108 protein-coding genes, 2 pseudogenes and 2 riboswitches (2 of these 112 only partly in view) are annotated in these 112,195 nt (G+C 75.9%); of the genes and pseudogenes, 47 read left to right on the top strand and 63 right to left on the bottom strand.

Annotation, left to right across the window (positions count from 1 at the left end; all coding sequences use genetic code 11):
• The 3 genes from GC089_RS00810 to GC089_RS00800 form a co-directional block, all read left to right on the top strand.
• Positions 1–1,407, top strand: the 3' portion of a protein-coding gene (locus tag GC089_RS00810; RefSeq protein WP_155376082.1) for a tripartite tricarboxylate transporter permease. Its footprint begins 120 nt before the window's first position; 1,407 of the gene's 1,527 nt are visible here — the last part of the coding sequence; its start codon lies off the left edge, out of view; it ends in the stop codon at positions 1,405–1,407.
• Complete coding sequence (locus GC089_RS00805) at positions 1,404–1,805, top strand: universal stress protein (protein ID WP_155376081.1); 402 nt, start codon at positions 1,404–1,406, stop codon at positions 1,803–1,805. Before GC089_RS00810 ends, GC089_RS00805 begins: the two co-directional genes overlap by 4 nt.
• A 131-nt stretch (positions 1,806–1,936) precedes the next feature.
• Positions 1,937–2,539: a hypothetical protein gene (locus GC089_RS00800; protein ID WP_155376080.1), complete on the top strand. Its 603-nt coding sequence runs from the start codon at positions 1,937–1,939 to the stop codon at positions 2,537–2,539.
• Positions 2,540–2,577: 38 nt separating this feature from the next.
• Here the strand turns inward: GC089_RS00800 and GC089_RS00795 are convergent, their stop codons facing one another.
• Complete coding sequence (locus tag GC089_RS00795; RefSeq protein WP_155376079.1) at positions 2,578–5,982, bottom strand: hypothetical protein; 3,405 nt, start codon at positions 5,980–5,982, stop codon at positions 2,578–2,580.
• Between the two features lie 196 nt (positions 5,983–6,178).
• On the opposite strand from GC089_RS00795, the gene GC089_RS00790 reads away from it, so the two are divergent.
• A complete protein-coding gene (locus GC089_RS00790; protein ID WP_155376078.1) occupies positions 6,179–6,613 on the top strand; it encodes a DUF3592 domain-containing protein in 435 nt (144 codons plus the stop codon).
• Between the two features lie 20 nt (positions 6,614–6,633).
• Here the strand turns inward: GC089_RS00790 and GC089_RS00785 are convergent, their stop codons facing one another.
• From GC089_RS00785 to GC089_RS00770, 4 genes are all read right to left on the bottom strand, one after another.
• The gene (locus tag GC089_RS00785) at positions 6,634–7,950 is read right to left on the bottom strand and encodes a glycosyltransferase (protein WP_155376077.1); all 1,317 of its coding nucleotides are present in this window, start codon (positions 7,948–7,950) and stop codon (positions 6,634–6,636) included.
• A 138-nt stretch (positions 7,951–8,088) separates the two neighbouring features.
• Positions 8,089–10,326 carry a glycoside hydrolase domain-containing protein gene (locus GC089_RS00780; RefSeq protein WP_155376076.1) on the bottom strand — a complete coding sequence of 746 codons (2,238 nt, stop codon included), beginning with the start codon at positions 10,324–10,326 and terminating at the stop codon, positions 8,089–8,091.
• A gap of 297 nt (positions 10,327–10,623) precedes the next feature.
• On the bottom strand, positions 10,624–11,586 hold the full coding sequence (locus GC089_RS00775; RefSeq protein ID WP_155376075.1) for an LLM class flavin-dependent oxidoreductase: 963 nt from the start codon (positions 11,584–11,586) through the stop codon (positions 10,624–10,626).
• A gap of 10 nt (positions 11,587–11,596) precedes the next feature.
• Positions 11,597–12,292, bottom strand: coding sequence for a DUF998 domain-containing protein (locus GC089_RS00770; protein ID WP_196250773.1), 696 nt, complete (start codon positions 12,290–12,292; stop codon positions 11,597–11,599).
• A 184-nt stretch (positions 12,293–12,476) separates the two neighbouring features.
• On the opposite strand from GC089_RS00770, the gene GC089_RS00765 reads away from it, so the two are divergent.
• Complete coding sequence (locus tag GC089_RS00765) at positions 12,477–13,988, top strand: MFS transporter (RefSeq protein WP_370514043.1); 1,512 nt, start codon at positions 12,477–12,479, stop codon at positions 13,986–13,988.
• A 55-nt stretch (positions 13,989–14,043) separates the two neighbouring features.
• Positions 14,044–14,871, top strand: coding sequence for an RDD family protein (locus GC089_RS00760; RefSeq protein ID WP_155376072.1), 828 nt, complete (start codon positions 14,044–14,046; stop codon positions 14,869–14,871).
• Positions 14,872–14,914: 43 nt separating this feature from the next.
• Here GC089_RS00760 and GC089_RS00755 read toward each other — a convergent pair whose 3' ends face one another.
• The 4 genes from GC089_RS00755 to GC089_RS00740 all read right to left on the bottom strand — a co-directional run bounded on the left by GC089_RS00755 (position 14,915) and on the right by GC089_RS00740 (position 21,141).
• A complete protein-coding gene (locus GC089_RS00755; protein ID WP_155376071.1) occupies positions 14,915–15,520 on the bottom strand; it encodes a hypothetical protein in 606 nt (201 codons plus the stop codon).
• Positions 15,521–15,522: 2 nt separating this feature from the next.
• Positions 15,523–16,932 (bottom strand): glucose-6-phosphate dehydrogenase, encoded by a 1,410-nt coding sequence (locus GC089_RS00750; RefSeq protein WP_230684963.1) that lies wholly within the window; start codon positions 16,930–16,932, stop codon positions 15,523–15,525.
• 83 nt (positions 16,933–17,015) lie between these two features.
• Positions 17,016–19,655: an AAA domain-containing protein gene (locus tag GC089_RS00745; RefSeq protein ID WP_370514042.1), complete on the bottom strand. Its 2,640-nt coding sequence runs from the start codon at positions 19,653–19,655 to the stop codon at positions 17,016–17,018.
• 1,114 nt (positions 19,656–20,769) lie between these two features.
• Positions 20,770–21,141, bottom strand: coding sequence for a DUF3817 domain-containing protein (locus GC089_RS00740; protein WP_155376069.1), 372 nt, complete (start codon positions 21,139–21,141; stop codon positions 20,770–20,772).
• A 277-nt stretch (positions 21,142–21,418) separates the two neighbouring features.
• Here GC089_RS00740 and GC089_RS00735 point away from each other — a divergent pair, with 277 nt between their 5' ends.
• Complete coding sequence (locus tag GC089_RS00735) at positions 21,419–22,510, top strand: alpha/beta fold hydrolase (RefSeq protein WP_230684962.1); 1,092 nt, start codon at positions 21,419–21,421, stop codon at positions 22,508–22,510.
• Between the two features lie 7 nt (positions 22,511–22,517).
• On the opposite strand, the gene GC089_RS00730 is transcribed toward GC089_RS00735, so the two are convergent.
• On the bottom strand, positions 22,518–23,408 hold the full coding sequence (locus tag GC089_RS00730) for a dihydrodipicolinate synthase family protein (protein WP_155376068.1): 891 nt from the start codon (positions 23,406–23,408) through the stop codon (positions 22,518–22,520).
• A 154-nt stretch (positions 23,409–23,562) separates the two neighbouring features.
• A complete protein-coding gene (locus tag GC089_RS00725; RefSeq protein ID WP_155376067.1) occupies positions 23,563–23,982 on the bottom strand; it encodes a VOC family protein in 420 nt (139 codons plus the stop codon).
• Between the two features lie 129 nt (positions 23,983–24,111).
• Between GC089_RS00725 and GC089_RS00720 the strand changes: the two genes are divergently transcribed.
• The gene (locus GC089_RS00720) at positions 24,112–24,402 is read left to right on the top strand and encodes a hypothetical protein (RefSeq protein ID WP_155376066.1); all 291 of its coding nucleotides are present in this window, start codon (positions 24,112–24,114) and stop codon (positions 24,400–24,402) included.
• A gap of 10 nt (positions 24,403–24,412) precedes the next feature.
• On the opposite strand, the gene GC089_RS00715 is transcribed toward GC089_RS00720, so the two are convergent.
• Positions 24,413–25,348, bottom strand: coding sequence for a 1,4-beta-xylanase (locus tag GC089_RS00715; protein WP_155378845.1), 936 nt, complete (start codon positions 25,346–25,348; stop codon positions 24,413–24,415).
• 173 nt (positions 25,349–25,521) lie between these two features.
• Here GC089_RS00715 and GC089_RS00710 point away from each other — a divergent pair, with 173 nt between their 5' ends.
• Positions 25,522–26,415 (top strand): SDR family oxidoreductase, encoded by an 894-nt coding sequence (locus GC089_RS00710; protein ID WP_155376065.1) that lies wholly within the window; start codon positions 25,522–25,524, stop codon positions 26,413–26,415.
• A gap of 79 nt (positions 26,416–26,494) precedes the next feature.
• Positions 26,495–27,064: an NAD(P)H-binding protein gene (locus GC089_RS00705; RefSeq protein ID WP_230684961.1), complete on the top strand. Its 570-nt coding sequence runs from the start codon at positions 26,495–26,497 to the stop codon at positions 27,062–27,064.
• Between the two features lie 139 nt (positions 27,065–27,203).
• On the opposite strand, the gene GC089_RS00700 is transcribed toward GC089_RS00705, so the two are convergent.
• A complete protein-coding gene (locus GC089_RS00700) occupies positions 27,204–31,481 on the bottom strand; it encodes a choice-of-anchor I family protein (protein WP_155376064.1) in 4,278 nt (1,425 codons plus the stop codon).
• 135 nt (positions 31,482–31,616) lie between these two features.
• Here GC089_RS00700 and GC089_RS00695 point away from each other — a divergent pair, with 135 nt between their 5' ends.
• Both GC089_RS00695 and GC089_RS00690 read left to right on the top strand, forming a co-directional pair.
• Complete coding sequence (locus tag GC089_RS00695; protein WP_155376063.1) at positions 31,617–32,486, top strand: CPBP family intramembrane glutamic endopeptidase; 870 nt, start codon at positions 31,617–31,619, stop codon at positions 32,484–32,486.
• Between the two features lie 107 nt (positions 32,487–32,593).
• Complete coding sequence (locus tag GC089_RS00690; RefSeq protein ID WP_155376062.1) at positions 32,594–33,094, top strand: SgcJ/EcaC family oxidoreductase; 501 nt, start codon at positions 32,594–32,596, stop codon at positions 33,092–33,094.
• A gap of 98 nt (positions 33,095–33,192) precedes the next feature.
• On the opposite strand, the pseudogene GC089_RS00685 reads toward GC089_RS00690, so the two are convergent.
• The 7 genes and pseudogenes from GC089_RS00685 to GC089_RS00655 all read right to left on the bottom strand — a co-directional run bounded on the left by GC089_RS00685 (position 33,193) and on the right by GC089_RS00655 (position 38,368).
• A pseudogene (locus tag GC089_RS00685) lies at positions 33,193–33,761 on the bottom strand (uracil-DNA glycosylase).
• A 369-nt stretch (positions 33,762–34,130) separates the two neighbouring features.
• The gene (locus GC089_RS00680; protein WP_196250772.1) at positions 34,131–34,604 is read right to left on the bottom strand and encodes a hypothetical protein; all 474 of its coding nucleotides are present in this window, start codon (positions 34,602–34,604) and stop codon (positions 34,131–34,133) included.
• 8 nt (positions 34,605–34,612) lie between these two features.
• Positions 34,613–34,873 (bottom strand): TNT domain-containing protein, encoded by a 261-nt coding sequence (locus GC089_RS19790; RefSeq protein ID WP_196250771.1) that lies wholly within the window; start codon positions 34,871–34,873, stop codon positions 34,613–34,615.
• A gap of 1,522 nt (positions 34,874–36,395) precedes the next feature.
• Positions 36,396–36,737 (bottom strand): hypothetical protein, encoded by a 342-nt coding sequence (locus GC089_RS00670; RefSeq protein ID WP_155376060.1) that lies wholly within the window; start codon positions 36,735–36,737, stop codon positions 36,396–36,398.
• The gene (locus tag GC089_RS00665; RefSeq protein WP_155376059.1) at positions 36,734–37,147 is read right to left on the bottom strand and encodes a YbaB/EbfC family nucleoid-associated protein; all 414 of its coding nucleotides are present in this window, start codon (positions 37,145–37,147) and stop codon (positions 36,734–36,736) included. Before GC089_RS00665 ends, GC089_RS00670 begins: the two co-directional genes overlap by 4 nt.
• Positions 37,148–37,244: 97 nt before the next feature.
• Entirely contained in the window at positions 37,245–37,721 is a 477-nt protein-coding gene (locus tag GC089_RS00660; RefSeq protein WP_155376058.1) for a TIGR00725 family protein, read from the bottom strand.
• A gap of 29 nt (positions 37,722–37,750) precedes the next feature.
• On the bottom strand, positions 37,751–38,368 hold the full coding sequence (locus tag GC089_RS00655) for an L-threonylcarbamoyladenylate synthase (RefSeq protein WP_155376057.1): 618 nt from the start codon (positions 38,366–38,368) through the stop codon (positions 37,751–37,753).
• Between the two features lie 130 nt (positions 38,369–38,498).
• On the opposite strand from GC089_RS00655, the gene GC089_RS00650 reads away from it, so the two are divergent.
• From GC089_RS00650 to GC089_RS00635, 4 genes are all read left to right on the top strand, one after another.
• Positions 38,499–39,044, top strand: coding sequence for a histidine kinase (locus tag GC089_RS00650; protein WP_155376056.1), 546 nt, complete (start codon positions 38,499–38,501; stop codon positions 39,042–39,044).
• A gap of 68 nt (positions 39,045–39,112) precedes the next feature.
• Positions 39,113–39,955, top strand: coding sequence for a DUF4097 family beta strand repeat-containing protein (locus GC089_RS00645; protein ID WP_155376055.1), 843 nt, complete (start codon positions 39,113–39,115; stop codon positions 39,953–39,955).
• Between the two features lie 124 nt (positions 39,956–40,079).
• Positions 40,080–40,871, top strand: a complete 792-nt coding sequence (locus GC089_RS00640; protein WP_155376054.1) for an ABC transporter ATP-binding protein — start codon at positions 40,080–40,082, stop codon at positions 40,869–40,871.
• Positions 40,871–41,701, top strand: a complete 831-nt coding sequence (locus GC089_RS00635) for an ABC transporter permease (RefSeq protein WP_155376053.1) — start codon at positions 40,871–40,873, stop codon at positions 41,699–41,701. The genes GC089_RS00640 and GC089_RS00635 overlap by 1 nt, the downstream gene beginning before the upstream one ends.
• A gap of 24 nt (positions 41,702–41,725) precedes the next feature.
• Here GC089_RS00635 and GC089_RS00630 read toward each other — a convergent pair whose 3' ends face one another.
• Positions 41,726–41,923, bottom strand: coding sequence for a hypothetical protein (locus GC089_RS00630; protein ID WP_155376052.1), 198 nt, complete (start codon positions 41,921–41,923; stop codon positions 41,726–41,728).
• 317 nt (positions 41,924–42,240) lie between these two features.
• Here GC089_RS00630 and GC089_RS00625 point away from each other — a divergent pair, with 317 nt between their 5' ends.
• From GC089_RS00625 to GC089_RS00615, 3 genes are all read left to right on the top strand, one after another.
• Positions 42,241–42,999, top strand: a complete 759-nt coding sequence (locus GC089_RS00625; RefSeq protein WP_155376051.1) for an ABC transporter ATP-binding protein — start codon at positions 42,241–42,243, stop codon at positions 42,997–42,999.
• Between the two features lie 23 nt (positions 43,000–43,022).
• On the top strand, positions 43,023–45,566 hold the full coding sequence (locus GC089_RS00620) for an ABC transporter permease (protein WP_370514041.1): 2,544 nt from the start codon (positions 43,023–43,025) through the stop codon (positions 45,564–45,566).
• A 95-nt stretch (positions 45,567–45,661) separates the two neighbouring features.
• The gene (locus GC089_RS00615) at positions 45,662–47,179 is read left to right on the top strand and encodes a calcium-binding protein (RefSeq protein ID WP_155376049.1); all 1,518 of its coding nucleotides are present in this window, start codon (positions 45,662–45,664) and stop codon (positions 47,177–47,179) included.
• A gap of 89 nt (positions 47,180–47,268) precedes the next feature.
• Here GC089_RS00615 and GC089_RS18615 read toward each other — a convergent pair whose 3' ends face one another.
• The 4 genes and pseudogenes from GC089_RS18615 to GC089_RS00600 form a co-directional block, all read right to left on the bottom strand.
• The gene (locus GC089_RS18615) at positions 47,269–47,469 is read right to left on the bottom strand and encodes a hypothetical protein (RefSeq protein WP_230685297.1); all 201 of its coding nucleotides are present in this window, start codon (positions 47,467–47,469) and stop codon (positions 47,269–47,271) included.
• A gap of 24 nt (positions 47,470–47,493) precedes the next feature.
• Positions 47,494–47,881: pseudogene (locus tag GC089_RS18610) on the bottom strand (LacI family DNA-binding transcriptional regulator); the annotation flags it as partial.
• Entirely contained in the window at positions 47,878–48,456 is a 579-nt protein-coding gene (locus GC089_RS00605) for an NADPH-dependent FMN reductase (protein WP_155376047.1), read from the bottom strand. The gene GC089_RS00605 and the pseudogene GC089_RS18610, both read right to left, overlap by 4 nt.
• On the bottom strand, positions 48,444–49,067 hold the full coding sequence (locus GC089_RS00600) for a YitT family protein (RefSeq protein ID WP_155376046.1): 624 nt from the start codon (positions 49,065–49,067) through the stop codon (positions 48,444–48,446). The genes GC089_RS00605 and GC089_RS00600 overlap by 13 nt, the downstream gene beginning before the upstream one ends.
• 57 nt (positions 49,068–49,124) lie before the next feature.
• On the opposite strand from GC089_RS00600, the gene GC089_RS00595 reads away from it, so the two are divergent.
• Positions 49,125–49,586: a MarR family winged helix-turn-helix transcriptional regulator gene (locus GC089_RS00595; RefSeq protein ID WP_155376045.1), complete on the top strand. Its 462-nt coding sequence runs from the start codon at positions 49,125–49,127 to the stop codon at positions 49,584–49,586.
• 339 nt (positions 49,587–49,925) lie between these two features.
• Here the strand turns inward: GC089_RS00595 and GC089_RS00590 are convergent, their stop codons facing one another.
• The 5 genes from GC089_RS00590 to GC089_RS00570 form a co-directional block, all read right to left on the bottom strand.
• A complete protein-coding gene (locus GC089_RS00590) occupies positions 49,926–50,279 on the bottom strand; it encodes a nucleotide pyrophosphohydrolase (RefSeq protein WP_155376044.1) in 354 nt (117 codons plus the stop codon).
• Between the two features lie 40 nt (positions 50,280–50,319).
• Positions 50,320–52,380 carry an elongation factor G gene (locus GC089_RS00585; protein ID WP_155376043.1) on the bottom strand — a complete coding sequence of 687 codons (2,061 nt, stop codon included), beginning with the start codon at positions 52,378–52,380 and terminating at the stop codon, positions 50,320–50,322.
• Between the two features lie 121 nt (positions 52,381–52,501).
• Complete coding sequence (locus tag GC089_RS00580) at positions 52,502–53,476, bottom strand: FKBP-type peptidyl-prolyl cis-trans isomerase (RefSeq protein WP_155376042.1); 975 nt, start codon at positions 53,474–53,476, stop codon at positions 52,502–52,504.
• A gap of 275 nt (positions 53,477–53,751) precedes the next feature.
• Positions 53,752–55,446 (bottom strand): alpha-amylase family protein, encoded by a 1,695-nt coding sequence (locus tag GC089_RS00575; RefSeq protein WP_155376041.1) that lies wholly within the window; start codon positions 55,444–55,446, stop codon positions 53,752–53,754.
• Entirely contained in the window at positions 55,443–56,474 is a 1,032-nt protein-coding gene (locus GC089_RS00570; RefSeq protein WP_155376040.1) for a TIGR03885 family FMN-dependent LLM class oxidoreductase, read from the bottom strand. The genes GC089_RS00575 and GC089_RS00570 overlap by 4 nt, the downstream gene beginning before the upstream one ends.
• A 179-nt stretch (positions 56,475–56,653) precedes the next feature.
• On the opposite strand from GC089_RS00570, the gene GC089_RS00565 reads away from it, so the two are divergent.
• On the top strand, positions 56,654–57,511 hold the full coding sequence (locus GC089_RS00565; protein WP_155376039.1) for an SDR family oxidoreductase: 858 nt from the start codon (positions 56,654–56,656) through the stop codon (positions 57,509–57,511).
• Positions 57,512–57,732: 221 nt separating this feature from the next.
• On the opposite strand, the gene GC089_RS00560 is transcribed toward GC089_RS00565, so the two are convergent.
• Positions 57,733–58,341, bottom strand: a complete 609-nt coding sequence (locus GC089_RS00560; RefSeq protein ID WP_230685171.1) for a response regulator transcription factor — start codon at positions 58,339–58,341, stop codon at positions 57,733–57,735.
• Between the two features lie 74 nt (positions 58,342–58,415).
• Positions 58,416–59,714 carry a sensor histidine kinase gene (locus GC089_RS00555; protein WP_155376037.1) on the bottom strand — a complete coding sequence of 433 codons (1,299 nt, stop codon included), beginning with the start codon at positions 59,712–59,714 and terminating at the stop codon, positions 58,416–58,418.
• A gap of 139 nt (positions 59,715–59,853) precedes the next feature.
• On the opposite strand from GC089_RS00555, the gene GC089_RS00550 reads away from it, so the two are divergent.
• A complete protein-coding gene (locus GC089_RS00550; RefSeq protein ID WP_230684959.1) occupies positions 59,854–60,471 on the top strand; it encodes a hypothetical protein in 618 nt (205 codons plus the stop codon).
• A 9-nt stretch (positions 60,472–60,480) separates the two neighbouring features.
• Here GC089_RS00550 and GC089_RS00545 read toward each other — a convergent pair whose 3' ends face one another.
• The 3 genes from GC089_RS00545 to GC089_RS00535 form a co-directional block, all read right to left on the bottom strand.
• Positions 60,481–61,872 carry a family 43 glycosylhydrolase gene (locus GC089_RS00545; RefSeq protein ID WP_155376036.1) on the bottom strand — a complete coding sequence of 464 codons (1,392 nt, stop codon included), beginning with the start codon at positions 61,870–61,872 and terminating at the stop codon, positions 60,481–60,483.
• Positions 61,873–62,036: 164 nt separating this feature from the next.
• Positions 62,037–63,116, bottom strand: a complete 1,080-nt coding sequence (locus tag GC089_RS00540; RefSeq protein ID WP_155376035.1) for a winged helix DNA-binding domain-containing protein — start codon at positions 63,114–63,116, stop codon at positions 62,037–62,039.
• A gap of 25 nt (positions 63,117–63,141) precedes the next feature.
• Entirely contained in the window at positions 63,142–63,834 is a 693-nt protein-coding gene (locus tag GC089_RS00535) for a Pr6Pr family membrane protein (RefSeq protein ID WP_196250770.1), read from the bottom strand.
• A 162-nt stretch (positions 63,835–63,996) separates the two neighbouring features.
• Between GC089_RS00535 and GC089_RS00530 the strand changes: the two genes are divergently transcribed.
• The 7 genes from GC089_RS00530 (at position 63,997) to GC089_RS00505 (ending at position 70,216) form a co-directional block, all read left to right on the top strand.
• Positions 63,997–65,121, top strand: coding sequence for a Gfo/Idh/MocA family protein (locus tag GC089_RS00530; RefSeq protein ID WP_155376034.1), 1,125 nt, complete (start codon positions 63,997–63,999; stop codon positions 65,119–65,121).
• Between the two features lie 138 nt (positions 65,122–65,259).
• Positions 65,260–65,859 carry a DUF899 family protein gene (locus tag GC089_RS00525; protein WP_255449028.1) on the top strand — a complete coding sequence of 200 codons (600 nt, stop codon included), beginning with the start codon at positions 65,260–65,262 and terminating at the stop codon, positions 65,857–65,859.
• Entirely contained in the window at positions 65,748–66,053 is a 306-nt protein-coding gene (locus GC089_RS19560; RefSeq protein ID WP_255449027.1) for a DUF899 family protein, read from the top strand. The genes GC089_RS00525 and GC089_RS19560 overlap by 112 nt, the downstream gene beginning before the upstream one ends.
• A gap of 49 nt (positions 66,054–66,102) precedes the next feature.
• A complete protein-coding gene (locus GC089_RS00520; RefSeq protein ID WP_155376033.1) occupies positions 66,103–67,098 on the top strand; it encodes a TIGR03557 family F420-dependent LLM class oxidoreductase in 996 nt (331 codons plus the stop codon).
• Between the two features lie 180 nt (positions 67,099–67,278).
• Positions 67,279–68,508, top strand: coding sequence for a VIT1/CCC1 family protein (locus GC089_RS00515; protein ID WP_155376032.1), 1,230 nt, complete (start codon positions 67,279–67,281; stop codon positions 68,506–68,508).
• A 193-nt stretch (positions 68,509–68,701) separates the two neighbouring features.
• Positions 68,702–69,091: a VOC family protein gene (locus GC089_RS00510; RefSeq protein ID WP_155376031.1), complete on the top strand. Its 390-nt coding sequence runs from the start codon at positions 68,702–68,704 to the stop codon at positions 69,089–69,091.
• Positions 69,092–69,217: 126 nt separating this feature from the next.
• Positions 69,218–70,216 (top strand): siderophore-interacting protein, encoded by a 999-nt coding sequence (locus GC089_RS00505; RefSeq protein ID WP_155376030.1) that lies wholly within the window; start codon positions 69,218–69,220, stop codon positions 70,214–70,216.
• Between the two features lie 72 nt (positions 70,217–70,288).
• Here the strand turns inward: GC089_RS00505 and GC089_RS00500 are convergent, their stop codons facing one another.
• Complete coding sequence (locus GC089_RS00500; RefSeq protein WP_155376029.1) at positions 70,289–70,699, bottom strand: hypothetical protein; 411 nt, start codon at positions 70,697–70,699, stop codon at positions 70,289–70,291.
• A 59-nt stretch (positions 70,700–70,758) separates the two neighbouring features.
• Here GC089_RS00500 and GC089_RS00495 point away from each other — a divergent pair, with 59 nt between their 5' ends.
• Both GC089_RS00495 and GC089_RS00490 read left to right on the top strand, forming a co-directional pair.
• Positions 70,759–71,187, top strand: coding sequence for a hypothetical protein (locus tag GC089_RS00495; RefSeq protein ID WP_155376028.1), 429 nt, complete (start codon positions 70,759–70,761; stop codon positions 71,185–71,187).
• 85 nt (positions 71,188–71,272) lie between these two features.
• Entirely contained in the window at positions 71,273–71,953 is a 681-nt protein-coding gene (locus GC089_RS00490; protein ID WP_155376027.1) for a DUF6766 family protein, read from the top strand.
• 39 nt (positions 71,954–71,992) lie between these two features.
• On the opposite strand, the gene GC089_RS00485 is transcribed toward GC089_RS00490, so the two are convergent.
• On the bottom strand, positions 71,993–72,469 hold the full coding sequence (locus GC089_RS00485) for an SRPBCC domain-containing protein (RefSeq protein ID WP_155376026.1): 477 nt from the start codon (positions 72,467–72,469) through the stop codon (positions 71,993–71,995).
• A 16-nt stretch (positions 72,470–72,485) separates the two neighbouring features.
• Between GC089_RS00485 and GC089_RS00480 the strand changes: the two genes are divergently transcribed.
• The gene (locus tag GC089_RS00480; RefSeq protein ID WP_230684958.1) at positions 72,486–72,818 is read left to right on the top strand and encodes a helix-turn-helix transcriptional regulator; all 333 of its coding nucleotides are present in this window, start codon (positions 72,486–72,488) and stop codon (positions 72,816–72,818) included.
• A gap of 13 nt (positions 72,819–72,831) precedes the next feature.
• Here GC089_RS00480 and GC089_RS00475 read toward each other — a convergent pair whose 3' ends face one another.
• The 5 genes from GC089_RS00475 to GC089_RS00455 form a co-directional block, all read right to left on the bottom strand.
• Positions 72,832–73,260, bottom strand: coding sequence for a pyridoxamine 5'-phosphate oxidase family protein (locus GC089_RS00475; protein WP_155376024.1), 429 nt, complete (start codon positions 73,258–73,260; stop codon positions 72,832–72,834).
• A 58-nt stretch (positions 73,261–73,318) separates the two neighbouring features.
• Complete coding sequence (locus tag GC089_RS00470) at positions 73,319–74,347, bottom strand: alpha/beta fold hydrolase (RefSeq protein WP_196250769.1); 1,029 nt, start codon at positions 74,345–74,347, stop codon at positions 73,319–73,321.
• Positions 74,344–75,744: an MFS transporter gene (locus tag GC089_RS00465; RefSeq protein ID WP_155376022.1), complete on the bottom strand. Its 1,401-nt coding sequence runs from the start codon at positions 75,742–75,744 to the stop codon at positions 74,344–74,346. The genes GC089_RS00470 and GC089_RS00465 overlap by 4 nt, the downstream gene beginning before the upstream one ends.
• 141 nt (positions 75,745–75,885) lie before the next feature.
• Positions 75,886–76,683, bottom strand: coding sequence for an ABC transporter permease (locus tag GC089_RS00460; protein ID WP_155376021.1), 798 nt, complete (start codon positions 76,681–76,683; stop codon positions 75,886–75,888).
• Complete coding sequence (locus tag GC089_RS00455) at positions 76,680–77,648, bottom strand: ATP-binding cassette domain-containing protein (RefSeq protein WP_155376020.1); 969 nt, start codon at positions 77,646–77,648, stop codon at positions 76,680–76,682. Before GC089_RS00455 ends, GC089_RS00460 begins: the two co-directional genes overlap by 4 nt.
• Positions 77,649–77,718: 70 nt before the next feature.
• On the opposite strand from GC089_RS00455, the gene GC089_RS00450 reads away from it, so the two are divergent.
• The 5 genes from GC089_RS00450 (at position 77,719) to metE (ending at position 83,742) form a co-directional block, all read left to right on the top strand.
• Positions 77,719–78,894, top strand: coding sequence for a TetR/AcrR family transcriptional regulator (locus GC089_RS00450; protein WP_155376019.1), 1,176 nt, complete (start codon positions 77,719–77,721; stop codon positions 78,892–78,894).
• 98 nt (positions 78,895–78,992) lie between these two features.
• Positions 78,993–79,658, top strand: a complete 666-nt coding sequence (locus GC089_RS00445; protein ID WP_155376018.1) for a DNA-3-methyladenine glycosylase I — start codon at positions 78,993–78,995, stop codon at positions 79,656–79,658.
• A gap of 52 nt (positions 79,659–79,710) precedes the next feature.
• Positions 79,711–79,932, top strand: a complete 222-nt coding sequence (locus GC089_RS00440) for a hypothetical protein (protein WP_155376017.1) — start codon at positions 79,711–79,713, stop codon at positions 79,930–79,932.
• A 161-nt stretch (positions 79,933–80,093) separates the two neighbouring features.
• Positions 80,094–80,201: riboswitch (SAM riboswitch) on the top strand.
• A gap of 91 nt (positions 80,202–80,292) precedes the next feature.
• Complete coding sequence (locus tag GC089_RS00435; protein ID WP_155376016.1) at positions 80,293–81,387, top strand: methylenetetrahydrofolate reductase; 1,095 nt, start codon at positions 80,293–80,295, stop codon at positions 81,385–81,387.
• A gap of 6 nt (positions 81,388–81,393) precedes the next feature.
• Positions 81,394–83,742, top strand: coding sequence for a 5-methyltetrahydropteroyltriglutamate--homocysteine S-methyltransferase (metE, locus tag GC089_RS00430; RefSeq protein ID WP_155376015.1), 2,349 nt, complete (start codon positions 81,394–81,396; stop codon positions 83,740–83,742).
• 170 nt (positions 83,743–83,912) lie between these two features.
• Here metE and GC089_RS00425 read toward each other — a convergent pair whose 3' ends face one another.
• Together GC089_RS00425 and GC089_RS00420 are read right to left on the bottom strand one after the other, a co-directional pair.
• Complete coding sequence (locus GC089_RS00425) at positions 83,913–84,551, bottom strand: dihydrofolate reductase family protein (protein WP_155376014.1); 639 nt, start codon at positions 84,549–84,551, stop codon at positions 83,913–83,915.
• Positions 84,552–84,645: 94 nt separating this feature from the next.
• Positions 84,646–85,077 carry a hypothetical protein gene (locus GC089_RS00420; protein ID WP_155376013.1) on the bottom strand — a complete coding sequence of 144 codons (432 nt, stop codon included), beginning with the start codon at positions 85,075–85,077 and terminating at the stop codon, positions 84,646–84,648.
• An 84-nt stretch (positions 85,078–85,161) separates the two neighbouring features.
• Here GC089_RS00420 and GC089_RS00415 point away from each other — a divergent pair, with 84 nt between their 5' ends.
• On the top strand, positions 85,162–86,292 hold the full coding sequence (locus GC089_RS00415; protein WP_155376012.1) for a MalY/PatB family protein: 1,131 nt from the start codon (positions 85,162–85,164) through the stop codon (positions 86,290–86,292).
• 230 nt (positions 86,293–86,522) lie between these two features.
• Here the strand turns inward: GC089_RS00415 and GC089_RS00410 are convergent, their stop codons facing one another.
• The 7 genes from GC089_RS00410 to GC089_RS00380 all read right to left on the bottom strand — a co-directional run bounded on the left by GC089_RS00410 (position 86,523) and on the right by GC089_RS00380 (position 93,831).
• Positions 86,523–86,981, bottom strand: coding sequence for an Hsp20/alpha crystallin family protein (locus tag GC089_RS00410; protein ID WP_155376011.1), 459 nt, complete (start codon positions 86,979–86,981; stop codon positions 86,523–86,525).
• A 162-nt stretch (positions 86,982–87,143) separates the two neighbouring features.
• A complete protein-coding gene (locus tag GC089_RS00405; RefSeq protein ID WP_155376010.1) occupies positions 87,144–87,614 on the bottom strand; it encodes a (deoxy)nucleoside triphosphate pyrophosphohydrolase in 471 nt (156 codons plus the stop codon).
• A 134-nt stretch (positions 87,615–87,748) separates the two neighbouring features.
• A complete protein-coding gene (locus GC089_RS00400; RefSeq protein ID WP_155376009.1) occupies positions 87,749–87,985 on the bottom strand; it encodes a helix-turn-helix transcriptional regulator in 237 nt (78 codons plus the stop codon).
• Between the two features lie 322 nt (positions 87,986–88,307).
• Positions 88,308–88,679, bottom strand: coding sequence for a glycine cleavage system protein GcvH (gcvH, locus tag GC089_RS00395; RefSeq protein ID WP_155376008.1), 372 nt, complete (start codon positions 88,677–88,679; stop codon positions 88,308–88,310).
• A gap of 58 nt (positions 88,680–88,737) precedes the next feature.
• Entirely contained in the window at positions 88,738–89,910 is a 1,173-nt protein-coding gene (gcvT, locus tag GC089_RS00390; RefSeq protein WP_155376007.1) for a glycine cleavage system aminomethyltransferase GcvT, read from the bottom strand.
• Positions 89,907–92,822: an aminomethyl-transferring glycine dehydrogenase gene (gene gcvP / locus GC089_RS00385; protein WP_230685169.1), complete on the bottom strand. Its 2,916-nt coding sequence runs from the start codon at positions 92,820–92,822 to the stop codon at positions 89,907–89,909. Before gcvP ends, gcvT begins: the two co-directional genes overlap by 4 nt.
• A gap of 247 nt (positions 92,823–93,069) precedes the next feature.
• Positions 93,070–93,180: riboswitch (glycine riboswitch) on the bottom strand.
• A 51-nt stretch (positions 93,181–93,231) separates the two neighbouring features.
• On the bottom strand, positions 93,232–93,831 hold the full coding sequence (locus GC089_RS00380; RefSeq protein ID WP_155376005.1) for a sugar O-acetyltransferase: 600 nt from the start codon (positions 93,829–93,831) through the stop codon (positions 93,232–93,234).
• Positions 93,832–93,947: 116 nt separating this feature from the next.
• Here GC089_RS00380 and GC089_RS00375 point away from each other — a divergent pair, with 116 nt between their 5' ends.
• Positions 93,948–94,958 carry an aldo/keto reductase family protein gene (locus GC089_RS00375; RefSeq protein ID WP_155376004.1) on the top strand — a complete coding sequence of 337 codons (1,011 nt, stop codon included), beginning with the start codon at positions 93,948–93,950 and terminating at the stop codon, positions 94,956–94,958.
• 78 nt (positions 94,959–95,036) lie between these two features.
• Here GC089_RS00375 and GC089_RS00370 read toward each other — a convergent pair whose 3' ends face one another.
• Positions 95,037–95,585 carry an alpha/beta hydrolase gene (locus GC089_RS00370; protein WP_230684957.1) on the bottom strand — a complete coding sequence of 183 codons (549 nt, stop codon included), beginning with the start codon at positions 95,583–95,585 and terminating at the stop codon, positions 95,037–95,039.
• A 203-nt stretch (positions 95,586–95,788) separates the two neighbouring features.
• Complete coding sequence (locus GC089_RS00365) at positions 95,789–96,679, bottom strand: DUF72 domain-containing protein (protein ID WP_155376002.1); 891 nt, start codon at positions 96,677–96,679, stop codon at positions 95,789–95,791.
• 605 nt (positions 96,680–97,284) lie between these two features.
• Between GC089_RS00365 and GC089_RS00360 the strand changes: the two genes are divergently transcribed.
• Complete coding sequence (locus GC089_RS00360) at positions 97,285–97,866, top strand: hypothetical protein (protein WP_155376001.1); 582 nt, start codon at positions 97,285–97,287, stop codon at positions 97,864–97,866.
• Complete coding sequence (locus tag GC089_RS00355) at positions 97,863–99,791, top strand: hypothetical protein (protein ID WP_155376000.1); 1,929 nt, start codon at positions 97,863–97,865, stop codon at positions 99,789–99,791. Before GC089_RS00360 ends, GC089_RS00355 begins: the two co-directional genes overlap by 4 nt.
• Before the next feature lie 111 nt (positions 99,792–99,902).
• On the opposite strand, the gene GC089_RS00350 is transcribed toward GC089_RS00355, so the two are convergent.
• Together GC089_RS00350 and GC089_RS00345 are read right to left on the bottom strand one after the other, a co-directional pair.
• A complete protein-coding gene (locus GC089_RS00350; RefSeq protein ID WP_155375999.1) occupies positions 99,903–100,370 on the bottom strand; it encodes an ACT domain-containing protein in 468 nt (155 codons plus the stop codon).
• Positions 100,367–101,467, bottom strand: a complete 1,101-nt coding sequence (locus GC089_RS00345; protein WP_155375998.1) for a lactate dehydrogenase — start codon at positions 101,465–101,467, stop codon at positions 100,367–100,369. The genes GC089_RS00350 and GC089_RS00345 overlap by 4 nt, the downstream gene beginning before the upstream one ends.
• A gap of 147 nt (positions 101,468–101,614) precedes the next feature.
• Between GC089_RS00345 and GC089_RS00340 the strand changes: the two genes are divergently transcribed.
• Complete coding sequence (locus GC089_RS00340) at positions 101,615–102,025, top strand: hypothetical protein (RefSeq protein WP_155375997.1); 411 nt, start codon at positions 101,615–101,617, stop codon at positions 102,023–102,025.
• A gap of 3 nt (positions 102,026–102,028) precedes the next feature.
• On the opposite strand, the gene GC089_RS00335 is transcribed toward GC089_RS00340, so the two are convergent.
• A complete protein-coding gene (locus GC089_RS00335; RefSeq protein WP_155375996.1) occupies positions 102,029–102,418 on the bottom strand; it encodes a zf-TFIIB domain-containing protein in 390 nt (129 codons plus the stop codon).
• Between the two features lie 44 nt (positions 102,419–102,462).
• Positions 102,463–103,035, bottom strand: coding sequence for a TetR/AcrR family transcriptional regulator (locus tag GC089_RS00330; RefSeq protein WP_155375995.1), 573 nt, complete (start codon positions 103,033–103,035; stop codon positions 102,463–102,465).
• 95 nt (positions 103,036–103,130) lie between these two features.
• Here GC089_RS00330 and GC089_RS00325 point away from each other — a divergent pair, with 95 nt between their 5' ends.
• The gene (locus GC089_RS00325) at positions 103,131–104,042 is read left to right on the top strand and encodes an SDR family NAD(P)-dependent oxidoreductase (protein WP_230684956.1); all 912 of its coding nucleotides are present in this window, start codon (positions 103,131–103,133) and stop codon (positions 104,040–104,042) included.
• 13 nt (positions 104,043–104,055) lie between these two features.
• On the opposite strand, the gene GC089_RS00320 is transcribed toward GC089_RS00325, so the two are convergent.
• On the bottom strand, positions 104,056–104,547 hold the full coding sequence (locus GC089_RS00320; protein ID WP_155375994.1) for a heme-degrading domain-containing protein: 492 nt from the start codon (positions 104,545–104,547) through the stop codon (positions 104,056–104,058).
• 193 nt (positions 104,548–104,740) lie between these two features.
• Here GC089_RS00320 and GC089_RS00315 point away from each other — a divergent pair, with 193 nt between their 5' ends.
• Positions 104,741–106,105 carry a glucose-6-phosphate dehydrogenase gene (locus GC089_RS00315; RefSeq protein WP_155375993.1) on the top strand — a complete coding sequence of 455 codons (1,365 nt, stop codon included), beginning with the start codon at positions 104,741–104,743 and terminating at the stop codon, positions 106,103–106,105.
• Positions 106,106–106,159: 54 nt separating this feature from the next.
• Positions 106,160–106,516, top strand: coding sequence for a hypothetical protein (locus GC089_RS00310; protein WP_155375992.1), 357 nt, complete (start codon positions 106,160–106,162; stop codon positions 106,514–106,516).
• Here the strand turns inward: GC089_RS00310 and GC089_RS00305 are convergent.
• The 5 genes from GC089_RS00305 to GC089_RS00285 are packed head-to-tail and all read right to left on the bottom strand — an operon-like array spanning position 106,513 to position 110,710.
• Complete coding sequence (locus GC089_RS00305) at positions 106,513–107,688, bottom strand: pyridoxal phosphate-dependent aminotransferase (protein WP_155375991.1); 1,176 nt, start codon at positions 107,686–107,688, stop codon at positions 106,513–106,515. The two genes, GC089_RS00310 and GC089_RS00305, sit on opposite strands and share 4 nt — an antisense overlap.
• A 17-nt stretch (positions 107,689–107,705) precedes the next feature.
• On the bottom strand, positions 107,706–108,215 hold the full coding sequence (locus tag GC089_RS00300) for a low molecular weight protein-tyrosine-phosphatase (protein WP_155378842.1): 510 nt from the start codon (positions 108,213–108,215) through the stop codon (positions 107,706–107,708).
• A 59-nt stretch (positions 108,216–108,274) separates the two neighbouring features.
• Complete coding sequence (locus GC089_RS00295; protein ID WP_155375990.1) at positions 108,275–108,850, bottom strand: GNAT family N-acetyltransferase; 576 nt, start codon at positions 108,848–108,850, stop codon at positions 108,275–108,277.
• Between the two features lie 37 nt (positions 108,851–108,887).
• Positions 108,888–110,021 (bottom strand): low temperature requirement protein A, encoded by a 1,134-nt coding sequence (locus GC089_RS00290; protein WP_230684954.1) that lies wholly within the window; start codon positions 110,019–110,021, stop codon positions 108,888–108,890.
• On the bottom strand, positions 110,018–110,710 hold the full coding sequence (locus GC089_RS00285; protein ID WP_155375988.1) for an SDR family NAD(P)-dependent oxidoreductase: 693 nt from the start codon (positions 110,708–110,710) through the stop codon (positions 110,018–110,020). Before GC089_RS00285 ends, GC089_RS00290 begins: the two co-directional genes overlap by 4 nt.
• Positions 110,711–110,864: 154 nt before the next feature.
• On the opposite strand from GC089_RS00285, the gene GC089_RS00280 reads away from it, so the two are divergent.
• Together GC089_RS00280 and GC089_RS00275 are read left to right on the top strand one after the other, a co-directional pair.
• Positions 110,865–111,506 (top strand): TetR/AcrR family transcriptional regulator, encoded by a 642-nt coding sequence (locus GC089_RS00280; RefSeq protein WP_230684953.1) that lies wholly within the window; start codon positions 110,865–110,867, stop codon positions 111,504–111,506.
• Positions 111,507–111,706: 200 nt separating this feature from the next.
• A protein-coding gene (locus tag GC089_RS00275; protein WP_155375987.1) for a phosphotransferase crosses the window boundary here: on the top strand, positions 111,707–112,195 show its 5' portion. Its footprint extends 480 nt past the window's final position; the window shows 489 of its 969 coding nt (coding positions 1–489); its start codon is at positions 111,707–111,709; its stop codon lies off the right edge, out of view.

The raw sequence follows: 112,195 nt of genomic DNA, 5'->3' as shown, positions 1-112,195 counted from the left end.
ACGGTCGCGCTGCTGCTGCCCGTCACGTACAACGTGTCGCCGAGCGCCGCGCTCATCATGTTCGCGGGCATCTACTACGGCGGCATGTACGGCGGGTCGACGACGTCGATCCTGCTCAACACGCCCGGCGAGTCGTCGTCGGTCATCACGGCGCTCGAGGGCAACAAGATGGCCAAGGCGGGGCGTGCCGCACAGGCGCTCGCGACCGCCGCGATCGGCTCGTTCGTCGCCGGGACCATCAGCACGGTGCTGCTCGTGGCGCTCGCGCCGACGGTCGCCGACTGGGTCGTGGTCCTCGGCGCGCCGTCCTACTTCGCGCTCATGGTGCTCGCGCTCATCGCGGTCACGAGCGTCCTGGGCAGCTCGAAGCTGCGCGGCTTCATCTCCCTCGCCCTCGGGCTGACGATCGGGCTCGTCGGCACCTCGACGGGGCAGGCCCGGCTGACGTTCGGCAACCCGCTGCTCGCCGACGGGATCGACATCGTCGTCGTCGCGGTCGCGATCTTCGCGGTCGGCGAGGCGCTGTGGGTGGCCGCGCACCTGCGCCGCCGGCCGCTGGAGATCATCCCCGTCGGCCGCCCGTGGATGGACCGCGCCGACTGGCGCCGGTCGTGGAAGCCGTGGCTGCGCGGCACCGCGTACGGGTTCCCGTTCGGCGCGCTGCCCGCGGGCGGTGCCGAGATGCCGACGTTCCTCTCCTACATCACCGAGCGGCGACTGGCCGGCAAGCACAAGGCCGAGTTCGGCAAGGGCGCGATCGAGGGCGTCGCCGGCCCGGAGGCCGCGAACAACGCGTCCGCCGCCGGCACCCTCGTCCCCCTGCTCGCGATCGGCCTGCCCACCACCGCCACGGCGGCCGTCATCCTCGCCGCCATGCAGGGGTACGGGCTGCAGCCCGGTCCGCAGCTGTTCGAGGCCGAGCCCGAGCTCGTGTGGACGCTGCTCGCCAGCCTGTTCGTCGCGAACACCCTGCTGCTCGTCATCAACCTGCCGATGGCGCCGCTGTGGGCGAAGCTGCTGCGGATCCCGCGGCCCTACCTGTACGCGGGCATCCTGTTCTTCGCGGTGCTCGGCGCGTACAGCGTGAACTTCCAGTGGTTCGACGTCGCGCTGCTCGGCCTGTTCGGCGCCCTCGGGTTCGCGATGCGGCGGTTCGGGCTACCGGTGCTGCCGCTCATCGTCGGGGTCATCCTCGGGCCGCGGCTCGAGGAGCAGCTCGGGCAGGCGCTGCAGCTCTCGCAGGGGGACGTGTCCGCGCTGTGGGGCGAGCCGGTCGCGGTGGTCGTGTACGTGCTGATCGCGGTCCTGCTGCTGGGGCCGCTCGTGCTGCGGCTGGTCCCCGGGCGGCAGGGGCCCGAGCGGCTGGAGGACCGGGTCGACGAGCTCGAGGAAGAGGTGAGGCGATGACCGTCGTCGTGGGCTGGACGCCCGACGCCCGGGGCTACGCGGCGCTCGTGCGCGGCGCGCGGGAGGCACGCGCGCACGGGGAGGACCTGCTCGTGGTGAACGCGACGACCGGCACGGCGGCGGTCGACGACCGGTTCGCGGCGGCGTCGGACGTCACCGAGGTGCGCACGCTGCTCGCGTCGCTCGGGATCGAGGCGGAGGTGCGCCAGCCCGTCGTCCGGGACGTCACCGAGGCGCTGCTCGCGGTCACCGAGGAGGTGGACGCGTCGGTGCTCGTCATCGGCATCCGGCACCGCTCACCCGTCGGGAAGCTCATCATGGGCTCCACCGCGCAGCGCATCCTGCTCGACGCCCGCTGCCCCGTGCTGGCGGTGAAGGCGGACGACGACACCCGCTGACGCCCGTCCGGCCGTCGTCCGCCGCCCCCGCGGCGGGAGCGGGCCCGAGGTCACAGGGCCGGCGGCTGCTCGGCCGGTACCGTGCTCCGGTGACCCCGATGCCGCCGCCCCGCCCCCGTAGGACGTCCCTGGTGGGACCCGTCGTCACGACGTGCGCCGGGGTCGTCGCGCTGCTGGTGGCGCTCGTGGTCGGGCTGCTCGCGGCGCGGACGTTCCTCGGGCTCGTGACGACGGACGTCCTCACCGCGTCCGGTGCGCCCGGGCCGTCGGCCGTGGCGGCGGCGGACGCCCCGGGCGTGACGACGGCGACGCTCGAGGCCGGCGAGCGGTACGCCGTGCACCTCGCGTACGACGGGTCGACGGAACCGCGCCTCACCGAGGACGTGCTGCTGCGCGCGCCCTCCGGCACGGTCGTCGCCGCGGACGACGACCCCGCCGTCGACGGCAGCTTCGGCGCCGGCGCGTGGTCGGTCGTGTCGGTGTCCGCGTTCACGGCCCCCGAGTCCGGCACCTACGACGTCGCGGTGCCGCCGGCGACCCTCGAGGGCGCGCGCGTCCTCATCGCCCCCGACCAGGACGTCGCCCCGTTCGTCGGCGGGATCCTCGGCACCGTGGCGGGCGCCTTCGGGGTCGTCCTCATCGGCGCGTTCGGGGGCGGCCTCGTCCTCGGCGGCGTCATCTGGTGGGTCGTGCGGGCCCGGGCGCGGCGCACGGCGGGCCCCGCGACCTCCTGACCCCGTCGGTCGCGTGCGCCCGCGGGCACCCGCCGGCGTCAGGACCGGCGCCGCCGCGACACGACGAGCGCGGCACCTCCCAGGAGCAGCAGCGCCGCCGTCAGCGACAGGGCCGCACCCACGTCGGCACCGGTCGCGGCGATCCGGCGGTCCCGGTCGGCGGCCACGTCGGCCGCACCGCGGTCGGCGGGGTCACCGGGGTCCCTCGGGTCGCCCGGGCGGCCGGGGTCACCGGGGTCTCCCGGGTCCCCCGGACCGCCGGGGTCACCCGGGCCCGGCGTCGGGCTCGGGGTAGGCGTCGGGGTCGGCGTCGGCGTCGGGGTCGGCGTCGGCGTCGGGATCGGCGTCGGGCTCGCCTCGGGGTCCACGACGTTCGTGACGACGCACGTCACGTCACCACCCTCCGGCACCTGCACGACGTCCCCGTCGAGGGCGCCGCCCGTGCACGCCCAGCCCTCCTGCACGTACCCCGGCACGTCGTCCGACTCGTCCAGCACGTACCCGCCGGCGACGACCGGCACGTCCGTCACGGCCGGGTCGCCCGTGGTCCCTGCCGCCGTCATCGTCAGGTTGCTCGCCGACAGGGTCCACAGCCCGGGGGCGGCCGGGCCCTCGACCTCCTTCAGGAGGGTCAGCACGCCCCCCGTCCACGTGTTCGTGACGGTGCACGTGACGTCCGTCCCCGGCGGCACCTCGACGGTCACGACCTCCGCCCCGGTCACCGGCAGCGCCGGTCCGCAGTCCCAGCCCTCGGTGCGGTACCCGGCCGCGGCCACGGGCGTGCGCGCCTCCTCGCGCAGCGTCACGGTGCCCGCCGGGATCGGCACCGCGGTCACCTCGGGCGAGCCGGAGACGCCGGAGGCGCCGCCGGTGGGCGGGGTACCGACGAGCGTCCAGTCCGTGGCGGCGGACGGGCCGCCCACCACCTCCTTGACCAGCGTGAGCGTCGCACCGGTCCACCGGTTGGTCACCGTGCACGTCACGTCCTGGTCGAGCCCGAGGACGAGCCGCCCGTCCGGCGTCGGCACGGCACCGCCGCCGTCCTCGACGCAGGACCACCCCAGCTGCTCGTACCGGGGCACGCCGATCTCGGCCAGGTCGTACGTGCCCGCGACGACCGGGACGTCGGTGACCTGGGCCTGCCCCGTGCTCCCGACGACGACGGACGGACCGATCGCGAGCAGCACGAAGTCGGTGGCCGCCGCGGGGCCGCCCCCGGCGTTGACGACGTCCTTCACGAGCGTGAGCGTCGGGGCGACCGCCCTGTTCGTGACCGTGCACACGACGTCCTCGGTGAACGGGACGCCCTCGCGCCAGGTCGCCGGGACCGTGAGGACCCCGTCCTCCACCGGCAGGGGCGAGCGCCCGACGAAGCACTGCCACGGCCCCGCCTCGTACCCGGGCGTCGACGCCGGTGACTCGCTGAGCGTGTACGCGCCGGGCTCGACCGGGACCCGGGTGACCTCCGGCGACCCGCTCGTGCCGGTGAGGTCGACAGGCCCGTCGGCGGCGAGCACCCAGGCGCCCGGCTGGGCGTCGCCACCGCCGCTGTTGTCGACGTCCTTGACGAGCGTGAGGTGCGCGCTCGTCGCGCGGTTGGTCACCGTGCAGGTGACGTCCGCGCCCTCGGTCACCTCCACGGTGTCGCCGTCGACCGTGGCGCCGGTGCACGTCCAGCCCTGCTGCGCGAACCCGCCGACCTGCGACTCGGACAGCGTGTAGGTGCCGGGCGGGACGGGTACGTCGGTGACGGCCGGCGAGCCCGACGGCCCGGTCAGCGACGCGTCGGGCGACGTCGCGGAGAGCGTCCACGCCGAGGGCGGCGCGGAGCTGCCCAGCACCTCCTTGGTGAGCGTGAGGGTGCCGCCGGTCCAGGTGTTCGTCACGGTGCAGGTGACGTCGGCGGCCGTCGTGACGGTGACGGTGCTGCCGACCACCTCGGCGCCCGCGTCGCACTCCCAGGCCGACGGCTCGTACCCGGCAGGCCCTGCCTCCGACAGCGCCCACGACGAGCCGACGTCGACGGCGACCCGCGTCACCGCCGGCGTCCCCGACACGCCGCTGACCGTCGTGCCGTCGCCGGCCGCGGTCAGCGTGAAGTCCTCGACGTCCGCGGGGCCGCCCGGGCCGACGACCTTGACGAGCGTGAGGCTGCCGCGCTCCACGGTGTTGGTGACCGTGCACGTGACGTCGCCGCCGCTCGGCACGTCCACCGCGGCCGGCCCCGCCTGGCCGGACGTGCACGACCAGGCGGAGGCGGAGTAGTTCGCGGGCCCGGTCTCGGACAGCTCGTAGCGCCCGGCGGGGACGGGGAAGCGCGTCACCTCCGGGCTGCCGCTCTCCCCGCTGACCGTGACGACGGGCCCGGCAGCCTCCAGGGTCCAGGCCTGCGGGGGCGCCGTGCCGCCGGCCACCTGCTTGACGAGCGTGAGCGTGCCCCCGGTCCACGTGTTCGTCACGGTGCAGACGACGTCGCCGTCGGTGGGAGCGAGCACGAGCTGGGCGCCGCTCAGCGTGCCGCCCGTGCAGGACCACGCGCCCGCCGCGTACCCGGCACCGATGGTGCCGATCGTCGACTCCGAGAGCGTGTACGTCCCGGGGTCGACGGGGACCCGGGTCACGAGCCGGGTGCCCGACCTGCCGGAGACCACGTCGGGACCCGCCGCCCGGAGCGTGAAGTCCCCGACCCGGGCGAGCCCCCCGCCGACCACCTGCTTGACGAGCGTCAGCGTCGGACCGGGCGGTGCCGTGTACGTGTTCGTGACCGTGCAGACGACGTCCTGCCCGACCGTCACCACGACGGACGTCGCGGAGGTCTGCTGCCCGCCCGTGCAGGACCAGTCGCCCGGGGTGTAGCCCAGCGGCCCCTCCGACTCGGAGAGCTGGTACCGGCCCACCCGCACGGGGACCCGGACCCCGTCCGTGCCCTCGACGTTGACCGGCCCCTGCGCACGCAGCGTCCACTCCGCGGGTGACGCGACGCCGCCGACCACCTGCTTGCGCAGGGTGAGGTACGGCTGGACCGCGTCGTTGCGGACCGTGCACGTCACGCTGCCGTTCGCCGGCACGGTGACCGTCGGCGTCGGGGTGGTGAAGGTGCCGGCCGGGCCGCAGTCCCACGAGACGAACGCGTACCCCGGCACACCGCCGGACTCGCTGATCGTGTAGGACCCGGCGGGCACCGGCAGGGACTGCACGCCGTTCAGCCCGTTCCCGCTGAACGTGTACGCCGGGTCCGCGGTGTTGACGGCCTGCACAGACCACAGCTCGCGCCGGCCCTCGCTGGCGCCCGTGTTCAGGTTCTCGATGCGCTTGAACAGGGACAGCCGCCCGGTGACGGAGGGGTCCACCTGCGCGGGCACGGGACCGGCGGCACCCAGCAGCGTGACGACGAGCGCCAGCAGCAGTGCCACGGCGGTGGTGCGGGAGCGACGGTGCGACATGCGGCGTGCCCTTCGTCCGGGACGTCCTCCTGGTCCATTTGCTCAGGCCAGGCGGGTCCTCGGCAAGAGGAGAGCGCCTACCGCGGGTCGCCCGACGGTGCGTCCGCACGTCGCCGTGGCGCCCGGCGCCCCCCTGTCCGCGTCCAGGCCCCGCCGACCGGCGCCCGGTGTCCCGCGTCGAGCGCGCCCTCGGCGGATGACCCACGATGGCGCCATGCCGGTCGTCGTCGTGGTGCAGGTCCTGCTCGTGGTCGCCGCGGCGTGCCTCCTGGTGCCCGTCCTGCTGGCGCGGCGCGACGCGGTGCGGACGCGGCGGCGCCTCGCGCGGGCGCGCACCGCCTCGGGCGAGGTCCTCGCGGTCACCGAGGAGGGCGGGGGCACCGTGCCCACGGTCCGGTACTTCGTCGGCGGCGAGCGGCTCGAGGGCGTGCCCCGCACGCCCCGGCCCGGTGCCCGCTACCTCGTGGGTCAGCCCGTCGACGTGCGGTACGACCCGCAGGAGCCGGCCTGGATGACCGTCGAGGCGGTGCCCGGCGACGCGCGCGTCCCGCGCGCGCCGGGCGCACGGGCGGCCGCCGTCACCGCCGCCGTCCTGCTCGTCGCGGCCCTGCTGCTACGGCTCGTGACCTGACGACGGCGGTCCCGCCCTCCTCAGGCCAGCGCCGGCGCCGCCTCGAGCGCCGCCACGTGGTCGAGGATCTTGTCGAGCACGACCGCCCGGTCGAACTGCAGCGCGTACTCCCGCGCGCGCTCCGCCCACGCGGCCCGGTCGACCGGGTCCGTGGCGAGCACGTCGTCGAGGGCGGCCGCGATCGCGTCCGGGTCCTCGACGGGCACGATCACCGCGGTGTCCCCGACGGCCTCGCCGATGCCGCCCGTGTCGGTCGTGACGACCGGGCCGCCGCCGGACAGCATCTTCTCCGCCAGCGCGATGCCGAACGTCTCGACGAACTCCGGGCGCGGCTTGCTGGGCAGCACGAACGCGGTGCACCCCGCCATCAGGTGCGGCTTCTCGTCGTCGGAGACGTCGTGCAGGAACGTGATGCGGTCGGCGACGGGCGTGGCGGCCGCGAGCGCGCGCAGCTCCTCGGCCTGCGGGCCGTTGCCGGCGACCACGAGCCGCTGCCCCGCCGCCGGCGCGCCCGAGCGCACGAACCCCTCGATGAGGTCGTCGACGCCCTTGGCGTGCGCGAGCCGGGACAGGAACAGCACGTACCCGTCCCGCTCCAGCCCGCGCGCGGCGAGCACCGCGTCCGTGCCCTCCTCGGTGCGCGCCAGGTACTGGCCGACGTCGATCGCCGGGTAGGACACCTCGACCCGGGCGGCGCACTGCTCCGCGAACCGCGTCCCGTGCCGGGCGTCGATCGCGGCCGCCTCGGTGACGATCAGGTCGCGCGTGTACCGGGACACCGCGAGGCACACGTCGTGGGAGAGGTACTGCGCGAGCACGTGCGCGGCGGCGCCGAACCGGTCCTCCTCGACGCACGCGCGCACGACGTTCGTGACGTCGGACCCGACGGCCTCGGCCACCGTGACGACGTCCACGGGCAGCCCCGTGCGGCGCGCGACGGCGACCGCGTCCGCCACCGCGGTGGCGTGCGGCGACAGGTAGAGCGACAGCGCGACCGTGGGCACGCCGTCGGTGAACAGCTCGACGAGCCGCCCCGTCAGACCGGCGAGGTACCGGCCGTCGGGCACCTTGTAGTCGCCGACGGGCTCGGGCCGCTCGACGACGATCCCCTCCCGGTAGGGCAGCACGCGGTCGAGCGGCTTGAGCGGCAGCCCCGCCTCCTGCAGGCGCCCGACCGGCCACGTGACGATGCGCACCTCGTCGAACCCCCGGTCGAGCGCGGCCTCGGCGAGGTTGCGCGCCTCGCCGGAGTGGCCGCAGATGACCGGGTCGGCGCGCACGACGATGACGAGGCGGCGCGCGCGGCGTGCGTGGTGGGCGGCGGCGGAGGCGGTCACGGCGTCGTCCTCTCGGTCCGGGTGGGGACGGGTCGGGGGGTGGCGGGGTGCGTGCGGTGGTGCGGCGCCGGGGGGCGCAGGGGTGCTGCGAGCGGGTCGCCCGGTGGCCCGCGCGGCGGTGCGCGGGGTCGGACGACGTCAGGGGCGACCCGACCGGACGAGCGTGGGGGCCCCGGCGGGCGGTCGCGGTGCCGGTGCGCTCGGTGGTCGGTGGTGCGTACCCCAGCCCGAGGGTTCGGGGCCGAGGCCGATGAGGAGCCGACCGCCCGCGTGCAGCTCCCCGCCGGTCAGGTACGGGCGCTCGAGCGGTTCGCCGTCGAGGTGCACGGACTGCACGTGCTGCGCCGGTCCGCCGGGCTCGGGCTCGACGAAGCCGGTCGTCTCGACCGTGAGCGGACGGCCGCCCACGTCGATCCGCGCCTCGCGCCACGCCGGCGCGTTGACGAGGAACAGGTTCTGCCCCGCGACGGGGAAGAGCCCCAGGGTGGCCCACACGTACCAGGACGACAAGCCCCCGGAGTCGTCGTTCCCGGGCAGCCCGCCACGGCCGGTGCCGAACTGCTGCGTGACGACCTGGTGCACGACCTCGGCGGTGCGGTCGGGGCGGCCGGCGTACATGTAGGCCCAGGGCGCCTCCATGTCCGGCTCGTTGTTGAGCCCCTCGAAGCGGTCGAGCGCGTAGCCGGCGAGCAGCTCGTCCGCGTCGGGTGCGAGGCCCGGCTGCACGACGGGCTCCGCGCCGTACCCGAAGAACCGGTCGAGCAGGGCGACGAACGCGTCGTCGCCGCCCGCGAGCGCGATGCGCGACGCCATGTCGTGCAGGAGCCGGAACGAGTAGTTCCAGCGCCCACCCTCGTAGTACGTGGAGTCGACGAGCAGCCCGTCGTCACCGAACGCGTTGCGCCACCGGGCGGCGAGGGGCCGGAACTGCTCCACGAGGGTGAGGTCGCCGACCCGGGCCGCGACGATCGCGGTGCACCAGTACCCGAACGCGAGGTCGAGCGTGTGGCTGATGGGGTGCGCACGGCCGCGCAGCAGGAAGTCCTCGCCGTACGTGCGCCGCAGGTCGTTGTGCATGTGCACCAGCGCCCAGTCCCAGTCCGTGCCCGGCAGCCCGAGCGCGCACAGGTCCGCGAGGAACGTGTGCGCGAGCGCCGACCCCTGCCGGCTGAACCGGTCGGCCCCGCGCGCCATGCGGTAGCCGATGGGGAGGTTGCCCTCCTCCTCGGCGATCTGCAGCAGCGCGTTGGCGAGCTCGACCGCGCGGTCGGGGACGAGCGCCGTCAGCAGCGGGAGCTGCGTGCGGTAGATGTCCCACATCGTCGACAGGTCGAACGCGAACGGGCCGGGCGTCGGCCAGAACGGGCTCTCGTCCGGTGCGAGGCAGGGCTTGATCAGCGAGTGGTACAGCGCGGTCGCCATGACGGTGCGACGCTCCGACGAGGGGGTGTCCACGGCCACCTTGCCGAGGTGCTCGCGCCAGACCGCCTCGGTGCGCGTGCGGCGCAGGTCGAACGCCCGCGGCTCGTCGCCGCACTCCGCGGACAGGGTGGCGCGGGCCTGGTCGACGCCCCGCAGCGAGAACCCGAACCGCAGCTCGACGACCTGCCCGGGCTCGGTGGGCCCGGCCCACATGAGCCCGAAGGGCCGCAGCGTCGTGGGCCGGATCCGGTCGAAGTCGAGGCGGGTGCCGCCCGGCATGAGCCGCCGGTCGTACCAGAGCATCTGCCGCCAGTGCGGCGCGTCGCACTCGACGCGCACGGCGAGCGGCGCCCCCTCGACGACGATCTCGCCCTCCGCGACGCCGGGCGCCACCGACGCCAGGTGCGCGCGCAGCGGCACCGTGCGCCCGTAGGGGATGTCGAGCCCGCCGAGGGAGAAGTCGATGACCAGCCGGGCGTCGTGGTGCGCGGGGAACGTGTACCGGTGCACCGCCGACTTCGGCCCGACGGTGACCTCGCAGCGGATGCCGGAGGACAGCGTCGCCGCGTAGTACCCGGGCGACGCCTCCTCGTCCACGACGTCCCACACCTGGCCGAGGTCGTCGAGCGGCCGCAGCATGGGCGTGACCCGGAAGTAGTTGTAGTACTTGCGGATCGCGCCGGTGCCGGACTGCTGGAAGTGCGTGAAGCCGCTGGCGACCTGCCGGTCGTGCAGCACGGGCGGCAGCCCCTCCGTGGACAGGTCGTAGCGGCCGTACCCGGTGGGGTACGCGCCCGAGTAGGCGCACGCCGAGACCATGCCGAGGGGGTACGTCGCCCCGGGGTGGGTGTTGCCGACCTGGGGCTTGGGCCACCACCACGTCGCGGCCAGCCCGGTGGGTCGCGGCAGAGACGTCTGCTCGGTGCCGATGAAGGGGTCGACGTGCTCGAGCACCGGCACCTCCCACGTCCCTCGCACCGGCCCCGCGCACGGTCGGCACAGCGTGACGCCTGCGGGGCGGCGCTGTCCATGACGTGACGGTGAACGGTTCGCGACCGGCTCCGGGCCGGGCCGTGGGGGCGTTCCCCGCGACCCGGCGACCGTACGAGCCGGGTGTGTCCCCGGTGTTGCCGCCAGGTCACGACCCGTGCGGGGGGACGCGGCGGGCCGGGCTGGGGTCGGGTCGGCGTCAGCCGGCGAGCAGGGCGCGCGCGGCCTCGTCCACGTCCGCCGACACCCCGGCCGTCCCCCTCACAGGACCCGGGCGAGCGACGCCAGCGCGGCCACCGGGTCGGGGCCGGCGGGGAGCAGCACGGCGCTCGTGACGCCCGCGTCGGCCAGGGCGCCCAGGCGGGCGCGGACCGCGTCCGGGGTGCCCGCGAGCGCGAGCTGCGCCACCCACGCGTCGGGCAGGCGGGCGGCGAACTCCTCGCGGGTCGCGCACGACGCGCGCAGGGCGCGGAAGTCGTCCGCGAACGGCAGCGGCGCGACGTGCACGTCCCAGTCCGGCTCGCCGATCCACGCGAGCGCGGGCCGTGCGGTCGCGAGCGCCGCGGCGGCGTCGTCGTCGACGGCGGCGACGTTGTACGCCGCGACGCGGTGCGGCCCGGCGGGGGCCGCCTGGGCGAGCGCGGCGCGCACGTACTCGGGCGTGGCGGGCTCGGCGAGCACCGTGCCGTCGGCGACGCGGCCGGCGGCGGCGAGGGAGCGCGGCCCGCGCACGCCCGCGATCAGGTCGGGCACCACCTCGGGCACGCCGGACGGGTCGAGCGCCACGTCGACGAGGCCGAGCGCGGAGGCCTCGCCGCTCGTCACGGTCTCGCCGCGCAGCAGCGACCGCAGCGTCGTCAGGTACTCCTCGAGCAACGTCAGCGGACGCGCGGGCCACGCGCCGACCGACCGCAGCCAGTCCGGCATGCCGTGCCCGATGCCGACGTCGACCCGCCCCGGGAAGAGCTGGGCGAGGGTGGCGACCTCCATCGCCGCGAAGGCGACATTGCGCACCGCCGCCGGCAGGATCCCGATGCCGACCCGGACCCGGGTGGTGGCGGCCAGCACCGCCGCGGTCTGCGCGACGCCGCCGCGGAACCCGAGGTCCTCGACGACCCACAGCTCGTCGAAGCCCAGCTCGTCGGCGCGGCGGGCGAACGCCAGCACCTGCGTGGGGTCGAGGTCGCGCGGGAGCATCACACCGACGGCGGGGGTACGAGTCATGCACCCATGCCTACCGCACGGCCCGGTGCCGGGCGGCCAGCGCGCCGAGCAGGACGGCGCCCGTGAGGACCAGCCACACGACCGCCGGGTACATCGTCGCCCGCTGGCCCCCGCCCACCCCGAGCCCGAGGTCGACGCCGACGACGTCCAGCACGGTCGCCGTCGCGCCCGCCCCGCCGAGGACGAGCGACACGACCGCCCACGCCCGGCGCCGCCGCAGCAGGGCCAGCCCCGCGGCGAGCGCGGCCGTGTTGCCGCCGACCACCGCCAGGACCGACCCGACGTTGTGCACGACGTAGCGCGGCACCCCGCCCAGGGGCTCCGCGAGCGACCCCGGCACGAGCCCGACCCACACGACGCCGGTCGCGTGGACGAGCAGCGCCGCGAGCACCCACGGCCGGGCGCGTCGCGGCAGCAGGTCGCGGAGCAGGACGGCGGCCGCCGCGACCAGCAGCCCGTGCACGACGAACGCGGCGTTCATGAGGTCGTGCCGTGGCGAGCACACCGTGCGACCCGTCAGCTCCGCGCACTCCGCGAGGCCCAGGTCGCTCACGTAGTGGTGCGCGCGGCTGTACGGCACCACCTCCCACGCCGAGGCGACGACCTGCTCGACGACCAGCACCTGCGCGGTCGCGACCAGCACGAGCGTGCCGACGACGTGCCGTGCGCGGACCCGCCGCGCGCTGCCGGCGTCGTGACCCGTCATGCCCCCCATCCTCACGGTCGGTGCCCGTCCTGCCCGGTGGCGCCGGGGGTGCGCGGTGGCGTGGTGGCGGCGAGGCGAGGACGATGCGTGCAGCCCGGGGCCCGCAGGCCGTACCGGCCGGCCGGGCCCGCACCAGTCCCCCGGCGCCGCGTCCCCACGCGCGTCCCGACGCCCAGGAGGCGCCGTGCCCGACCCGCAGCCGCACGCACCCCGGCCGGCCGCGCCCACCGGAGCGGCCCCGTCCGACGCCGCCGACCCCACCGCGCGGCTCGACGCCCTGCCGGTCACGCGGCGGCACGTCCGCCTGCTGCTGGGCTCGGGCGTGGGCTGGACGTTCGACGCCATGGACGTCGGCCTCATCTCGTTCGTCATCGCCCAGCTCGGGGTCGTGTGGGGGACGCCCACGTCGCAGCTGTCGTGGATCGCGTCCGCCGGCTTCCTCGGGATGGCGGTGGGGGCCGCGCTGGGCGGGCTGCTCGCGGACCGCATCGGCCGGCGGCAGGTGTTCGCGCTGACGCTGCTCGTCTACGGCCTCGCGACCGGCGCGTCGGCGCTCGCCTGGTCCGTGGCGGCGCTCATGGCGCTGCGGTTCGTCGTCGGGCTCGGGCTCGGCGCGGAGCTGCCGGTGGCGTCGACGCTCGTCAGCGAGTTCGCGCCGCCGCGCATCCGCGGCCGCGCGGTCGTCGTGCTCGAGTCGTTCTGGGCGGTCGGGTGGATCCTCGCCGCCGTCATCGGCTACCTCGTCGTGCCCGTCGGCGACGACGGGTGGCGCTGGGCGCTCGCGCTCGGCGCGCTGCCCGCGGTGTACGCGGTCGTGGTGCGCCGCGGCCTGCCCGAGTCCGTGCGGTTCCTCGTCGAGCGCGGCCGGCACGCGGAGGCCGACGCCGTCGTGCGCGGGTTCGAGGGCTCGCGCGCCGTCGGGCACGACGGCCGCACCGGCGCGCAGGTGCGCGACGCCGAGCCCGCGGCGCGTGCGGCGACGCCGGCGACGTCGGGCACGTCCGAGGCAGGCACCGCGACGGAGGACGAGGCGCCGCGAGGGGCCGGCACGCAGGGCCGGTCGGACGCCGCGGGCGCGTCGGGCGCCGCCACGCGCACCCGTGCCCGGCTGGCGGCGCTGTGGGCACCCGGGCTGCGCCGGCGCACGACGGCCCTGTGGGTCGTCTGGTTCGCCGTGAACTTCAGCTACTACGGCGCGTTCATCTGGCTGCCGTCGCTGCTCGTGGCGGACGGCAACTCGCTCGTGCGGTCCTTCGGGTACACGTTGGTCATCACGCTCGGCCAGCTGCCGGGGTACGCGGCCGCCGCCGTGCTGGTCGAGCGCTGGGGACGGCGCCCCACGCTCGCCGCGTTCCTCGCGGGGTCCGCCGTCGCGGCCGGGCTGTTCGCCGCCGCGTCCGGCACCGGCCCGGTGATCGCCGCGGGTCTCCTGCTCTCGTTCTTCAACCTCGGGGCGTGGGGCGCGCTGTACGCCGTGACCCCGGAGCTGTACCCGACGCGGGTGCGCTCGACCGGTGCCGGGTGGGCGGCCGGCGTCGGTCGCACGGCGTCGATCCTCGCTCCGCTCGCCGTGCCGCCGCTGCGCGAGGCGGGCGGGACGGGGCTGCTGTTCGCCGTGTTCGCGGCCGTGTTCGTCGTCGCCGCGGCCGGTGCGCTGGCGCTGCCGGAGCGGGCCGGGGAGACGCTCGACGCCTGACGGGCCCGGGGGACGGCGGCTCAACGCACCGCGCGGACGTGCCGATACGGACGCCATGACCACCTCCGACGGGCCCGGACCGGGCTGGTACGACGACGGCGTGACGCCGGACGTCGAGCGCTGGTTCGACGGCCACGGCTGGACCGAGCACACCCGCCCGCTGCCCGCTCCGGCCGCACCGCCCGCACCCCCGGCACCGGTGGTCGGCGGGACGACGTGGGCACCCGCCGGGCCGGTCCTCGCGGACGTCGCGGCAGCCGCACCGGGTGCGCACGCCGCACCGGCCGCGCACCACGGCGGCGTGGCGCCGCTCGGGACGGCCGCACCGGTCGCGGTCGCGAGCCCCTGGTCGACGCCGGCCTCGTCGTGGGGCACCGGCGTGCCGTCGACGCGGTCCTCGGCGCGGCCGCCGACCGCCGCGCTGCCGTGGGCGCCGGTCCCGTACGCGAGCTGGGTGCTGCGCGTCGCCGCCTACCTGCTCGACACGCTCGCACTGGTGCCGTGGGGCCTCGCGTACGCCTACGCGATGCTCACCGCCACGCCCGGCACCGACGTGTACGGGACGCCCGCGCTGCAGCCGACACCCACCGGGACGACCGTGCTGCTCGTCGGGGTGCTCGTCACGTGGGTGCTGTACATCGCCAACCGCTGGGTGCTGCCCGCGCGCACGGGCCAGTCGCTGGGCAAGCGCGCGGTCGGGATCCGCGTCCGGTCCGAGCAGACGGGCACGACCCTCAGCGTGTGGATGTGCCTCGTGCGGGACTTCGCCCACGCGCTGGACTCGCTCGTGCTCTACCTGGGCTACCTCTGGCCGCTGTGGGACGCCAAGCGGCAGACCTTCGCGGACAAGGCCGTGAAGGCGGTGGTCGTGCGCGACGTGTGAGCGCGCCGCACGAGAGCGCGTGACGTCGGCGGGCGCACCGGCGTCAGGACCGGCGGTCCTCCTCGCGCACGTCGTCCTGCCCGGGGCCGCCGGCGGTGTCCGGGACCTCGTCGTGACCCGGTTCCGGCTGCACCCGCGTGACCTCGCCGTCCTCGACGCCGACCTCGGTGCCCACGGGCCCGTCGCCGCCGGCACCGGCCGCGCTCTCCCGCTCCACGTCGCCGTGCGCGCCGGGCACCGGCTCGCCGCGCCCGGGGTCGAGCGGCACGTCACCGTCGGGCACGTCGGCCTCCGCCTGCGCGTCGAGCTCGGCGCTCACGCGCTCGCCCTCGGCGACGACGGCGTCGCGCTGCTCGGCGATCGCGGCGCGCACGCGCTCGGCCTGCGTCGCGAGGTCCTCCTTCACGGCGGTGACCGCCGCGTCCACCGCGGCGCGCGCCTCGGCCTCGGTGCGCTCGAGCTCGGCCGCGAGGCGCGCCTCCTCCGCGTGCAGCGACGCGCGGACCCGGTCGAACGCCTCCTCCACGGTCTGGGCGCCCTCGTCGGCGACGACCGCCGTCCCGCCGTCCGGGACCTGCCCGCCCTCGTGCTCCTGCACCTGCGTGTCCACCTGCTCGTCCACCGGTCCGTCCTCGTGCTCGTCCGTCATGGTCACTGCCCCAGCACCCACCCGTGCGGCTCGGCCAGCCGACGTGCCTCCTGCGGGCCCCACGAGCCGCGCGCGTACGGCACGGGCTCGGGGCGCCCGTCGCCGAGCAGCGGCGCGAACGCCCGCCACGCGGCGTCGAGCCCCGCGGGGGTCGTGAACAGCGTCCGGTCCCCGACGAGCACGTCCTGCAGCAGCCCGGCGTACGGCGGCAGGGAGGTCCCCGGCACGTCGTCCAGCGAGAGCCGCACCGTACCGGTCTCCAGCTCCAGGCGCGGCCCCGGCTTCTTCACGGTCGTGACGAGCCGCACCTCGCCGGCGCCGGTCAGGGACACCTCGAGGCGGTTGGGGCCGACGTCCTCGCCGAACAGGTGGTCGGGCGTACGCAGCACGAGCGTGACCTGCTGCGCGGACGTCGCCATCTGCTTGCCCGTGCGCAGCAGGAACGGCACGCCGCGCCAGCGGTCGGTGTCGACCCACAGCCGGGCGGCGACGTACGTGTCGGTCGTCGACCCGTCGGCGACCCCCTCGATGTCCCCGTAGCCCTCGAACTGGCCCAGCACGACCTCGTCCGGGTCGAGCGGGCGGAACGCCTCGAGGACCTCCTCGCGGGCCCGTCCCAGGTCGTCGGCGGACAGGCCGGCGGGCGGTTCCATCGCGACCTGTGCCGCGACCTGGAACAGGTGCGTGACGAGCATGTCGAGCGCGGCGCCGGTGGCGTCGTAGAACTCGGCGCGCTGGTCGACGTCGAGGGTCTCGGGCACGTCGATCTGCACCTGCGCGACGTGGTGCCGGTCCCAGGCGCCGCCGATGAGCTCGTTCGCGAACCGCGACACGTGCAGGTTCTGCGTCGCCTCCTTGCCCAGGAAGTGGTCGATGCGGAACACCTGGTCCTCGTCGAGCGCCTCGTGCACGACCGCGTCGAGCTCGCGGAACGAGTCCGGCGACGTGCCGTACGGCTTCTCGTAGACGACGCGGACGCCGTCGGTGAGGCCGTGGCGGGCGAGCGCCCGCGTGAGCGGCACGAACGACTCCGGCGGCACGGCCAGGTAGTGCACGACCAGCACGTCGCCGTCGCGGTCGCCGGTGAGGTGCTCGCGCAGGTCGGCCAGGACGTCCGGGAGGGTGCCGGGGTCGTCGTCGTCCTGGCTGACGTCCCGGCACCAGGCGACGTGCTCCAGGACGTCGTCGAGCGCGTGCCGCGACTCGTCGTCGCCGAACTCGTCCAGGGACGAGCGGACGACGTCGCGGAACTCCTCCACGTCGAGGTCGCGACGGCCGGTGCCGACGAGCGCCCACCGCTCGGGCAGCAGGCCGCGCGCGTCGAGCGTCGCGAGGGCGGGGACCACCATGCGCCGCGACAGGTCGCCGCGGGCGCCGTGCAGGACGAGGACGAGGGGGCGGTCGGACGGCACGGGCACCATCTCCGGAGGGCTCGGCCGACGTGGCGCCGGTGCGGGACGGCAGCACGTCGGTGCGGTCGCGGACCTCCTCGACGCTACGTGCGGCTGCCGACGGGCGCGCGCGCAGCGTCGAGGGGCCCGGCCGGGACGTCCGGCACCGGCACGACGCTGGCGGTGGTCAGGCCGATGAACGCACCGAGCCGCTCGAGCGTCTCCGCACGGCGCGGCAGGACGTGCGTGAGGCGCGTGCTGCGGACGACGAACGCCGCCCACTGCCCGCGCGAGACGGCGACGTTGAGCCGGTTGCGGTCGAGCAGGAAGTCGAGGCCGCGCGGCACCTGCGCCGGCGACGACGCCGCCGTGGTCACCACGACGACGGGCGCCTGCTGCCCCTGGAACCGGTCGACCGTGCCGACCCGGGCGCCGCCGAGCCCGGCGGCCTCCAGCGCCTGGCGGACCGTGAACACCTGCGCGTTGTACGGCGCGACGACGAGCACGTCCTGCGGCTCCAGCGGCCGCTCGGACGCCCCCGCGCCCGCCGACGGGTCGCGCCAGGTCCGCCCCACCAGGTCCCGCACGAGCCGCACCACCGCGTCCGCCTCCTCCAGGGAGCGGACCTTGTTGCCCTCGTGCTCGACGAGCACCCCGTGCACACCGGGGGCGACGCCGTCGAGCTCGCGCGCGGCGGCGGCGGGGGCGGCGGCGAGGCGGCCCTCGTAGGACAGGGTGGACACGGCCGCGCACAGCGCGGGGTGCATGCGGTGCGTCACGGGCAGGAAGTAGCCGAGCGCGGGCGGCAGGGTGTCGTGCCCGTCGGACAGCCACCCGAGCGCGGACCGGTCGACGGGCTCCGGGTGGGTGCCCTGGCTGACCTGCGGGAGCTGCTGCGGGTCGCCGAGCAGCAGGAGGGTGCGGGCGGCGCCCGCCACGGCGAACGTCGTCGCGAGCGCGAGCTGCCCGGCCTCGTCGACGACGAGCAGGTCGAGCGGGGCGTCCGGCAGGCGACCGGCGTTCGCGAGGTCCCAGGCGGTGCCGCCCAGCACGGCGCCCGCGCCGGGCGCGCCGCCGGGGTGCGAGCCCCAGAAGCCCGCGAACCCCTTGTCAGGCACCCACGTCCACGGCGCGTCGGGGTCGGCGACGCGCCCGTCCTGGGCTCCCGGTGCCTTCTTCGCGATCGCGTCGGCCGGTACCCCGGCGCCGGCGACCGCCCGGAGCATGTTCTCCACGACCGCGTGCGACTGGGCGACGACGCCGACCCGCCACCCACGCGCGACCAGCCCCGCGACGACGCGCGCACCCGTGTACGTCTTGCCGGTGCCGGGCGGCCCCTGCACGGCCACGTACGAGTCGTCGAGGTCGAGCAGCGCCCGGGTCAGCACGTCGACGGCGTCGTCGGGGTCGGCCAGCGGCGGGATCGGGGCGCCCGACCGGGTGCGCGGCGGCACCCGCCGGGCCAGGTCGAGGACCGCGCGGGTGGGCAGCCGGACGTCGTCCGTCGGCTGCGCGGGCACCCCCTCCAGCCCGGCCGCGACGTCCTCGGCGAGCGCACGGATCGCGTTGCGCAGCGGCTGCGTGCCCAGCGGCCCGGCGGGGGCGAGCGCCATCGGCAGGGCGTCGAACGCGTCGGACCCCTTGGGGCGCGTCTCCTCCACGACCAGCACGTCGCGGACGCGCCCGTCCCGCTCGACCGCCGTGACCTCCAGCACCGTCATGCGCTCGCACCAGCCGCGCGGGCCGTCGGGCGAGGACTTCATGCAGTCGGGGAACGGCGGGTCGTACAGGCCGACGGCCTTGGCGCCCGCGCGCAGGTCGCTGCCCGGCTCGAGCCGACCCACCATGCGCAGCACGCGCCGCTCCACCTGCTTGCCCGCCGGCAGGCGCCACGCGTCGAGGACCTCGACGTCGTCCGCGACGAGCACGTTGCGCCGTTCGGCCCACTCGGCCGGGTCGGCCTTGAGCCGGTCGAAGTGGCCCCACCAGTACGGCTTGTCCTCGCGCTGGTGGTACCGCAGCGCGGCGGCGACGAGCGCGAGGGCCTGCCGCCCGGGCGGGCGCACGACGCCCTCGTTCGGCCCGGGGCCGGCGACGGCCATGAGCCGCTCCTCGAGCGGGTCCGGCTCGCCCAGCTCCGCGGCGCGCGCGGCGGCCTGGGGGTCGAGGACCGTCGGCCGCTGCGGCTCCAGACCGGCCTCGGCGAGCCGCGCGAGCAGCCAGTCCCGCAGGCCCAGCGTGGACAGGCAGTCGTAGCGGTTGTACGCCGCGATCGCGTCGAGGCGGTCCTGCCACTCGCCCTCGCGCCCGGCGTCGCGCGCCGCGACCGCCTCGGCGTACTCCACGATGGAGTCGGCCGCGTTCGTGACGCCGTCGCCGCGGCCCTGCGCCATGTACAGGGGCTCGAGCTTCTTCAGCGAGTACGAGCGCTGCCCCGTCTGCACGCCGGCCCGCACGGCGGCGTACAGGTCGACGAGGACGCCCTCGCGCAGCAGCCCGTCGACCTCGGCCTCCCCCTCCCCGTGGCGGCCCGCGAGCCGCAGCAGCGCGACCTTCTCGTACGCCGCGTAGTGGTAGACGTGCAGGCCGGGGAAGCGGCTGCGGCGCTCGGCGAGGTAGTCGAGGAAGGCGCGCAGGGCCGTGCGCTCCTCGCCGCGGTCGTGCGCCCAGAACGCGCGGAACCGCGGCTCGGCACCCGGGTGCTCGGGCGCCTCGACGACCCGAACAGGTACTCCAGGCCCCACGCGTCCGGCTCGCCCGCGAGCGCGGCGTCGTACCAGAGCGGGTCGCCCTCGAAGTCGAAGAACACGTCGCCCGGGTCGGCGGGCGGGAGCAGCGCGGCGACCCGCTCGGGGTGCGGCACGGCCCACGGCACGTCGGTCGGGTGGTCGGGGTCGGCGTTGCGCCGCTCGAGGTCGACGTGCAGCCGGGCCTGGCGCAGCACGCGCGCCACCTGCGCGGGGCTGAGCCCCTCGACGGCGAGGTCGTCGGCCGCGGCGGCGAGCTCGTCGACCGTCGTGACGCCCGCCGCGGCGAGCAGGGCGCGCTGCCGCTCGTACACGCCGGCGACGAGCGTCGGGTCCCGCCGCTCCTCGAGCTCGGCGACGCACAGCGAGCAGCGCCCGCACGCGGCGACGCCGGGGGCGCCCCAGGACACGGGCTCGACCGCCGCCCGGTGCGCGTCGAGCAGCGCCTCCAGGCGTGCGCGCCGCTCGCGGTACACGGGGACGAGGTCGGTGACGGCGTGCGTCGCGACGGCCCCGTCCCCCAGGACGAGCACGACGTCCCGCGCGACGGGCACCCCCGCCCGGGCGAGCTGGTCCGCGTACGCGGCGACCTGCAGCAGCGCCGTCGGCTGCGCGTTGCGCGCGAGCTTGGCGTCCCGCACGCCCCACACGTCGCCGTCCGGGCCCGGCTCGCGGACCACGAAGTCCGCACGCCCGACGAAGCGCCCGTCGAAGAACGCGGCCTGGTGGACGACGTCCGCCCGGGCCGCGAGGCGGTCGAGCGTCGTCGCGTGCGCGGCCTCCAGGTCCGCCCGCGACGCGGGGTCGGAGGCCCTCGGCACCTGGGCGACGCCACCCGTCCTGCCGGGCGACCAGACCCCGTGCTCCGCGACGAGGGCCCGCAGCACCCGCTGCTCGTGCTCGTCCCCCAGGTGCGACACCCGCGCGAGCATCGCGTCGGCGTCGGTGACGGCCAGCGGCCCGCGCCCGAGCCGCGCGTCGAGCGCGCGCAGCACCGCGAACTCGCACTCGGCGGCGGCCGTCAGGTCGCTCGCGGAGTACGTCAGGGTGCCGTCGTCGAGCAGGATCACAGCGGCAGGCTACGTGCCGGCACCGACACCGCCGCCGCCCGTCAGACGCCCGCAGCGGCCCCGGCGCGCTCCGGCTCCCCGTCGCCCGTCGGCGCCGCACCCGGCCGCGCGAGCCGCCCGGTCCGGCGCAGCCACCGCTCCAGCGGCAGCGTGACCAGCGGCGGGACCGCGGCCGCGAGCGCGAGCCCCGTCACCCACCACGGCCACCGGAGCCGCACCGCGGCGACCAGCGCGACGGCCACGTACACGAGGAACGCGCCGCCGTGCAGCCGCCCGAACACGGTGACGCCGAGCTCCGTCGTCTGCGTCACGTACTTCAGGAACATTCCCGCGAGCAGCCCCGCCCAGGTGAACGCCTCGACGAGGGCGACGACGGCGAGGACGCGTCCGGTGCGGTCGACGGGCGTGCGCATGCGGGTGCTCCTGGGAGGTCGGGGGTGGTGCCTCCATCGTGCCCGACCCCACGGGCCCGCACGGACGAGGAACCGGGCGGACGAGGAACCGGGCGGCGCCCCCGGCCGTTGCGGCGGTCATGGGGCAGAAGCGGGCGGGCGACGACGGGGTGGCGAGGGCGGCGCAGCAGGTGCTGGCGCAGCAGGGCGGGACGGTCGAGCGGCCCGTGGGCGCAGGCGCCGACGGCACCGTGCGCGTCGCCTGGGTGCGCTCGGGCCCCCGGGGGACGCGCCGCCCGTGCTCGTCCTGCCGGGCGGTCCCGGGCTCGCGTCGGTGCTGCCGTACATCCCGCTGCGCGCGGACGCCGCCCGACGCGGCCTCGACGTCCTCATGGTCGAGCACCGGGGCGTCGGCCTGTCGCGTCGCGACACCGACGGCCGCGACCTGCCGGTCGCCGCCGTCACCGTCGCCGCCGTGGTGGAGGACCTCGCCGCGGTGCTCGACGCCGCCGGTGTGGACCAGGCGGTCGTGTACGGGGCGTCCTACGGCTCGTACGTCGCGCAGGCGTTCGGGGCCCGCCACCCGGAGCGGGTGGCGGCGATGGTCCTCGACTCCCCCGTGCACGCACCCGCGGAGGACCTCGCGACGGCGCGCGCCCACCGGCGGCGGCTGCTGTGGGACGGCGAGGACCCGGCTCTCGCCCCCGTCGCGGCGGCCGTGCGGGCGCTGGCCGACGACGTGCCGCCCGCCGAGCTCGGGCACGTCGTGCAGGTCGTGCACGAGTTCGCCGGTCCCGAGGTCCTGCACCGGCTGCTCCTCGCGCGCCGCGCCGGCCGGCTGCGGGCGGTCTGGGACCGCGTCGCGACGCTCGGCTCGGGCGAGACGGAGGGCAGCGGGCGGCCGTACGTCATGGAGCCGGACCTGGTGGCGGGGATCATGTACGGCGAGGTCGGCTCCGGCCTGCCGCCGGACGGCCTGCCGCTCGACCCGCAGCTCGCGTTCGCGGACGCGGCCGCGCGGCACGTGGCCCGGTACGGCGTCCCGGTCGTCGCCGACCCCTTCGACCTGCCGGCCGCGGTCCCGTGGTTCACCTGGCCGACGGCCGTGGTGTCCGGCGACCGCGACCTGCGCACGCCGCGCCCGGTGGCCGAGCACGTCGCGGCGGTCGACCCGGACGCGGTGCTCGTGCCGCTCGCGGGCACGGGGCACAGCGCGCTCGACACGCACCGGCGTGCGGCCCTGCACGTCGCCCACGCGGCGGCGGTGGGCGCCGTGCACCGCCTGCCCGCGCTCGCCGACCGGCTCGCCGCCCTGCCGCGGCGCGGGCCGTCGCGGCACGTCGGCACCGCGATCACCGCGGTGGTGCGGGCGACGACGCGGCGCCCCTGACGCCCGCTCAGACCCGCTCGGCCGCCTCCAGCGCCGCCACCACGGCGTCGCGGTCCGACGCCGGGAGGCCCTGCACCGGGCGCGGCAGGCACGGGCCCTCGACGAGGCCGCGGTGCTCCGCGAGCGCGGCGGCGACCCGGACCCCGCCCTGCGCGGACAGGACGTCGAACGCCGGGCGCAGCGCGTCCGTGAGCGCGTCGACCGTGGCCCGGTCGCCGGTGCGCGCGGCGTGCGCGAGCCGCACGGCGGTGGCCGGCACGACGCCCGCGAGCACCGACCACCACGTGTCCGCACCGGCCGCGAGCGCCGTCGCGGCGTACGCGTCGCCGGAGAACCCGACGCCGACGTGCGCCGGCACGAGCGTCCGCAGGTGCGCGAGGCGGGCGCTCACCGCGGCCACGTCGCCCGGCGCACCCGGCAGCTTGACCGACGCCACGTGCGGCAGCGCGGCGACGCGTGCGAGCAGGTCGTCGGTGAACGCCACCGACGTGGTCCGCCGGTTCTCGTAGGGCACGAGCGGCAGCGGGACGCGCTCGGTCACCTCCGCGTACAGGTCGACGACCTCGTCGTCGGTCAGCGGCTGGTACGTCACGGGCACGAGCAGCAGACCCGCGGCGCCGGCCTCGGCGGCGTCCTGCGCGTGCGCCAGCACGTCGGAGGTGCGCAGCGCGCCGACGCCCGCGAGCAGCGGTACGTCGCCGACCTCCTTCACGGCGCGCGCCACGACCGTGCGCCGCTCCTCGCGCGCGAGGTACGGCGCCACGCCGGTGGACCCGAGGACGCAGACCGAGTCGACGCCCGCTGCCGCGGCGGCGGCGACGAGCCGGCCGACGGCGTCCTCGTCGACCCGGTCGTCCCGCAGCGGGGTCAGGGGGAAGGCGCTCACACCGGCGAACATCGGCTCTCCTCGGGCGACGACGGCGGGCCGCCGTCCGGCCCGGTGCCCACCGTGCCAGGTCGGCACGCGCGGCGCGGCCCCGTTCCGCGACGACCCCGGACCTGGTCAGCACCGGCGCCCCCGGGTGCTGACGAACCGCGGGGTCGGCCGGCGGTCAGGTGTCCCGGTGCATCCAGGGGGTGTACGTGATGCCCACGAGCAGCCCCTCCGGGCTCTGCAGGCGGGCGGAGGTCTGGCCCCACGGCTCGTCGTGCGCGTCGACGAGGACGTCGTGCCCCGCGCCCCGCAGCTCCGCGACCGCGTCCGCCACGGCCTGCGCGGACCGCACGTCGAGCTCGATCCAGGCCTGCGGCACGGGCCGGTCGGCGGGCCACTCCGGCCGCCCGAACGTCGCCTGCGCCGCCTGCGCGAGCGGCCACCGCGCGAACGCGCGCACCCCCGGCAGGTCGTCGGTCGCGAAGTACCCGGGCGCGACCTCGGCGAAGGCGATCCCCAGCGCGTCGGCCCAGAACGTCCCCGCGGCGGCGTCGTCCCGCGTGACCGGCCCGAACCCCGCGACGAACTCGACGTGCACGTCGGCCTCCCCCGGTCCACGACGCGGACCTCGCGCCGCTGCGCCCAGCGTGCCCCGCCGGAGGCGCCGGCGTCGACGTCCGTGCCGAACCCGTGACACGGCCCGCCCGCTCGCGGGACGATCGCGCCCGTGACGAGGAGCGAGCGGACCGGGACCGTCGTGGTGGCCCTGCTGGGCGTCGCCCTGCTCGTGGCCGGGCTGGTGCAGGTGCGCACGGGCGAGGTGTCGTTCGGGTGGTTCGCCTACGCCCCGCTGCCGGAGACGGTGTACGCGCCGGCACCCCCGTCGTGGCGGCTGGGCCTCGTCCTGGTCGTGGCGGGCACCCTCGCCCTGGGTGGTGCGGGCGGCTTCGCCGTCGGCCGGCGCGGCCGCGGCACGCGTCGGGACACGGGCGCCGCCGGGGGCGGCACCGGCGGCTGAGCCCTGCCGCTCACCCCTCCCGCCGCCGCGCGACCCCTGCGGCGTACGCGTCCCGGATCACCGCTTCCGCCGGCTTGCCGAACGGGCAGTAGTCGTCGTTCCCCGCGGCGTCCGCCTCGGCGTACAGCCGGGTCGGCCAGTCCCAGAGCATGAAGCCGCCGACCCAGTCGCGTCGCGCGCAGGCCGCGAACGCGGCGCGGTACCAGTCCGCCTGGGCCTCGCCCGACGGCGCGCCCGGCAGCCCCCAGTCGTTGGGGAGCGCGGGCGACCCCTCGCGGCTCGGGCAGCCGGCCTCGAGGAAGAGGAACGGCTTGCCGACGCGGCGCACGACGGCCTCGATGCGGTCGAGCTGCGCCTCCCAGTCGTCCACGGGGTAGTAGCCGGACGACGAGACGACGTCGACCGCGTCCCACCAGCGGACGTTCCCCTCCTGGTACTTGTCGCAGTTGTAGGTGACCAGGCCGGGGTAGACCTCGCGCACGGCGGCGACGAGCGCGCGCCACTCGTCCTCGCGCTTGTCGGACTGGACCATCTCGCAGCCGACGCACACCATCGCCACGCCCTCCTCCGCGGCGATGCGGGCGTAGTGCACCTGGAGCTCGGTGTACGCGGCGAACCACTGCGCCCACGTCGGCTCGCCGGGCACGTCCTCGTCGAAGAAGGCGATGTGCGCGCGCCAGGTGCCGTTGCGGACGTTGACCACGGGCTTGAGGCAGACCTGCAGGCCGCGGGCGTGGGCGGCGCGGATCGCAGTGCGGACCTCGTCGTCGGTCGGCGTGGGGGCGTCGCGCCAGGCGATGGACGTGGACTGCGCGGTGTCCTGCAGCGCGGCGAACGCGAGCGTCACCCACGTGACGCCGAGCCGCTCGACCATGAGGTCCATCGAGGCGTCGGCCTCCGGACCCGTCCACGTCCCCCGGCCGCCGCCGGTCCAGCCCCACGTCATGCCCGCCGCGTACCCGGCGAGCGGGCCCAGGTCCGTACCGGTGGTCGTGCTGGTGCTCGTCACGTCGTCTCCCTCGACCTCGTCGTCGTCCCGTCACTTTATTCGCCAGCCGAAAGAAGTCCAGGGCGCCACTCGGCGTGCGGGCTCCCGGGCGTCTGCTGACGATGGGGTGCATGGCTGACCAGACGACGAACCAGGATCCCCGCTCCCAGTACCCGGGCCCCGAGTCCCAGACCGGCGAGACGATCGAGCCTCCGGGTCGTACCGAGGAGATGCCGAAGGAGCCCGACCACGGCGAGCAGACGTACCGCGGCTCGGGCCGCCTCGAGGGCCGCAAGGCGCTCATCACCGGCGGAGACTCGGGCATCGGCCGCGCCGTCGCCATCGCCTACTCCCGCGAGGGCGCCGACGTGGCGATCGTGTACCTCCCCGAGGAGGAGGAGGACGCGCAGGAGACCGTCCGCCTCGTCGAGGAGGCCGGGCGCAAGGCCCTCGCGATCCCGGGCGACATCCGCGACGAGCAGTTCTGCTCCGACCTCGTGCAGCGCACCGTCGACGAGCTCGGCGGCCTCGACATCCTCGTGAACAACGCCGCCTACCAGATGGCCCAGCCGGGCAGCCTCGCCGACATCACGACCGAGCAGCTCGACCGCGTCTTCAAGACCAACCTCTACGCGATGTTCTGGATCACCAAGGCCGCGCTGCCGCACCTGAAGCCCGGCTCGGCGATCATCAACACGAGCTCCATCCAGGCGTTCGAGCCCAGCCCGCCGCTGCTCGACTACGCGACCACCAAGGCCGGCATCCTCAACTTCACGAAGGGCCTGGCCCAGCAGGTCGCCGAGCAGGGCATCCGCGTCAACGCGGTCTGCCCGGGCCCGATCTGGACGCCGCTCATCCCGGCGACCATGCCCGACGAGAAGGTCGAGTCGTTCGGCGGCGACACGCCGCTCGGCCGTGCCGGCCAGCCCGCCGAGATGGCGCCCGCGTACGTGTTCTTCGCCTCGCAGGAGTCCAGCTACGTGACGGGCGACCGCATCGTCGCGACCGGCGGGAAGCTCGCCTGATGCGCGTCGCGGTCGTCGGCGGGCACGGCAAGGTCGCGCGGGCGCTCATCCCCCTGCTCGTCGGGCGGGGGACGAGGTGGTGCCGCTCGTGCGCAAGCAGGAGCACGCGGACGAGCTGCGCGGGCCCGGCGTCGAGCCGCGTCTGCTCGACATCGAGGCGCAGGACGCCGACGCGTTCGCCGAGGCGTTCGCGGGCGTCGGCGCGGTCGTCTTCGCCGCCGGCGCCGGGCCGGACGGGCGCGCCGACCGCAAGCGGACCGTCGACCTGGAGGGGTCCCTGAAGTCCATCGAGGGTGCCCGCCGGGCCGGCGTGCAGCGGTTCGTGCAGGTCTCGGCGATCGGCGTCGACGAGCCGCTGCCGGACGACGCCGGCGAGGTGTGGAAGGCGTACGTGGAGGCCAAGCGGGACGCCGACGCCGCCCTGCGCGCGTCGGACCTCGCGTGGACGATCATCCGCCCCGGCGGCCTGACCGACGACGACCCGGTCGGGACCGTCCTGCTCTCCGAGTCCGCCCCGCGGGCGCAGGTGCCGCGCGCCGACGTGGCCGCCGTCATCGCGGCGTGCCTCGCGGAGCCGGCGAGCGTCGGCAGGCAGTGGGAGCTCGTCACCGGCGACGTGCCGGTGCGCGAGGCGGTCGCGGCGGGCTGACCCGCCGCTCCCCCGCACCCTCCCCGACCCGGCACCCTCCCCGACCCGGCCGGCGGGTGCGCACCGCGGGGTGCGCACCCGCCGGGTGAGGGTCTCCGTCGGCGGCGTCTCCGTCGGCGGTGTCTCCGTCGGCGGCGTCTCAGTCGGCGGTGCCGACCTCGGGAGCCGCGGGAGCGCCGTCCGCGCGCGTCCGGGCGCCGCGGCGGCCGGTCAGCACCGCGGCCCCCGTGCCGAGCAGGCCCAGCGCGACGAGCAGCGCGAACACCACGTCCGCCCCCGTGTCGGACAGCCGGCCCGGGAACTCGCCCGTGCCCGGCACGAGGCCGGCCGCCACCCCGCCGGCACCCCCGCCCGCGGTGGCGAGCACCGTGAAGGCCGCCGACGCGGCCGGCAGGCCGGCCGACGTCACGACCAGGGAGTGCGAGCCGGGGGCGAACCCGGCCGGCACGGTCCACGTCACCAGCACCCGGCCCGAGGCGTCGGCGGTGAACGTGCCGAGCGCCACCGGGTCCGACTGCACGGTGACGGCGACCTCCTGGCCGGGCTCCAGCCCGGACAGCCGCGCCCGCAGCTCCTGGCCCTGCCGGACCTCGGCGCTGTCGAGCGCGATCGCGACCCACGAGGTGGCGGACGCCGGGACCGCACGACCGACGGCGGCGGGCGACACCGGGCTGTTCGCCTGCACGTAGGCCACCGACGCGGCCAGGTCGACCTGCCCGGAGTCGACGCGGGAGGCCCCGGCGGCGAGGGCGGCGAAGCCGTCCCCACCGGACGCGAGGAACGAGTTGGCCGTGACGCGGTACGTCGCGCCGGGCTCGACCGGCCGGTCGCCGACGCGCACCTCGACGACGCGCTGCCCCACCGGGGCGGACTCGTCGTACGTGTAGGTGACGTTCGCCGACAGCCCGAGGTGCAGCTTGGTGCGCGGCGCGGCCGCCGTGCCCCACTGCTGCTCGAGCAGGTCGACGAGCTGCTCACCGCTCAGGTCGACCACGACGAGCGTGTTGGCGAACGGCTGCACGTCCGCCACCGCCCGGTAGGTCACGGCGCCGTCCGGCCCGGCCACCAGGTCGGCGCGCAGGCCGCCGGGGTTCATCACCGCGAGGTCGGCCGGCGTGCCGCCGAACGCGGGGTTGGCGCCGCTCGTCGCCCACAGGTGCATGTCGGCGACGAGGTTGCCGAGCGGCGACTCGAGGCTGCGGTCCACCTCACCGGCGGCGTTGCGGGCGCGCAGCACGTCGGCGGTGAGCGACCCGACGACCACGGACCCGAGCTCCGCCGCGTCCGCGACGGCACGGGCCACGATCTCCTCCACCGCCGGGTCCGCCGGGTAGGCGGGCGCGCCGTCGACGACCATCGGCAGCAGGTCCTGCGCCGCCGAGACGACGCGGTCGGCCGCGGTGTCGTACGTCAGCGTGGCCCGGGCGAGGTTGTGCCCGTACTGACCGCCCTGCAGGACCGGCCGGAGCACGTCGCTGCCGGAGACCGGGAACGCGCACGCGTACGAGCGGTGCGTGTGCGCCGAGAAGATCGCGTCGACCTCCGCGGACGTCTCCCGCACGACGCGCCCGAAGTCGCTGTCCTCCGCGCCGACCGCGGCGCACTCGCCGACCTCGGCGCCGTCGTGGACGAGCGCGACGGTGACGTCCGCGGCGTCCTGCTCCTCGATCTCGGCCGCGACGCGGTTCAGCGCCGCGACGGGGTCGCCGAAGTCGAGACCCGCGACCCCGGACGGCGACACCAGGGTGGGCGTCGCCGCGGTGACGACGCCGACGAACGCGACGCGGACACCCGACCGCTCCACGACCTCGTACTCGGGCAGCACCGGCTCGGTGGTGCCCGCGCGGTACACGTTCGCGCCGAGGTACGGGAAGTCGGCGAGGGGCTGCACGCGGCCGGTCAGGTCGTCGATCCCCTGGTCGAACTCGTGGTTGCCGACGGCCGAGACCTCCAGGCCGGCCGCGTTGAGCACGTCGATCGTCGGGACGTCCTGGGCGATCATCGACGGGAAGGTCGACGCGCCGATGTTGTCGCCCGCGGAGACGAAGACGGTGTCGGGGTTCTCCGCCCGCAGGTGCTGCACCGCGCCGGACAGGACCGCCGCACCGGCCACGCCACCGCGCAGGTCGGCCTCGAGGCGCCCGTGGAAGTCGTTCGTCGCGAGGAGCTGCAGCTCGACGAGGTCGTCCGCGGCGGGGGTGCCGGTCTCGACGGCGAACAGCGTCGTCGTGCCGGACACCTCGTTGCCGACGGCGATCATCGGCTCGCCCGTCGGTGAGTCCGCCGCGGGCACGAAGGCGATCGACTCGGGGCCGAGGTCGCCGGCGGCAGCGAGGTCGCCGCCGTCCTCCACCGAGACGGAGAAGTCGCGGTTGTTGACGTAGCTGACGAACGACGCCGCGCGCGGGTCCGTGACGTCGTACACCGCGACGCCGCCCACGCGCTCGAACGCGACGAACGCGTACGTGCGCCCGTCCACCTCACCCACCGCGACCGCCTCGGGCTCCGGGCCCTTGTCGTCGCTGCGGCCCTCGAGGTTCGACTCGGAGTGGTTCGAGTTCACGAACTCCGGCGCCGCGGCGTGGGTGATCTCCTCGAACGACGAGCCCGAGTCCCAGACCTGCTCGCCGTCGGTCGTCCAGATGGAGAAGGAGCGCGAGCCGAACGCGTACAGCTCCTCGTAGCAGGTGCCGTCGGCGTTCAGACCGGACGCGGTGGAGACGTTGAGCCGCCCGAGCTCGGCGTCGCCGGTGAGCTCCGCGAGCGGTGCGCAGACCAGGGCCAGGTTGTCCTTGCCGAGGTCCTTCACGCGGGCGGCCTCGGCGTAGTCGCCCCACTCGCGGGCGTCACCCTCGTTCGCGGTGACGAGGTAGGTCGCGCCGCCCGCCTGGTACGACGCGACCGCGTCCGGCTGGTACAGGCCGCGCAGCCCCTCGTAGGTGCGCAGGCGGAAGCCGCCGTCCCGGTCCGACGGGTCGAGCGGCACCTGGCCGTGGTCCTGCGAGCCGAGCGCGTGGACGTCCGTGACGCGGGCGGTCGCGAGGTCCACCGTCGCGATCGCGTTCGCCTCCTGCAGCGTGACGTACGCCGTCGCGCCCGCGACGGTGACGTACTCCGGCTCCAGGTTGAGCGACGGCACCAGCTGCGGGGCACCCGTCCAGGAGGGGCCGAAGACGCGGACGCCGTCCGGCAGCGCGCCGGGGGCGTCGAAGTCCTCGAACCCGGCCGTGCGGACGGCCTCCTGCGACGGCGCCGCCAGGCCCGAGGGCAGCGCGACGACGCTCACGGACCCGGCCGGGTCCACGGCGTACGCGTCGTCGGGCTCGCCCTCGTCGGCGGTGACGGCCCACGCGCCGTCGGGCGAGACGGCGACGCTGTCGGGCTGCGCGCCGACGCGCACCGCGCCGAGCACGTCGAGCGAGGCGGCGTCGAGGAACGCGGCCCAGCCGCGCTCGGTCCTGGTCGCGTGCTCCACGGCCACGACGACGAGCCCGTCCGCGCGCACGGCGACGGAGTTGACGGAGGCGCCGGCCGGGATCGCCGCACCGAGCGCGTCGACGACGCCCGCGACGGCGATCGTGCCGACCTTCGCCGGTGCCGTCGGGTCGGACGCGTCGAGCACGTCGACCGCGCCGGACCTCGCGTTGACGACGAACAGCCGCTGCGTGCCGGCGTGGTACGTGACGATCTCGGCGGCCGACTCGTCGAACACGCCGGTCTCGTACGTGCCGAGCGGCGTCAGGGTCACGGCGGCGTCGGGCGCGGCGTGCCGCACGGGCTCGGCGACGAGGTTCGCCGAGGCGGGCGTCAGCAGCGTCGGCACGAGGCCGGCGGTGAGCAGGGTCGTCGCGGCGACGGTCGCCGTCACGCGTCGGGAGCGGGGTCGGGGCGCGTGGGGGCGCTGGTCGCTCACGGGAGTCCTTCCTCCACGGGGGCCGGCGGGTCCGGCGGGACGGACGGACGCTAGGGGCCGCCCGCGACCAGGACCCCGACGACGGGAGACGGCCGGGTGAACGTCCGGTGACCCGCGTGCCCAGCGCACGAACCCCGCGCGCAGCGGACCGCCGACGCGCTCCAGCTGGGGCCACGCCACGGCGAGCACCCGCGCCGTGTCGCCCGCGGCCGGGGCGCCGCCGAGCGCGTCCGCCACGTCCGGCACGTCCGGGTCCGGCGTGTACGCGAACACCTCGACCGGCCGCCCGTCCCGCTCGTCGGTGAAGGCGGCGCTGCCGCTCCCGTCGGGGACCATCGCGTCAGGGCCCAGGACGAGCAGGTCCACGTCGCTCGTCGCGGTCGAGGTCCCCGCCGCGCTGCTGCCCGCGACCACGACGGTGTCGGCGGCCGGCAGGCGGGCGGCGACGACGTCCTCGGCGATCCGGCGGACTGCGGGGGCACCGGGTTCATGGCGGGAGGTCACCGACCGGCACCGTCGGGCGCCACCGGATACCCGCAGCAGGACCACGGCGCGCTCGGCGGTCCGCACGAGCCCCGGAGCGCCGTCTCGTCCCTTCCGACGACGCGGGCCGCGCGCCACGCTCCCTAGCGTCGGCGCGTGCCGACCCCACCTGCCGCACCACCGCACGCCCGCGCCGGCGTGGCCCTCGGCGGCGCCGTCGGCGTGCTCGCCGCGGCCGCCCTCGTCGTGCTGCTCGTGCTGAGTCCCGCGGGCGTGCGCGAGTCCGCCGACCCCGGCGCGCCCACCGTGCCGTACTGGGCGGTGCTGCTGCCCGCGGTGGTCGCGGTGCCGCTCGTCCGTCTGCTCCCCCCGCGCACGCCCGACCTGACGCCGGCCGTCGTCGACCGGCCGCGGCTCCTGGTCGCCGTGACGGCGATGCTCGCCTGCGCGGTCGCGCTGCCCGTCGTCGTCGCGGCGGGCGGGCTCGCACGGTCCGAGGGGTACCACCTCGCCAAGCTGGTCCTGCTCCTCGCGCTGCCGGGGCTCGTGGTCGTGCTGACGCGGGGCGCCATGCACACCGTTCCCGCGCGGGGCGCGTGGCGGTGGTGGGCGCCGGCGGTCGTCCTGGTCGTCTGGACGCTCGTGTCCCAGGCGGCGCCGTGGGTCGAGGTGCCCGACTACTCCGACCTCCCGGTCGAGCTCGTCGTGACGGCCGCGGTGGCCACGGCGCTCACCGCGAGCGTCGGCGAGGAGGTGCTCTACCGGATCTGGCTGCAGACGCGGCTCGAGGCGCTGCTCGGGAGGTGGGGCGGCATCGCGGTGGCGACGCTCGTGTTCGCGCTCATGCACGTGGGCAGCCGGCAGGGCCAGGGGCCCCTCGTCGAGGTGGCGGCGGCGCTCGTGGTGCAGGGGTCGTTCGGGCTGACGGTCGCCTACCTGTGGTCGCGCTACCGCAACGCCTGGCTCACGATCGCGGTGCACCTCGTCTCGAACGGCTTCCTCGTGGTCGTCGCGCTGGTGGGCTGAACGTCACCGTCCGTTATGCCCTATTCGGTTGCAGGCGCCCCCCGGTCCGTGGCTCCCTGTTCCCGGCCCTCGACCGGGGGCCACCACCAGGGGGAAAGGGAACAGCCATGCCCGCACGTCCGCTGATCGTCGCCGCCGTCGCCGCCCTCGTCGCCGCGACGGGCACCGGGGTCGCCGTCGCCGCCGAGCCGGCGCCCGGCACCGACCTCGCCCGTCCGGGGCACCACGGCACGCCGACGAAGGCCGAGATCCGCCGCCTGTTCACCACGTGGAACGCGGCGCTCGCGACCGGAGACCCCGAGCGGGTGGACGACCTGTACGCCGACGACGCCGTGCTGCTGCCGACGCTCGCGCCCGGTGTCCACGACACGAGCGCCGAGCGGATCGGCTACTTCGAGCACTTCCTGGCGAACGACCCCTCCGGGTCCGTCGACGAGGGGGTCGTGCGCGTCCTCGGCAAGGACGTCGCCACGTACTCGGGGCTGTACACGTTCACGTTCGCCGCGACCGGCGACGTCGTCCACGCACGCTTCACGTTCGTGTACGAGCGCGATCACGGCGGCTGGGAGATCGTCGAGCACCACTCGTCCCTCGTCCCCGGCGAGTGACACCGGCCCAGTGACACCGGCCCAGTGACACCGGCCGAGTGACACCGCGAGGCCCCGCGGGCGCCACCGCCCGCGGGGCCTCCGGTGGGGCGTGCGGGTCAGGTGGCCGCCAGCTCCCGTGCGCGCAGCAGCACGGCGTCGAGCATCTCCGGCGTCAGGCGCCCCGTGAAGGTGTTCTGCTGGCTCACGTGGAAGCACCCGAGCAGGGTGAGCGTGCGGTCGTCGTCCGGGTCCCGGCGGCCCAGCACCACCTCGGCGCCGTGCGCGAACGCCGGGCGCGGGCGCGGGACCTCCCAGCCCTGCTCGGCGAGCGTCGTGAGGACCGCCTGCCAGCCGAACCCGCCGAGCACCACGAGCACGTGCGCGTCCACCAGCTCGATCTCGCGCGCGAGCCACGGCCCGCAGGTGCGGCGCTCCTCGGGCGTCGGCGCGTTGGCGGGCGGGGCGCACCGCACGGGGCGGTGACGCGGACGTCGGTCAGCGCGAGGCCGTCGTCGGCGCTGACGGACGTGGGCTGGTTCGCCATGCCGACGCGGTGCATGGCCGCGAACAGGAAGTCGCCCGACCGGTCGCCGGTGAACATGCGACCCGTGCGGTTGGCCCCGTGCGCGGCGGGCGCCAGCCCGACGACCTGGACCCGCGCGCGCGGGTCGCCGAACCCGGGCACCGGCCGCGCCCAGTACGTCTGCCCGCGGAACGACGCGCGCGGCTCGGCGGCGACGGCCTCCCGCCACGCGACGAGCCGCGGGCACGCGAAGCAGTCGACGACGCGCGCGTCGAGCGTCGCGAGGTCGGGCGCGGTCCCGGCGGCGCGCACGACGTCGGCCGCGGTGCGGGGCGCGTCGGCGGAGCTCACCGGACCATCATCGCCACGCCCGTGCGGCCGTGCCCTCGGCGCACCGTCACGACGGCGTACGCACGTCAGGGCCCGGCCGGCGCGAAGACGGCGTCCGGACGGTGCACGACGCGCAGACCGGACTCCTCGGCCAGGCCCACGACCGACGGGTGCACCAGCGGGCCGGTCACGTCGGAGGCCTCACCGCGACTCCGTGGCGGGGAACGCCGGCAGGCCGTCCGGGTCGCGGTAGGACGCGACGAGCGTGTCGACGTCGTGGGCGAGGGTGCGCACGAGCGTCGCCGCCTGCACGGAGTCGAGCTCGCGCGCGACGTGCCCGTCCCACCGCACGTTCCACCACGTCACCGGGTCCTTGACGACCTCGGCGCCCGCCAGCGGCTCCCCGCGCCGCACCGTGACGATCGGCGGCAGCCCCTGGGCGCTGCGCCACACCGCACCGACCGTGGTGACCACGAGGCGCTCCGGCGCGTCGACGGTGTCCGAGACCACCTCGACCTCGGGGTCGCCGTCGCGCAGGGTGCGCGTCAGCGCCCAGCCGCCCTCGACCGGAGCCAGCGCGAGCGTGCTCTCGACGCTCGAGAACCGCACCGCGGCGCCGTCCTGCGCGACGCGCAGCCCCGACTCCTCGGCGAGGCGCAGGAGCGAGGCGTGCACCGGCGGCGTCACTGGAGGATCCCCGCGTTGATGAGCTCCGTCACCGGGACCGTCTTGTTCTTGTCGTTGAACACGAGCACCTGCATCCCTCCACCGGGCTGCCCGAACGCGGGCGCGATCTCGCTGACCTGGATGCGCCACCCGTCGGGCAGGTCGCCCGCGAGGCGGTAGGCGTCGACCGGGTCGTCCAGCGACGACGGGAAGAGGGCGCGGTCACCCCACGGCGCACCCGGCGGGAAGCCGAGGTACGAGCCGTTCGGCAGCCCCACCCGGTCGAGGCCGTCGCCGTAGGCGTTCCGGAAGTCGCTCGTCGACGTGAACTCGTGCTTGGACCCGGGCACCGCGCCGTCGTTCGGGGCCAGCGGATCGTGCCGTCCGCGTGCGTGAAGCGCTCGAGGAACTCCTTCTCGGTGAACGGGCGACCCGTGTCGGGGTTCGTCCCCCACGGGTGCGCCGCGTCGCCGCCGAGCTTCGCGACGTCGGAGCTCGTGTGCGTGGCCGGCGCGTTGTCCGGGTGGAACGACGTGCCGGCGTCGGTCCGCGGCTCGCCGTAGTGCGGGTCCGGGTTGCGGTCCGGCACCGCGGTCGCGCCGTCGGGCAGCGGTCGCGCACCCGCGTCGGGGACGGTCGGGTCCAGGGGCGTCGGATCCGGGGTGGTCGGGTCCGTCGCGGGGTCCGGCCCGGGCCTCGTCGTGCCCGCGTCCGGCTCCCCGGGCCGCCCGCCGTCGGGCCCGCCCGCTCCCGGCCGTCCGCCGACCAGGTCGGCGTCGGGTGTGACGAGCTGCTGCGCGTCGGGGCCGGGGCGCACGGGCGTGCCGCCCGGCGCACCGCCGCCGCCGGGCACGGCGCCGGCACCGGGTCCACCGGGGACGTCGGGGCCGCCGGAGACGACCGGTCCCGTCGGCACCGACGGGCCGGTGGGCGTCCCGGGGTCGCCGCCCGGGGCCGTGCGGCCGGGGCCGGCGGGACCGGTCGGCGGCGTGGCGCCGTCCCCGCGTGGGGCGTCCGGCGTGCGCGGCGCGTCGGGGCCGCGTCCACCGCGGAACAGGTCGTCGAACAGCCGGCCGAGGTCGTCGAACAGCCGGCGCAGGCCGCTCAGCAGCTCGTCGAGGTTGCGGAACGACGTGAGCAGGCGCGTGACGTACGAGCCGATCCGCGCGGCGAGCGCGGCGGCGCGCGTGGCCGCCTGCTCGATGACGAGCGGGGTGGCGAGCCCCGCGGTGAAGATCAGCTCGGCCGCGTAGGACGCGACGGCGCCGAGCACCTGCGCGATCGCGTCCCGGACGATGTCGTGGACGATCTGCACGAGCGTCGCCGCGACCTCGAGCGCGGTCGACATCGACCCCGCCCAGCGGCTCGCGCCCCCCATGTGCTCCGCCATGTCGGCCGCCAGCTGCCGGTACGCGGTGATCGTCGCGCCGTCCATGCCCGCCAGGTCCGCGGCGACGACGCGCGTGAGCTCGTCCGCCTGCTGCTGCAGGTGGCTGGAGACGTTCGCCCACGTGCCGGCGAAGGCGCGCACCTGGTCGCCGTCGCCGGTGAGGTCCTCGAGCCAGGAGCTCAGGGGCTCGACGTGGTCGATGACCCAGCCGATGCCCATCGCGAACAGCGTGCCCAGCGGGTCGGACACGGCGGCGACCGTGTCGAGCGCCCCCGTGAACAGGGCGAGGCCGCCGGAGACCCAGTCGCCGTTCTGCACGGCGTGGACGAGCTGCTCGCCGTCCTCCAGCAGCAGCGTGCCGGCGAGCGGCGACGTGGTGTCGGTGCGCTCGACGACGAGCGGGTTGGCGGTCACCAGCCCGTCACCGCGGCGCGGTCGAGGTCGGCCTGCAGCGCCCGGTACGTGTCCGTGCCGTACGTGTCGGCGGCCTCGAGGTCGGCGGCGGCCGCGGCGACCTCGCTGCCGGCGCGCTCGAGCGAGGAGGCGACCCGGGCGATCGACGACTGCGCGGCGGTCTGCACGACCTGCAGCGGCGGCACGAGGAACGCGCACATGAGGCCGAACGCTCCGCCGCCGAGGTTCACCGACCCGGCGGCGTCCCGCGCCACGTCCACCTGCGACCCGATCTGCTCCAGCCGCCGCCGGTGTGCGGTGAGCGTGTCGACGTCGATCGCGATGCGACCGCCGCTCACGCCCAGGGGCCCTTCTCCTGGGACGGACCGGCCGCGGGTCCGGCGGCCGCACGTGCGCCGGCCTCCTCGGCCACGCGCCGCGCGAGGTCGGAGCCCTCGCCGAACGCCTCCTCGGCCAGCCGGCCGACCTGCTCGGCGGCGCGCTGGTGGGCGGTCGCGGCGGTGCGCAGGACGAGCTGGGCGAGGTCGCGCGGGCCGAGGTCGAGCGCCGCGTCGGACAGCTCGAGGTCGAGCAGGCGCCCCTGGGCGTCGACCCGCACCTGCAGCTCCTGGCGCGGCGAGCGCGCCTCGCCCACCAGCTGCTCGACCTGCTGCCGCAGCGCGGTCGCGCGCCGGGCGCGCTCCTGCGCCTGCTCGATCTGCGCCGTCACGCGCGCCTGCGTCTGCTCGTACGAGTCCCCCAGCGCCACGGGCGGTCAAGGTACGCGCGCACCGGCGGGGGTGTCGAGAATGTCCACCGGATGCCGCCACGTCCGTGTCGTCCGGTCCCCCGGGGTGCGTGGACCGTCAGGGGCGGGCCAGCAGGACGTCGACCGCCGCCAGCGCGCCGGTCGCGTCGGGGACGCGGCGCACCCGGTCGTCGGACGGCAGGTCCCACCCGCCGACCTGCACGACGGGCGTGCCGACCGAGACCGCGAGCGAGACCTCGTTCAGCGTGCCCCACGACGTCCCGACGGCGACGACGACGTCGCCGGCGCGCACCACGAGCGCGTTGCGCAGGTCGCCCATGCCGGTGGGCAGGGCGACGGTGACCCAGGGGTTCGCGTCGGCGCGGGCCGTGCCCGGCAGGTAGCCGACGACCGTGCCGCCGGCCTCGGCGGCCCCGCGCGCGACCGCGGCCATGACGCCGCCGCGGCCGCCGCACACGACGACGTGACCGCGCTGCGCGAGACCCGCGCCGACGTCGTGGGCGTCCCGCTCCTGCTCGCGCGTCGGCGCCGACGGCCCGACGACGGCGACGTACGTGCGGTCGCGTCCGGGCACCCGCCCGCCGTCCGTCCCGTCCGCCACCGTCAGAACCGCCCCGGGTCGCCGGCGCCCTCGCGCACGACCTCGGGACTCCCGGACGTCCAGTCGACGACGGTCGTCGGGGTGGTGCCGCGGTCACCCGCGTCGACGACCGCGTCGAGCTGGTCGTCGAGCTCCTCCTTGATCTGCCAGCCCTCCGTCATGGGCCACTCGGCGCCCGGCACGATCAGGGAGGACGACAGCAGCGGCTCACCGAGCTCGCGCAGGATCGCGTGGGCCACCGGGTCGTCCGGGATGCGCACGCCCACCGACCGCTTCTTCTCGTGCGCGAGGCGCCGCGGCACCTCGGGGGTCGCGGGGAGGATGAACGTGTACGGGCCGGGCGTCACCGACTTGATCGCGCGGAAGGCGCTGTTGTCGAGGTGCACGAGCTGCCCGAGCTGCGCGAAGTCCGCGCAGACGAGCGTGAAGTGGTGCCTGGCGTCGAGGTCGCGCACCTGCCGGATCCGCTCGGTGCCGGCGTGGTTGCCCATGCGGGTGCCGAGCGCGTACATCGAGTCCGTGGGGTAGGCGATGAGCGCGTCGTCACGGAGCATCGCGACCACCTGCGCGATCGTCCGCGGCTGCGGGTCGTGCGGGTGCACGTCGAAGTAGCGGGCCATGCCGCCCAGGCTAGGCGGGGGCCGGTCCGGCCGCCGTCCGGCCGCCGTCCGCAGAGGCCTGACACCACGACACCACCACCCGGCACCATCGGGGGTTGCATGACACCACCAATGGTGTCATGCTGACGTCATGGACCTCACGCGCTACGTCGACGACCTCCAGCACCGGCTCGCCACCGCGGCGGACGCCGCCGGCGACGACGCCCGGCAGCTCGCGGAGCGCCTCACGGCACCGCTCGACGCCGCCGTGCGCCTCGTCCTGCTCGACGCCCTCAGCTCCGCGGCCGGTGAGATCTCGGCCGACCTCGCGCCCGGCTCGGTCGACGTGCGGCTGCGCTCCGGCGAGCCGGAGTTCGTCGTCACCGCCCCGCCGGCGCCGGCGTCGTCGGCACGGTCCGACACCACGGTGACATCACCGGCGGCGCCGGCGGCACCCGCCGCTCCCGTCGCGACGCCGGCCGACGCCGACGAGGGCAGCACCACCCGTACCACCCTGCGCCTGCCCGACCGCCTGAAGACGCAGGTCGAGGTCGCCGCCGCGCGCGACGGCGTCTCGGTCAACACCTGGCTCGTCCGCGCGGTCGCCGCCGCGCTCGAGCAGGGCGACGCCCGTCCCGCGGCCACGAGCCGCACCGAGCAGCGCGGCGTCACGCGCGTCACCGGCTGGGTGCGCTGAGCCGCACCCAGCCGTCCCGCCCGCCCCAGCGACACCACCGCCCACCACACCACGTCAGGAGCTCCGTCATGCCCACGTTCCCCGTCCCCGGGCCCGTCCCGGTCGTCGTCGACGTCCCGTTCGGCAACCTGCACGTCGTCGCGAGCGACCGTGACGACGTCGTCGTCACCGTCCTGCCCGCCGACCCCACCAAGTCCGGCGCGGTGCGCGCGGCCCAGGAGACGCGGGTCACCCGCGACGGCGAGGCCGTGAGCATCGTCTACCCCAACGCCTGGAAGCAGTACGTGCTGCCCTTCTCGGCCGGCGGTGCGATCGTCACCGTCGAGCTGCCCGCCGGGTCGGACCTGCGCGGCAAGGCCGGGTCGCTGTTCTCCGAGGGCCGGCTCGGCACGGTCGAGCTCGTGCTCAACGGCGGCGACGCGCGCCTGGACGAGGCCGAGCGCCTCGACCTCAAGGTGACCGCCGGCTCCGTCGTCGTCGGCCGCGCGACGGGCCCGACCACCGTGCGGGCGAGCTCCGGGTACGTCCGCGTCGACGAGCTCACCGGCGAGGGCACGATCCGCGCGAGCAACGGGACGACCACCGTCGGGGCCGTCACCGGCACGCTGGAGGTCGCCGGGGCCCACGCCGAGATCGCCGTCGGCCGGGTGCGCGGCACGGTCACCGCCAAGGCCGCCCACGCCGGCATCCGCGTCGACCGGGTCGAGTCCGGCAGCGTCACGCTCACGACGTCCTACGGCTCCATCGAGGTCGGCGTGCCCGAGGGCACGGCCGCATGGCTCGAGGCGACGTCCGAGCACGGCGCCGTCCGCAACCAGCTCACCCCCACCGAGGGCCCCGTCGCCGACGAGTCGACGGCCGAGATCCGCGCCAGCAGCGGCTGGGGCGACGTGATCGTCCGCCGCCCCTGAGCCCCACGGACGGCCGCACCATCCGCACCGCCATCCGCACCACCGACGGCACCGTCGTCCGGCGCACCGCCGGACGCGCGACCTCGCGCGCCCGGGCACGACCACCACCGAGAGGAGCACCACCATGACCAGCGACCTCGCCGTCGACGTGCGCGGCCTGCGCAAGTCCTACGGCGACCAGACCGTGCTCGACGGCGTCGACCTCGCCGTCCGTGCCGGCACCGTCACCGCCCTGCTCGGCCCCAACGGGGCCGGCAAGACCACCACCGTGGGCGTCCTGTCCACCCTGCTGCGTCCTGACGCCGGCACGGTCCGCGTCGCCGGCCACGACGTCGTCGCCGAGCCGGGCGCCGTGCGCGCCGCGATCGGCGTCACGGGCCAGGTCTCCGCCGTGGACGACCTGCTCACCGGCGCGGAGAACCTGCGGCTCATGGCCGCGCTGCACCACCTCGGCCGCCGCGAGGGCCGTGAGCGCACGGACGCGCTCCTCGCCCAGTTCGGTCTCACGGACGCCGCCGCGAAGCCGGTGTCCACGTGGTCCGGCGGCATGCGCCGCAAGCTCGACCTCGCGATGACCCTGGTCGGGTCCCCGTCGGTCGTCTTCCTCGACGAGCCGACCACAGGCCTCGACCCGCGCAGCCGCCGCACCCTCTGGGACGAGGTGCGCGCCCTCGTCGCCGCCGGCACCACCATCCTGCTCACCACGCAGTACCTCGAGGAGGCCGACCAGCTCGCCGACCGCGTCGCGGTGCTCGACGGCGGGCGCGTCGTCGCCGAGGGCACGCCCGCGGAGCTCAAGGCGGTGCACGGCGCCGGGTCCCTCGACGACGTGTTCCTGCGCCTCACCGAGCCCTCCACCACCGACACGACCGGCACCACCGGCACGACCGCCACGACCCCGAAGGAGGTGGCCTGATGACCACCGTCGCCGTCCCCGCCGCACCCGCGGCCGGCCCCCGTCCGCTCGCGGACGTCGCCACGATGGTGCGCCGCAGCCTGCTGCGTGCCGTGCGCTACCCCGGGCTCACGCTGTTCCTCGTCCTGGGCCCGCTCGTCATGCTGCTGCTGTTCGTCTACGTCTTCGGCGGCGCGTTCGGCGCCGGCGTGGCCCCGGGCGTCGCCCCCGGTGCCGAGGGGCGCGCGGCCTACCTCGACTACATCACGCCCACCCTGCTGGTCCTGACGGTCGTCGGGGGTGCGACGTCGGTGGCCACCAGCGCCGCGATGGACGCCGCCGGCGGCATCATGGCGCGGTTCAAGACCATGGCGATCGCCCCCGGGTCCGTGCTGGCGGGGCAGGTCATCGGGTTCGTCGTGCAGGCCCTCGTCGCCGCGGTGCTCGTCCTCGCGGCGACGCTGCTCATGGGCTACCGGCCGGGTGCGGACGCCCTCGACTGGCTCGGGCTGCTGGGCGTGCTCGTCCTGCTGGGGTTCGCCCTCAACTGGCTGTCGGTCGGCATGGGCCTGAACGCGCGGAGCGTCGAGACGGCCAGCAACACGCCGATGGTGCTGCTGCTCCTGCCCTTCCTGGGCAGCGGGTTCGTCCCGGTCGAGACCATGCCGTCGGCGGTGCGCTGGTTCGCGGAGTACCAGCCGTTCACGCCGGTCATCGAGACCGTCCGCGGGCTGCTCGCGGGCACCGCCCTCGAGACCACGACGACCCTGCTGGCGATCGGCTGGCTCGTGCTCATCGGCGTCCTCGGGTACGCCTGGTCGCGCTCGCTGTACCGGCGCGAGCGCAGCTGACCCCGCGGTCGCGGTCGACGGCGCTCAGCCGTCGGCCGCGGCCGTGCGCACGGTCCCGGCCGGGCCCGTGGGACCCGCGGGGGTGCCGGTGCCGCGCTCGACGGCGGCCGGCGCACGCTCCAGGCCCGCGAGCGCGTCGTCCACCGCGTACGTGACGAGGCCGAGCGCGGCGCCGACGACGACGGCGGCGGCGGCGCTGGTGGCCTTGGCGAGCGCGGGCACGGTGTCCTCCGGGTGGGGTGTCGGGTGGGGTGTCGGGTGGGGTGCGGTGTCGGGTGGGGATCGGTGGGCGGGCCGCCGGCGACCCGCACCCATCGTCGGCGCGACGGCTGCCCGGGCGGCACCGGGCCCGACCCGGACCGGACCCGGGGCGTGACCCGTCCGGCCTCCGGGAGGACCCTGGTCGCAGGGCCGGGGGCGACCGGGGTGCGAGACACCACTTTCAGGGCCCTGACCAGGGACGTCACCGATGGGCCCGGCTGCCGCCGGCCGCCAGGCTGGACGGCGACCCCGCTTCCCCTTGCGAGACAGGACGGACCATGACCACCCCGATCGCGAGCGCCCGCGCGCTCACCCGCACCTACGGCCGCGGCGAGACCGCCGTGCGCGCCCTCGACGGCGTCGACGTCGAGTTCGAGCGCGGTCGGCTGACCGCGACGATGGGCCCGTCGGGCTCGGGGAAGTCGACGCTCATGCACTGCATGGCCGGCCTGGACCGCCCCACGTCCGGCACCGTCGTCGTCGACGGCGAGGAGGTCAGCTCGATGTCGGAGCGCCGCCTGACGCGGCTGCGCCGGGACCGGCTCGGGTTCGTGTTCCAGGCGTTCAACCTGGTGCCGACGCTGACGGCGCTGGAGAACATCACGCTCCCGCTCGACATCGCCCGCCGCCCGGTCGACCGGGACCACCTCGACGCGGTCGTGCGGGCGGTCGGCCTCACCGAGCGGCTGAGCCACAAGCCGGGTGAGCTGTCCGGCGGGCAGCAGCAGCGCGTGGCGTGCGCGCGGGCGCTGGTCACGCGGCCCGCGGTCGTCTTCGCGGACGAGCCGACGGGCAACCTCGACTCCTCGTCGGCGCGCGAGGTGCTGACGTTCCTGCGCCGCTCGGTCGACGAGCTGGGGCAGTCCGTCGTCATGGTCACGCACGACCCGACCGCGGCGTCCTACGCGGACCGCGTGCTGTTCCTCGCCGACGGGCGGATCGTCGACGAGCTCACGGACCCCACGCCCGAGGCCGTGCTCGAGCGCCTCGGCGCGCTCGGCCGCCGCGACGCCGCCACGCCGGCCCCGGTGCTCTGATGCTGCGGGTCACGCTCCGGGGCGTGCGCGCGCACGCCGTCCGCTTCGCGCTGTCCGTGCTCGCGGTCGCGCTCGGCGTCGCGTTCGTCGCCGGCACGTTCGCGCTGCGCACGATGATGTCCGGCACGTTCCACGGGATCGTCGAGGCGCAGACGCCCGCGGACGCCTACGTGCGCGGTGCCGAGGCGCTGCCCGGCGGCGCGGGTGCGGCCGGGGGCGTCGGCGAGGCGCGCACGCCCGTCCCGCTCGCGCTCGCCGACGCCGTGGCGAACGTCGACGGCGTGCGCCTCGCCCTGCCCGAGGTCTCCGGGCCGGTCGTGCTCGTGGGCGCCGACGGCACCGCGGTCCAGTCGACGCAGGCCCCGAGCATCGGCATCGCCGCCGACCCCCGCGACCCCTCGCTCGACGTGCTGTCCGGGCGGCTGCCCGGGGCGGCGGACGAGGTCGCGCTCGAGCAGGCGACGCTCGCGTCGTCGGGCCTGGCGGTCGGGGACCGCACGCGCGTCGTCGTGGGCGGCCAGGTGACGGACGTCGAGGTGGTGGGCGAGGTGTCCGCGGGCGGGCCGATGGCCGGCGCGACCCTCGTGTTCCTCGAACCGGCCGCGGCGACCGCGGCGTTCGCCCCCGACGGCACCGTCTCGAGCGTCGCCGTGTACGCGCACGACGGCGTCGACGAGGCGACGCTGGCCGACGCGGTCGCGGCCGCGCTGCCGGACGTCGCCGGCGGCGCGGACGCCGAGGCCGTCACGGGCACGTCGCTGCGCGCCGAGCTGCGCGCCGACATCGACGAGATGCTCGGCTTCGTCACCGCGTTCCTGCTGGTCTTCGCGCTCGTCTCGCTGTTCGTCGGGGCGTTCCTCATCGCGAACACGTTCCAGATGTCGGTGCGCCAGCGGGTGCGCGAGTTCGCGCTGCTGCGGGCGGTCGGCGCGTCGCCGGCGCAGGTGTTCGCCGTGGTCGTGGGGCAGGCGGTCGTCGTCGGGCTCGTCGGCGCCGCGCTCGGGGTGCTCGGGGGTCTCGGGCTGGTGTCGGTGCTGCGCGTCGTGCTCGCGCAGGTCGGCATGGACCTCACGGGTGACGTGCCGCTCGACGCGGGCACGGTCGTGCTGTGCCTCGCGGTCGGCACGCTCGTCTCGGCGCTCGCCGCGGCCGTCCCCGGACGCACGGCCGCGCTCGTGCCGCCGGTCGAGGCGATGCGCGGGGAGGTCACGGTCCCCGAGCGGTCCCTGCACCGGCGCGGATGGGTGGGCGCCGCGCTGGTCCTGGCCGGGGCGGCCGCCGTCGGCGTGGCCGCGGTGCGGCCCGGGCTCGACGCGGCGGAGGCCCTGCTCGGCGGCGGCGCGGCGGCGGTGCTCGCCGGTGTCCTCGTCGCGGCCCCGACGGTCGCCCGCGCGGCCATGCGCGTCCTCGCGGCGCCCGCCGTGCGGCTGCTGCCGCCGATGGGACGCCTGGCCCGCGGCAACGTGACGCGGCAGCCGCGCCGGACGGCGGCCACGGCGGGCGCGCTGGTCATCGGCATGGCGCTCGTCGGGGCGGTGTCGGTCATCGCGTCGTCCGCGCAGGCGTCGCTCGCCCGCGTCGTCGAGAGCTCGACCGAGGCGGACCTCGTGCTGCGCTCGGCGACGGGCGTGCTCCCCGCGGGCGCGGTCGACGACGTGCGGGCGCTGCCCGGCGTCGGCGCGGCGGCCGAGGTCGCGTTCGTCCCCGCGGGCCTGTCCGCGGCCCCGGGCGAGGACGCGGACGCCGGGGACGGCGGTGCCGTCGTCGGCCTCGAGCCGGGCGTGCTCGGCAGCACCGTGCTCGTCGACGTGGAGCAGGGCGACGTGGACGACCTCGACGACGCCTCCGCCGTCGTGAACGCGCAGGTGGCCACGGGGGACTGGGCGGTCGGCGACACGGTGACGGTCACGACGCCCACCGGCACGCGCGACCTCACGGTCGTCGCGGTCGTCGACACGAACGTGCTCGGCACCCCGCTGGTCGTCACGCGGGACGTGCTCGACGCGCTCACACCCGAGCCGCAGGTCGACACCGTGTTCCTCGACGCGGCGGCCGGCACGTCGGTCGCCGCGCTGCGGGCGGCCGTGACCGACGCCGTGGCGCCGTACGTGGTCGTCTCCGTGCAGGACCGGGACGAGTTCGTCGACGCCATGGCCGCGCAGGTCGACCAGCTGCTCGTCATCCTCTACGCGCTGCTCGGGCTCTCGCTCGTCATCGCGGTGCTGGGGATCGTCAACACGCTCGCGCTGTCGGTGATCGAGCGGACGCGCGAGATCGGGCTGCTGCGCGCGGTGGGGCTCGGGCGGCTGCAGCTCGCCGGGACCGTGACCGTCGAGTCGGTGCTCACCGCGCTGTTCGGCACGCTGGTCGGGCTCGCGGTCGGCGTCGGGCTGGCGTCGGTCCTGCCGCGCGTCTACGCGGAGGACGGCCTCGACCGGCTCGTCCTGCCGTGGGGCCAGCTGGGCGCGATGGTCGGGCTGGCGGCGGTCGTCGGGGTGCTCGCGGCCGTGTGGCCGGCGGTCCGGGCGTCCCGGTTGCGGGTGCTGGACGCGATCGCGTCGGAGTGAGCCGCCGCTGAACCCTTTCGCACGGCCGCCGTCCCCACGTGGCGGGTGCCGGCACCGCTAGCGTGCCGAGCACCTGCCACGTGGGGAGCTCGACGATGAGACGCACCCGCTCCGCCCTGACCCGCCTCACCCTGGCCGCCGTGCCGGTGCTGGCCGCGACCCTGCTCCTGCCCGCACCGGCGTGGGCGGGCGAGGTGCACCGCGAGGAGTTCCGGCGGGCGCCCGCCGAGCCCTGGCAGGTGCGCGGGTTCAGCGGCGACCCGGTGGCCACGACGCGCGGCGGCACGATCACCATCGGCGAGCAGACGCTCGTCATGCTGCTCGAGTACGCGGGCACGTCGGAGTGGACCGGCTCCGCCAACCGGCTCACGGGCTGGGACGTGGACTTCCGGATGCGTCTCGGCACGGACGCGACAGGCCCCTGCCTCGACGAGGAGACGGGCGCCCCGCCCCCGACGCTGCTGTGGGTCGGCGACACCACCGACCTGGTGCAGATCGGCTTCGGCCCCGGCGAGATCTGCCTGACCTACCCGTACCAGGACCGCGAGCGGATCCCGCTCGACACGCACCGGTGGCACCGGTACCACCTGGAGGCACGCGGGCAGCACCTGCGCCTGACCGTGGACGGGCGCACGGTCCTCGACCGCCCGCTCACCGGGTTCGGCGCGGGCACGGTCGGGCTCGGCTTCGAGACGCACCGGGGCTCGTCCACCTGGGACCACGTCCGCTACGACACCGCCCCGGCGGTCCCCGCCTGCACGCTCCGCGGCACGGCCGGGGCGGACGTCCTGCGCGGCACGCCCCGCGACGACGTCATCTGCGCGGGCGCGGGGGACGACCGCGTGTGGGGCCTGGGCGGGTCGGACGTGCTCGTCGGCGGCGACGGCGACGACACGCTGCTCGGCGGCGCCGGGAACGACCTGCTCCAGGGCGGCTGGGGCGCCGACGTGCTGGACCCGGGCACCGACAGCGGCCGCGTCGAGGGCGGCCAGGGCGACGACCGGTTCGTCACGGGCCCCGTGCCCGACGGCGCGCACCAGCTCGTCGGCGGACCCGGCCGCGACGTCGTCGACTACGGCGCGCGCACGGGCCCCGTCACGGTTGCGCTCGACGGCCTCGGCGGCGACGGCGAGCCGGGCGAGGGCGACTCCGTCGGCCTGCCCGCGCCGTGGAGCTGGCTGCCCGACGTCGAGGAGGTGCGCGGCGGGCGCGGGGACGACGTGCTGACGGGCGGGCAGTGGACCGAGACGCTCGTGGGCGGCCCCGGCGCGGACCTGCTGCGCGGCGGCCGGGGCACCGACGCGCTGGACGGTGTCGACGGCGTCCCCGGCAACGACCGCCTCGACGGCGAGGACGGCCAGGACACGTGCGCCGCGGACCCGGACGACCACGTCACCTCGTGCAACGAGCCGGACCCGCACCCGACGTTCCCGATGCCGACGCCGTCGCCGTCGCCGTCGTCCAGCCCGCGGCCCCTGCCGCCGGCCCCGACGGCCACGGGATCGCCGGCCGGAGCGCCGGCCGCGACCCTGTCGGGCACCGGCTCACCTCTGCGCGCCACGCCGTCGGGCGCGACGCGGCCGACGACGGCACCGTCCCGCTCCGGCCGCTGACCTCGGACCCGTCGGCCCCTCCGCCGCGCGGACGGCGCCGAGCCGCCGGACGACGCCCCTGAGCGCGACGGCCGGCGCCGCGGGGCCGTTCACGGCTGCCGCCGGAAGGGGGCGACCGTGGCCCGCACGAGGTCCGCGGCGCCCCGGTCGTCGTCGAACTGGGCGAGCACGGCCAGGTGCTGGCGCAGCTGCAGGACCGGCATGCGGGTCCGCCAGTCGCGGTCGAGCGAGGTGAGCTCGGCGTAGAGGTCGAAGAAGACGCGGGCCTCGGGCGGCGGCGCGGTGTCCACACGTGCGCCAGGTCGACCTCGGCCTGACGAGGACGGCGCCGTCGATCAGGGTGCCGCTCAACCGGGACAGCAGCCGGCGCTCCCACCCCGGCCCGCCGCCTCGCCGGCCGCCGGTGTACGCCAGCAGCTCGTAGTCCGTGTCGACGAGCGCCGCCGCGGCCCCCTTGACGATCTCGGACGAGAACGGCTCGAAGCGCCCGGCGAGGACACCGACGACGTGCGTGCGCCGCGAGCGCAGCCCGCGGGCGACGAGGCTCGACTCGTACCCCAGCTCGTCGACCACGGCCAGGACGCGTGCGGTCGTCGACGCCGCCGTGCCGGTCCGGCCGTCGAGGACGCGGGAGACCGTGGAGGCCGAGACCCCGGCGGCGTGCGCGACGTGGTGGATGGTCGCCCGGCGCTCCCGGCTCATGCGGCCGCGGCAGCCGCACGCAGCGGGGCCAGGGCGTCCGCGAGCAGCCGCAGCTCGTCGAGCATGCCGTCGGCCGCGCTCGCCATGGCGGTCGTCGGGACCAGCGCGCCGGTGGCGTCGAGGGCCTGGCGCAGGTGGATGCCGACGGCGCGCGGTACGGGCGTCATCCCCAGCGCCACGACGACCGGCGTGATCTGCTCGACGGCGCGCAGCCCCGCCGACGTCATGCCGTAGCTGACGAAGGCCACCGGCTTGTGGTGCCACTCGCGGTGCAGGAAGTCGAGCGCGTTCTTCAGGGGAGCGCTGTAGCCGCGGTTGTACTCCGGCATCACGAGGACGAACGCGTCCGCCGCGTCGGTGGTCTCGCTCCAGCGCCGCGTGTGCTCGTGCACGTACGGGCCGCCCTCGACGGGCTGGCCGGGCTCGTCGTGGAAGGGCAGGTCGAGCTGGGCGAGGTCGACGACGTGCACGTCGAACGCGCCGTGCGCGACGGCGAGGTCCCGGAACCAGTCGCCGACGACGTGCCCGACGCGGCCGGGGCGGGTGGAGGCGACGACGACGTTCAGGCGGGGCATGGCGGGAGCTCCTTGGTCGGGCCGGCGGGCGCCGGGACGGTGAGGCGGGGCAGGAGGTGGTGCACGAGGGGGCCGATCGCGGCGGCGAACAGGACCGTGCCGACGCCGACGGTGCCGCCGAGCAGCCATCCCGCGGCGAGGACCGACAGCTCGATCACCGTCCGCACGACGCGCACGGAGTGCCCGCGCGCGGCGATCCCGGTCATGAGCCCGTCCCGCGGCCCGGGGCCGAGGCCGGCGCCGATGTACAGCGCCGTCGCCACGGCGTTGAGCAGGATGCCGGCGACGAGCAGGGCGGCGCGCAGGGGCAGCGCCTGCGGGACGACGAGCGCGGCGAGCACCGCCTCGACGACGACCCCGACGACGGCGACGTTCGCGACGGTGCCGATCCCCGGCCGTTGCCGCAGCGGCCACCACGCCAGGAGCACCAGCGCCGCGACGCCGTTGACGACCCAGCCGACCGGCAGCCCGAGGCGCTCGGCCAGGCCCTGGTGGAGCACGTCCCAGGGGCCGACGCCGAGGTCGGCGCGGATCATCAGCGCGACGCTGACCCCGAACAGGACGAGCCCCAGGGACAGCCGAGCGGTCCTGGCGGCCGTGCTTGTTGACATGTCACGCATCCTGTCGCGGCGTCGATGACATGTCAACAATCCCGGTAGGGTGGGCACGTGAGCGAACCCCGCTGGCTCGACGAGAAGCAGGCCCGCGCCTGGCGCGGGTACCGCCGCATGCGCGCCCTGCTCGACCTGCAGATCACCCGTGACCTCATGCAGGACAGCGGGCTGTCCGACGCCGACTACGACGTGCTGTCGAACCTGTCGGAGACCTCCCCGCACCGCATGCGCCTGAGCGAGCTCGCCGCCACGATGCTCTGGTCCACCAGCCGCCTGTCGCACCACATCACCCGCATGCAGCGGCGCGGCCTGGTCGACCGCGAGGAGGCGCCCGGCGACGGGCGCGGCTCGGTCGTCGTGCTGACCCCGGCGGGGCTGCGCGCCGTCGAGGAGGCGGCGCCGCACCACGTCGAGTCGGTGCGCCGCAACTTCGTCGACCTGCTCACCGACGAGGAGGTCGCGGCCCTCGACGCCATGACGCAGCGCGTCGTCGCACACCTCCACGCGCAGGCCTGACCCGCTCGCGCGGACGCCGGCGCCCGGCCGGCCGGGCCGACCCGGGACGGCTCCGGACGGCGCGCGCCGACGGCGACCGCCACGGCCACGAGCAGCGCGCCCGCGACGTCCGCCGGCGCCGGGCGGCCCACGCCGAGCACGACGGTCGTGACCAGCGCCCCCACCGGCACCAGACCCGCGAACAGCCCGGCGCGGTGGGGATCGACCATGGGCCGCAGGCTCACGCACCGGCGGGCACGTGCGCCAGACCCGGGGCGATGGCATCGATTGCACGGCGCGTCGCGCCGCTCGAGGGAGCGCGGGCGGCGGGGGCCGCACCGGCGGCCCGCGACCCCGCCCTCACGGCTTGTCCGGCGCCACCCCGCGCACGTGGTCCGCCGGGAAGCGCCGGTGGGACGCGGCGAGCTTCGCGCGCGCCGCCGCGCCGAGGTCCACGTCGAGCACGTCCGCGAGCCGCACCAGGTAGACGAGCACGTCGGCCATCTCCTCGGCGGCGCGCGTGCGGCGGTCGGCCGCGGAGAACCGGTCGACCGCCTCGGCGGCGGGCACCCACTGGAACAGCTCGGCGAGCTCGCCCACCTCGCCGACCAGCGCGAGCAGCAGGGACTTCGGGTCGTGGAACTGCTCCCAGTCGCGCTCGGCGCTGAACTCGCGCACGGCCCGCGTCAGCGCGGCGATCTCCGGCTCGTCCATCCCGGCATCCTGGCAGGCGGCGGCGCGGACCCGGGGCGCGTCAGGCCGTGACCAGGTGCTCGGGGCACGGCTCGTAGTGGTCCGGCGCGACCTCGAGGTCCGCACGCCCACCCGTGAGCGAGCGCAGGTCCAGCACGTAGCGCGCGATCTCGGACTCCGGCACGGTCGCCTCGACCACGACCTCGCCGCCGTCGAGGGACGCCGTGTCGGTGATGCGCCCGCGCCGGGAGGACAGGTCGCTCATGACGTCGCCCTGCGCCGCCAGGGGCACGGTGACGCGCACGCGGCTGACCGGCTCCAGCACCACCGTCCCGGCCGTCGCCAGCGCCTCCTTGAGCCCGATCGACGCGGCGGTGCGGAACGCCATGTCCGAGGAGTCGACCGAGTGCGCCTTGCCGTCCACCACCTCGACGCGCACGTCGACGACCGGGAAGCCGTGCGGGCCGCCGGCGGCCATGGCCTCGCGGACGCCGCGCTCCACGGCGGGCAGGTACCCGCGGGGGATCGCGCCGCCGACGACGGAGTCGACGAACTCCAGCCCGGACCCGGCCGGCAGCGGGGACACGCGCATCCGCACGACCGCGAACTGCCCGTGCCCGCCGGACTGCTTCTTGAGCCTGCCCTCGGCCTCGACCGTCCGGGCGATCGTCTCCCGGTACCCGACGGGCACGGGCGCCGTGCGCACGTGCACGTTGAACACGCGCGCGAGCCGCTCGAGCGCGACCGCCAGGTGCGTGTCGCCGAGCCCGCGCAGCACGGTCCGGTCCCCGGCACGGTCGACCGCGAGCGTCGGGTCCTCCGCGACGAGGCGGGCGAGCGCGCCCGACAGCCGGTCGTCGTCCGACTGCGTCACCGGCTCGAGCACGAGCCCGTACACCGCGGGACGCGGCGGCAGCGGACGCGCCGACAGGCGCGTGCCCGGGCTGCCCTTGGTCGCCAGCAGGGACCCGGTCGGCGTGCCCGTGAGCTTGGCGACCGCCACCACCTCGCCGGCACGCGCCGCCTCGACCGGCACGTGCTCCTTGCCGCGCAGGCGGAACAGGCCGGGCAGGCGCTCCTCGGTGCGCGTCGTCGCGTTGACGAGCCGGTCGCCGGGGCGCAGCGTGCCCGAGAGCACCCGCAGCAGCGTCACCTGCCCCACGAACGGGTCCGCGACGGTGCGGAACGCGTGCGCCAGCGCCGGGCCGTCGGGGTCGACGGCGACGGGGACCTCGGTCGACCCGGCGAGCACGGTGACGTGCCGGTCGGTGGGCGCCGGCGCCAGCGCGCACAGCAGGTCGGCGAGGCGGTCCACGCCGACACCGGTGACGCCCGACGCGACGAGCACGGGGAACGCCGCGCCGTCGCGGACCTCGTGCGCGAGCGTGCGCTCGAGCTCGCCCACGGTGGGCACCTCGCCGGACAGGTAGCGCTCGAGCTGCTCGTCGTCGTGCGCGACGATCTCCTCGGTGACCTCCTCGTGCAGGCGGTGCTCCTCCTCCGCGAGGCCGGACGGCAGCTCCTCGCGGTGGTGGTGCCCGTCCGGCTCGTACGCGTAGCCGTCCTCGCTGAGCACGTCCGCGACGCCGGAGAACGCGGTCTCCTCGCCCAGCGGCAGCTCGAGCGGCACGAACCCCGGCCCGAACGCCGTCCGCAGCTCGTCGAGCACGCGGCGGAAGTCCGCGCGCGGCTTGTCCTCCTTGGTCACGACGACCATGCGCGGCACGCCGGCCTCCGCGGCGGCGCGCCAGGCGCGGTGCGTGCCCGCCTGGACCCCGTCGACCGCGCTGACCACGACGAGCGCGAGGTCGGCGGCCGCGAGCGCCGCGTCGACGCAGCCCGCGAAGTCGAGCGAGCCGGGCGTGTCGAGCAGCGTCACGTCGACGGGGCCGCCGCCGTCGCCGTCGCACGTCCACCGGAAGGGCGCGACGCCGAGCGTCAGCGAGCAACCGCGGGCGACCTCCTCCGGCTCGTGGTCGCAGACCGTGGTGCCGTCCTCCACGCGGCCCGGACGCACGAGCACGCCCGCGCGGTGCAGGAGGGCCTCGGTGAGCGTCGTCTTGCCGGCGCCCGCGGCGCCGACCAGCGCCACGGTACGGATCCTGGGCGTCGCCTGGTCCATGCGGGCCTCCCACGCTGGAGGGACTGGTCCGGCCAGCGTAGGACGCCGGCCCCGGACGCGACAGGACCGCCGGCCCTGGTACGGGGCCGGCGGTCCTGGTACCGCTCGCGCGGGGCGCGGGTCAGCTCGCGGCGAGGACGTCCACGACGAAGACGAGCGTGGAGTTCGCGGGGATCGAGCCGCTCTCCTGGTCGCCGTAGCCCTTGTCCGGCGGCACGACGAGCATCACCTGGCTGCCGACCTTCTGGCCGACGAGCCCCTCGTTCCAGCCGGCGATGACGTTGGCCTGCCCGACGTTCTGCACGGGGAAGGTCGTGCCGCTCTCCCACGAGGAGTCGAACTGCTCCCCGTCCCACAGCCAGCCGGTGTACTTGACGACGACGGTCTGGCCGGCCTCCACGGCCGGGCCGGCGCCCTCGATGAGCGGCTGCACGACGAGCTCGGTCGGCGCGTCGCCCTCCGCGGGCTCGAGCGACGGCGCACCGCCCTCGGCGAGCGTCACGGTGGGCAGGCCCGCCGGCGGCTCGACCGCGGTGCCCTCGGCGCGTGCGGGCCCGGAGCCGACGAGGTCGGCGACGGCGATGACCGTGGTCTCGCCCTGCGGCACCGCGAAGACGACGCGGGCACCGATCTTCGCGCCCTCGATCGCCTCGAACAGCGTCGGGAACAGCGCCGTCTCGCTCAGCTCCACGAACTCCGGGCTGCCGGAGTCGTAGGTGGAGCCCATCGCGGAGCTGTCGGCGCCGGAGAAGCCGGTGGTCTGCATGGTGAGCAGCTCGCCGACCTCGACGGCCTCGCCCTCGCCGTCGGAGACGAGGCGCGCGACGGGTGCGGACACCTGGAACGGCGTGCTCGGCAGGGTGAGCGTCGGCTTGGTGCCGTGCTCGCCCTCGATCGTCACGCCCTCGAGCGCGGCGACGTCCTCGGCGCTGGGCGTGGCGGCGGTGGGCGCCGAGGCCGAGTCGGTGGGGGCGGGTGTCGTGGGGTCGTCCCCGGCCTCGCCGGAGCACGCGGCCAGGCCGACGCCCAGGGTCAGGGCGAGCGCGGCCGCGGCCAGCCGGCGCACGGCGGGTCGGGCGGTGGTCGTGCGGCGCACGGGGTCCTCCGTCGTCTGGGGTCCCGCCCGGGGGCGGCGGACCTGGGCACGGTACGCGACGAACCTGGACGAACGCCGGGAGCGTCCGTGCCGAAACGCTTCGGCGGGACCTCCGTCCTAAATCCGTCGCGCATCCGTGACGCATGATGGACGTGCGTCCAGAACAGGGCGCAGCGCGGTGGACCTCCGCCCCCCGAGACGCCTCGGCCCGTCATCCCCCCGGCGGGCCGGGGCTTTCGCGCGCCGTCCACCGCCCACCCGGCAGGTGGCGCGGCTCAGAGCAGCCGGCGCGAGTCCGGTCGCACGACCCGCAGCCACCGGTACCCGTAGCCCGCGAGCTCCACCTGCGCGGCCCCGTCGGCGTCGAGCGTCAGCTGGTCCCCGTGCAGCAGGTCGACCAGGCGGGCGTGCTCGTCCGCGTCGTCCAGCGCGAGCGGCACCGTCACGGCCTCCGGGCCGAGGTTGTGCACCGCGACCATCGACGCCTCCTGCCACGTGCACCGGTGCGCGAGCACCGACCCGTGCGGCTGCTCGAGGATCTCCGCGCGGCCGGCCCAGCCCAGCTCCGGGCACTCCCGGTACCGGCGCGCCAGCAGCTGCACGAACGACAGCAGCGAGTCCGGGTCGCGGCGCTGGTCGGCGACGTTGACGTGGTCGGGGCCGAACGCGCCCTCCACCACCGGGCCCGCGAGCACGTCGGGCTCCGCGCAGGAGAACCCCCCGTTCTTCCCGGACGTCCACTGCATCGGCGTGCGCACGGCGAGCCGGCCGTCGGCAGCGAGGTTCTCGCCCATGCCGATCTCCTCGCCGTAGAACAGCACGGGCGTGCCCGGCAGCGTGAAGAGCAGGGAGTACACCATCCGCACGCGGCGCGGGTCGCCGTCGAGCATCGGGGGCAGCCGGCGGCGCAGGCCGCGCCCGTACAGCTGCATGTCCTCGTCCGGGCCGAACGCGTCGAACACCTCCTGGCGCTCGTCGTCGCTCAGCTTGTCGAGCGTCAGCTCGTCGTGGTTGCGCACGAACGTCGCCCACTGCGCGTCCCGCGGGATCTCCGGACGCGCTTCGAGTGCCTTCGCGAGCACCCCCGCGTCCTGGCGGGCCAGCGCCAGGTACATCTGCTGCATGAGGACGAAGTCGAACTGGAGGTTCAGCTCCTCGCCCTCGTGGTGGCCGTCGTGGTCGTGGTCGCCGAAGAAGAGCAGCTGCTGGTCGTACGGCAGGTTCACCTCGCCCATGAGGATCGCGTCGCCGACGCGGCGCGTGAGGAACGCCCGCAGCTGCTGCAGGAACTCGTGCGGGTGCTCGATCTCGTCCTGCGGGTCGTTCGCCACGTCGGAGAGGAAGAACGGCACCGCGTCCACGCGGAAGCCGGACATGCCGACCTCCGCCCAGTAGCCGACGACCTTCGCGATCGCGTCCCGCACCTGCGGGTTCGCGGTGTTGAGGTCCGGCTGGTGCTTGTAGAAGCGGTGCCGGTACCAGGCCTGCGCCTCCTCGTCCCACGTCCAGATGCCGTCCTCCTGGTCGGGGAAGACGACCTGGTCGCTGGTGTCCGGCGGCGGGTCGGTGCGCCACACGTAGAAGTCCCGGTAGGGACTGTCCGGCGAGCTGCGCGCCGAGCGGAACCACGGGTGCCGGTCCGAGGTGTGGTTGACGACGAGGTCGGCGATGACGCGGATGCCGCGGTCCCGCGCGGTGCGGATGAGCTCGACCAGGTCGCCGGAGTCGCCCAGCCGGGAGTCGACCCCGTAGTAGTCGACGATGTCGTAGCCGTCGTCGAGGTCGGCCGTCGGGTAGAACGGCATGAGCCACAGGCACGTGACGCCGAGCTCGGCGAGGTGGTCGATGCGCTGGACCAGCCCGGGCAGGTCGCCGATGCCGTCGTCGTTCCAGTCCATGTAGGTCTCGACGTCGAGGCAGTAGATGACGGCGTTCTTCCACCACAGGTCGCCGGTGTCGCGGATCCTCATGCGCGCACCTCCCGCAGGACGGGCAGCAGGTGCTCGGCGGCGAGGTCGACGAACGCCTCGAGCGAGGACGGGGCGGGCGTGACCGTCGGCGTCGCGTGCGGGTGCTTCTCGTCCGAGGCCACGACGTCCGTGGCGACCTGGTGCAGGTAGACGGCGTCGAAGCCGATCTCCGCGAGCGCGGCGACGCGCTCGGCCATGCGCGCCGGCTCGTGGTCGACGACGACGGCCTCGTGGATCTTCTCGTCCGGCAGGTCCCGCGCCGCCGCGTCGAACTCCTCCGGCGTGGCGATGTCCCAGGCCAGCGGCGGGCCCACCGCGTTGCCCGCCCACTGCGAGCGCGCGAGCCGGAACGCCTCGTCGGGGTCGGGCGCGTAGGCCACGTGCACCTGGAGCGAGATCTCGCCGCGACCGCCGGCCGACCGGTAGGCGTCGACGATCGCGCGCAGCGTGTCCGGCGGCTGGTTGACCGTCACGAGCCCGTCCGCCCAGCGCGCGTGCCGCGCGGCCGTCGCCGGGGAGACGGCGGGCCCGATGAGGAGCGGCTTGACGTCGGGCAGCGTCCACAGCTTGGCGCGGTCGACCTTCACGAGGCCGTCGTGCGTGACCTCCTCGCCGTCGAGCAGCGCGCGGATGACCTCGACGCACTCGACCAGGCGCGCGTCGCGCACGTCCTTCTCGGGCCACGGGTCACCCGTGATGTGCTCGTTCATGTTCTGGCCCGACCCGAGCGCGACCCAGAACCGTCCCGGGTACATCGCGGAGAGCGTCGCGACGGCCTGGGCGGTGATCGCCGGGTGGTACCGCTGCCCCGGCGCGCTGACGACGCCGAACGGCAGGCGCGTCGTCGCGAGCGCCGAGCCCAGCCACGTCCAGGCGTAGCCGGAGTGCCCCTGCGTCGCCGACCACGGAGCCCAGTGGTCGGAGCACATCGCCGCGTCGAAGCCGCGCTGCTCGGCGAGCTGCGTCGCCGCGAGCAGCGCCGAGGGGTGGACCTGCTCGTGGGAGTTGTGGAGTCCGACACGCACCATGGGTCCCGTTCCTACCGGTCGGACGGGCGTCCCGCCTCCGGAGCGGACGGCCGTCGCGCGGTCGTCACGGACCCGTCACGCGACGGTCGCCGTCGCACGCGGGTGACGGCGGGAAGGCGCGAGCACCCGCGCGGGTTGTGGCGGACGTCCACGCACCCGCACCCGCAGGAGGAGCAGTCATGTCGATCGTCGTCACCGGAGCCACCGGGCACCTGGGCCGTCTCGTCGTGGAGGGCCTGCTGGACGCGGGCGTCGCGCCGGGGGACGTCGTGGCCGGCGGCCGCGCCACCGAGCGGCTGGCGGACCTGGCCGAGCGCGGGGTGCGCGTCGTGACGCTCGACTACGACCGGCCGGAGACGGTCGCCGACGCGTTCGCCGGGGCGCAGAAGGTGCTGCTCGTGTCCGGCAGCGAGCCGGGGCGGCGCGTGGAGCAGCACCGGGCCGTCATCGACGCCGCCGTCGCGGCCGGCGTGGGGCACGTCGTCTACACGTCGGCGCCGCACGCGGACACGACGTCGCTCGTCCTGGCCCCCGACCACAAGGCGACCGAGGAGCTGCTCGCCGCGTCCGGCCTGCCCGTGACGGTGCTGCGCAACAACTGGTACACCGAGAACTACGTCGGGCCCGTGCAGCAGGCGGCCCAGACCGGCGAGATCGTGGCGTCCGTCGGGGACGGGCGGGTGGCGTCGGCCACGCGCGCCGACTTCGCCGCCGGTGCCGTCGCCGTCCTCACCGGCGAGGGGCACGAGGGCCGCACGTACGAGCTGTCGGGCGACGTCGCCTGGGACTTCGACGAGCTCGCCGCCGCGGCGGCCGAGCTGCTCGGGCGCCCGGTGACGTACCGCCGGGTCTCGGCGGACGAGCACCTCGCGGTCCTCACGGGCGCCGGGCTGGACGAGGGCACGGCCGGGTTCGTCGTCGCGCTCGACCAGGGCATCGCCGCCGGCGCGCTGGCGGACGCGACCGACCACCTGCGCACCCTCGTCGGCCGGCCCACGACCCCCCTCCTCGACGGCCTCCGGGCAGCCCTGGCCTGACCCGCGCACACGGGCGACGGCCGAGCCGGGGGGACCGTGCCCACGGGTCGGGACGGCTCGCCGACGACCCCGTGATCGGACGCCTCACGGGCACCGGAACGCATCTGATCACGGGGTCGTCGGCAGGGCCGTCCCGGTGGGTGGGCGTGCGGGGCAGCGTGGGTGGACGGGCCCCCGGCACGGCGCCCCGGGCGGGGTGCTCGCCCACCGTGCGGCTGCCGTCAGCCGAGCAGGTCGCGGGCCAGCACGCCCGCCTGCAGGCGCGAGCGGACGCCCAGCTTCGCCAGCACGTGACTCACGTGCGACTTCACCGTCGTCGGCGAGACGACGAGGCGCTCCGCGAGCTGCGCGTTCGACAGCCCCTCGCCCAAACCGGCCAGCACGTCCCGCTCCCGGACGGTGAGGGCCGCGAGCCGGGGGTCCTCGCCGCGGTCCGGGCCCGGCACGTCGGCGGCCCGGTCCAGCGACGCCCGCCCCGCGACCGCGTCCAGCAGCCGGCGCGTCACCTCGGGGGCCAGGACGCCCTCGCCCGCCGCCACCCGGCGCACGGCGTCGACCAGCTCCGCGGCGCCGACGGACTTCAGCAGGAACCCGGCGGCACCCGCCCGCACCATGCCGACGACGTACTCGTCGAGGTCGAACGTGGTCAGCGCGACGACCTCCGCGAGCCCGTCCCGCACGATCGCCTCGGTGGCGGTGATGCCGTCCGTGCCCGGCATGCGCACGTCCATGAGGACGACGTCCGGGCGCAGCGCCCGCGCCTGCCGCACCGCCACGTCGCCGTCGCCGGCCTCGCCCACGACCTCGACGTGCCCGGACTGCTCGAGCATCAGCCGCAGGCCCGCGCGGATCGCGCCGTGGTCGTCGGCGAGCAGCACCCGCACGCGCCGGTCCTCCGCCCCGCTCACGCCCGCACCCCGCTCCGGGCCCGCGCGCCCGCCTCGCCCGCCGCGCCCGCCGCCCCGGCGTCCGTCGCCGGGTCCAGCGGCAGCACGGCGCGCACGACCCACGCGTCCCCCTCCGGCCCGGCGGTCACGGTGCCGCCGAGCGTCGCGGCGCGCTCGCGCATGGTCGTCAGTCCCGTCGACGACGACGGGACGGGACTCGCGGCGGCGACGACGGGCATGGCGTTGCGGACCTCCAGGTGCAGGGTGCGCTCGTCGGTGCGGACGGTCAGGGCGGGGCGGCCGGCGCCGTGCTTGTGGGCGTTCGTCACGGCCTCCTGCGCGATGCGGTAGGCGGTCTGGCCGACGGCGGCCGACACCACCGGCAGCGCCGCCGGGTCGACGTCCGCGTCCAGGGACGGCACCCGGTCCAGCCCGGGCGGGGCCGGGACGTCGTCGGCGTCGTCGCCCGCCCGCAGCACGAGGATCATCGCGCGCATCTCGGTGAGCGCGTCGAGCGCCCCGGCGCGGACCGCGCGCAGGGCGGCCCGGTCGCGGTCCGGGTCGGGCCTGCCCGCGAGCGCGGCCTCCGCGTGGATCGCGACGGCGGACAGGTGCCCGGCGACGGCGTCGTGCAGGTCGCGGGCCATCCGTCGGCGCTCGTCCTGCACGGCCGACGTGCGGTCGAGCGCGGCGATCCGGGCGACGTCGTCGGCGTGCGCACGGGCCAGGTCGGCGCGCTCGCGCTCGAGGTCCGCCCGGCGCGCCTCCGACCGCGCGAGCTCCTCGGTGCGCCGCACGTCGCCGCCCCACCAGAACGGCGTGAGGAACATCGCGACGAGCACCAGCACGAGCTGCACGACGTCCCGGGCCGACCCTCCCGCCACCACGAGGGCCACGGCCGCGGCGAGCACCGCGCCCCCGACGACGCCCTGCACCGCCCGCCGCACGCGCGGGGCGCCGTGCACGGCGACCGCGAACAGCGCGTCGAACAGCACGAGGTACATGCCGAGCGACCCGCCCAGCAGCGCGTCGACGACCGCGAGGCCCGTGACCGCGAGCAGCACGGCGAGCGGCCGCCGACGCTTCGCCACGAGGACCAGCACGGCGACGAGCAGCAGGCCCGCCTGCCACCAGCGCGGCGCCGGCAGGTCGAGCACGGGCACGGTGGGGCCGACGCCGCCGACGTCGAGGGCGAGCAGCACCAGGCCGAGCAGCAGCAGCCCGAGGGCGTCGGCGCGGTCGGTCGCCCCCGACGCGCGCGCCACCCACCAGCGGCGGGTCGCGGCGGCCGCGCGGCTGCGCAGGGCGGTGAGCACCCGTCCATCCCAGCAGACGCCGGCACGGGCCCCCTCGTCCGAAGGGAGGAGGGGCGTCGTCCGTGCGCACCGGGCGGCGCGGCGAGGACGCTCCGTCCGCCCGACGCGCCCGCCCCGGCCCGTGCGCGAGCGTGGCGCCATGACGGTGATCGACTGGGTCCGGGACAACCCCGTGGCCGCTCTCGTGGTGACCTGCGAGGTCGCGTTCTGGGTGTTCCTCGCCGCGGCAGTGGTCGCGCGGTACGTGCTGCGCCGGCGGCGGCTGTCGACGGTGCTGCTGCTGTGCGAGCCGGCGATCGAGGTGGTGCTGCTCGTCGCGACGGTCGGCGACCTGCTGCGCGGCAGCGAGCCGACCTGGACGCACGGCCTCGCGGCGCTCTACCTCGGGTACACGGTGGCGTTCGGGAAGTGGACCGTGCACACGGTCGACGGGTGGGTGGCGTGGCGGTTCTTCGACGGGCCGCGTCCGCCGCGGGCGCCGAAGCACGGGCGCGCGGCGCTGCGGCACGAGTGGCGGATGTGGCTGCGCGTGCTGCTGGCGTGGACGGTCGCGATCGCGGTCCTCGCGGTCCTCGCCCTCATCGCGACCGCGCCGGAGCAGCGCGAGGTCCTGCTCGGCTGGGCCGGCCGCGCGACGCTCGTCCTGGTGGCGTGGGGCGTGTTCGGACCGTTGTGGCAGCTGCTCTCCCGCGGGACGGTTGAGGGGGACGAGCGGGCGGACGCCGGGACCGACGTCCGCCCGCGCTCCCTCACCTGACGTCCGGCGTCACCGCACGTACGGCCAGCCCGCGGCGTCCCAGCCGAGCAGGTTGATCCCGAGGCGGGAGTCCCCGGCGTCGGTGTACCAGTGGTAGAAGAGCACGTCGCCGTCGGTGTCCCGCAGGGTCGCGCTGTGCCCGGGCCCGTGGACGGACCCGCGCCCGGCCAGGATCTCCGTGCCGCCGCCGTTCGTCATCGCGACGCCCGCCCGGTCGACGTAGGGCCCGGTGATCGACGTCGACCGCCCCACCGCGACCCGGTACGTGCTCTGCGCGCCCTGGCAGCACCGGTCGAACGACACGAAGAGGTAGTAGTACCCGTCGCGGTACAGGATGTCCGGCGCCTCGATGCCGGCGCTGCGGTTCGCGATCGAGTGCATCGCGGTGCCCGACCGCAGCCCGGTGGCCGGGTCGATCGGGACGAGCTTGATGCCCGACCAGAACGACCCGAAGCTCATCCACAGCCGACCCTGCGCGTCGGTGACGAGGTCGGAGTCGATCGCGTTGTAGCCGCTGCTGCTGGTCGTGCTGACCACCAGGCCGCGGTTCGTCCACGTGCCCGCGTTCCCGGACGGGCTCGTCGCGAGGTAGATGCCCGAGTTGGACGTGCCGAACGACGACGCCGAGTAGTACAGCCAGTACTGCCCGTCGCGGTACGACAGGTCGGGCGCCCACAGGTCGCCCATCGTGTGCGCGGCGGTCCACGGCGTGCCGTTCGGGAAGGCCGCGCCCGCGTCGGTCCAGGCGGTGCGGTCGCGCGACGTCTTCAGCGGGATGCCCCGGCCGGTGGTCGCGACGAGGTAGGAGCCGTCGGGGCGCTTGACGACGGTCGGGTCGTGGGCCCAGGTGCTGCCGGTGACCACGCCGGGGCCCGGGTAGGACGTGCCGCCACCGCCGCCGCCCGCGACGCTGGTCCAGCGCTGGTTGTCGCGGCCGTTGCACGTCCACAGCGCGACGGGGCTGCCGTTGGCCGTGCGCCCGTTCGTCACGTCGACGCACAGGCCGGACTGCTGGTGGACGATCGCGCCGTCCGCGCGCTGCGCGAAGCGCTGGTTGGCACCGCCGGTGCAGCTCCAGGAGATGAGCGCCGTGCCCGGGGCGGTGCCCCAGTTCAGGGCGTCGAGGCAGCGGGTGCCGTCGAACGCGCGCAGCTCGCCGGCGGCCGTGAGCGTCCAGCCCTGGCCGGGGACGCCGTTGCAGTCCCAGATCTGGATCGCCGCGCCGGGGTTCGCGTCGTTGCCGGCGACGTCCAGGCAGCGTCCGGACTGCGCGGAGACGAGTGCGACGGGAGCGGCCTGCGCGGGTGGTGCCGACGTGGTGCCGGCGAGAGCGGCGACCAGGGCGGTCGCCGCGGCGAGCGCGAGGGCGCGGGCCCTCGTGCGGGAGGGACGGGTTCGCATGAGGGCCGCCTTCGGTGTCGGGGGCGATGTGAGCGCAAACATCGCGCGCCGGGGCGCCGCCCGGCTATGCGGTGAAGCGATTCATAGAGCGCTTTCCCGCGCGTCGGCAGCGCGACCGGCACGCGACGGCCGCGCGACGCCGACGAGCCGTGCGACGGGCGCGGTCACGTCACGCGCACCGCCGGGTCGGCACCGACGAACGCCGCCACCGCCGCACCCTCCGCCCGCAGGCCCTCCTCCTCGTCCGGCGTCAGCGGGCGCAACGGACGCACCACCACGCGCCCCTCCGCGATCTCCCACGTCGCGGCGACGAACCCGTCGACCAGCACGGTCGCGCGGACCATCGACCACCCGGGCATGACCTCCCGCCGCACCGCCTCGGGCAGGATCCGGGTCCGGTCGCGGTGCCCGAGCACGGCGTCGTCGAACATCGGCAGGAAGCGCACGGGGGCGGGTGCGTCCTCGTCGGCGAGCGGGGCACCGGGCAGGTCGAGCAGCTCGGCGCCGTCCGGGCCGCGCAGCACGTGCAGCTCGTCGCGCATCCCGTCGACGACCGCGCGCAGCCGCGTGAGCCCGCACCACGTCTGCAGGTCCATGACCCCGGCGGGCCCGAAGGCGGCGAGGTAGCGCCGCACGAGCGTGGGCACGTCGGGCTCCCGGACCGGCTCGCCCAGCCACGCCTCCGCCGTCGTCACCGCGATGCCCCGGCGGCTCCACCACGACCCGAACGCGGACGTGGCCGGGTCGTGCACGACGGGTGTCAGGGCCTCGACCGCGGCGGCCATGACCGCGCCCTTGCGACCCGGGAACCGCTCGGCGAGCGCGGCGCCGAGGTCCCGCCGGCGCACGGTCCGGTCGCCCAGCACCTCGTGCGCGGCGGCGACGAGCACCGCCGGGTCGAGGTCGCCGACGTGCTCCGCGTAGTAGGCCGACCGGACGAGCCGGTCGAGCACCGGCTGCACGGTGGGACGCAGCCAGGCGTGGTCGGCCGCGGCGGTCAGGTGCTGGGTCCCGCGCAGCAGGGGGCCGCGGACGAGCGCGCGCCCCTCCACCGCCGCCTCGAGGTCGCCGGACGTGAAGCCCTGGAGCCGCGCCCACATCCCCACGTGCACCCAGTTCGGCTCCTGCGCCTGCACCGCCACGCGCCGGCGGACGGCCTCGACGACCGAGGCGGACGACCGCGCGTCGAGCTGCTGCCGGTGCAGCAGGGTCCGGTTGAGCCGGCGCAGGGAGAGCGTCGTCATGCGTCGACGCTAGGCCGGGTACCGGTCAGGACCTGTCCGCCACCCCGCGCGCGTCCGGGCCGGCCCCGTTCCCGTCCCGCGCGGGCTCGTGGCCCGCGGTCCCCACCAGCGCGTGCGCCGGCAGCACCCGGTCGAGCAGCACGAGCACCAGCCCGAGCAGCGCGAACGCGACGCCGTAGAGCAGCACGTTGAGCGCCAGCCCGTCCCACCCGAGCGCCCCCAGGTCGATGAACCCGTACGGGTAGCCCAGGTCGGGCCGCAGCAGGCCGCGCGTCGTCGTGAACGCGCAGTACGCCAGCAGCGCGACGAGCCACCACCCCACCGCGCGCAGGCGCAGCCGCCGGTGCGCGTCGAGGAGCAGGAAGTCGAGGAACGCCAGCACGGGGGTCCACTCGTGCTCGATCTGCCCGCCCGTGAGCCCGAACGCGACCACGGGGGCGTCGGGCGACTCGGGGGCCAGGACGAGGAACGACACCAGCCCCGTGATCGCGAGGAACAGCGTCACGCCCACCTTGAGCACCGCCGGCGGCTGCCCCCGCCCCCGCAGGGACGCCACCGCGGCCCACACCATGACGACGGCGAACGACAGGTTCGAGATGTTCGTGAAGTACACGAGCCCCGGCAGGTCGCCGTCGCGCCAGATCCCCTGCGTGCCCGCGAGCGCGAGCGTGGCGAACGCGCCGCGGACCAGGGCGACGAGGACGTCGGCTGCTCGCACGGGCGGGTTCCTCTCGGGGACGGGCCGGCACGCGGACCGGCGGGCCCACGCTGCCACGCCGGGCGCGCGGAGGGCAGCAGCCACGGCGCGGCCCCCGCGAGCGCCCCGGCAGCGCGCGGTTAGGGTCGACGGGACGCGACGGCTCGACGACGAGGACGGTCCATGACGCAGCACTCCCCCGCACCCGTCCGCTTCGGCGTGGTCGGCTCCGGCTGGCGCTCGTCCTTCTTCGTGCGGATGGCGCGGCTCATGCCGGAGCGGTTCACGTGCACGGGCGTCGTGACGCGCACCGCCGAGCGTGGTGCCGAGGTCGAGGCGACGTGGGGCGTGCCGACCGTCCGGACGGTCGAGGAGCTGGTCACCGGGGCCGTGCCGGGTGCCGGTGCGGCCCCCGACCGCCCCGAGCTCGTGGTCACCGGCACGCCGTGGCCCGTGACGCCGGACGTCGTCCGCGAGCTCGTCGACGCGTCCGTCCCCGTGCTGGCGGAGACCCCGCCCGCCCCGGACGTCGACGCCATGCGCGCGCTGTGGGCGGACGTCGGCGCGACGGGCCTCGTGCAGGTCGCCGAGCACAGCCCGTTCCTGCCGGTGCACCAGGCACGCAAGCGCATCGTGGACGAGGGCCTGATCGGCGCGGCGACGAGCGTGCAGGTGTCCTCGACGCACCAGTACCACGCGATCGGGCTGGCCCGGCGGCTGCTCGGCGTCGGCCGCGGACCGGTCACGGTGCACGCGCGCGAGTTCACCGCCCCGCTGGTCGACCCCATGAACCGGCACGGCTGGACCGACGCCACCGAGCCCACGGACGCCCGCACGCTCCTCGCGACGCTCGACCTCGGCGGCGGCCGCCACGTCCTCTACGACTTCACCGACAACCAGTGGCACAACCCGCTGCGGGCCAACCGGGTCGTCGTGCGCGGCTCGCTCGGCGAGGTCGTCGACGACGCGGTGACCCGCTGGGTCGACCCGCGCACGCAGGTGACCTCGCGCATCGAGCGGCGCATGCACGGCATCGAGCAGGACATGGACGGCTTCGACCTCATGCACCTGTCGTTCGAGGGGCGCGTGCTCTACCGCAACCCGTTCGTCGGGGCGCGCCTGGCCGACGACGACCTCGCGGTCGCGCACCTGATCGACGGCACGGGCGCGTGGGTGCGGGGCGAGGCGCCGCCGCCGTACCCGCTGGCGGACGGCATGCAGGACCACCTGCTGGGCATCGCGATGCAGGAGTCGGCCCGCACCGGGCAGCCCGTGACGACGTCCGCGGAGGCGTGGGCGGACGCCTGACCCCGGTCCCGCCACGCCCGCCCGGTGAGTTCCGCCGCCGCCGCGTGTCTGCCCCGGTGACCCGCGGTGCGCGTCGCCGGCGCGCCCGCCACCGCCACGGCACGGCACGGCACGACACGGCACGACACGGAGGGCACGATGACGAGCGCACCCGAGCACACCACCACCGCACGCACGACGGAGCCGGGCCGTCCGCCCGTGGTGGACGCGGCCACCTGGCAGGCCGCCCGCGACGAGCTCCTCGTCCGGGAGAAGGCGCACACGCGCGCCGGGGACGCCCTCACGGCCGAGCGCCGCCGCCTGCCGATGGTCGAGGTCGACGCCGCGGCGCAGGTCGTCGGGGCGGACGGCCCGGTGCCGCTCCTCGACCTGTTCGCCGGGCGCGACGAGCTGGTCGTCTACCGGCACATGTGGCACGACGGCGCGCCCCACCAGGGCCAGTGCGAGGGCTGCACCGTCAGCGCGTGGAGCATCGACGACGCCGCCGTCTACCTGCACGCGGCCGGCGTCTCCCTCGCCGTCGTCACCACCGGTCCGTGGGACGAGGTCGCGCCGTTCGTCGCGTTCATGGGCTACGCGCAGCCCTGGTACTCGGTCCGCGACACCCCGCCACCGCTGGGGAGGACATGGGCTCGTTCGCCTGCTTCCTGCGCGACGGCGGCCGCGTCTTCCTCACGTACACGGTCACCGGCCGGGGCGTCGAGGTCGCGAACCCGGTGTTCGCGCTGCTCGACATGACGCCGTACGGCCGCCGCGAGGCGTGGCAGGACGTCCCCGACGGCTGGCCGCAGGGGCACGAGCCGTGCTGGTACTGGCGCACCGACGCGGGCGGCCGCGCCGGCTGGGGCGAGGACACCCGGCCCACGCCGCAGTGGACGCGTCCCGGCGCGACGCCCGTCGAGACCCTGGGCCGGCACGGGCACCACCACTGACCCGCCGCCTCCGGATGCCGGATCGCCGCATCCGCACGACGCTCGTGCCATGACGCGATTCGGGTACACCCTCATGACCGAGCAGTCCGGACCGCGCGAGCTGGTCCGGTACGCGCAGGCGGCCGACCGGCTCGGGTTCGACTTCGCCGTGTCGTCCGACCACTACTTCCCCTGGCTGGACGAGCAGGGCCACGCGCCGTACGCGTGGACGCTGCTCGGCGCGGTCGCGCAGGCGACGCAGCGCATCGGCCTCATGACGTACGTGACCTGCCCGACCATCCGGTACCACCCGGCGGTCGTGGCGCAGAAGGCGGCGACGCTCGCGATCCTCTCCGAGGACCGGTTCACGCTCGGCGTCGGCGCGGGCGAGAACCTCAACGAGCACGTCGTCGGCGAGCGCTGGCCCGCCGTCGGTGAGCGGCACGACCTGCTGGAGGAGGCGCTCGAGATCATCCACGAGCTGCTGTCGGGCGAGCGCGTGACGTACGAGGGCGTCCACTTCCGCGTCGACTCCGCGAAGCTGTGGGACCTGCCGGACGAGCCGCTCGAGATCGGCGTCGCGGTCTCGGGCAACCAGTCGATCTCGCGGTTCAGCGGGCTCGCGGACCACCTCATCGCGGTCGAGCCGGACGCCGACCTCGTCGAGCGCTGGGACGCCGCCCGCGCCGAGGACGGCCTCGGCGACACCCCGTCGCGCAAGATCGGCCAGATCCCGATCTCGTGGGACCCCGACCCGGAGCGCGCCAAGGAGCGCGCCCACGAGCAGTTCCGCTGGTTCGGCGGCGGCTGGAAGGTCAACGCCGACCTGCCGACCACCGAGTCCTTCGACGCGGCCAGCCAGTTCGTGCGTCCCGACGACGTCGCCGAGCAGATCCCGTGCGGGCCGGACCTCGACGCGATCGTCGAGGCCGTCTCCGCCTACTGGGAGGCCGGCTTCACCGACATCGCGCTCGTGCAGGTCGGCGACGAGGGCCAGGAGCGGTTCCTCGCGGAGGCCGCCGAGCCGCTGCTCGCCCGGCTGCGGGACGCCGCGCCCTCGGCCTGACCGGCGCCGGGGCCGCGTTCGGACGCCCGAAACCCGTCGGCGGGGGTCACGGCATCCCCGCGCCGCCCGTTATCGCAACCTCCGCGGCCCGCCTACGGTGCGGGTGCACCGACGCAGCCCGGGACCTCACGGTCCCGGGCTCGTCCGCGTGCGCCCCGTCGTCGTCGTCCCCGGAGCACCATGAGCACGCCCGACCGCCCCGCCGCCCCCTCCCCCGGCGTCCCCGCGACGCCCGCGCAGCTGCGCCGGTGGCGCCGCAACCTCGCCAACGAGCGCGCGGAGGCGGCGGTCTACCGCGACCTCGCCGGTCGCCGCACCGGTGAGGAGCGCGACATCCTGCTGGCCCTCGCGGAGGCGGAGCGCCGGCACGAGTCGCACTGGCTCGAGCTGCTGGGTGACCGGGTCGGCCGGCCGCTGCGGGGCGACTGGCGCAGCCGCGTGCTCGGCTGGCTCGCGCGCCGGTTCGGCTCGGTGTTCGTGCTCGCGCTCGCGCAGCGCGCCGAGGCACGGTCGACGTACGAGCGCGACGCGGAGGCGACGCCGCGCATGGCCGCCGACGAGCAGATCCACGAGGAGGTCGTCCGCGGGCTCGCGATGCGCGGGCGCCAGCAGATCTCCGGCACCTTCCGGGCCGCGGTGTTCGGCGCCAACGACGGGCTCGTGTCGAACCTCGCGCTGGTGCTCGGCATCGGCGCGTCCGGCGTCGCGACGGGCACCGTGCTGCTCACCGGGCTGGCGGGCCTCCTGGCGGGCGCGCTGTCGATGGGCGCCGGCGAGTACGTGTCGGTGCGCTCGCAGCGCGAGCTGCTCGAGGCGTCGCGGCCGGACGCCGACGCCGCCGCCGCGCTCGCCCACCTCGACGTCGACGCGAACGAGCTCGCGCTCGTCTACCGGGCCCGCGGGATGTCGCCGGACGAGGCGCAGACGCGCGCCGACGTCGTGCTGGCGTCCCTGGCCCAGTACGAGGCGCGGCAGCAGGTGACGAACTCGCTGCTGCGGACGACGACGACGCTGCCTGGGCACACGCCGGCACCGTCCGCGGCGCACGGGGCGGCGGCGGCGGTCGAGGCGGTCGAGGCGGCCGGGGCCGACGCCCGCGCGGTCCCCGAGCGGGACGAGCACGAGTCGGTCGGCACCGCCTGGGGCGCCGCGATCGCGAGCTTCTGCTTCTTCGCGTCGGGTGCGGCCGTGCCGGTGCTGCCCTACCTGCTGGGCGCGCAGGGGTGGACGGCCGTGGCGTGGTCGGCCGGGCTCGTGGGGGTCGCGCTGCTGGGGACGGGGTCGGTGGTCGGGCTGCTGTCCGGGGCGTCGCCGGTCCGCCGGGCGCTGCGCCAGCTCGCGATCGGCTTCGGCGCCGCCGCGGCCACGTACGTCCTGGGCCTGGCGTTCGGCACGGGCGCACTGGGCTGACGCGGAAGCCGGACGTGACGCGCGCACGCCACGGACGGCGGACCCGCGCCCATGCGCGAGTCGTGAAGGGTTGCGGACCCCACGCGTCCGCAACGCTTCACGACTGCCCCCCTCCCGTGTGTGGGTGGTGCGCGCGAGCATGGGCGCACCACCGCCGGCGTCCGGCCGGCGGTCGCGGCGAGGAGGTGCGGCGATGGAGTTCCGGCTCGAGCTCGTGATGGTCCCGGTCAGCGACGTCGACCGGGCGAAGGCGTTCTACGCGGACCAGGTGGGGTTCGTGGTGGACCACGACGTGCGCGTGCACGAGCACCTGCGGTTCGTGCAGCTCACGCCGCCCGGGTCGGCGTGCTCGATCGCGATCGGCGAGGGCATCGTCCAGGCGCCGCCCGGGTCGGTGAAGGGGCTGCAGGTCGTCGTGGACGACGCCGACGCGGCCCGTGAGCACCTCCTCGCCCAGGGCGTCGACGCGCCGCCCGTGCAGGACCTCGCCTGGGGTCGGTTCACGGGCTTCCGCGACCCCGACGGCAACGAGTGGGCGGTCCAGCAGCTGCCGGACCGGACGGGTGACGACCAGGACCGGTAGGGCCCGGACGCGAAGCGCGCCTGCCCTCGTGCCGGCGGCGGTGAGGCTCGGCGGGCCGGCTTCGTCACCCCGGGCCGGAGTGACGTGACGCACTCGCACCTTGCCAGGTCAGGTAAGCCTGACCTTATGCTGCGTCCCGTGACCGCGACGAGCACCGCCACGGCGACGACCGAGAACACGACCGCGACCACGGTCGAGGCCGCCGTCTCCCCGTTCCGCATGTTCCACGTGCGGGTCGCCCGCCTGCAGCGGATGTGCCCGAGCCTGCTGCGCGTCACGTTCACCGGCGAGGACCTCGACCGCTTCGCGGACAACGGCTTCGACCAGCGGATCAAGTTCTTCCTGCCGATCGACACGGCGGGCTACGAGGGCCTGCTCGACCTCGGCCAGTCGGGCGACTGGTACGGCCGCTGGCGCGAGCTCCCCGAGGACGCCCGCCACCCCATCCGCACGTACACGGCCCGCACCGTCCGCCAGCCGGTCCGCGAGCTCGACGTCGACGTCGTGCTGCACGGCGACACCGGTCCCGCGTCGCGCTGGGCCTCGACGGCGGAGGTGGGCGACGAGCTCGTCGTGCTCGGCCCGAACGCCGACTGGGACGGCCCGCACGGCGGCGTCGACTTCGTCCCGCCGGCACGCACCGACCGGCTCCTCATCGCCGGCGACGAGACCGCGCTGCCCGCGATCGCCGGCATCGTCGAGCGCCTCCCGCGCGACGCGCGCGGCGAGGTCGTCATCGAGATGCCCTGGTCCGACGACCGCCTCGACCTGCACGCCCCCGAGGGCGTGACGGTCCGCTGGTACGGCCGCGACGGCCGCCACCACGGTGAGCTGCTCGTGCCCGCCGTCCAGGCCGCGTGCGCCCGCCTCCTGCCCGGCCAGGCCCCGGTGCCGGACGTCGAGCTCGAGGACGTCGACGTCGACCACGGCATGCTGTGGGAGGTGCCGGTCGACCACGCGACGGGCGCCCCGCTGGCCGCCGAGGCGCACCTGTACGCGTGGCTCGCGGGCGAGGCGGGCGTTATCAAGACCCTGCGCCGCCACCTGGTGCGCGAGTGCGGCGTCGACCGCAAGGCCGTGGCGTTCATGGGGTACTGGCGCGCGGGGCGCTGCGAGGGCGCCTGAGCCGCCTCGGCTCGCCCGGGCGTGCTGCCCGCGCCCGGGGTCGTCGGGGTCCTGACCGACCCCCGCCGGCCGTCACCGGCCGGGACCCGTCCGGTCGCTGCCCAGGGGCCCACGCCACCAGGCGAAGGCCGCCGCGGTCAGGAGGCTCGCGAGCGGGGCGACGACCGACCACGGCTCCACGACGTGCAGGAGCCGGGTGAGCACGGCGACCACGACGGCAGCACCCGCACCCTCGGCGAGCGCGACCGCGGCGACCCGCGCCACCGACCCCGCGGCGCCGGTGACCCGCACCAGCAGCACCCCGCTCCCCGACGCGACGAGACCGGCCGAGCAGCCGACCACCGCGCCGAGGAACAGCGACCAGGACAGCCAGCCGTCGGCCGCTCCCGCGACCAGGCCGACGAGCGCCCCGGCCGCGAGGCCGACCAGCGCTCCCTCGCGCACGTGGCGGACGCCCGGGCGTGGAGCTGCGACGGCAGTCATGGCCCGCACCGTAGCCGCCCGGGGATGCCGCGCCCGCACGGCCCTGCCAGCATCCCGGCATGACCCGACGACACGGCGCGACCCTCGCCGCGCTGACCGCGACGGTGGTGCTCGCCGCCTCGGCCTGCAGCGGCACACCCGCCTCGGGGGCCGCCGTCGACGCGGCGACGCGCTTCTACGCGGCCGTCGCGGACGGTGACGGCGCGGCCGCCTGCGCCCTGCTGCTCCCCGACGCGGCCGAGTCCGCCGCGGCCGACGAGGACGCGACCTGCGCCGAGGCCGTCACGAGCGGCGAGATCGGCGACGAGCTGAGCTCGCGGGCCGGCGGCCTCGGCGAGGCGAGCGCGCACGTCGCCGGCCGTCAGGCGCAGGTGCTGTTCGCCGCCGACACGGTCTTCCTCACCCGGTCGGGCAGCGGCTGGGTCGTCACGGCGGCCGGGTGCGACGCGCGGCCCGGGCGCCCCTACGACTGCGAGGTGCAGGCATGAGGTCGCAGCGGATCCTGTTCGCGCTCACGCTCGTCGCGATCTACGGCACGCTCGCGGCCTGCGTCGTGCTGACGGTGGTGCGGCGGTGAGCGCTCGGCGCGTGCTCAAGGAGAACGGGCTGAGCCTCTTCTTCCTGGTGATCCTGCTGCTGTCGCTCGTGGGCCAGGCGTTCACGGGTGTCGCGTTCTTCAACGAGGAGCAGCGGGCGGCGGGGCTCGACCCCGTGACGCTGGGGGACTACGTGCTCTCGTCGGCGTTCGCCGTGGACGTGACGGAGAACTGGCAGTCGGAGTTCCTGCAGTTCCTGCTGCTCATCGCGGCCGCGGTGTGGCTCGTGCAGAAGGGCTCGCCCGAGTCGAAGGCGCTCGACGACGCCGGGCGCGAGACCGACGAGGAGCAGAAGGTCGCGGAGCACTCCACCCCCGAGTCGCCGGCGTGGGCCCGCGTGCGCGGGTGGCGGCTGGGCGTCTACTCGCACTCCCTCACGCTCGTGATGGGGTCGATCTTCCTCGGGTCGTGGCTCGTGCAGTCGCTCACCGGCGCGGTCGCGTACTCCGAGGAGCAGATGCGCGACCTGCAGGACCCGGTGTCGTGGGGGGAGTACGTGCTGCTCCCCGACTTCTGGGACCGCACGTTCCAGAACTGGCAGTCGGAGTTCCTCGCCGTGCTCAGCATGGTCGTGCTGGCGGTGTTCCTGCGCGAGCGCGGGTCGCCGGAGTCGAAGCCGGTGGGGTCGTCGCACGCGGCGACGGGCGTCGAGGGCTGAGGCCGCGGGCGCGGCGCCGCGGGCCGGCGTGACGACGCGTCAGCGGTAGAACCCGTCCCGCAGGTTCACCCCGTGCTCGAGCCACGCCTTGAGGGCGTTCAGCATGCTCGTCCAGCCCTCGCAGTTGCCGAACGCGGCACGGGCGCCGTCGGGCGTCGGGCGCCACGAGGACTCCGTGATCGTCACGAGCGTGCGCGCCCCGTCGTCGACCGGCTCGAACGCGAACTCGGTGCGCGTGGTGCCGCCCTCGCCCGTGGTCGCCTCGCCGCCCCACTCGATGACGAGGCGTCGGGGCGGGTCGGCCTCGACGACGGTGACGGGGAACCGGCCGGGGAAGTCGGCGAAGTCCCAGGTGACGTCGGCTCCGGGCTCGAGCCGGCCGCGGGCGCCGCCGGTGGTGAAGTAGCGCGAGAGCTGCTCGGGGTCGGCGACGGCCTCGTACACCTGCTCGCAGGGGCGCGCGACGCGCCCCGACACGGTGAAGGACAGTGCGGTGAGTGTCTCGTCGGTTGACATGTTGTATTCTTACAACATGTCCGCCACGGCCCACAAGGGTGACGACGAGGCCGACGACCGCGTCTTCAAGGCCCTCGCCGCGCCGGTCCGCCGTCGCATGCTCGACGCCCTCAAGGAGTCGCCGCGCACCACCGGGGAGCTCTGCTCGCTCTTCCCCGACCTCGACCGCACCACCGTGCTCCAGCACCTGCGTGTGCTCGAGCAGGCCGAGCTCGTCACCGGCCGCAAGGTGGGGCGCGAGCGGCACCTGTCCCTCGCGCCGCTGCCGATCAAGCGCATCCACGACCGGTGGATCAGCGACTACGCGCGCGCGGCCGTCGATCTGCTGGACCGGCTCGACCGGGGCTGACGGCGCCGCGCCCTCAGAACACCGTGCGCCGCACCTGCTCCGGGTGCAGCACGAGCCGCACGTAGTCGTCCGCGAGCAGACCCTCGAGGTCCCGGGAGCGGGCCGGGTCGTCCAGGTCCCAGTAGCGGGCGGCCAGGCGGGCGGCGAGCTCGTGCGCGCCGTCCGCCTCGACCGTGACCGGACCGCTCACCGCCACCCAGTGCTCCCGCTCGCCCACCGGCGCTGCGACGACCAGCGACGCCCGCGGGTCGCGGCGCAGGTGCCGCACCTTGAGGGACTCCGGGCCGGTGAACAGCTGGACGGTGTCGTCGTCCGCGAGCTCGAACCACACGGGCCGCGGCTGCGGCGGCACGGGCCCGGCCGCGGCCGTGAAGAACGCGTGCAGCGGCCGGCGCAGCAGCGTGCGGTCCTCGTCGGTCAGGGTGGTGCTGTCGGCGCTCATCGGGCCTCCTCGCTCGCACGACGGGTCACGTCCGCAGCAACCGCGCGGACGCCGCCCCTCATCCCCGCGGCCGGTCCGCCACCTCGTCCAGGAACCGCACGAGCGCGTCGAGGTACGCCCGTCGCGGCTCGTCGTGCGAGAGCACGAGGTCGTGCACGCCGCCCTCCACGACCACCTCCCGCACGTCGGTGCCCAGGCCCGGCGCGAGCGCGGCGATCGTCGTCACGTCGAGCACCGTGTCCACGGTGTCGAGGTCGTCCCCCTCGCCGAGGTCGGCCGTCGACCGCGCCGAGCGCGCGACCAGCGTGGGGACGGCGATCTCGAGTCCGGCCGCGACGCGCCGCTGCCCCGCCCGCACGGCCGCCAGCCACCCGGCCCGCACGGGCACCCCGTCGGGGCGCTTGAGCTCGGTGTCGAACTCCCACCGCTCGCGCATCCGGGCCGCGTAGTGCGATGGCGAGCCGGCCAGCACGCGCAGCGGGGCGGTGCGCGCGAGCGGGCGCAGCGCCTGGTCCTGCAGCGGTGTCACCCACGACCGCTCGACCGAGAGGAAGGGGCTGTTGAGGACGAGCGCGTCCGCCCCGCCGCGGACGCGGTGCGCGTGCGCCCACAGGGCGGCCACGAGGCCGCCGGTCGAGTGGCCGTGCACGACGACGGGCACGTCGGGCCACCTCGTCCGCGCCGCCGCGACCGCGCGCCCCAGGTCCGACGCCTGCTCACGCAGGTCGCCCTGGTAGTGCGGCACGTCGCCGGGGCGCGTCGAGCGCCCGGCCCGGCGCGCGTCGACGGCGAGGTACGCCCACCCGGCCTGGCGCAGCGCGTCCGGCAGCGGCGTCGCGAACGCGTAGTCGTTGTACCCGTGCAGGTGCACGACGACGCCGTGCGGCGCCGGCGGCTGCGCGAGCGGCCGCACGAGCGTCAGCACCGGTGCGGCACCCCCGGCGGCGACGGCGCGCCACTGCGGGCCTCCCGGGGCCGGCCGCCACGCCGGGAGGGTGCGCACCTCGCTGTCCGGGAGCAGGGGGTCGGGCGACCAGTCGCCCGTCGTCTCGTCCGCCGCCCGGTCCTGCGCGTGCGTGCTCGTCACGCGCTCATCGTCGTCGTCGCCACGTCGCGCCGCCCGTCGACGCCGAGGCCGCGCGGGAAGCGCACGGGCACGAACAGCAGCAGACCCAGCAGCAGCACCGCGACGATCCCGAGGATCCCCCAGTACTGCTGACCGCCGCCGAGCGCGATCGCGACCGAGAACGCCGCCGGCGCGAGGAACGTCGCCGCACGTCCCGTCGTCGCGTACAGGCCGAACATCTCGGTCTCGCGGCCCGGCTCGGCCAGCCGCGCCAGCAGCGCCCGCGACGCGGTCTGCGCGGGGCCCACGCACGCGGACAGCACGAGCCCGCCCGCCCAGAACGCCGAGGCGCCGAGGTCGTGCAGCAGGAACACCGCCGTCCCGGCGACGACCAGCACGACCAGCGACCACGTCACGACGCGCCGCGGCCCGAACCGGTCGTCGAGCCACCCCGCGGCGATGGTCGCGGCGCCCGCGACGACGTTCGCGGCGATCGCGAAGACGATGACGTCGCCGGGCGAGAACCCGAACGTGCCCGCGGCGAGCACGCCGCCGAACGTGAACACCCCCGTGAGCCCGTCGCGGAAGACCGCGCTCGCCACGAGGAAGCGCAGCGTCGAGCGCCGCTCCCGCCACAGCGTCGCGACGTGCCGGCCGACGGTCGCGTACGCCCCGACCAGACCGACGGGCGCCGGGGCGCCGGGGCGCCGCCGGTCGGGGACCGCGACGAGCACCGGCACCGCGAACAGGAGGAACCAGGCGCCCGCGACGAGCATCGACACGCGCACGTCCAGCCCGTCCTGCGACGTCACGCCGAACAGCCCGACCTCCGGCTGGATGAGGCCGAAGTACAGGACGAGCAGCAGGACGATGCCGCCGACGTAGCCCGCGCCCCAGCCGATGCCGCTGACGCGGCCGATGGTCCGCGGCCCGCTGACCTGCACGAGCAGCGCGTTGTAGGCGACGCCCGCGATCTCGGCGGCGATGGTGCCGACCGCGAGCAGCGTGACGCCCAGGCGGACCGCGTCCGCCATGCCGCCCTCCGCGGGCTGCACGAACCACAGCGCGAGGATGCACAGGCCCACGACGAGCGACGTCACCGCGAGCAGCGGGCGGCGGCGCCCGCCGGCGTCGGCGAGCGTGCCCAGCGCCGGGGCGGTGAGTGCGACGAGGACGCCCGCGGCGGCCAGGCCCCAGCCGAGCCACTGGCTGTGCAGCGCCGTCGCGGCCTCGACGTCGGCGCCCGGCTCGGCGAACGACGAGCCCGTCAGGTAGACGGTGAAGACGAAGGTCGTGACGACAGCGTTGAACGCGGCCGACCCCCAGTCCCAGGCGGCCCAGGCCGCGATCTGCCGACGGACGAGGGGCGGCTCCGCGACGGGAGCGCCGGCGGGGACCGCAGCGGTGGGGTGCGCCATGGGCGCGAGCGTAGGCCGTGCGGGCGCGCGCGGGGTGGCGGGTCGGTGAACGAGCGTCGGACGGGCGTCCGGGACCACCACGGACCGGACACCACGGACCGGACACCGCGCACCGGACGCCACGCCCGCGCCCGCACCCGCTCAGCGGCGCCGGAACAGGACGGCGGCGGCCGCGCGGGCGACGACCAGCACCCCGACCCACCAGGCGGCCGCGACGAGGACGGTCGAGCCGACCGGCATCCCGAGCAGCAGCGCCCGCAGCGCGTCCGCGGTGGGCGTCACGGGGTTCAGGCCCGCGACCGTCGCGAGCACCCCGGGCATGGTGTCGACCGGCACGAACGCGCTCGAGAGGTACGGCAGGAAGAGGATGACGAACGTGAACCCGCTCGCCGCCTCCGGCCCGGACGCGACGAGCCCGATCGCCACGGCCACCCAGGTCAGGGCCAGCACGTAGACGGTCAGCACGCCGAGCGCGGCGAGCCAGCCGCCCGCGGACGCCGCCGGGTCGAACCCCACGAGCAGCGCGACCACGACGACGAGCGCGGTGGACAGCGCGTTGCGTGCCAGGCTCGCCACCACGTGCCCGGTCAGCACGGCACCGGCCGGGACCGGCATGCTCCGGAAGCGGTCGACGATGCCGTTGGTCATGTCGCCCGCCACGTCGACGGCCGTCGTCGCCGCGCCGTAGCCGGCGGTCAGCAGCACGATCGCCGGGACGACGAAGTCCACGTACGCCATGCCGGTGCTGATCGCGCCGCCGAAGACGTAGACGAACATCAGCAGCAGCACGACGGGCAGCAGCACCGCGAGCAGCAGCGTGTCGAGCTGCCGGGTGGACCGGCGGACGCTGCGGCCCACGAGCGCGAGCGTGTCGCGCACGGCGTCGAGAGGCCCGGGGGGCGGCGGCACGGGGCGCGGGGTGAGGTCGACGGTGGTCATCGGGGCTCCCGGTCGGACGAGACGGTGGTCGTGGCGGACGTGGCGAGGGCCGGCGTGGCGAGGGCCGGCGTGCGGCCGTCCGCCGGTGCGGACGGCCCGGTGTCGTGGCCGGTCAGGGCGAGGAAGGCGTCGTCGAGGGTGGGCGTGCGCACCTGCCAGTGCACGACGTCGAGCCGGCGCCGCTCGACGTCGCCGAGGACGCGCCGCACGTCGGCGACCGAGCCGTCCGTCACGAGCCGCTCGGTGGTGCCGTCGGCGAGCGCGAGCTCGACGTGCGCCGACCCCACCGCGGCCTTGAGCTCCGCGGCGGTGCCGTCCGCGACGACGACGCCGCGGTCGATGACGGCGACACGGTGCGCGAGCGCATCGGCCTCCTCCAGGTACTGGGTCGTGAGCAGGACGGTCCCGCCCGCGGCGACGACGGATCGCACCACGTCCCACAGGGCCGCACGGCTGCGCGGGTCCAGGCCTGTGGTGGGCTCGTCCAGGACGAGGACCTGGGGTCGGCTCAGCAGGCTCACGGCGAGGTCGAGGCGCCGGCGCATCCCGCCGGAGTACGTCCGCACGGTGCGACGTGCGGCGTCGGTGAGGTCGAACAGCTCGAGCATCTCGGCGGCCCGCGCGCGCACGAGCCGGCGGGGCACGTGCGCGAGGCGGGCGGCGAGCCGCACGTTCTCCTCACCCGTGAGCAGCTCGTCGACGGCCGCGTACTGACCCGTGAGGCTCAGGGCCGCCCGGACGCGCGCGGGCTCCCGGCGCACGTCGTACCCGGCGACGCGCGCGGTGCCGCCGTCCGGTGCGACGAGCGTCGCCAGGATCCGCACGGTCGTGGTCTTCCCGGCGCCGTTCGGGCCGAGCAGCGCGAGGACCTGGCCCCGCCGGACGGTGAGGTCGACGCCCCCGAGCACGGTCCGGCCGCCGTAGGCCTTGCGCAGGCCCCGGACCTCGATGACGGGCTCCTCCATCACGCACCTCCTTCTGTGTACGTCGCAAACTGTGTGTGTATGTCATACACACTTGTAGGATCGGGAGTCAATGGACGACGACCGATCGACCCCCACGACCGCCGACGACGACCCGGCCGCACGGCGCGAGGCCGAACGCGCCCGCCGCGACCGCGAGAAGGCGGAGCGCGCGGCGCAGAAGGAGGCCGAGCGCGCCCGGCGCGACGCCGAGCAGGCGCGCCGGCAGGCCGAGAAGGACGAGCGCGACGCCCGCCGTGCCGCCGAGCGTCGCGAGCGCGAGCGCGCGCGTGCCGACGCCGAGCGGGCGAAGGAGGACGAGCAGCGCCGCCGGGAGCGCGAGCGCGAGGCGGCCGACGCCGCGCGTGAGGCGGCACGCGCGCTGCGGGAGGCCGAGCAGGCGGACCGCGCCGCGGCGCTCGCACGGCGCCGCGCCGTGCGCGAGGCCGAGAAGGCGCGTCGGCAGGCCGAGCGCGCGGACCCGGACGTCGCGACCCCGCCGGACCTCGCGGACCTCCCGCCGGACCTCGCCGTCCTGTGGCGCGGCTCCGCACCCGCACGGCGCGGTCCGCGCCCCGGGCTGTCGCTCGAGCAGATCGCCGACGCCGGCATCGCGCTGGCCGACGCCGAGGGCCTCGAGGCGGTGTCGATGGCACGGCTGGCGGAGTCCCTCGGCTTCACGACCATGTCGCTCTACCGCTACGTCACGAGCAAGGACGAGGTCCTCATGCTCATGGCCGACCGCGCGGCCGGACGCCCTCCGCACGTCGGCCCCGAGGTCGGCGGCTGGCGCGAGCGGACCGAGCTGCTGCTCGAGCTGCAGCGGCCCGTCCTCGCCGCCCACCCCTGGCTGGCCCGCACGACGAGCACGATCTTCGCCGTCGGTCCCAACCGGCTCGCGTGGATGGACGCGATGCTCGCGTGCCTCGAGGACACGCGGCTGACGGAGCCCGAGAAGCTGTCGGTGGTCGGGGTGCTGTCGAGCCACCAGCTCGACTGGGCGCGGCTGATCGACGCGTACACGGTGCGCGAGCGGGCCGCCGGCGACGACGAGCCCGCCGACCCGGACGCGGTGATCGCCCGGCTCGTCGACCCCGCGACGCAGCCGGCGCTGGCGCGCGCCGTCGCCGGCGGCGCCCTCGACCCGGCCGCGGCGCCCCCCGGTCCCACGGGGACCGGGCTCGACTTCGGCACCCGCGTCATCCTCGACGGCATCGCCGCGCTCGTGGAGCGGCGCGCGCAGGACTGACGGCACCGACCCGACCCCAGCCCGACCGTCCCGCCCGTCCCTGCACACGGCGGAGCCCGACACGCCGGGATGTCGGCGGGGACGAGCAGACTCGCCGCATGACCGAGACCCCCGTCCCGCCCGGCGGCTCCCCCGGGGACGCCCTGCCGCTGGTCGCCGGCCGCTGCTTCGGCGACGGCGACCCGCTCTACGCCGCTTACCACGACGAGGAGTGGGGCGTGCCCGTGCACGACGAGCACGCGCTGTTCGAGCGCCTCGCGCTCGAGGCGTTCCAGTCCGGACTCGCCTGGATCACGATCCTGCGCAAGCGGCCGGCGTTCCGCACCGCGTTCGCCGGCTTCGACCCCGAGGTGGTGGCGCGCTTCGGCGACGGCGACGTGGCCCGCCTGCTCGCCGACGCCTCGATCGTGCGCAACCGGGCCAAGATCGAGGCGACGATCGCCAACGCGCGCGCCGTGCTCGCGCTGCACGAGGCGGGGCGCAGCCTCGACGAGGTGCTCTGGTCGCACGCGCCGCAGGGAACGCGCACGCGTCCGAGCGGCGGCGCCGACGTGCCGGCCACGACGCCGGAGTCCCGCGCGCTGGCGCGCGAGCTGCGCGGCCTGGGGTTCCGGTTCGTCGGGCCGACCACCGCGTACGCGGCCATGCAGGCGTGCGGCGTCGTCGACGACCACGTCGCGACCTGCCCGGTGGCGCTGCGCCGTTCGGGCGCGTCCGTGACCGGCGCACCGGGCGGAGCGCGTCCCGGTGCTCCACTGGGGTGACACGCGGTCCGGACGCGTGTCCAGGACCAGCGACGGGACTAGGGTGCCCGGCATGGTGGACCAGCGGGACGGCGAGGGACGGCACGACGCCGTGCGCGCCGCACACGACGCGTGGGAGAGCGCCGACGCGCCCGACCCCAGCGTCCTGGCCGCCGTCCAGGACGGTTTGCTCGCCGTACCCGCCGGCTCGCCGACGGCGTGGTTCGGCGTGCCGAGGCCGCGCCCCTCGCGCGAGCAGCCGCCGCCGGACGGGCTCCGCCGCCGCCAGCGCTGACGCGACGACGCCGAACGTCGCGCGCTCGGGCCGCCGAGGGCGACCCCCGTCGGCACACGTCCTCACCCGCTCAGGGCGCGCCTGACCGCCCCGCGACACGCCGCGTCTCATGCAGCGGTCACCCCTGTCCGCCATACGGGACCGCTCGCTACGCTTCACGCCGACCATCCAGAGCGGCCGAGAGACCTGGCTCAGCGACGCCGCAGCAACCCCCCTCCTCGTCGAGGGTGTGGGTGCTTCCGCCAGGAACGATGGAGTGACGATGATCGTGCGCCCTGACGTCGCCGACCCCACGGACGGCGGCACGTCCTGCCTGGCCGCCGCCCGCCCTCGTCCCCGGCCCTGCGCCGGGACGCCGCGATGACCGCCGTGGCGGACGCGCGGGCCGCGAGTGCCCCCGCCGACGGGCGCGCGCCGGTCGACGGGCACGCGCCGGCCACCCGCGCCGCGCGCCGGCGGGCCCCCGCGGCCGCGCTCGACCGGCCGACCGTGTCGTTCGAGCTGTTCCCGCCGCGCGACGTCGACGCCGCGCCCCGCCTGTGGGCGACCGTCCGGGAGCTCGAGGCCGCCGAGCCCGACTTCGTGTCGGTGACCTACGGCGCCTCCGGGAAGACCCGCGAGACGACGCGCGCCCTGGTCACGCGCCTGCTCCGGGAGACGACGCTGAACCCGATCGCGCACCTCACCTGCGTGGGCACCTCGCGCGCGGAGGTCGCGGCCGTGGTCGAGGAGTTCCTCGACGAGGGCGTGCGCGCGTTCCTCGCGCTGCGGGGCGACCCGCCCGCCGGGCAGGCGGACTGGCAGCCGCACCCGGAGGGCGTCGCCACCGCCGCCGAGCTCGTCGCGCTGCTGCGCGAGGTCGAGCAGCGCCGGTGCGCGGGCTCGCCCGCGCAGGCGGTGCGGGCGCGCGTGCGGCCGCTGTCGCTCGCCGTCGCCGCGTTCCCGCGCGGCAACCAGGCCACCGGCGGGACCCGGCAGCAGGACGTGCAGGCGCTGCTCGCCAAGCAGGAGGCCGGCGCCGACTTCGCCATCACGCAGGTGTTCTTCGACGCCGAGGCGTACCTGGGCCTCGTCGCCGAGGCCCGTCGGGCGGGGGTGACGATCCCGATCGTCCCGGGGATCATCCCCACGACCGACCCGGCCCGGCTGCTGCGCGTGCAGGAGCTGACGGGGGTGCCCGTCCCGCGCACGCTCCTGGACCTGCTCGGGTCGGTGGACGACCCGCTCGAGCGCCACCGACGCGGCATCCGCGCGGGCGTCGACCTGGTCCGGGCGGTGCTCGACGGCGGCGCACCCGGCGTCCACGTCTACACGTTCAACAAGCACGAGGCGGCACTCGACCTGCTCGACGGCGCCGACCTGCGCGGAGGCCGCCCGGCCGCCGCCGTCCCCACGACGTCCACCGAGCCCGCCGGCGACCTTGCCGTCGGGCCCACCCCGACACCGGCGAGGTAACCCGTCATGACCGACACCGCCACCACGACCCCGGCCCCGGCGTTCCCCGCCGGCTCCGTGCTGGGCTACCCCCGCATCGGCCCGCGCCGCGAGCTGAAGAAGGCGCTCGAGGCGTTCTGGGCCGGCCGCACCACGGCCGAGGAGGTCGAGGCCGTCGCCGCCGACCTGCGCCGCCGCACCCGCACCCGGCTCGCCGAGCTCGGGCTCGCCGCCGACGCCCCGGCGATCCCCAGCGCCTTCTCCTTCTACGACCACGTCCTCGACGCCGCGGCGCTCGTCGGCGCGGTGCCGGCGCGCTTCGCCGACCTGCAGGACGCGGACGGCCGCCTCGACCTCGCCGGCTACTCGACGGTCGCGCGCGGACGGGGCGACGACCTGCCGCTCGAGATGACGAAGTGGTTCGACACGAACTACCACTACCTCGTCCCCGAGATCGGCCCGGACACGACGTTCCGGTACGCGAGCGACCGCCCGGTCGCCGAGTTCGCGGAGGGCCTGGCGGACGGCGTCCTCACGCGTCCCGTCGTCGTCGGCCCGGTCACCTTCCTCGCGCTGTCCAAGCCGACCGAGGACGCACCCGCCGGCTTCGGCCCGCTGGACCGCCTCGACGACCTGCTCCCCGTCTACGCGCGCCTGCTCACCGAGCTCGCCGCCGCGGGGGCCACCTGGGTGCAGCTCGACGAGCCCGCGCTCGTGTCGGACTCGATCGGCGTGCCCGCCGAGGAGCTGTACGAGGCGACGACGCGGGCCTACCGCGCCCTGGCCACCGAGCTCGCGCGCCCGCAGCGGCCGGCGATCCTCGTCGCGGCGCCCTACGGCGACCTCGGGCCGGCGCTGCCCGTGCTCGCGGCCACCGACGTCGAGGGCATCGCGCTCGACCTCGTCCGCGGTGAGGCGCCCTCCGTCGTCGCGCCCGGCCTGGGCACCAAGACGGTCGTCGGCGGCGTCGTCGACGGCCACAACATCTGGCGTGCGGACCTCGACAAGAAGCTCGCCGTGCTCGAGCAGCTCGAGACGCTCGCCGCCCGGGCGGTCACCGTCGGCACGTCCACGTCGCTGTTCCACGTCCCGCACACGGTGGAGGACGAGCCCGCTCTCGACCGCACGCTGGTGTCCTGGCTGGCGTTCGCCGACGAGAAGGTCCGCGAGGTCGCGACGCTCGCCGAGGGCCTGACCGAGGGCCGCGAGGCGATCCACGAGCAGCTCCTGGCCGCGTCCGAGGCCGTCCGCAGCCGCGCGACCGCCCCGGGCGTCGTCCGCCCGGAGGTCCGCGAGCGCGCCGCCGCCCTCACGGACGAGCAGTTCCGCCGCGGCCCGTTCGCCGAGCGCAAGGCCGCCCAGGCCGAGCGCCTGCGGCTCCCGGCCCTGCCGACCACGACCATCGGCTCGTTCCCGCAGACACCGGAGATCCGCAAGGCCCGTGCCGCGTTCGGCAAGGGCGAGCTGACCGCGGAGCAGTACGAGGACGAGATGAAGGCGGAGATCCGCCGCGTCGTCGAGCTGCAGGAGCGCATCGGCCTGGACGTGCTCGTCCACGGCGAGCCCGAGCGCAACGACATGGTCCAGTACTTCGCGGAGAACCTCGACGGGTTCGCGGTCACGCAGAACGGCTGGGTCCAGTCCTACGGCTCGCGCTGCACGCGCCCGTCGATCCTGTGGGGCGACGTCTCGCGCCCGGCGCCCATCACGGTCGCGTGGTCGACGTACACGCAGTCGCTCACCGAGAAGCCGGTCAAGGGCATGCTCACCGGCCCGGTGACGATCCTCGCGTGGTCGTTCGTCCGCGACGACCAGCCGCTCGGCGACACCGCGAACCAGGTGGCCCTCGCGCTGCGGGACGAGATCGCCGACCTCGAGGCCGCCGGCATCGGCATCGTCCAGGTCGACGAGCCCGCCCTGCGCGAGCTGCTCCCGCTCCGGGAGAAGGACCACGCGGCGTACCTCGACTGGTCGGTGCGCTCGTTCCGGCTCTCGACGGCCGGTGTGCGACCGGAGACGCAGATCCACACGCACCTGTGCTACTCGGAGTTCGGCGAGATCATGGACGCGATCGACGGCCTCGACGCGGACGTGACGAGCATCGAGGCGGCCCGCTCGAAGATGGAGATCCTCGGCGACATCGCCGCGGCGGGCTACCCGCGCGCCGTCGGCCCGGGCGTCTACGACATCCACTCCCCGCGGGTCCCGAGCGAGTCCGAGGTCACCGAGCTGCTCACCGAGGCGGTGCGCACCATCGAGCCCGACCAGCTCTGGGTCAACCCCGACTGCGGCCTCAAGACGCGGCGCTACGAGGAGGTCACGCCCTCGCTCGAGCACCTCGTCGCCGCGACCCGGACGGTCCGCGCGACGCTCTGACCCCACCGGCCGCTGCCCGCTCGCTGCGGCCGGAGCCACCGGCGTCCCGCGACGCGCCCACCGCCGCGGACGCACCACGGCGCCCGTCCCTCGTCCGAGGGGCGGGCGCCGTCGTCGTCGCACCCGCCGCCGCCCCGTGCACCGGGGCCGGGCGGCGACGAGCGCGAGGCTCAGGCGGGGACGACGACCTCGCTGCCGTCCACCACGGCCGTCGACGCGACCTCGTACGCCCGGGGCGTCAGCGCCAGGTACGTCAGCCCGCGCTCGCTCGACCGGTGCTCGACCACGTCGTACCCCCGCGGCACCGCGTCCGTGCCGAACAGCCGGCGCCCGTGCCCCACCGTCACGGGCGCGATCAGCAGCCGGTACTCGTCCACCAGCCCGGCGGCGTGCAGCGACGCCGCGAGCCGTGCGGACCCGTGCACCTGCAGCTCGCCGCCCTCGCGCTCCTTGAGCGCCGTCACCGCCTCCACCACGCCGCCCTCGACCCGACGCGACCCGGACCACTCGCCGGTGAGCTCGCTCGACGTGACCACGTGCTTCGGCAGCGAGTTCAACGCCACCGCCGCCGGGTCGCCGTCGGTCACCTGCGGCCAGTACGCGCGCATGAGCTCCCACGTCGTCCGACCGAACAGCAGCTCGGACGTGCGCTCGAACCACCCGCCCACGACCTCGCCGAACAGCGGGTCGTCCGCGAACGGGATGACCCAGCCGCCGGCGGTGAAGCCGTCGCTGGTGTCCTCGTCCGGGGCACCCGGCCCCTGCACCACACCGTCGAGCGTCATGAACTCGTGCACCGTCAGCCGCATCGTGCGCCTCCCGTCGTCGTCCTCGTGCCCCTACCGACCGGCGCGCCGGGTCGCACTCATCGGGTGCCGTGCCCGGGGCGGCGTCGCGCGCGAATCAGGGGAGCGTCGGGCTCGTCGCGACCGCCTGCGGGTCCAGCCACACCCCGGACTCGGCGACCCAGCAGTCGTCGCGGAGCGTGCCGACCTCCGCACCGCACGCGTCGCACAGCAGGTTGGGGCCCTGCATGCCGTCACGGGCGCAGCACCCGGCGAGCCGGTACCCGTCGTGGTGGCGCCGCACCGCGAGCGACTCCGCGGGGTGCAGGACGACGCAGCCGGCCGGGCCGCCCGGGACGCGGTGGCCGCCGGGACCGGGCACGTACGGCGCCCCGAACGGCTCCGGGTCCACCGCGAAGGTGCCGACCGGGACGCTCGGTGCCGGCTCCTCGGGCCGCACCGGCGGCGCGGCTGCCCGGTCCGCGTCGGTGACGGGCCGCAGCTCACCGGTGAGCCGCGCGCCGCAGGCCCGGCACAGGAGGTGCGTCACGACCGCCAGCATGCCGGGGGGCGGCACCGCCGGCCACGCCTTTCCTGCGGCGGCGGCGCCGGGACGCGGACTAGCGTCGAGGGCATGGGTACCCCGTTCGACGTCCCCCTCGACGAGCTGCGCACGCGCCGGTCCTCGAAGTGGGCCACCTACCCGTCCGACGTGCTGCCGGCGTTCGTCGCCGAGATGGACGTCCGCCTGCCCGAGGCCGTCGTCCGCGCCGTCGCCGACGCCCTGGCTGCGGGCGACACCGGCTACGAGGTCGGGAACGGCTACGCCGAGGCGTTCGCCGGCTTCGCCGCGGAGAGGTACGGCTGGGACGTCCCGGTCGCCGCGTCGCGACCCGTGCCGGACGTCATGCTCGGCATCGTCGAGGTGGTGCGCGTGCTGACCGCGCCGGGCGACGGCGTCGTCATCAACCCGCCCGTCTACCCGCCGTTCCGCGAGTTCGTGGCGCACGCCGGCCGGCGCGTGGTCGACGCGCCGCTGGGCACCGACGGTCGCCTCGACCTCGAGGCCCTCGACCGGGCGTTCACCGACGCCACGGCCTACCTGCTCTGCCACCCGCACAACCCCACCGGCACCCTCCACACCCGGGACGAGCTGGCGGCGGTCGGCGCCCTCGCGACCCGGCACGGCGTGCGCGTCGTCGCCGACGAGATCCACGCGCCGCTCGTCGTCGGCGACGCGCCGTTCGTGCCGACGACGACGGTGATCCCCGACGCCGTCGCGCTGCACTCGGCCTCGAAGGGGTTCCACCTGGCGGGCCTCAAGGCCGCGCTCGCCGTGCCCGGTCCGGACGCGGCCGCCGACCTGGCGCGCATGCCGGAGATCGTCGGCCACGCCGTGAGCCACGTCGGCTCCGTCGCGCACCAGGCGGCGTTCCGCGAGGGCGGTCCCTGGCTGGACGAGGTGCTGGCGGTGCTGCGTGAGAACGTCGCGACGGTCGAGGGGACCCTCGCGGACCGCCTGCCCTCGGCGCGCTGGCGCTGTCCGGAGGCGACCTACTTCGCCTGGCTGGACCTGCGCGACACCCCGGCGGTCCGCGCGAGCGGCGCCGAGCCGGTCCGCCTCCTGCGGGAGGAGGGCCGCCTGGCGACGCAGCCCGGTCCGACGTTCGGCCCCGGCGGCGAGGGCCGGGTCCGCCTCAACCTCGCCTGCTCCCCGACCACCCTCACGGAGGTCCTCGACCGCCTGACCACGACCCTCACCTGACGCAGCCCGCGCCCTGCCCCACCCGTCCCCCTCTCGCCGAGTTCGGCAGTCCTGGGCCGAGACCCGCACCTGGAGGTCGCGATCTCGGCACGCACCTGCCGAACTCGACGAAGGGGTGGGCGGGGCGCGGCGGGACGGGAGGCCGGGCAGTACGGGAGGGGCGGGCAGGACGACGGACGGCCCCGCTCCCGGTGCGGGAGCGGGGCCGTGGAACCGGTGCGACGAGCCCGTCAGGCGTTGGCGTCGGCCTGCTGGGCCTCGACGTGGCCCGCCTCGATCGACGTGGGCCGTGCGCCGTGCTGCACCTCGATGCGGCGCGGCTTGGCCTCCTCGGCCACCGGGATCGTCAGGGTCAGCACGCCGTCGGCGTACGTCGCCGAGATGCGGTCGAGCGCGAGGCCGCGACCGACGGTGAGCTGCCGGGCGTACGTGCCGGACGGACGCTCCTTCGCGAGCCACTGCACGTCGTGCTCGGTGCGGCCGGAGCGCTGCGCGCGGATGGTCAGCGTGCGGTCCTCGACGTTGACGTCGATCGTGCCCGGGTCCGCACCCGGCAGGTCGACGTGGAGCACGTAGTGGTCGCCGTCGCGGTACAGGTCCATCGGCATGGAGGCCGACGCGCGGTCCGCGGCGAACACCTGCGCCAGCACGCGGTCCATCTCCTGGAACGGGTCGAAACGAGTAGCCACGCCCCTCACCTCCTCACGTGGGGCCTCGGACCTCCCGGGCCCCGGTGCGTCCCCGGGCCTGTCCGGCTCCGGGTGGCTACACGCACAGATTTAGCACTCTCGACCCGAGAGTGCCAGAGCTCGCGGGCGGGTTTTCGCCCAGGGAGAACGCGGGCGCGGCGGTCAGGCCGGCTGGTCGGCGGCGCCGGCCCGGGCGTCCTGACCGCGGCCGGGGAACGTCGCCACGAACTCCGCCAGCCGCTCGACGATGCGCACGTCGGCGTCGAGCCAGGGGACGTCGAGCCACTGGCCCTCGGGCAGCCAGCGCAGCTCGTCGTGCTCCACGAGGGGCGCGGGCTCGCCGTCCAGGACCTCGGCGAACCACAGCCGCATCACGTACCGCTCGGAGAGACGCCACATCCCGTCGTCGGGGCCGAGCAGCTCGACGCCGAGGCCGACCCGCACACCGAGCTCCTCGCGCAGCTCGCGGTGCAGCGCCTCCTCGGGCAGCTCACCGGGGTCCACCTTGCCGCCCGGGAACTCCCACCGCCCCGCCAGGCTCGCGGGCGTCGCACGCCGGCCCGCCAGGAGCAGGCGGGGGTCGTCGAGGTCGTCGACGAGCGCGGCGGCGACGACGAGCGTGGGCGGCGTCATGCGCCGAGTCTGCCAGCCACGCGTCACGAGCAGGTCACGGGCACGTGCACGCGGGACGCGCAGCGGGCGCCGTACCGCCCGGCGTCCGCTCTCCCCCAGCCGGACGCCGGGCGTCGTACCCGGAGGACGCGGGGTCAGCGGATGCCGTGGGCCTCGGCCCAGGCGACGGCCTCGGCGCGCGTGGAGACGCCGATCTTGCGGTAGACGCTGCGGACCTGGGACTTGACGGTGTTCCGCGTGACGAACAGCCGCGTCGCGATCTCCTCGAGCGTCACGTCCTCGGCCAGCTCGGCCAGGACGACGCGCTCACGACGGGTCAGAGCGTGCCCGCCCAGGACGGTGGGGCTCGGGCGGGTCTCCAGCATGCTCATGGTGTCCTCCGGTGGGCGGCGGGGCCGGACCGTCCGGCTCCGCGAGGGCTGCGTACCGGATGAGAGGGACAGGTGGCCGCCCTATGACGGGACTTTCGCCACTTGATCTCTCCGACCACCGAAGGTTCCCCCCGCGGTGCCGAACGCTGCACCACACATGACGTCCCGGACGGCCGCTTGATACACGACGTCACGGGTTGTCGCCAGCAGAGTGCGCCATGTCACCCGTACGGGGCAAGCACCCCAATGGCGGAGGACACCCGGCGTATCACCCGTTCGGACGCGGGCGTCCGATTCGCCTGGGTGCTGGCACCCAGGCGGATCACGGGTTGAGCGCGCGGTACTCCTCGGCGGAGAGCAGCGTGCCGGTGCCGGTGACGTCCACGCGCAGCAGCCAGCCCGCGCCGTAGGGGTCCGCGTTGACGAGCGACGGGTCGTCGACCGCCGCCTGGTTCACCTCGACGACCGTCCCGGTCACGGGCGAGTAGAGCTCGGAGACGGACTTCGTCGACTCGATCTCCCCGATCACCGCGCCCGCCGTCACCTCGGAGCCCACGCCGGGCAGCTCGACGAAGACGATGTCGCCGAGGGCGTCGGCGGCGACGGACGTGATGCCGACCGTCGCGGGCGACGCCGCGTCGATCCACTCGTGCTCGGCGGTGTACTGCAGGGTGTCGGGCAGCTCGGCGGCCATGGTGCTCCTGTCCGGGAGGATGGGCGGGGTGGACGGGTCGGCGCGGGCGCGCCGGGCGTCAGCGGGGACGACGGTAGAAGGGCAGGGGCACGACGCGCACGGGTTCGCGGCGCCCGCGCACGTCGACGGCGAGCTCGGTGCCCTCGGCGGACACCTCGGGCGTCACGTACGCCATGGCGACGGGGTGGCCGAGCGTGGGTGACGGCGCGCCGGACGTCACGGTCCCGACGACGGGCGCGTCGGGGTCCGTCGACGCCACCACGGCGTACCCGTGGCGGGCCGCACGCCGGCCGAGCCCCTGCAGCCCGACGAGCACGCGCGCCGGTGCGGACGCGGCCCGGGCGGCGAGGGCGTCCCGTCCGACGAACGGCACGGGCCGTCCGTCGGCGTCGACCTTGTCGAGCCGGACCACCCGGCCGAGGCCGGCGTCGTGCGGCGTCGTCGTGCGGTCGAGCTCGTTGCCGTACAGCGGCATGCCCGCCTCGAGACGCAGCGAGTCCCGCGCGGACAGCCCGGCGGGGACGAGACCGAACGGCTCCCCGGCGGCGAGCAGGGCCCGCCACAGCGCAGGCGCGTGCTCGGCGGGCAGGAAGAACTCGAACCCGTCCTCGCCGGTGTAGCCGGTGCGGGCGGCCAGCACGGGCGCGGCGTCGAACCGCACGGGCAGGCACGCGTAGTAGCGCAGGTCCTCGAGCGTGACGCCCGCGGCGGGGTCCGCGACCAGGCCCGGCGTGGCCAGGACGACGTCGAGCGCGCGCGGCCCCTGCACCGCGACCAGCGCGGTGGCGGCCGACCGGTCGGCGACCTCGACGTCGAGCCCTGCGGCACGCTCGCGCAGCTCGGTCAGCACGGTGACGTGGTTGGACGCGTTCGCGACGACGAGGTACTCCTGCTCGCCGGTGCGGTAGACGACGAGGTCGTCGATCACGCCGCCGTCGGGCTGGACGACCATCGTGTAGCGCGCACCGAGCACGCGCAGGCCCGAGAGGTTCCCGACGAGCGCGAGGTCGAGGAACCGGCCCGCGTCCGGACCGGCGACCGCGATCTCGCCCATGTGCGACAGGTCGAACAGCCCCGCCGCGGTGCGCACCGCGGTGTGCTCGGCCAGGTCGGACGTGTAGCGCAGCGGCATCTGCCAGCCGGCGAACGAGGTCAGCGCGGCGCCGAGCGCCACGTGCTCGTCGTGCAGGGGCGAGCGCAGCTCCGTCGTGGCGTCCGTCCCGCCGCTCACGCGAGGTCCCCGTCCGCGAACGCCTCGACGGGCGGGCACGAGCACTGCAGGTTGCGGTCGCCGCGGGCGCCGTCGATGCGCCGCACGGGCGGCCAGTACTTGTCCTGCCGCAGGCTCGCCAGCGGGTACGCGGCGGTCTCGCGCCCGTAGGCGTGCTCCCACGCGTCGGCCGTCACGGACGCCGCGGTGTGCGGCGCGTTCCGCAGCGGGCTGTCCGCGAGCGGCCAGCGCCCGTCCTCGACGGCGTCGACCTCGGCGCGGATCGCGACCATGGCGTCGACGAACCGGTCGAGCTCGGCGAGGTCCTCGCTCTCGGTCGGCTCGACCATGAGCGTGCCCGCCACCGGGAACGACAGGGTCGGCGCGTGGAAGCCGTAGTCCATGAGCCGCTTCGCGACGTCCTCGGCCGTGACGCCCGTGGCCTTGGTGATCGGGCGCAGGTCGAGGATGCACTCGTGCGCGACGAGGCCGTTGGGGCCCGTGTAGAGCACCGGGTAGTGCGGCGCGAGGCGCGCGGCGAGGTAGTTCGCGGCGAGCACCGCGGTCTCCGTCGCCGCGCGCAGGCCGTCGGCGCCCATGAGCGCGACGTACGCCCAGGAGATCGGCAGGATCCCGGCCGAGCCCCAGCGCGCCGCCGACACGGGCGGCACCGGCGCGGCGGAGCCCTCGCCCGACGGCGTCGGGTCGCCGGGCAGGAACGGCACGAGGTGCTGCGCCACCGCGACCGGACCCACACCCGGGCCGCCGCCGCCGTGCGGGATGCAGAACGTCTTGTGCAGGTTCAGGTGGGATACGTCGCTGCCCAGCTCACCGGGCCGCGCGAGGCCGACCAGCGCGTTGAGGTTCGCGCCGTCGATGTACACCTGACCGCCCGCGGCGTGCACGAGGTCGCACACCTCGCCCACGTGCTCCTCGTAGACGCCGTGCGTCGAGGGGTAGGTGATCATGATCGCCGCGACGCGGGGGCCGTGCTGGTCGAGCTTGGCGCGCAGGTCGGCGAGGTCGACCTCGCCGTCCTCGGCCGTCGCGACGACGACGACCTTGAGGCCCGCGAGCGCGGCGGACGCGGCGTTCGTGCCGTGCGCGGAGGCGGGGATGAGGCAGATGTCGCGCGGCTCGTCACCGGGCCCGCGGCGCGCCTCGTGGTACGCGTGGATCGCGAGCAGCCCGGCGAGCTCGCCCTGCGAGCCGGCGTTCGGCTGCACCGACACCGCGGCGTAGCCGGTGATCTCCGCGAGCCAGCGCTGCAGCTCGTCGACGAGCGCGGCGTAGCCCTCGGTCTGGTCGTGCGGGGCGTACGGGTGGATCGTCGCGAGCTCGGGCCAGGAGATCGGCTCCATCTCGACGGTCGCGTTGAGCTTCATGGTGCAGGAGCCCAGCGGGATCATCGTGCGGTCCAGGGCGAGGTCCTTGTCGGACAGGCGCCGCAGGTAGCGCAGCATCGCCGTCTCGGAGCGGTACCGGTGGAAGACGGGGTGCGTGAGGTAGTCGCTCGTGCGCGACAGGTGCGGCGGCAGGTCGGCCGGGCGGGCGCCGACGAACCCGACGGAGTACCGGCCCGCGTCGTCCGGGGTGAGCGCGGTCGCGCCGCCCTCGGCGAACGCGAGCGCGACCCGCAGCAGGTCGTGGTCCGTCGTGGTCTCGTCGCACGCGACCTGGACGTGGTCGGCGTCCGGTGCCCACAGGTTGACGCCGCGGACGGCGGCGGCTCGCACGACGTCGCGGGCGCGGCCGGGGACGACGGCGCGCACGGTGTCGAAGAACGCGTCGTGCTCCACGGTGACGTCGGCCTCGCGCAGCACCTCGGCCAGGCGGACCGCCTGTCCGTGCACCCGGCGCGCGATGTCGCGCAGCCCGTCGGGCCCGTGGAAGACGGCGTACATCGACGCGACGATCGCGAGCAGCGCCTGCGCGGTGCAGATGTTGCTCGTCGCCTTCTCGCGGCGGATGTGCTGCTCGCGCGTCTGCAGCGCGAGGCGGTACGCGGGGGCGCCGTCGGCGTCGACGGAGACCCCGACGAGCCGGCCGGGCAGCGTGCGCTCGAGGCCGGTGCGCACGGCCATGAACGCGGCGTGCGGGCCGCCGCCGAACAGCGGGACGCCGAACCGCTGCGCCGAGCCGACCGCGACGTCGGCGCCGAGCTCGCCGGGCGTCGTCGCGAGCGTGAGGGCGAGCAGGTCCGCGGCGACCGTGACGAGGGCACCGCGCTCCTTCGCCGCCGCGACCACCGGGCGCAGGTCCCGGAGCGCGCCCGACGCGCCGACCTGCTGCACGACGACGCCCACCAGCGGGCCGTCGACCTCCGGCAGGCCGTCGGTGAGGTCCGCGACGACCACCGGCAGGCCCACCGCGCGCGCACGGCCCTGCGTGACGGCGAGCGACTGCGGGAACAGGTCAGCGTCGAGGACGACGGTGCCGGTCGACGCCTTCGAGGCCCGCCACATGAGCGCGACGGCCTCCGCGACGGCGGTGGCCTCGTCGAGCAGGGACGCGTTCGCGACGTCGAGGCCGGTCAGGTCGGAGACGACGGTCTGGAAGTTGAGCAGCGCCTCGAGCCGGCCCTGGGAGATCTCCGGCTGGTACGGGGTGTACGCGGTGTACCAGGCGGGCGACTCGAGCACGTTGCGGCGGACCACCGGCGGCGTCACGGTGTCGTAGTAGCCCTGCCCGATCATCTGCGTCATGACGCGGTTGCGGCCGGCGACCGCGCGCAGGTCCGCGAGGACCTCGGACTCGCCGCGGGCGGGCGGCAGGTCGAGCGGGCGTCCGGTGCGGATCGTCGCGGGGACGGCGGCGTCGACCAGCGCGTCGAGGCTGTCGAAGCCGAGCGTCGCGAGCATGCGCGCCGTCTCGTCGCCGCGCGGCCCGATGTGCCGGTCGGCGAAGCCGCGGGCGGCGGGGGCGTGCGGCACGGGCGTCGCGGACCGCCCGGTGGCGGCGAGGGACTGCACGTCGAGGTCGGTCACGGCTGCTCCACGGGGTCGTCCGGTGCCGGGCACCGGGACGGGCTGGGGGCTCCCCGCTCTGTCATCCGCACGCCGGTGGGGGCGGCGACCTGAGAGTTTTGCCGGTCCGCCATGAGCCTCATGAGGCTCCGGGGCGCGCCGGCTTGCACCGTCGGTGGGCGCCGGACGTGCCGGCGCCGCTTTCCAGAGTTGCCTGGCCGCGGCGGTACGGGGGCCTGAGAGATTCCCGGGGAGGGTTGCTCCTTCGGCGTCCCGCGTCGGCGCCCCGAGGGGCGGCCGGCGGGAGCTCTCCCGCCGCGGTTCGAGCAGCGTGTTCAGTTGTGAGTCGCTTCACGTCCAGCCTACGGCACGGCGGTCAGCCGGCCCGCAGGTCCTTGACGACGCGGGCCGGGTTGCCGACCGCCACGACGTCCGGCGGGACGTCCTTCGTCACGACCGACCCTGCCCCGATCACGGAGCGCGCCCCGATCGTCACGCCCGGGCACACCACGACGCTGCCGCCCAGCCACACGCCGTCCTCGATGATGATCGGGTCGACCCGCTCCCAGCCGTCCGGCCGCAGCGCGGGGTCGAGGACGTGCGTCGGCGTGTACAGCCGGACGCTCGGGCCGATGAGCACGTCCGCACCGATGCGGATCTCGCCGCCGCCGAGCGTGAGGAAGTCCGCGTTGACGAACGTGCGGTCCCCGACGTGCAGGCGGTGGCCGTAGTCCAGGTAGAACGGCGGGCGGAAGTCGACGCCCTCGCCGACCGTGCCGAGCAGCTCGCGGAACATCGCGAGCGCGGCGTCGCGGTCCTCGTCGTAGAGGGCGGTGATGCGCCGGCAGGTGCGCTGCGTCGACGTCGTCATCTCCGCCAGCTCCGGCCCGTACCGGTACCGGTACCAGTCGCCCGCGACCATCTTGTCGTACTCGGAGCGGGCGTCCGCGAGCGCGGTCGCCAGGTCGAGGTCCATGCAGCACCCTCCCGGTGGTTCGGCGTCCGCGAGTCTGTCACCCGCCCGGCCGTCCCCCGGGTGCCGGAGGTCCCGCCGGTGCGGCAGCACCCCCGCGGAGGTGCTGGGATGGGGGCATGGAATTCCGCTACCTCGGCAACTCCGGGCTCAAGATCTCGGAGATCACGTACGGCAACTGGCTGACGCACGGCTCGCAGGTCGAGAACGAGACCGCGACCCAGTGCGTGCGCGCGGCGCTCGACGCCGGCATCTCGACGTTCGACACCGCGGACGTCTACGCGAACACGAAGGCCGAGACCGTCCTCGGCGAGGCGCTGAAGGGTGAGCGGCGCGAGTCGCTGGAGATCTTCACGAAGGTCTACTGGCCGACCGGCCCGCAGGGCAAGAACGACGTCGGCCTGTCGCGCAAGCACATCATGGAGTCGATCAACGGGTCGCTTCAGCGTCTGCAGACCGACTACGTCGACCTCTACCAGGCGCACCGGTACGACACGGAGACGCCGCTCGAGGAGACGATGCAGGCGTTCGCCGACATCGTCCGCCAGGGCAAGGCGCTGTACATCGGCGTCTCGGAGTGGACCGCGGACCAGATCCGCGCCGGCCACGCCCTCGCCCAGGAGCTGGGCTTCCAGCTCATCTCGAGCCAGCCGCAGTACTCGATGCTGTGGCGGGTCATCGAGGAGGAGGTCGTGCCGACCTCGCGCGAGCTCGGCATCTCGCAGATCGTCTGGTCGCCCGTCGCCCAGGGCGTGCTCACCGGCAAGTACAAGCCGGGCCAGGAGCCGCCGGCCGGGTCGCGCGCCACGGACGAGAAGGGCGGCGCGAACATGATCAAGCGGTTCATGAACGACGACGTCCTCACGCGCGTGCAGGGCCTGCAGCCGGTCGCGGACGAGCTCGGCCTGTCGATGGCGCAGCTCGCGGTGGCGTGGGTGCTGCAGAACGACAACGTCGCGGCCGCGCTCATCGGCGCCTCGCGCCCCGAGCAGGTGCACGAGAACGTCAAGGCCGCGAGCGTGCAGATCCCGGCCGAGATGATGCAGAAGATCGACGACGTCCTCGGCGACGTCGTGGAGCGCGACCCGGGCAAGACGGCGGAGACGTCGCCGCAGAAGCGCCCGGCCTGACCCTCGCGGTCGGTCCGTCCCGACGCCCGGTGGCCCTCGCGGCCGCCGGGCGTCGGCGCGTCCGGGGGCGTCGGACCCTCAGCGGGCGAGCAGGTCGTCCAGGAGCGCACGGCCCTGCGGCCAGGCGCCGAGGCCGGAGTCGGAGTTGATGTGCCCCAGCGGGCCGACGTCCACGAGCTCCGCCCCGAGGTCCGCCGCGAGCCGCGCCGCGTGCCCGGGGGTGCCGTACGGGTCGTCCTGACTCGTGACGACGACCGTGCGGAACGGCATCCGCCGGCGCAGGGGCGCGTCGAACCCGTGCGCGGCTGCCGGGAACGCCGGGGCGTGGACGTCGGGCGGCGCGACCAGGAGCGCGGCGACGACCGACGCGTCGGTGTGCGTGGCGGCCCACTCGGTGACGACCGTGCACCCGAGGCTGTGCGCGACGAGCACCTTGGGTCCCGCGGTGCCCCGCAGGGCGGCGTCGAGGTCGGTGACCCACTCGTCGCGGACCGGCTCGTCCCAGGACGCGTGCTCGACCCAGACGCCGTGGGGCAGCTCGGCGTGCCACAGGGCCTGCCAGTGGTCCGGGCCGGAGCCGCTGATGCCGGCGACGAAGACGGGGACCGGTGCGTCGGTGGGCTGCACGCCGCCATGCTCCCGCACGCCGAGCGCGTCACGCCCGGCGTGTCGGCGGCCCGGCGGCGCTTCTCCCGGCGGGCGTCCGCACCGTGTGCATACGGCCGTGCGTACGTCCGTGCGTACACCGTGCGCACGGTTCAGCACGACACCTCGCCTCTCGCGCGACACGCCGAGGGCGGCGGGCGGTCGGCCGGGGGCCGCGCCGCGGGTCACGCCGGTGCCGCCCGCGGACCGGCGCCGAGCCGGGCGGCCAGCGCCATCGCGTCGAAGGGGGCGCGGACCTTCACGTCGTTGTCGAAGTACACGTAGACGTCCCGGGGACGGTCCGCGGCGGGCGGCGCGACGCGCGGGCCGTCGGGCGGTGGCGCCCCGGTCGACCAGGCGCGCACCTTCGCCGCCCACCGGTCGAGCGAGTCGTCGTCGTAGCCCGAGACGTACAGCTCGCTCTCGCCGTGCAGGCGGACGTAGACGACGTCGCTGGTCAGGTCCTCCAGGTGCGGCCAGCGGCCGGCGGTGTCCGCGACGACGAGACCGACGTCGTGCGCGCGCAGCAGCGCGGGGAACGCCGGCGTGACGAACGTGCCGTGCCGGACCTCGAGCACGTGCCGCAGGGGCCGGTCCGCGTCGGTCTCGGTCAGCGCGCGACCCTCCGGCACCTTGTCGTCGTGCTGCTCGGCGAGCCGGGCCGCGGCGGCCGTCGAGCGGGGCAGCAGGTCGAAGAAGCGGGCGAGGCGGTCGGCGTCGAAGCCGAGGTTCGGCGGCAGCTGCCACAGGAGCGGGCCCATGCGGTCGCCCAGGGCCAGCACGCCCGAGGCGAAGAAGTTCGCGAGCGGCGTCTCGACGCCCGCGAGCTTCTTCATGTGCGTGACGAAGCGCGGGCCCTTCACGGAGAAGACGAAGTCGTCGGGCGTCTCCGCGCGCCACGCGCGGTAGCTGTCGGGTCGCTGCAGCGAGTAGAAGGACCCGTTGATCTCCACGGACCGCATCTGCCGCGACGCGAACTCCAGCTCACGCCGCTGCGCCAGGCCCGGCGGGTAGAAGACCCCGCGCCACGGCGCGTACCGCCACCCGGAGATGCCGATGCGCACGTCCCCGGTCATGCGACGGGACTCTAGGAGGGCGGGGACGCGCGCACCCGCTGAGCCGCGTCCGCGGTGCGGCGCGACGGGGAGGACGACGGCGGCTGCGGCCCGCGTCGCGTCATGCCGCCTCGACGGGCACCGTGGCCCCCGCCCCTGATCCGGTGCCCGGCCGACCTAGCCGCGTCACGATCCGATCGTGTGACACGTCCCACGTCCCCTCCGACCGGTGTCACGGCGGTCGATGGGAGGGCGAGCCGGGACGGGTCGCTCCGTGCTGACCTCACCAGCGCCGCCCTCCCGGACGTGCACCTCCTGCCGCCGGCCGGGCGCGTCTGGCCGTGCTCAGGAACCAGAGAGGCACACCCGTGACACACCCGTACGCCCCGCCCCCGCCCGACGAGGGGCAGCCGCCGAGCACGCCCGGAGGCGTCCCGCCGCACCACGCGGGAGACGCCGCGTACCCCCCGCCCACCCCGCCCGCACCCTCGGGGCAGCCGCCTGCCGGCCCGCCCCCGTCGTACGCGCCCGCCGCGTCGGCGCCGGCACAGCGCCCGGGCGTCGCCCAGGCCCCCGCGGCGTGGTGGGGCACGCTGCGGGCGGCAGCCGCGGGTGACCCCGCACGGGTGACGGACCGCGCCGTCGGCACCCCCGACGCACCCGCGACCCCGTGGACCCCCGTCCTCGCCGCCGTGCTCGGCGGGGCGCTCGTCGGCCTGGCCCTCGTCGTGGCCATGAGCCGGCTCTCGTCCCAGTTCGGCTACTTCTACGCACCCGACGCGAGCGCCTACGTCGGCGCGTTCGTCCTGCCCGTCGTGTGCGCGGTGCTCTCGCTGCTGGCGCGCGCGGGCAGCCTCGCGTGGCTGTTCTCGGCACGCAAGCGCCCCCTGGCGTTCGGCCGCGCCCTCGGCCTGGCCGGCATCCCGTTCACCCTCAGCACGCCGGTGCTCGTCCTGGTGCTCCTGCTCTCGCTCGTGCCCGGCACGTTCACGGCGTTCGTGCTCCTGCTGGCCGGGGCGTTCACGGCGTTCTACGCCGAGATCACGACGTACATCGCGGTGGCGCGCGTCGGCCGCTTCGAGTCCTCGCCGGTGCTGCTGCACTCCGTCCTGAGCGCGGCCTGGCTCGCCGTCGTCGCCCTGGTCGCCGCTCTGGTGCTGAACGACGCGACGAGCACGGCGCTCGGCGGCTTCGGGATGCTCCGGTGAGCGCGCCCCGGACGGCCCCGCTGCGCCGGACGCTCGCCGCGGTCGCGGCCGGACTCCTGGTGCTCGTGCTCGCGGCGTGCGGCGCACGCATCGACACGCAGCTCACGGTGGACACCACCGGTGCCGGCACCCGCGTGATGACGCTGACGCTCGACGAGAACCAGGACAGCGTGCTCGGCGGGACGGCGGCCGTCGACGCCTCCGTCCAGCGGCACAAGCCCGCCGAGGTGGACTACTCCGGCCTGACCGTCGGTCCCGCGGGCGAGTGGGTGGCGACGTTCACCGTCTCCTTCGCGGACCCCGAGGAGTACCGGGCGAAGATGATCGCCCTCCTCGCCGCGAGCGACCAGACGTGGTCCGAGGAGAACGCCTTCGTCGTCGAGCAGAGCCGGTTCGTGCAGGGTGCGCGGATCGAGGAGCGGTTCGACAGCGACGACCTGCTGCGGTGGATGTTCGACGGGCTCCTCGTGGACGGCGTCGTGGACCCCTCCAACGAGAACGACATGCACGAGCTCGGCACGACGACGGTCACGTACGACGGCGTCGCCTACGACGCGGGCTCACCGATCTCGTTCTCGCGCGTCCAGGACCGCGGGTTCGACGCCGTCGAGCTCGCCACGTCCTGGCAGGACGAGGGGTACTCCCGCGTCGTGACGTACCGCCTCGACGACAAGGCCGTGTACAAGTCCGCGCAGGACGTGTTCGACGGGTTCTTCGCGGAGGTCGAGGAGGCCGGCGCGGCCGTGGAGCAGGACACCTCCCAGGTCGGCGTCACCTGGACGGTGACGCTCACCGCCGAGACGCCCACCGACCTGGTCGAGGTCACCAACGCGGTGCTGCTCAGCGAGGAGACGGCGTTCGACGTCAGGTCGGAGCCCGCGGAGGACGACCCGGCCACGTCCCGCATCTCGGTGCTCGACTACGCCGAGTGCGCCGCGATCTGCTCGCCGGACGCACCCGCGGTCGTCGAGACGCTCACCGTCCCGGCGGAGTACGCGCTGGTGGGTGGCACGGGCGTGCAGCAGGAGGACGGCGTGCGTTTCCCCATGTCGTCGGGGGACGAGCCGCAGACGTTCCACGCCGTGCACCGGTTCCGCTCCGTGCGCACCGAGCTGAGCCTGGGCCTGACGGGCGCGGTCACGTGGACCGGGCGCTTCGTCGCCGACGCGCAGACAGCCGAGACGGTCGGTGACGGGTTCGAGACGCTGCTCGCCCCGTCCGGCGAGGACGCGCGCCTCGCCGTGGACACGGGCGACGACGGCGTGACCTACACGGTCACCGTCGAGGGCGACGACGCGGACGACTTCAGCGCCGCGTTCGCGACGTGGGGCGAGCCGTCGGCACCGGCCCTGGTGGTCACGCCCCTGCCCGGCGCGAACCTGTTCCGCGTCCACGAGCAGCTCGTGGCCGACCTGGCCGTCCGGGAGACCGTCGCGGCCCACCTGCCGGCGGACGACGTGGAGCACACCGTGTCGCTGCCGTTCGGGCGGACCTTCGACGCCGGCACCGCCGCACCCGAGGGTGTCGTGGCGGACGGCCGGAGCCTGACGGCGACGGGCCCCACCGCCCTCGTCAGCGCGGGCGTGTCCGGCACGTCGCTGGTCGGGCTCGTCGCGTGGGCGGCCCTCGCGGTCGTGGTGCTGGGGACCCTCGGGTTCCTCCTGCTGCTGCGCCGCCAGATCGCCGAGGCGGTCGGCCGCCGTCGCGAGGCGAAGGCGCACGCGGCCGCCCAGGGCGTGCCGGACGCGCCGGTCGGGCCCGTGGTGGCCGCTCCCGCGGGGCCGGTCGCCGGTGCGCCGCAGGCCGTGGCGCCGTCGGTACCCGCACCCGTGGGTGCAGCGACGGTCGCCGCACCGCCGGTCAGCGCACCTCCGGTCAGCGCACCTCCGGTCGCGCGGGCAGGGGACGAGGCCGACCTGCTGTAGGTCGGCCGCCCGACGGGGAGGACGACGCGCCGGCCGGTCCGCACGGCCGGCGCGTCGTCCTCCCGCCGTCCACCGGCGCCGACGCCGGCCCGCCGACGGGGACCGGCCCGCTCAGGCGTACGGCGGCTGGATGACCGTCGCGTCGCTCGTGGCCCCCGCGGCCCGCGCCGCCTCGACCGTCGCCTCGACGTCCGCCAGCGCACCCTCGACGAGCAGCGGCTGGCCCTGCTCCGTCTCCCCGGACCAGCGCACGGCCGCGTGCGCGGGCGGCCGGAACGCGACGCCGGGCGGCAGGTGCACCACCGCCGCGGCCCGTACGCCGAGGTCGTCCGCGCGGCGCACCAGCACCGAGCGGACCTGCGGCAGTCGCTCGACCGTCCGCGTGAGCAGGCGCGCGCGCCGCTCACCGGCGCGGAACGTGACGACCACCAGGCCGGCGTCGTCGTGCACGTCGCCCGTGGCCATGGAGTCGACGTTGACGCCGCGCGTGGAGAACACGCCCGCGAGCGCGGAGATGCTGCCGGTGCGGTGCTCGGTGCGCACCCAGCCCACCCAGCGGGTGTCGTCGTCGGTCGTCATCGGGCCTCCTCGGGGACGGCGGTGCCGGTCGACGTCCAGGGCCCGGTGCCGGCGGCGATCGCGGCCGCGGCCTGCGCCAGGCGGGCGTCCTCGTCGTCGGGCAGCGGGTCGAGCAGCACGCGGGTCCAGCCCTCGGGACCGAGGACGACGGGCACGCCCAGCACGCCGTGCACGGGTGCGCCGCCCACCGTCGCCTCCCCCGCGAGCGCGACCTGCCCGGCGACCACGATGTCCCGCCCGTCGAGGACGGTCTCCAGCAGGTCGATCGTCGCCGAGGCGGTGCCGGTGGCGGTCTTCGCGCCGGACTGGTGCGTCATCCACGGACGCGCGAGCGCACGCAGGTCCGTGGGCCACGTGTCGATGAGGGCGAACGCGGCCGCGATGTCGGTGGCGGCGACGGCCAGCAGGTCCTGCTTGGCCTGCGCGACCTCCGCCGGGAACGTCGCGAGCGTGCGACCGGCGCGCATGCGGGTGACGGCACGCCGACGCTCGGCCAGGTCGAGGCCGCTGATCCGCACGGTCGACCACAGCGGCACCGCGTCGTCCCCGTGCTGCCCGCCGACGAACCCGCCCACGCGGTGCCGGCGCACGCCGAGCTGCACCGCGATCTCCCGCCGGAACCGCAGCGTGTCGAGCCACGCCCCCATGCCGATGACGCGGTGCCGCCCCAGCCGCTCGGCCATCACCGCGACCCCGAGCTCGACGGGGTTGGCGACGACCACGACGACCTCGCTGCCGGACCCGTGCGCGGCGAGCGCGTCGGCGTACGCGCGGAAGACCGCGGCGTTCTCGGCCGCGAGCTCGGCCCGGCTGGGCGGCACGCCGTCGGCCCGCGGCGGCACGGTGCGCCCGGCCGCCACGACGACGACGTCCGCGACCACCTCGGCGGGATCGAGTGCGACGTCGAGCACGGGTGCGTGCTCGTCGTAGGCGTCCACCAGGTCGGCACGCAGGCCGTGCACCGCGCGTCCGGACGCCCCGCCCGGCCGCCCCACCAGCTGCAGCCGCGACGTCGTGGGCAGCACCTGCCGCTCCACGAGCTGCGTGCAGACCTGCCGTCCGACGTCTCCCGTCGCCCCGAGCACCGCCACGTCCATGCGGCCGAGGCTACGGGCGCCGCGTGTCACGCGCGTTGCGGCACCGGGCGCCCGCACGCGTCCGCCGGGAGCGGGTGCGCACCCCGCCGGGACGACGGACGCTGGTCGTGGCCGCGCCCGCGGTCGTGCCTCGTGAGGGAGACCACCATGCGCCGTCCGCTCGTCCGCACCGTCGCCCTGCTCGCCGCCGTGACCGCACTCGGCGCGTGCAGCGACGGCGACCAGCCGGAGGACAAGGACGCCGCCCCCTGCGCCGCCGTCGAGCAGTTCGGCACCGCGCTGGACGAGCTCGACGCGACGTTCGGCGGCGACGCCTCCGCGGACGACGTGCGTGAGGCCCGCGAGCGCGCGGACGAGGCGCAGGAGCGTCTGGCGGACGCCGCCGACGAGATCGCGCAGGAGCAGCGGGAGGCGTTCGACGACGCCTGGGAGCGGCTCGACGACACCCTGGACGACGCCGAGGACGGCGGTGCGGCCGCAGCCGCGGGCACGCTGCGTGAGCAGGCCGCCGAGGTCGCCACGGCGCGCGACGACCTCGCGGACGCGCTCAGCTGCTGACGGTCAGAAGTCGAACAGGTCCTCGAGCCAGGAGTCCTTCTTCTTCTTGCGCCGCGGGTCGTACCCGGGCGTGCCGTAGCCGGGTGCCGCGCGGCGCGGGTCGTACCGGGGGTCGCGCCGGTCGTCGTACCCGCGGCCGTAGTCGCGCTCGTACCCGCGGTCGGGACGCCCGGCGTCGTAGCGGCGGTCGTCGTACCCGGGCGGCGGGCCGGGGGTCTGCACGCCCGGCACGGCCCGCGGGTCGGTCGGCGCGGCGGGACCGGCCGCACGGTCGAGGATCTTGTCGAGCTCGCCACGGTCGAGCCAGATGCCGCGGCACACCGGGCAGTAGTCGATCTCGACGCCCTGGCGCTCCGCCATGACGAGCTGGGCCTGGTCCACGGGGCACTGCATCGCCGCGCTCCTTCCGGTCGTGTGCGGACGAACCTACGCCACTGTCAGGTACGGGCGACGGCCGCGACGGCCAGGTCGACGAGGCCGTCGAGGTCGACGTCCCACTTCTCGGCGGGCAGGTGGCCGGCGAGGTGGAGGTCGACGGCACCGTGCACGGTCGCGACGAGCAGTCCGCCGACCGGCCGTGCGCGGGCGTCGCCCACGGCACGGGCGACGAGCACGAGCAGCGCGTCCTGCGCGGCCGACGCGGCGGCGACGACCGGCGGGGACGACGCGGCCGGCGGCGTGGACATGAGCCGGTACAGGTGCGGCCGGGTCCGCCCGAGGTCGACGAGCGCCGCGAGCGCGCGGCGCAGGGCGTCGGTCGGAGCGAGCCGGTCGTCCTCGGCGACGGCCCGGACCCGGTCAGCCGCGGAGGTCCAGGCGTCCGCGGCGAGCGCCGCGAGCAGGTCGTCCTTGTCCGCGAAGTGCCGGTACGGCGCGGTGCGGGACACCCCCGCGCCGGCGCCGACGTCCCGCAGGGTCACCGCGGGCTCGCCACCGGCGTCGAGCAGCCGGCCGGCCGCGTCGAGGAGGGCGCGGCGCGTGCCGGCCGCGGTCTCGGCTCTGGTCGCCATGCCGTCAGGGTAGTTGACAACGTCCACTGGACCGAGTGTACAGTTGACAGTGTCAACCGAAGCGCGGGGGGACCCGCAGGGCGAGAGGCGGACCCGTGCACACGATCGTCATGACCGGAGGTACCCGAGGCATCGGCCGCGCGGCGGCCGCCGAGGTGCTGCGCAGGGACGCGTCGGCCCACCTCGTCCTCGTGGGGCGCGCCGGCTCCGTGCGGTCCGCGGCGGACGCCCTGGGTCCCGCCCGCGTCGTACCGGTCGGCGCGGACCTCGCACGCCTCGGGGACGTCCGCGCCGCCACCGCCCGCATCGGCCACCTGCTCGACGCGGGCGACGTGCCGCCGCTGCGGACGGTCGCGGCGAACGCCGGGGTGCAGCTGCCGGACGCGCTGCACACCACGGACGGCCTCGAGACGACGTTCGCCGTCAACGTGCTGTCGGTGCACGTGCTGCTGCGCGGGCTCGAGCCGTGGCTGCGGGCGCCGGCCCGGGCCGTCGTCACCGTGAGCGACACGCACTTCGGCGACCTGCGGCACAACCTCGGGCTCGTGCCGGCGCCCCGCTGGTCGGAGCCGGCGGTGCTGGCCCGGCCGGGTGCCTTCGACCGGCCGGGCACGGTCGCCGCCGGCCGCACCGCCTACTCCACGAGCAAGCTCGCCGCCGTCCACCTCGTGCACGCGTGGGCCCGGCACGCCCCGGCGGGCGTCGACGTGCTGTCCTGGAACCCGGCGTTCGTGCCCGGCACAGGGCTCACCCGCGCGGCAGGTCCCGCCACCCGGTTCCTCAACCGGCGGCTGCTGCCGCTGCTCGCACGCACTCCGCTGCTCGACACCGTCGGGACGGCGGGCGCGTCGCTCGCGGCCCTCCTCCTGGGCGACCTCACGGCGGCGAGCGGGGCGTACGTCGACCGGCGCCGCGTCGTGCCGTCGTCGCCCGAGTCGTACGACGAAGCCCGCGAGGACGCCCTGTGGCGGTTCGCGGAGGACGTGCACGCCGGCGTGGTCGTCTGACGCAGGCGCGCGCTCAGGCGGCGCCGGAGCCCTGGTGCTCCCGCAGCGCCGCGAGCGCCTCGACGGCCAGCGCGTGGTCGTCGGCCTGCGGCAGACCCGAGACCGCGAGCGTCCCGACCGGCCCGACCCCGTCGACGACCACCGGGACGCACCCGCCGGCCGCGACGAACAGCAGCGGGTCCAGGCCGATGTCGAGGAGCGTCTGCCCCTTGAGCGCGAGCCGGCGGCCCACCAGGTACGACGACTGCCCCAGCCGCCGGACCGTCCGGACCTTGCGCTCGACCCAGGCGTCGTTGTCCGCCGACGTGCCGTCGAGCGCGGCGTGGAACAGCTGGTGCTCGCCCCGGCGGACGTCCACCACGACCGACAGGCCGCGCTCGCGCGCCGTGTCCCGCACCCACGTCCCGAGCCACCAGGCGTCGTCGTTGGTGAACCGCGGGAGCACCCGCGCGGTCTCGTCCTGCTCGAGCCGGGCCACCAGCGCGGCCAGGTCCGTCTCGTCCATGTCCCGATCCCCATCTCGTCGTCGCGGTCCCGGCGGCCGAGGGGCCGCCGCGACGTCCCACATCGTGCCCTGCGGCGGCCCGGCACGCCCCGACCCGCCACCGTCGACGCGCGGATCGGGCGCGCCCTGGCCACGATGGGGCGATGCGCCCCTCGCCCCGTGTCCCCGTCCCGTCCACCCGCGGGGTGCGGCCGTGACCGCCGGCGTCGTCGTCCTCGGCGCGACCGGGGACCTCACGGCCCGGTACCTGCTGCCCGGGCTGGCCCGGGTCGCGTCGGCCGTGCCCGGCGGGCTGCGCCTCGTCGGCGTCGCGAACGACGACCTCGACACCGAGGGCTTCCGTGCCCACGTCCGCACGAAGGTCGCCCGGTACGAGCCGGACGGCCCCGACCCGGACGTGGCGGCCCTGGTCGACGCCGCGGCGTGGGTGCGCGGCGACGTCACCGACCCCGCCGCCCTGCAGGCCGGCATCGCCGCGGCCGAGGTCGCCGACGCCGACCCGCTCGTGCTGTACCTCGCGCTGCCGCACGTGCTGTTCCTCCCCGTGGTCGAGGCGCTCGCGCACGTGGACCTGCCGAGCGGGCTGCGCGTCGTCGTCGAGAAGCCGTTCGGCGAGGACCTGGCCGGCGCGGTCGAGCTCAACGCCGCCCTGGGCCGGCTGCTGCCGGAGGACCAGGTCTTCCGCGTCGACCACTTCCTGGCCAAGCAGACGGTGCTCAACCTGCTCGGGCTGCGGTTCGCCAACCGCGTCCTGGAGCCGCTGTGGAGCAGCACGCACGTCGAGTCCGTCGACATCGTCTTCGACGAGACCGTCGACGCGCAGAGCCGGGCGTCGTACTACGACCGGTCGGGTGCGCTGCGGGACATGGTGCAGAACCACCTGCTGCAGCTGCTGACGTACGTGGCGATGGAGCCGCCGACGTCCGTCGCGCCCGCCGACCTCGCCGCGCGCAAGGCCGACGTCCTGCGCGCGGTGCGCACGCCCGACCGCGACCACGTCGCCCGCTGGACGCGCCGCGCGCGCTACACGGCGGGCACGGTGCAGGGGCGTGCGGTCGAGGCGTACGCCGACGCGCCCGGCGTCGACCCCGCCCGGGGCGTGGAGACGTACGCCGAGGTGACCCTGTGGGTCGACACGTGGCGCTGGTCGGGGGTGCCGTTCCGGCTGCGCACCGGCAAGGCGCTGGCGGCCGACCGGCGCGAGATCGTCGTGCGGTTCCGGCAGGTGCCGCACCTCGTCTTCCCGGGGCAGCAGCCCGTGCGCAACGAGCTGCGCCTGCAGCTCGACCCCGACCGCATGTCCCTCGACCTCAACGTCAACGGCATCGGCGACCCGTTCGAGCTGGAGACCGTCACGCTCGACACCGAGCTGGCCCGCCAGGACCCGACGCCGTACGGGCAGCTGCTGCTCGCGGTGGTCGAGGGCGACACGCGCCTGTCGGCCCGCGCCGCGGAGGCGGAGGAGGGGTGGCGGATCGTCGAGCCCGTGCTCGCCGCGTGGGCGGACGACGCGGCGCCGCTCGAGGAGTACCCGGCGGGCAGCGACGGTCCGGCCTGACGGTCGCGCGGCGCATCCGGGTTAGGGTGCCGGGCACCCACCGGGAGGACCCTCATGCGCCGACGCACCCGGCTGACCGCCGTCGTGGTCGTGGCCGCGATGCTCGCGACGAGCGTGCTCGCCGCGGTGTCGATGCTGCTCGGCGGGCCCGCGGCCGTCGACATCCCCGACGAGGGGCCGTGGGCGGTCTACGTCTCCGGCGACGCGTCCGGGGCGGGGGCGTGCGCGTCCGACCCGGCCGTGGTCGACGCGTACACGTCCCTCGACGCGCCGTCGACCCGCGCCGCGTTCGTCCTTGCCGCGGACGCGGGGCGCGCCGACGTCGAGCGGGTGCACGCCTGCGTCACCCGGGCCGTGCCTGCCGGGGCGACGGTCGTCGTCGGCACCGCGCCTGCGGCGCCGGGCGCCTAGAGCCGCCGCTGCCACTCCACGACGCGGTCGGCCGCCTCGGCGACGACCTCGGGCGCCGACGCGAACGACAGCCGCACCCAGTCCCGCCCGCCGACGGGGTCGAAGTCGCTGCCGGGCGTCAGCGCGACACCGGCCTCGTCGAGGAGCCGCGCGCAGTACGTCACCGAGTCCAGGCCCGTCGCCGACACGTCCCCGTACAGGTAGAAGGCGCCGTCGGCCGGGGCGACGGGGTCCCAGCCGAGGTCCGGCAGGCGGTCGAGCAGGAGCCGGCGGCTGGCCGCGTACCGCTCGACGTTCGCACGGGCCGCGGCCATGCCCTCGGCGCTGAAGGCGGCGACGCCGGCGTGCTGCGCGAGCGCCGGCGGGCACAGGGCGACGTTGCCCGCGAGCGCGTCCACGGGCGTGACGAGGTCGTCGGGCAGGACGAGCCACCCGAGGCGCCAGCCGGTCATCGCCCAGAACTTGGAGAACGAGTTCACGACGACCGCGCCCGCGTCCAGGTACTGCGCGGCCGTCGCGGTCTCGGGCGTGCTGCCGGACGCGTCGGGGTAGGTGATGCCGTGGTAGATCTCGTCGCTGACCAGCCGCACGCCGTGGTCCCCGCACCAGGCCGCGAGCGCGGCGAGCTCGGCCGGCTCGATCATCGTGCCGGTCGGGTTGGCGGGGCTCGCGACGACGAGCCCGTCGACGGGCCGGTCGAGCGCCTCGAGCTGCGCGACCGTCGGCTGGTACCGCTGCTCCGGCCCGCAGGGCAGGTCGACGACCTCGATGCCGAGCGCGGTGAGGATGTTCGCGTACGCCGGGTAGCCCGGGCGGGCGAGCGCGACGCGGTCGCCCACGTCGAACGCGGCGAGGAACGCGAGCATGAACCCGCCCGACGACCCGGTCGCGACCGCGACGCGCGACGGGTCGACGTCGACGGCGTACGTGTCCCGGTAGTGCGCGGCGATCGCGGCCCGCAGCCCCGGCGCCCCGAGCGACTCGGTGTACCCGAGGTCGCCGGTGGTCAGCAGGTCGACGGCCCGCTGCCGCACGACGTCGGACGCGCCCGTCGACGGCTCGCCGGCGCACAGGTTGAGCACGTGCTCGCCGGCGGCGCGGCGCGCGTTCGCGGCGGCGAGGACCTCCATGACGGCGAACGGGGGCACGTGCGCGCGGCGGGCGACCTTCATGACGTCATCCTCCCCGCTCAGCGGCGGGCGCGGGCGGCCAGGCCGTCCCGCACGTGCGCGACGATGCCGTCGGCGGCCGCCTCGATCTCGGCGAGCGTGCGCTCGAACGCCTCGTCCGGGCCGTACCAGGGGTCGTCGACGTCGAGCACGTCCTCCGGCTGCCCGGGCTCGTGCTCGGCGGTGGGGTCGAACGTGCGGAGCATGCGGATCCGGTCGGTCACGGCGGGGTCGCCGCCGGCCATGCGACGCAGCGCGCGGGCGTGCGCGGCGGTCATCGGCAGGAGCAGGTCACGGGAGACGAGGTCGCTCGCGCGGACCTGGCGGGCGCGGTGCCCCTCGCCGGTCGGGTAGCCGTGCGCGCGCAGCACCGCGCGCGCCCGGCGGTCCACCGGGTTGCCGTGCTCCTCGTCGCTGATGCCGGTCGAGTCCACCTCGACGACGTCGGCGAGCCCGGCCTCCTCGAGCTTGGTGCGCAGCACCACCTCCGCCATCGGCGAGCGGCAGATGTTGCCCGTGCACACGGTCATCACGCGGTAGGGGGTGTCCACGTCCCCATCCTCGCCGACGCCGTGCGGGCCGGCCGACCTCAGCGCGCCGCGCGGACCATCGCCCACACCTGCGGCCCGGCGGGCACCCCCACGTGGCCGGTGGTCGTGAAGCCGTGGCGCTCGTACAGGGCGACGTTCCGGGCGTCCGACGTCTCCAGGGCGACGGGTGCCGCGGCGGCGTCCACCCGTGCGAGCGCCGCCGCGAGGAGCGCGCCGCCCACCCCGCGTCCCTGACCCGCGCGGGCGACGCCCAGCGTCGCGAGGGTCCAGGCCCCGTCCGGGACCGGCGCCACGCCGCCGTCGGCGAGGCGTCCGACCCGGTCTCCGTGCAGCTCGGCGACCCGCGCCCACGTCGCGTCGTCGGGTGCGGGCACGTCCGGCGGGACCAGCGCGACCACACCGGTCACGTCGTCGTCGACGAGGACGACCCCGTGCGCGAGCGCGTGCCCGAGGTACAGGTGCTGCAGCTCGGCGAGGCGCACCGCGTGGTCGTCCGCGGGGACGACCCAGCGCGTCCAGGGGTAGTCGGCGAAGGCGTCGGCGAGGGCTGCGGCAGCCCCGGGCAGGTCGGCCGCGGTCGCGGGGCGGACGCGGACGGCGGTCGGCTCGGTCACGGCCGACAGTCCACCACGCGCGCCGCCGGGGCGTCGTTCAGCGACGCAGCGCCACGGCGACGAGCACCGCGACGAGCGCTGCGCCGACCAGCAGTGCAGGCACGGAGCCACCCAGCAGACCCAGCGCCGCGCACGCGGCGATCGCGGCCAGCCGGGCACGTCCCAGGCGGCGCGTCGCCCGCAGCTGCAGTGCGAGCTGCGCGAGGAGGAAGAGGGCCGGTCCCGCGACGACCACGGTCAGCTCTGCACGTCCCAGAGGGTCCAACGGGTGCGCGATCACGAGCTCGTCCCCCACGGCCGTCACGATGATCCCGGCGACGATCAGGACGTGCCCGTACGTGTAGACGTCCCGCGCGCGACCGGTACGGCTCGCCTCACCGTCGAGGGAGCGCTCGCCGAGCTCTCGCGTGGAGGTGAAGTACAGCCACCAGAGTGCTGCCGAACCGGCGAACGCGGTGACGAAGGCAGCCACGGTTGCCGCGTCGAGCTCACGTTCGGCCGTCGTCGCCCCCGTCAGGATGATCGTCTCGCCGATGGCGGCGATCACGATCAGCCCGAACCGCTCGGCGAAGTGCCCGGTGGCGAGGTGCCAGGAGCTCGCCGCGAGCCGCGGTCGGCCGGGGAGCGGGAAGAGGACGAGTGGAGCGATGTAGTCGAGGGCGAGCGCGATCAGCCACAGCGCTGCTCTCGAGCCGCCCTCGACCAGCCCGCCGGCGACCCAGAACACGCCGCCCGCCAGGAACCAGACGAGGATGCGTCCGGCCTGCTCCCGTTCGACGCTGCCGCGGTCGGCCGCGACGAACGTGAGGAAGGCGTGGCGGCCGACCTGGATCGCGAGGTAGGCGACGGCGAAGAGGAGGCCGTGCTTGCCGAAGGCGTGCGGGACGGCGACCGCCATCAGCAGGCTTCCGAGCATGAGTGCGATCAGCAGGAGGCGGACGGAGTCGGTCTCCGGATCGAGCTCGTTCGTGGCCCACGTCGTGTAGTTCCACGACCACCACACGGCGAGCAGCACGATCGCTGCCTGGCCCGCTGCCGACCAGGTGAGGTGACCCAGGACGAGGTGCGAGACCTGGGTGATCGCGAAGACGAACACGAGGTCGTAGAACAGCTCCAGCGTCGCAGCGCGCTGGGTGCCAGCATCGCCGCGACGCCGGAACCGTCCGTTCACCACGGCAGGACGCCGACCCGGTCGGTCACGGTCCCGGTCGGTGTCGCCGGGCCGAGCGTCGCGACGCGCACCGCGGCCTCGGCTCCTTCGGCGACGGTCTGCCCGACGTGGCCGGTGAAGTCCGTCGCCGTCTGCCCGGGGTCGACCGCGTTGAACCGGACGTCCGGGATCGTCTTCGCGTACTGCGTGGTGAGCATCGTGACCGCGCTCTTGGAGGAGCCGTACGCCGCGAGCGTGTACTGCGACTCCACCCGCGCGGGATCGTGCGTCAGCGTGAACGACCCCATGCCGCTGGTGACGTTGACCACCGAGGGATCGGTCCCCTTCCGGAGCAGCGGGAGGAACGCGTGCGTGACGCGGACGAGCCCGAACACGTTGGTCTCGTACACGTCGCGCAGCTGATCCGCGGTCATGTCCTCGGGCGCTGCCACCTCACCGAGGATGCCCGCGTTGTTGACGAGGACGTCCAGGTGCCCCACCTGGGCTCGCACCCGGGCGACGGCGGCCTCGACGGACGCGTCGTCCGTCACGTCCAACGGCACGAAGCGGGCGCCGAGGCGGTCGGCCGCTCGCTGTCCGCCGGACGCGTCACGGGCACCGATCCAGACGTCGTGGCCTGCATCGATCAGCTGACGGGCCACCTCGTAGCCGAGTCCGCGGTTCCCGCCGGTGATGAGAGTCGTTGTCATGCGTCTTCGTGCCCTTCCAGGTCAGGGGGACGTCACAGGTGCTGCGTTACAGCAACTACCTGTAACGAAACGCTCGGTGACGTGGACCCTAGGGGTGCCAGTTCGTTACAGTCAATAGGTGTAACGGAACGGTCGAGACCACGAGAGGACCGAGGTGTCCGGCAAGCGCAGCAGAGCAGAGAGGCCGACGACCACCGGCCGCCCACGCGACCCGCTCATCGAGGAGGCGATCATCCGGTCGACGCGGAAGCTGCTCGCGACCAAGGGCTACTCGTCGATGACGATCGGCGACATCGTCGCCGACGCCGGCGTGACGCGTCCGACGCTGTACCGGCGCTGGTCGAACAAGTACGAGCTGGTCGTCGAGGCGCTGCAGTACGGGTTGCGCAAGCAGCGCGAGGCGTACCCGCCCCTGGACCTCGACGACCTCACCCCGCGGGAAGCGGTGGTCGAGGCGGTACGCCGCCTGGACCCACGCTTCCACAACCCTCGCGCGATGACCCTGCACGGCAACTTCATGGCCGAGGCGGAGCGCGAGCCGGGCCTGCTCGCGCAGATGCGGGAACAGGGCAACCAGCCGCGGTGCCAGGAGCTCGCCGACGTGCTCACCGAGCTCCGACGCAGGGGCGCCGTACGGGAGGACGTGGACGTCGACATGATCGTCAGCCTGTGCTTCGGCAGCTACTTCGCCGACTTCAACCGGTACGGCCGCGACGTGCCGGCCGACTTCGCCGAACGCGTCGTCGCCACGTTGTGGCCCGTCATCGCCGGGGAGGGCGGGCCGGCGTCCCCGTGAGCCGGGGCCGGGCGCACCGGTACACGCGGGTGACCGGGGCGCCGGGCAGCCGGTTATGAGAGCCGACCTCCAGCCACGTGGTGGGAGCTCGCACTCCCACGGCGGGCCGTCCGGGGGTTACAGTCCTGCTCCCAACCCGGTCGTGCGCGTGCACCGACGTCGTGTGGTGGCACCATCCGCACCTGACCGGGAGACCTCCCATGTCGCTCACGGCCGAGCCCGCAGCACCCCGCCCGACCCCGGGCTCCCCCGTCGACGTCGCCGTCGTGCTCGACGCGGAGACGCTCGTCGTCCCGGCCCTGCACCCGGCCTCCGAGGCCGCCCTCCCGGCCGACCCGCTGCCGCTGCCGGTCGGCACCTGGGGCGCGGACGAGGCGCTGCTCGCGCTCGACGAGGCGCGCCTCGCGCTGCCGTTCGCCGTGCCGGACGCGGTCGTCGTCAGCGCGCTCACGACCGTCGTGCTGCGGTGCGGGGACCTGGCCGTGAAGGTGTACCCGTCCGGCACGGACCCGGACCACCTCGCGCGCGTGACGACGGCGCTCGCGGGGTCGGCGACGGCACTGCTGCCGCTCGCGCCGCCCGTGGTCACGTCCTGGGGCGTGGTCACGGTCGCACCGTGGCTCGCGACGACGGGCCCGGTGGACTGGGCCGGCACGGGGGCCCTGCTGCGCGCGTTCCACGCCGAGCAC

This window comes from Cellulomonas sp. JZ18 (assembly GCF_009720485.1).
Taxonomy (GTDB): Bacteria; Actinomycetota; Actinomycetes; order Actinomycetales; family Cellulomonadaceae; genus Cellulomonas.
This window is presented reverse-complemented; position numbering and strand designations above follow the sequence as displayed.

Bases quoted from the DNA above. Each gene is read 5' to 3' on its own strand.
- GC089_RS00805 (WP_155376081.1), top strand. From the start codon at position 1,404: ATGACCGTCGTCGTGGGCTGGACGCCCGACGCCCGGGGCTACGCGGCG.
- GC089_RS00795 (WP_155376079.1), bottom strand. From the start codon at position 5,982: ATGTCGCACCGTCGCTCCCGCACCACCGCCGTGGCACTGCTGCTGGCG.
- GC089_RS00790 (WP_155376078.1), top strand. From the start codon at position 6,179: ATGACCCACGATGGCGCCATGCCGGTCGTCGTCGTGGTGCAGGTCCTG.
- GC089_RS00775 (WP_155376075.1), bottom strand. From the start codon at position 11,586: ATGACTCGTACCCCCGCCGTCGGTGTGATGCTCCCGCGCGACCTCGAC.
- GC089_RS00770 (WP_196250773.1), bottom strand. From the start codon at position 12,292: ATGACGGGTCACGACGCCGGCAGCGCGCGGCGGGTCCGCGCACGGCAC.
- GC089_RS00760 (WP_155376072.1), top strand. From the start codon at position 14,044: ATGACCACCTCCGACGGGCCCGGACCGGGCTGGTACGACGACGGCGTG.
- GC089_RS00755 (WP_155376071.1), bottom strand. From the start codon at position 15,520: ATGACGGACGAGCACGAGGACGGACCGGTGGACGAGCAGGTGGACACG.
- GC089_RS00740 (WP_155376069.1), bottom strand. From the start codon at position 21,141: ATGCGCACGCCCGTCGACCGCACCGGACGCGTCCTCGCCGTCGTCGCC.
- GC089_RS00730 (WP_155376068.1), bottom strand. From the start codon at position 23,408: ATGTTCGCCGGTGTGAGCGCCTTCCCCCTGACCCCGCTGCGGGACGAC.
- GC089_RS00715 (WP_155378845.1), bottom strand. From the start codon at position 25,348: ATGACGTGGGGCTGGACCGGCGGCGGCCGGGGGACGTGGACGGGTCCG.
- GC089_RS00710 (WP_155376065.1), top strand. From the start codon at position 25,522: ATGGCTGACCAGACGACGAACCAGGATCCCCGCTCCCAGTACCCGGGC.
- GC089_RS00690 (WP_155376062.1), top strand. From the start codon at position 32,594: ATGCCCGCACGTCCGCTGATCGTCGCCGCCGTCGCCGCCCTCGTCGCC.
- GC089_RS00655 (WP_155376057.1), bottom strand. From the start codon at position 38,368: ATGGCCCGCTACTTCGACGTGCACCCGCACGACCCGCAGCCGCGGACG.
- GC089_RS00650 (WP_155376056.1), top strand. From the start codon at position 38,499: ATGGACCTCACGCGCTACGTCGACGACCTCCAGCACCGGCTCGCCACC.
- GC089_RS00645 (WP_155376055.1), top strand. From the start codon at position 39,113: ATGCCCACGTTCCCCGTCCCCGGGCCCGTCCCGGTCGTCGTCGACGTC.
- GC089_RS00640 (WP_155376054.1), top strand. From the start codon at position 40,080: ATGACCAGCGACCTCGCCGTCGACGTGCGCGGCCTGCGCAAGTCCTAC.
- GC089_RS00635 (WP_155376053.1), top strand. From the start codon at position 40,871: ATGACCACCGTCGCCGTCCCCGCCGCACCCGCGGCCGGCCCCCGTCCG.
- GC089_RS00625 (WP_155376051.1), top strand. From the start codon at position 42,241: ATGACCACCCCGATCGCGAGCGCCCGCGCGCTCACCCGCACCTACGGC.
- GC089_RS00615 (WP_155376049.1), top strand. From the start codon at position 45,662: ATGAGACGCACCCGCTCCGCCCTGACCCGCCTCACCCTGGCCGCCGTG.
- GC089_RS00605 (WP_155376047.1), bottom strand. From the start codon at position 48,456: ATGCCCCGCCTGAACGTCGTCGTCGCCTCCACCCGCCCCGGCCGCGTC.
- GC089_RS00600 (WP_155376046.1), bottom strand. From the start codon at position 49,067: ATGTCAACAAGCACGGCCGCCAGGACCGCTCGGCTGTCCCTGGGGCTC.
- GC089_RS00590 (WP_155376044.1), bottom strand. From the start codon at position 50,279: ATGGACGAGCCGGAGATCGCCGCGCTGACGCGGGCCGTGCGCGAGTTC.
- GC089_RS00585 (WP_155376043.1), bottom strand. From the start codon at position 52,380: ATGGACCAGGCGACGCCCAGGATCCGTACCGTGGCGCTGGTCGGCGCC.
- GC089_RS00575 (WP_155376041.1), bottom strand. From the start codon at position 55,446: ATGAGGATCCGCGACACCGGCGACCTGTGGTGGAAGAACGCCGTCATC.
- GC089_RS00570 (WP_155376040.1), bottom strand. From the start codon at position 56,474: ATGGTGCGTGTCGGACTCCACAACTCCCACGAGCAGGTCCACCCCTCG.
- GC089_RS00565 (WP_155376039.1), top strand. From the start codon at position 56,654: ATGTCGATCGTCGTCACCGGAGCCACCGGGCACCTGGGCCGTCTCGTC.
- GC089_RS00560 (WP_230685171.1), bottom strand. From the start codon at position 58,341: ATGCTCGAGCAGTCCGGGCACGTCGAGGTCGTGGGCGAGGCCGGCGAC.
- GC089_RS00550 (WP_230684959.1), top strand. From the start codon at position 59,854: ATGACGGTGATCGACTGGGTCCGGGACAACCCCGTGGCCGCTCTCGTG.
- GC089_RS00545 (WP_155376036.1), bottom strand. From the start codon at position 61,872: ATGCGAACCCGTCCCTCCCGCACGAGGGCCCGCGCCCTCGCGCTCGCC.
- GC089_RS00540 (WP_155376035.1), bottom strand. From the start codon at position 63,116: ATGACGACGCTCTCCCTGCGCCGGCTCAACCGGACCCTGCTGCACCGG.
- GC089_RS00530 (WP_155376034.1), top strand. From the start codon at position 63,997: ATGACGCAGCACTCCCCCGCACCCGTCCGCTTCGGCGTGGTCGGCTCC.
- GC089_RS00525 (WP_255449028.1), top strand. From the start codon at position 65,260: ATGACGAGCGCACCCGAGCACACCACCACCGCACGCACGACGGAGCCG.
- GC089_RS19560 (WP_255449027.1), top strand. From the start codon at position 65,748: ATGGGCTCGTTCGCCTGCTTCCTGCGCGACGGCGGCCGCGTCTTCCTC.
- GC089_RS00520 (WP_155376033.1), top strand. From the start codon at position 66,103: ATGACGCGATTCGGGTACACCCTCATGACCGAGCAGTCCGGACCGCGC.
- GC089_RS00515 (WP_155376032.1), top strand. From the start codon at position 67,279: ATGAGCACGCCCGACCGCCCCGCCGCCCCCTCCCCCGGCGTCCCCGCG.
- GC089_RS00510 (WP_155376031.1), top strand. From the start codon at position 68,702: ATGGAGTTCCGGCTCGAGCTCGTGATGGTCCCGGTCAGCGACGTCGAC.
- GC089_RS00505 (WP_155376030.1), top strand. From the start codon at position 69,218: ATGCTGCGTCCCGTGACCGCGACGAGCACCGCCACGGCGACGACCGAG.
- GC089_RS00500 (WP_155376029.1), bottom strand. From the start codon at position 70,699: ATGACTGCCGTCGCAGCTCCACGCCCGGGCGTCCGCCACGTGCGCGAG.
- GC089_RS00495 (WP_155376028.1), top strand. From the start codon at position 70,759: ATGACCCGACGACACGGCGCGACCCTCGCCGCGCTGACCGCGACGGTG.
- GC089_RS00485 (WP_155376026.1), bottom strand. From the start codon at position 72,469: ATGTCAACCGACGAGACACTCACCGCACTGTCCTTCACCGTGTCGGGG.
- GC089_RS00480 (WP_230684958.1), top strand. From the start codon at position 72,486: ATGTCCGCCACGGCCCACAAGGGTGACGACGAGGCCGACGACCGCGTC.
- GC089_RS00475 (WP_155376024.1), bottom strand. From the start codon at position 73,260: ATGAGCGCCGACAGCACCACCCTGACCGACGAGGACCGCACGCTGCTG.
- GC089_RS00465 (WP_155376022.1), bottom strand. From the start codon at position 75,744: ATGGCGCACCCCACCGCTGCGGTCCCCGCCGGCGCTCCCGTCGCGGAG.
- GC089_RS00460 (WP_155376021.1), bottom strand. From the start codon at position 76,683: ATGACCACCGTCGACCTCACCCCGCGCCCCGTGCCGCCGCCCCCCGGG.
- GC089_RS00455 (WP_155376020.1), bottom strand. From the start codon at position 77,648: ATGGAGGAGCCCGTCATCGAGGTCCGGGGCCTGCGCAAGGCCTACGGC.
- GC089_RS00450 (WP_155376019.1), top strand. From the start codon at position 77,719: ATGGACGACGACCGATCGACCCCCACGACCGCCGACGACGACCCGGCC.
- GC089_RS00445 (WP_155376018.1), top strand. From the start codon at position 78,993: ATGACCGAGACCCCCGTCCCGCCCGGCGGCTCCCCCGGGGACGCCCTG.
- GC089_RS00440 (WP_155376017.1), top strand. From the start codon at position 79,711: ATGGTGGACCAGCGGGACGGCGAGGGACGGCACGACGCCGTGCGCGCC.
- GC089_RS00435 (WP_155376016.1), top strand. From the start codon at position 80,293: ATGACCGCCGTGGCGGACGCGCGGGCCGCGAGTGCCCCCGCCGACGGG.
- metE (WP_155376015.1), top strand. From the start codon at position 81,394: ATGACCGACACCGCCACCACGACCCCGGCCCCGGCGTTCCCCGCCGGC.
- GC089_RS00425 (WP_155376014.1), bottom strand. From the start codon at position 84,551: ATGCGGCTGACGGTGCACGAGTTCATGACGCTCGACGGTGTGGTGCAG.
- GC089_RS00415 (WP_155376012.1), top strand. From the start codon at position 85,162: ATGGGTACCCCGTTCGACGTCCCCCTCGACGAGCTGCGCACGCGCCGG.
- GC089_RS00405 (WP_155376010.1), bottom strand. From the start codon at position 87,614: ATGACGCCGCCCACGCTCGTCGTCGCCGCCGCGCTCGTCGACGACCTC.
- GC089_RS00400 (WP_155376009.1), bottom strand. From the start codon at position 87,985: ATGAGCATGCTGGAGACCCGCCCGAGCCCCACCGTCCTGGGCGGGCAC.
- gcvH (WP_155376008.1), bottom strand. From the start codon at position 88,679: ATGGCCGCCGAGCTGCCCGACACCCTGCAGTACACCGCCGAGCACGAG.
- GC089_RS00380 (WP_155376005.1), bottom strand. From the start codon at position 93,831: ATGGACCTCGACCTGGCGACCGCGCTCGCGGACGCCCGCTCCGAGTAC.
- GC089_RS00375 (WP_155376004.1), top strand. From the start codon at position 93,948: ATGGAATTCCGCTACCTCGGCAACTCCGGGCTCAAGATCTCGGAGATC.
- GC089_RS00365 (WP_155376002.1), bottom strand. From the start codon at position 96,679: ATGACCGGGGACGTGCGCATCGGCATCTCCGGGTGGCGGTACGCGCCG.
- GC089_RS00350 (WP_155375999.1), bottom strand. From the start codon at position 100,370: ATGACGACCGACGACGACACCCGCTGGGTGGGCTGGGTGCGCACCGAG.
- GC089_RS00345 (WP_155375998.1), bottom strand. From the start codon at position 101,467: ATGGACGTGGCGGTGCTCGGGGCGACGGGAGACGTCGGACGGCAGGTC.
- GC089_RS00340 (WP_155375997.1), top strand. From the start codon at position 101,615: ATGCGCCGTCCGCTCGTCCGCACCGTCGCCCTGCTCGCCGCCGTGACC.
- GC089_RS00335 (WP_155375996.1), bottom strand. From the start codon at position 102,418: ATGCAGTGCCCCGTGGACCAGGCCCAGCTCGTCATGGCGGAGCGCCAG.
- GC089_RS00330 (WP_155375995.1), bottom strand. From the start codon at position 103,035: ATGGCGACCAGAGCCGAGACCGCGGCCGGCACGCGCCGCGCCCTCCTC.
- GC089_RS00320 (WP_155375994.1), bottom strand. From the start codon at position 104,547: ATGGACGAGACGGACCTGGCCGCGCTGGTGGCCCGGCTCGAGCAGGAC.
- GC089_RS00310 (WP_155375992.1), top strand. From the start codon at position 106,160: ATGCGCCGACGCACCCGGCTGACCGCCGTCGTGGTCGTGGCCGCGATG.
- GC089_RS00305 (WP_155375991.1), bottom strand. From the start codon at position 107,688: ATGAAGGTCGCCCGCCGCGCGCACGTGCCCCCGTTCGCCGTCATGGAG.
- GC089_RS00300 (WP_155378842.1), bottom strand. From the start codon at position 108,215: ATGACCGTGTGCACGGGCAACATCTGCCGCTCGCCGATGGCGGAGGTG.
- GC089_RS00285 (WP_155375988.1), bottom strand. From the start codon at position 110,710: ATGACAACGACTCTCATCACCGGCGGGAACCGCGGACTCGGCTACGAG.